This window comes from Pseudomonas sp. MWU12-3103b (genome assembly GCF_023100615.1).
Lineage (GTDB): Bacteria > Pseudomonadota > Gammaproteobacteria > Pseudomonadales > Pseudomonadaceae > Aquipseudomonas > Aquipseudomonas putida_A.
The window spans coordinates 1-115,343 of sequence record NZ_JALMEY010000004.1 but is presented as its reverse complement, the minus strand read 5'-3'; the positions used below and the strand labels follow the sequence as shown (position 1 = coordinate 115,343).

The following is a 115,343-nucleotide window of genomic DNA, read 5'->3' as shown; positions in this document are numbered from 1 at the left end:
GGCACAAGGTGTTCCGCGCCCCGGTGCATTTCTCCTGCGCCGAAGATCGCCTGGAGTTCGCCCTCGCCGACTTCGACAGCCACCTCGACGACGCCAACCCGGAATTGGCCGAACACAACGAAGCGGTGCTCAAGCGTACCCTGGCCCAGCTCAAACCGCTGACCTGGGAGCGCAAGGTGCGCGATGCCATCGAGGAGCAACTTCCCGAAGGAGAACCCAGCGCCGAACGCATTGCTCAAGCCTTGCACCTGAGCCTGCGCAGCCTGCAACGGCACTTGGCGGATGAAGGCTGTCGCTTCGACACGCTGCTCAACGAGAGCCGCGAGAATCTGGCGCTGCTGCACCTGCGCGATCCACAGTGTTCGTTGAGTGAAGTCAGCTACCTGCTGGGGTTTGCCGACACCAGCAGCTTCAGCCGCGCGTTCAAGCGCTGGACGGGAATGACGCCGGGGCAGTTTCGCGATCAGTTGCGCTGACCATCAGCCCTTGATCAAGCTGCGTTGCAGGCCGGAAGTCCACTGTTCGATCATCGCCTCGCCTACTTCGGCAAAATCGGGGTACTTGCGGCTGTGTCTGGCCATTTCCTCGATCGCCATCTGCATGCCATGAGCCACTTGTTGCAGTAATTCGTTGCAGCGTGCCTCGGTCAGGTTGCATGCCGTACGACCGAACCGCACCAGCATCTTGTACTTGGGCCAGGCTTTTGAACCGCCCAGCAGCAGCGCCATGCTGTCGCTCTTGATATAAACCGACGTTGTGATGATGTCGTATGCCGGCGCGAGCCTGACGGATGACTGCTCTGCACAATCTTCGTAAAGCACGCCGAAGTTCTTCAGATGCGCATCACCGTTTTTCAGCCCTGCAGACAACGCGACAATCTTGAAAAACGCTTCCAGAGCAGAGCCCAGTAACTGCGGCGAAACGAATGCCTTGATCTGCCGCGCGGCACCTTCATAGGAACCGTCGTATTTGGCTTTCGACGGCCACCCGTTCAGTACACAGAAATCTTCAAAACCGAGGTACCCCGAATCGCTCAGGTCAAAACGCTCGACCACCAGAAATTTGCCGCGCTCGCTGAGCTCGAATGTTGGCACTTCGAGGCAGCAGTGCTGTGCCGCCCGCATACAGAAATATTCATTGGTTGCCAGCTGCGGATACTCTTCGGCGCGAAAGGCCTTGACCAGATGAGTCGCGCCCCGATGAGTCAGGCGATCAATCGCGGCGGCGCTGTCACGCACCAGCACTTTGGGCTGCACGCCTGACACTCCGGAATACTGACCATAGGTCTGTAACAGGTCTTCGAACAGTCCCTGAGCACCATCGTGCACCAGCAGATCGCTGAGGGATGTTGCCGGAGGCTGATCAGTCGCCGGTGCGCTGGCAATTGCCAGACGGCCGAGCTGATGGGGGCCGACGATAGCCAACAAAGCAAAATCATCGAAGCCACGCACGGCTTTACTGAAGCGCCGCATCAACTCCTCACGCAGCGCGCCTTCGGGCAAGTTCATCTCGAAGACGGGGTGAATGCCATGTTCCCAGCCATAGCTGTCCAGGCGAGTGGGCATCGTCAGCGATACCGCATTGTCAGCGCTGGCGTCTTCGCGGTAACTGAACACGCTGTCGTCGCGAACTTGCCCGCGCCCCAGCGTCCCGACCACCTGTTCACCAACCCGGATTTGCAACCTGTCCGGCGTTTCAGTCATGGAAATTCACTTTTTGCAGAGCGTCGAGGGTTGGGCGATTGGACTTGCGGGGAACGGCAACCAGCTCGTAACCGAAGCCATTGAGTATCGCCTCAACCTTGCGCAGGCCGATTTCGGAGACCGTGTTGTTTTCGATCCCCGAGATGGTGGCGCGACTCATGCCATATTGTTGAGCCAGTGCCTGCTGGGAGAGTTTGCGCGCCTTGCGCAAGCTTCTGATCACTTCGCCGATCTGTTCCATTGCGCAAACCTGCACTGTTAACGATGCATTTATAGATAAATAAATAAAATGCATCACATGTAATGCACCAGTCACCAAACTCTAGCTGAGTTTCAGAATACTTGCACGGCGCATCATTGGCTCAGGACAAAACCCAACTCAAACACTGTGCCACTCGCATCACTGCTCACCCTGACCTGCCCGCCATGCAACAGCATGATCGACTGCACGATCGCCAGCCCCAGCCCACCGGAATCCCCAGGCTGCGCCCGTGAAGGGTCGACGCGATAGAAGCGGTCGAACAGTTTGCCCAGATGTTCTGGCGCGATGACCGGGCCGTGGTTGTGTACCTGTAACCAGCACACGCCCGGCTCATCGCGGCGGCGCAGGCTGATCAGCGTGCCTTCATCGGCGTGACGCACCGCGTTGGCCAGCAGATTACCGAGGGCGCGCTGCAGCAGTTGCTGGTCGGCCAACAGTTCGCCGTGCAACTGGTTTTCCAGGTGCAACTGGCGATCATCGGCCAGGGCTTCGAAGTAATCGCACAGCTCGCTGCCGACGCTGTGCAGATCCAGCGTTTGCAAGTCGAGCGCGCGCTCTGCCTGTTCGGCGCGAGCAAGGAACATCAGGTTCTCGGCCATGCGCTTGAGGCGTTCGAACTCTTCCATGTTCGAAGCCAGCAGCTCCTGATACTCCGCCGTGCTGCGCGGGTGGTTCAGCGCCTGGCCGTTGCTGGCGAGCAAGGTGTGCAACGGGGTGCGGATCTCGTGGGCCAGATCGGCGGAAAACTGCGACAGCCGCTGCACGCTGTCGTCCAGCCGCGCGAGCATGCCGTTGAGCGCCTGCACCGGTTCGAGCAGTTCGGCGGGGGTGCCACTGGCGGGCAGACGCTGGTCTAGGCTGCGCAGATCAATGCCGCGCACCGCCGCGCTTAACTGGCGCAACGGTTGCAGACCACGGCGCAGCAAAACCAGGCCCAGCGCGAACGCCAGCAACGCGCCAAGCCCGACGGCCAGGTACAGGCGCAAGCGATAACTGGCGAGCATCTGTTCACGCTCAGTAAGCACCTTGCCGGCGATCACGGTGAGCGGTTCGCCGTTCGGCCCTTGGGCGTCACCGGACAGCAGCGCCAGCTCGGCGCCGTCCGGCGCTTGCCAGGTCAGCACATCGCGACGCTGCGGCGTTTGCTCGCGTGCGATTGCGTTCAATGGCGGCAGCTCGCGCTGGCGCGGGTTGATCGCAATCACGTTCGAGCCATCGGCGCGCCGCACCAGCAGCAGGCTGTCGAGGTTACCGAGCATGTTCTGGTACAGCCGTGGCCGCGCCTGCAAGGCGCCGAGGCTGTCACTGTCGGCGAGCAAGGCGCGCACCTGCTCCAGACGGCCGAGCAACGCGAGGTCGTCGCGGTAGGCGATTTCCGAGTCGAGCGAGCGGTAGAGAAACACACCGATCGCACTCAACACCAACGCGCAAACCACGGCGAACGCCAGCGCCAGACGCCAGGCGATCGACCTAGACCGCATCGTCGGGCGCCTCCAGCTGATAGCCGACCCCGCGCACGGTGTGGATCAGTTTCGGCATGTACGGATCATCGACCTTGGCCCGCAAGCGGCGCACTGCGACTTCGACCATGTTGGTGTCGCTGTCGAAATTCAGGTTCCACACCTGCGAGGCGATCAGCGTGCGCGACAGCACTTCGCCCTGACGGCTGGCGAGCAATTGCAGCAAGGCAAATTCCTTGTTGGTCAGGGCAATGCGCTGACCGCCGCGACTGACCCGACGCCGTAGCACGTCGATTTCCAGGTCGGCGATGCTGTAGGACTCGGCCTCGCGCAGCGGCCCGCGCCGCAGCAACGTGCGCACCCGCGCGAGCAATTCGGCGAAGGCGAAGGGTTTGAGCAGGTAATCATCGGCGCCCAGTTCGAGGCCGCGCACGCGGTCTTCGATGGCGTCCTTGGCGGTCAGGAACAACACCGGGGTGGCGCCGCGCTGGCGGATCAGTTGCAGCAGCTGCCAGCCATTGAGGCCCGGCAGCATCACGTCGAGGATGATCAGGTCATATTCCTGCTGCTCGATGAAATAGCGTCCATCGAGGCCATTGAGCGCCACGTCCACGGCAAAACCCGACTCGCCCAAGCCCTTGGCCAGGAAATTCGCGGTTTTGGCTTCATCTTCTACGACCAGCAAACGCATGGCACACCTCGATTGATCAGGCACACAGGCTAGGCGCCTTCGGCCCGATTGCCCATTACAAACTTGTAATCCGACTGACGGGGTTCTGACGAAGAGCGGCGGCTAAGGTGACGTCCTTCGTTTTTGGAGCCTGTCCATGACCGTCAAATACCTTGCAGCCAGCCTTGCCCTCGGCCTCAGCGTCAGTGTTTTCGCCGCCCCTGAACTGCCGCGCCACGCTGACCTCGATCTGAAAACCGCACGCCTGCTGGCCGACACGGCGCTGAGCAATTGCACCGCCACGGTATCGGTGCTCGACCGTGGCGGCAACTTGCTGGTAACCCTGCGCGGCGACGGCATCGGCCCGCACAACACCGCTGCCAGCCAGCGCAAGGCCTACACCGCGCTGTCGACGAAAACCCCGACCCGGCTGTTCGCCGAGCGCGCCCGCAGCAATCCGGAAACCGCCAACCTCAACACCCTCGATGAGCTGCTGTTGCTCGGCGGCGGGATCCCGTTATTCGCCGCTGATGAACTGGTCGGCGCCATGGGCGTGGCCGGCTCTGGCGGCGGCGAGCAAGACGAAAGCTGTGCCATCAAGGCCGCCGAAAAGGCCGGCCTGACCCTGACCCGTTCCCAATAAGGAGACTGACCATGACCACCCTGCGCATGACCTTCGCCGCACTCGGCCTGAGTGCCTTCTCCAGCCTGGCGCTGGCCGCCGGCAATCCACTGAGCGTGCACGTGCTCAACCTGGAAAACGGCCTGCCCTCGCCGGGCGTCAACGTGACCCTGGAAAAACACGTCGGTCAGGGCTGGCAGCCACTTGCCCAAGGCACCACCAACGAACAGGGGCGCATCGCCGAATTGTTCCCGGCCAAACAGCCTTTCGAGGCGGGCGAATACCGGGTGGTGTTCAAGACCGGCGAGTATTTCGAGAAGAACAAGCGCGAGACGTTCTTCCCGGAGATTCCGGTGATTTTCCAAGTGAAGCAGACTGACCAGCACTACCACATCCCGTTGCTGCTCAGCCCTTACGGCTTCTCGACCTATCGCGGCTCGTAAAAACAACAGCGATCATATGTGGGAGCGGGCTTGCTCGCGAAAGCGATGTGTCAGTGCATGATGTGCTGGCTGACACGACGCCTTCGCGAGCAAGCCCGCTCCCACAGGGATGGCAGTGTTCTTTAGAGTGTGGCGAGAGCGCGCAATCGCTCGGCATCGAGAATCTCGATCTCGCCATACCCCAACCCGATAATCCCCTGCCCTTGCAGATCCTTGAGGATCTGGTTGGTGGTCTGCCGTGACAGCGACAGCATCGACGCCAGCTGCTCCTGGGGCAATTGCAGCACCCGTCGCGGCGCATCAATTTCACCGTAGCCCTCGGCGATCATCAGCAAGCGATGGGCCAGGCGTGCCGGAGCCGGCAGCAGGCTCAACTGTTCGAGATTGATGAAGGTCAGGCGCAGTTTGTGGCTCATCAGCAATGCCAGATGGCGCCAGTACACCGGCTGTTCGTCGAGGATTTTCAGCAGCGTGGCCTGCGGGATATTCAGCAGGGTGCACGACCCGACCGCATACGCATCATGAGTGCGTGGCTGGCCGTCGAACAGGCAGATTTCGCCGAACCAGTGCGGCGCCTCCACCAGGCTCAGCAACGCCTCCTTGCCCTGCTCGCTCACCGCGCCGATTCGGATCGCGCCGTCGAGCACCGCGTACAGGCCGCAGGGCGGATCACCGCGCTGGAACAAGCGTTGCCCCGCCGCCAGCCGCCGCTCCCGGGCCGCCGCCAGCAGACTATCCTGAAAGGACGCTGGCAGATGACTGAACCATTGCCCGGTCAGCAGCCGTGAACGCTTATCCATGATCACTCCCAATTGTCGCCTGCCTGACAGAGCGAACGCCGAACCCGAGGCATGCTGCACGCACCCTACAGGAGGAACAACAATGAAAAGCCTCGTCGACCATCTCAGTCAATACGCCGCCTACCACCGCGACCCGCGCAACATCGCCAGCCACTTTATCGGCATTCCGCTGATCGTGGTGGCGGTGGCGGTGTTGCTGTCGCGACCAGAATGGTCACTGGGCGGCTTGTGGCTATCGCCGGCGGTGCTGCTGGCGCTGGCGTCGGCATGGTTTTACCTGCGCCTGGAACTGAAGCTGGGTGTTCTGATGACACTGCTGATGGGCCTGTCGGTCTGGGCCGGGCATGCGCTGGCGCAGCAGAGCACCATGGTCTGGCTCAGCAGCGGGCTGGCGATGTTCGTGATCGGCTGGGTGATCCAGTTTGTCGGCCACCACTACGAGGGGCGCAAGCCGGCGTTTGTCGATGACGTGAGCGGCTTGATTGTCGGGCCGCTGTTTGTGGTGGCCGAAGTGGCGTTCCTGCTCGGCATGCGGCATGAGTTGAAAGAGCAGATCGAGGCGCGGGCGGGGGTGGTGCGGGTCAATCCGAATCGCGCGGCTGTATAGGCCGCTTTCGCGAGCAAGCCCGCTCCCACAATGGAATGCGTTCCAAAGGTGGGAGCGGGCTTGCTCGCGAAGCTTTTGACTTTAGAGGCCGGCGACTTTCTGCCAGACCTTCGGCTTGAAGAACAGGGTTTCACCCTTGGCCAGACCAATCAGGCTGTCGTGGTCCTTCACCACTTCCGCCTCGATCAGATCGGTCTGCCCTTCCACCTTTAACGTCACTCGCGTGGTCGCACCCAACGGGCGAATATCACGCACTTCAGCGGCATGGTGATCTTCCAGTTCATGCTTGGACAACGACACTTCGTGCGGACGGAACAGCACATGGTTGTCATCGCTGAGCAGCAAGCGGTTCGAGTCGCCGAGGAAGTGATAAACGAAATCGCTGGCCGGGTTTTCGTAGACGTCGCCCGGTGAGCCGATCTGCTCGATCACGCCCTTGTTCATCACCACGATGCGGTCGGCGACTTCCATCGCTTCTTCCTGGTCGTGGGTCACGAACACCGAGGTCAGGTTGATGTCTTCGTGCAGCCGCGCCAGCCAGCGGCGCAGCTCTTTACGCACCTTGGCGTCGAGAGCGCCGAACGGCTCGTCGAGCAGCAGCACTTTCGGTTCCACCGCCAAGGCACGGGCCAGGGCGATACGCTGACGCTGACCGCCGGAGAGTTGCTCCGGGTAGCGATCCGACAGCCAGTCCAGCTGCACCATGTTCAGCAGTTCGTGGACCTTGGTCGCGATCTGACTTTCGCTCGGGCGCTGGTTTTTCGGTTTCATGCGCAGGCCGAACGCGACGTTGTCGAACACCGTCATGTGGCGGAACAAGGCGTAGTGCTGGAACACGAAACCGACGTTGCGATCACGCACGTCGTGGCCGGAGACGTCTTCGCCGTGAAACACGATGTTGCCCTGATCCGGGGTTTCCAGGCCGGCGATGATCCGTAGCAACGTGGTCTTGCCGCAGCCGGACGGGCCGAGCAGCGCCACCAGTTCACCGCTGTGAATGTCCAGGCTGATGTTGTCCAGCGCCTTGAACGCATTGAAATTCTTGCTGACGTTACGCACTTCGATCGACATGAATTATTCCTCCGCGGCGCTGGCGCGCAGGCGGTTGATACGGTTTTCGCTCCACTGCTTGAGCAGCAGGATGAAGAGCGCCAGGATCAGCAACAGGCTCGCCACGGCGAACGCGGCCACGTGGTTGTATTCGTTGTAGAGGATCTCGACGTGCAGCGGCAAGGTGTTGGTCACCCCGCGAATGTGCCCGGAAACCACCGACACCGCACCGAACTCACCCATGGCCCGCGCGGTACACAGCACCACGCCATAGATCAGACCCCACTTGATGTTGGGGACGGTGACATGCCAGAACATCTGCCAGCCATTAGCGCCGAGCAGGCGCGCGGCTTCCTCTTCCTGCGTGCCTTGTTCCTGCATCAGCGGAATCAGCTCGCGGGCCACGAACGGCACGGTGACGAAGATCGTCGCCAGCACGATGCCCGGCAGGGCGAAGACGATCTGGATGTCATGATCCTGCAGCCAAGGCCCGAACAGGCCCTGAGCGCCAAACATCAGCACGTAGACCAGACCGGCGATCACCGGCGACACCGAGAACGGCAGGTCGATCAGCGTCACCAGCATGCTCTTGCCACGGAACGAATACTTGCTCACGCACCACGCGGCACTGACCCCGAACACCAGGTTCAGCGGCACCGAAATCAGCACGGCGATCACCGTGAGTTTCAGCGCCGACAAGGCGTCCGGTTCAAAGATCGCCGTGAAGAATGCGCCGAGGCCATTCTTCAAACCTTGCGACACCACGATGAACAGCGGCAGTACCAGAAACAGGAAAAAGATCAGCCAGCCGAGACCGATCAGCACGCGCCGTGAAGTAGCACTGCCACGGCGTGCAGCGTTGGCCGAGGACGCGGCCGCAATAGACGATTGGGACATGTTCGCGCCTCCTTATGGGGTTTCGATGCGCCGCTGCAACAGGTTGATCAGCAGCAACAGGACGAAGGAAACCACCAGCATCAGCACGCCGATGGAAGTGGCGCCGGTGTAATCGTATTGATCGAGCTTGACCATGATCAGCAGCGGCAGGATCTCGGTTTTCATCGGCATGTTGCCGGCGATGAAAATCACCGAGCCGTACTCACCGACACCGCGGGCGAACGCCAGGGCAAAACCGGTCAACCAGGCGGGCAACAGCGCTGGCAAGAGGATATGGCGGAACACCTGCAAAGGTTTCGCGCCAAGGCAGGCAGCGGCTTCTTCGACTTCACGCGGGATGTCAGCCAGTACCGGCTGCACCGTCCGCACCACGAACGGCAGGGTGACGAAAGTCAGCGCGAGGGTGATGCCCAACGGGGTGTAGGCGATCTTGAACCCGAGGTCGGCGGCAAACTGGCCGACCAGACCGGTCGGGGTGTACAGCGCGGTCAGGGCGATACCGGCCACCGCCGTCGGCAGGGCAAACGGCAGGTCTATCATCGCGTCGATTACTTTGCGCCCGGGGAAGGTGTAGCGCACCAGCACCCAGGCCAATAGCGTACCGATGATGCCGTTGATGATCGCCGCACACAGCGCGGTACCGAAGCTCAGCTTCAACGCTGCCAGCACGCGTGGCGCGGTGATGATCGTCCAGAACTGATCCCAGGTGAGTTGGGCGGCGTGGACGAACATCGCCGCCAGCGGGATAAGCACAATCAGGCTGAGGTACACCAAGGTGTAGCCCAGCGTCAGCCCGAAGCCGGGTATGACGGGGGAGATACGACGCGACATAAAAGTCCTTGGTTAAAAAGCATTCCGCTGAACGCATCAATGTGGGAGCAAGCCCTGTGGTGAGGGGATTTATCCCCGACCGACTGCGAAGCAGTCGCAAAACCAGAGTTCGCGGTAGATTTGATTCACCGCAAAGGTCGGCATTGGGGCTGCTGCGCAACCCATCGGGGATGAATCCCCTCACCACAAAAGCTCACTCCCACATCTCAAGTGCCTAAACTTCAGGCTCATTGTGGAGCAGATTACTGCGCCTGATAGATCTGGTCGAACACGCCACCGTCGTTGAAGAATTTCGGCTGGGCGGATTTCCAGCCGCCGAAGTCCTTGTCGATCGTCACGAGTTCCAGTTTCGGGAACTGCTGGGCGTACTTCGCCGCCACGTCCTTGTCACGCGGGCGGTAGAAGTTCTTCGCGGCGATCTCCTGACCGGCCGGGCTGTACAGGTGTTTGAGATAGGCTTCGGCGATCTGCTCGTTGCCCTTCTTCTCGGCGTTCTTGTCGACCACGGCCACCGGTGGCTCGGCAAGGATCGACAGCGACGGCACGACGATGTCGAACTTGTCGGCGCCGCCATCTTCTTTCAGTGCCAGGAACGCTTCGTTTTCCCAGGCCAGCAACACGTCACCCTGACCATTGTTGACGAAGGTGATGGTCGAGCCACGGGCGCCGGTGTCCAGCACGGGAACGTGCTTGAACAGGGTCTGTACGTACTCTTTGGCTTTTTCTTCGCTGCCGCCGTTGGCTTTCAGGCCATAGGCCCACGCGGCGAGGAAGTTCCAGCGTGCACCACCGGAGGTTTTCGGGTTCGGGGTGATCACCGAAACGTCGTTCTTGACCAGGTCGCCCCAGTCCTTGATGCCTTTCGGGTTGCCCTTGCGCACCAGGAACACGATGGTTGAGGTGTACGGGGTGCTAGCGTCCGGCAGACGCTTCTGCCAGTCGGCCGGCAGGGTCTTGCCGAGCTTGGCGATTTCGTCGATGTCGCCGGCCAGGGCCAGGGTCACGACGTCGGCACGCAGACCGTCGATCACCGCCCGGCCCTGCTTGCCCGAACCGCCGTGGGATTGCTGGATTTTCACGGTGTCGCCGGCATGATCCTTCTGCCAGAACTTGATGAATTCGGCGTTGTAGTCCTGATACAGCTCGCGCGTCGGGTCATACGACACGTTGAGCAGTTCGTAATCCTTGGCAACTGCGGAACCGGCAAACACAGCGCTGGCCAGCGCGGCCAAAGCGTAACGGCGAATCGACGACATGGTGAAAGCTCCTGGAATTCTTGGTGGTGGCTTTTTCTTATGTGTTGCTGGAATCGGGTTGCTCATTCAAAGATCGCCGCCTGCGCCAGCGCTTGCGCACAGCCCCCTGCAAAAGCTGGCGCAGGCTGCGATCTTTTTCAGCTCGGCTTGTTACCCGGCTGCTGCAAACGGAATTTCTCTTTGCGTTCGATCTGCACGACCTGGGCGTTGTGCACAGTGATCTCCACCGCGCCAAACCGCAGATCGCGCAGGGCGCTCTGGATTTCACGCAAGATGGTGGTTTCGTCCTGACCGTCAACGCTGCGAAGGGATGCGCTCATGGTGCTGCTCCTTTGAATGGGATGTGCCTGGCAGTGGGCGGCACTGCGTTCGGCGTGGGAGCAATATAAGAGAGGCGCAGATATTCTTAAAAAGACTATTTAAGAATGTTTATATAACTAGAAAACATTATCTGACGGGGCAAGGGTTTGCGCGGTGTTCACCGTGTTTGAAGCCTTTATGAAACCTTGTGGTGAGGGGATTCATCCCCGATGGACTGCGTAGCAGTCCCTGTTTTTTAGGGCCGCTGCGCGACCCATCGGGGATAAATCCCCTCACCACAGGTTTTGTGTCAGCCATAACAGGACTGCTAACCGATAACAGGTGCTCTGGTCCAATCAATCTCCCCCGTCGGCACCGGCCGCCCAAACCAGTACCCCTGCCCCAGATCACATTCCTGCTCCAGCAGAAACGCCGCCTGCTCGGCCTGCTCGATGCCTTCGGCATGCACCTGCATGCCCATGCTGCGGGCCAGGGCGACGATCACCCGAACGATGGCTGCGTCATCCTCGTCCCACGGCAGACCGGCGACAAAACCCTGATCGATCTTGAGCTTCTGCACCGGCAAGCGCTTGAGCCGCAACAACGACGAGTACCCGGTGCCAAAGTCATCGATGGCCAGGCGAATGCCCAATTCACGCAAGCGATGCATCTGCTCCAGCGCCACTTCCGGGTCATCCATCACCGCGCTTTCGGTGACTTCCAGCTCCAGATACGCCGGATCCAGCCCGGTCTCGTGCAGCACCTGCGCCACCTGCTGATACAGCTCACGCCGGGCAAACAGGCGCGACGACACATTCACCGCGACAAACGACAACACAATCCCGGCCTGCTGCCATTGACACATCTGCGAACACGCTTGGCGCATCACCCAGGCGTCGATTTCGGCGATCAGCCCGGTGCGCTCGGCGATCGGGATGAATTCCGCCGGTGACACCAGACCGCGCTGCGGATGCTCCCAGCGCACCAGCGCTTCGACGCCGATCAGGCGACTGCTGCGCAAATCGTGAACCGGTTGGTAATAGACGCGCAGCTCCTGCTGCTCCAGCGCGCGACGCAGTTCGAAGGCAATCTCGACCCGTTGCTGCGCATGGGCGGTCAACTCTTCGGTGTACAGCGCGTAGCCGTTTCGGCCGCTGCTCTTGGCCTTGAACAGCGCGGCGTCGGCATTGCGCAGCAATTGATCGGCACTCAATGCATCACTGGGGAACAGGCTGATACCGATACTGGCGTTGATGAACAGCTGATGCCGCTCGATGCTGAACGGCTCCTTCAGCGCATCGAGAATGCGCTGAGCCAGCGCCGCCGCCTGAACCAGTTGTGGACAACTTTCCGCCAGCACCGCGAATTCGTCACCGCCGAGCCGTGCCAGGGTAATCCCGGGGCCGAACAGGTCCTGCAGGCGCGCCGCCACCGCTTTGAGCAGGCGATCGCCGACGTTGTGCCCGAGGCTGTCGTTGATCATCTTGAAGTGATCCAGATCGATCATCAGCAGGGCGCAGCCACGCTTGTGGATCTGCGCCGAGGCCAGCGCTTGCTCGGCGCGGTCGCTGAACAACAGGCGATTGGGCAGGTCGGTCAGCGGGTCGTGGTGGGCAAGGTGCTTGAGTTCGTGTTCGGAGTCCTTGATCGCACTGATGTCGGAAAATACCGCCACGTAGTGACTGAGCCGGCCCTGATCATCGTGAATCACGCGGATGGTCTGCCACTGTGGATAAATCTCGCCGCTCTTGCGCCGGTTCCAGATCTCACCGCTCCATTCGCCCTCGCTCTCCAGCGTGGCGAACATCGCCTGGTAAAAGCCCGGCGGATGGTGGCCGGACTTGAACAGGCTTGGCTGATGGCCGAGAACTTCGTCGTACTGGTAGCCGGTGATTTCCATGAACGCACGGTTGACGTGCACGATCAGGCCCTGACGGTTGGTGACCAGCACCCCTTCGCGGGTGCAATCGAACACGGCTGCCGCCTGACGCAAGCGTTCACGGTCAGACTGACGCTCGCGTAGCCGCGCACCAATGCCGAGAAATTCGCACAATCTGGCCCGTGCCAGGAAAATCAGGCCAGCGCTGACGGCAGCCCAGACGTAACCGTTGATCAGTTGCCATCGCTGCAGATCGACAGACTCATCAAAGAACCTGTTCAATAAGTAACCAGTTCCCTGCAGCCAGACCACAGCAAGCAACAGGTAAAGCAGCGCTGCACGCAAGGCATCGCGGTAAGTGGCAGGCATTCGGCTGTCCATGTCCCTACAAAAAAGGTTGGAATTATAGGTCAAGAAACATCCAGCGACTCTTATCTGAAAGGGCGACTGGTTTTATCTGTGTGCTTGGTGATAATGCAACGGCTGTTTTTATCTTTATCGAGGGCCCTATAGCCTATGTGGTACGAAGGTTTTCTTGGCTTGTCGGCCTGGTCTCTGGTCGCGGTCACCCTGCTGATGACCCACGTGACAATTGTCGCCGTCACGGTCTATCTGCACCGTTACTCGGCCCATCGTTCGCTGGAGCTGAACGCTGGTCTGAAACACTTTTTCCGTTTCTGGCTGTGGCTGACCACGGCGCAGAACACCCGCGAGTGGACTGCCATCCACCGCAAACACCACGCCAAATGCGAAACCGAAGATGACCCGCACAGCCCGGTCATCAAGGGTCTGTCCACCGTGCTGCGCAAAGGCGCCGAGCTGTATCGCGCCGAAGCCGAGAACCCGGAGACCCTGCGCATCTACGGCAAGAACTGCCCCGAAGACTGGATCGAGCGCAACCTCTACAGCCGCTACCCGTTGCTGGGCGTGGCGATCATGGGCGTCATCGACCTGCTGCTGTTCGGCACCATCGGCATCACCATCTGGGCGATTCAGATGATGTGGATCCCGGTCTGGGCCGCTGGCGTGGTCAACGGTCTGGGTCACGCCATCGGCTACCGCAACTTCGAATGCCGCGACGCGGCGACCAATCTGGTGCCGTGGGGCATCCTGATCGGCGGCGAAGAACTGCACAACAACCATCACACCTACCCCAACTCGGCCAAGCTGTCGGTGAAGAAGTGGGAGTTCGACCTCGGCTGGGCGTGGATCAAGGTCTTCAGCTTCCTCGGTCTGGCCAAGGTGCAGCGTGTAGCGCCGATCGCCCACCGCGTCGAAGGCAAGGGCAGTCTGGACATGGACACCGCCATGGCGATCCTCAACAACCGCTTCCAGATCATGGCCCAGTACCGCAAGTTGGTCATCGGCCCGCTGGTCAAGCAGGAGCTGGACAAGGTCGATCATTCGGTACGCCATCAATTCCATCGGGCCAAGCGCCTGCTGTCGCGGGAAACCAGCCTGCTGGAAGACCGTCATCACTTGCGCATCCAGAACATGCTCGAGCACAGCCAGGCGCTGAAGGTCATTTACGAGAAACGTCTGGCCCTGCAGCAGATCTGGGTCAAGACCAGCGCCAATGGCCACGACATGCTCGCCGCCATCAAGGAATGGGTGCACGAGGCCGAAGCCAGCGGCATCCAGTCCCTGCGTGAATTTGCCGACCAGCTGAAAACCTACTCGCTGCGCCCCGCCGCAGCCTGACCGCCATGAACGAATCCCCTGTGGCGAGGGGATTCATCCCCGATCGGTAGCGCAGCTACCGCAAATTTGTCGACGCGTTCTCATTGCTGAAACGCGTCATCTCTACCGCCCGGCGGGAGCAAGCTTCCTCTCTACAAAAGCGCGGAACTTAGCACCGAAAGCCCTATCTCAAAGACACTTCGCCACCCCCGGCGGGCTGTACTGTGGCCGTTGTCGAAATTGCGGCACACCTTTTGAGAAATGTGCCGATGGTCAACAACAATCAAAAAGACTCATCCCTTGCGCAGTGGCCCGAGGCCGCGCAAACCCTGATGGCGCTGATGCACGCTCAAGGCGAAGTCGCCCGGCTGAGCGAGCGCGAACAACTGTTCAGTTCATTGCTGGTGAGCGTCAACGCGGTGCTCTGGGCGTTCAATTGGGAAACCCGTCAGGTGCTGTATGTCAGCCCTGCCTACGAGCGGATTTTCGGTCGCTCCGCAGGCCTGTTGCTGGCCGACTACAACCAGTGGCGCGACAGCATCTACCCCGACGACCTGGATTACGCCGAACGCAGTCTTGCCGAAGTGCTGCACAAGGGCGCGGTGGAAGACCGCGAGTATCGGATCATCGCCGCCGACGGTCAGGTGCGCTGGCTCAGCGACAAATGCTTCATCAACCGTCAGGACGAACCCGGGCAACCGGTGATCATCGTCGGCATCGCCGAAGACATCACCGACAAGAAGCACATGGAAACCGAACTGCATCGCCTGGCGACCACCGACGTACTGACCCAGAGCAGCAACCGCCGACACTTCTTCGAATGCGCCAACCGCGAGTTCGAAGAGGCGCGCCTGCAAGGTGCACCACTGGCCTTCCTGCTGCTGGACATCGATGATTTCAAGCTGATCAACGACAGCTACGGCCACCCGGCGGGTGACAACGTGCTGCAACGGATCGCCGAATGCGGACGTGGGTCGTTACGCCGGGGCGATCTGTTCGGGCGCATTGGCGGCGAGGAGTTCGCTGCGGTGTTTCCCGGTTGCGCACCGGACATGGCGCTGCAAGTGGCCGAGCGGCTGCAGCAGGAGATTCAGCGCCTGAGTTTCAACCACGAGGGGCAGACATTCGGCATCACCGTCAGCCAGGGCCTGACCAGCCTCAGGGATGGCGACGACAGTCTCGAGAGCCTGTTCGCCAGAGCGGATGCGGCCATGTACGAGGCAAAACGGCAGGGCAAGAACCGGATCATTTCTGCCTGATCCAGAATTTCAGCCACCCGAATATCCAATGTGGGAGCGGGCTTGCTCGCGAAGGCGGTAGGTCATTCAGCATTTATGTTGGCTGATACACCGCCTTCGCGAGCAAGCCCGCTCCCACAGGGTTTTGTGAAAAGTCAGATTACTTACGCATCCGCATCAATTCCGGCAGCCCGATCTTCAGCAGCCGCGCCGTACGACTCTTCGCCAGCTCTTCAACGCCCTCATGCTCGGTCAGACGGGCCATCTGCGCCGCCATGTTCATCACCAGCGCCTCACGGGAATAGACCCCGCCACCGAGCTGGTAGACCGACGCAATCAACTCGCGCAGCTCCAGCGGCAGGCGCCAGCGTGTACGCAGCGCCGAACCGTAGGCCGCGCCAAACTCCGCCAGCGCGTCACCGACTTCCTCCCACTCATCCAGCTCGCCACCGGCCTGTTTCCACTCCTGCAAACAACGCAGCAACGCCAGGTCACCGAGACGATGCAGCATGCCCGCGCAGTAGCAGCGCTCCTGATCCAGATCGAGCAGGCGCGCCAGGGTGCGGGCGTATTCCGCCGTGTGCAGCGACAGCCCCCAATAGCGCTCGGCGTAATCCGCCAGGCACGGGTCACTGAGTCTGGCGCTGCGTTTGAGCGCCAGGCCGAGGATCAGGTTCATGCTCTGCCCGGTGCCGAGGCGATGCAACGCCTGCCCCAGGGTTTGCACCGCCACACCATGATGCTGGGCCGCGCTGTTGGCGGCGGCGATCAGCACAGCAGTGATCTGTGGATCGGTGCGAATCTCTTCTTCCAGCAGCTTCAGATCGAGGCCATTGGGGTTGAGGCTGCGTTTGACCGCCACTTGCACATCGGTCATCAACGGCGCGCCATCGGCCTGCTCGCGGCGCCGCTCAAGGAACACGGATAGGGTCATGCCCGGCGCCAGCGTCGGCACTTCGCAGAACACCTCTTCACCCGCGTTCAGCAGCAAACCCTGGAGCCGCTCGGTCAGGGTTTCCATGTTCAGCGGTTTGGTCAGATAGGCCGTCGGGGCCAACGGGATGGCTTCGCGCACGCTGGCGCTGTCGTTGCGACTGCTCATCAGAATGAACGGCAGCGGCGGATTGCGTTTGCGCTGGCGCACGCTGCGCAGCACGCTCAAGCCATCGATACCGGGCAACTCCCAATCGACAATGGCCAGGTCATAAGGCACTTCGCTGAGTAACGACATGGCTTGCTGGCCATCGGCACACAAGTCCAGCCGCGCATCACAGCGCACGTTGAGCAACACTTGTTTAAGCAGGTCACGAGACCACGGATCGGCCTCGGCAATCAGCACTCGGGGTACGGCGGGTAAATCAACGGCGGTCATGCGCGCTCTCCCTTGCAATGCCTGAACCTTAGCCAATGCCGGCCCTTCGATACAGCGCAAAAGGGTTTCCGAGGCATAAAAAAACCCGCCGAAGCGGGTTTTTTCTCAATCCGATCACACAGTGCCCGAAATTACAGCTCCGAGAAGCACTCTTCGATGATCGCCAGGCCTTTGTCCAGTTGCTCGTCCGGCGAGGTCAGCGGTACGAGAACGCGCAGCACGTTGCCGTAGGTGCCGCAGGACAGCAGGATCAGGCCCTTGTCGCGAGCCTTGGCCACGACAGCCGCAACGGCGGTCGGGTTTGGCTTGTGGCTGTCGCCGTTTTCGAACAGCTCGACCGCGATCATCGCGCCCAGCGCACGCACTTCGCCGATCACCGGGTACTTGGCCTGGATGGCCTTCAAACCGGTTACCAGACGCTCGCCGACAGCCTTGCAGCGATCCAGCAGTTGCTCTTCTTCGAACACTTCCATCACGGCCAGCGCCGCAGCGCAAGCGATCGGGCTACCGGCGTAGGTGCCGCCCAGGCCGCCTGGAGCGATGGCGTCCATGTATTCGGCCTTGCCGCAGACACCGGCCAGCGGGAAGCCGCCAGCGATGGATTTGGCGAAGGTGGTCAGATCGGCAGCAACGCCCATCTGTTCCATGGCGAAGAAGGTGCCGGTACGGCCAGCGCCGGTCTGCACTTCGTCAGCGATCAGCAGGATGCCGTGCTGGTCGCACAGGGCACGCAGACGCTTCATGAATTCTTTCGGCGCGACGTAGAAACCACCTTCACCCTGCACAGGCTCGATGATGATCGCGGCGATGTCTTTCGGCTCGGCGTCGTTCTTGAAGATGCGTTCGATGGACGCGATCGAATCGTCGATGCTCACACCGTGCAGTTCGTTCGGGTACAGCGCGCGGAAGATGCCGCCTGGCATCAGGCCCATGCCGGCCGAGTAAGGCACGACCTTACCGGTCAGGCCCAGGGTCATCATGGTGCGACCGTGGTAAGCGCCGGTGAAGGCGATCACGCCAGCGCGGCCAGTGGCGGCACGGGCGATTTTCACGGCGTTTTCCACGGCTTCGGAACCGGTGGTCACCAGCAGGGTTTTCTTGGCGAAATCACCTGGCACCTTGGCGTTGATCTTTTCGCACAGCTCAACGTACGGCTCGTAGGCCAGCACCTGGAAGCAAGTGTGGGTCAGCTTGTTCAGCTGTTCGGTCACGGCGGCGATGATTTTCGGGTGCACGTGGCCGGTGTTCAGCACAGCGATACCGCCGGCGAAGTCGATGAATTCACGACCTTCAACGTCAGTCACAGTAGCGTTCTTCGCCGACTCAGCGAAGATCGGGTGAATCTGGCCAACACCACGTGGAACAGCTGCGGTACGACGGGCCATCAGTTCAGCGTTAGTCTTGCTCATTACAGTCCTCATTCACCGCTCATCGGGCGGCGTGGCTCAAGGATTAAGCGGGAGGAATCGGCGGTGGCAGCATGCGATGATCGACTGCCACGGCGTTCCCGGCCGCAGAGAAAATTCCGGTTTGAAACGACGCAAAGGGACAGCGCTCTCGTGCCCTTTGCGTTTGCAGCGATCTTCTACCGAGGCTTAGATGCCAAGGCAGAGGTATTTGATTTCCAGGTAATCTTCGATGCCGTACTTGGAGCCCTCACGGCCCAGGCCCGAGGCCTTGATGCCGCCAAACGGCGCGACTTCGTTGGAGATCAGCCCGGTGTTGACGCCGACCATGCCGTATTCCAGGGCTTCCGCCACGCGGAACACACGACCGAGGTCACGAGCGTAGAAGTACGACGCCAGACCGAACTCGGTGTCGTTCGACATCGCGATCACTTCGGCTTCGTCTTTGAAGCGGAACAGCGGCGCCAGCGGGCCGAAGGTTTCTTCCTTGGCCACCGCCGCGTCTTTCGGCACGTTGGTCAGGATGGTCGGCTCGAAGAAGTTGCCTTCCATCGGCTTGCCACCGGCCAGCACGGTGGCGCCTTTGGCCACGGCGTCAGCGATGTGCTCTTGCACCTTGGCCACGGCTTTCTCGTCGATCAGCGGGCCAGTGGTGGTGCCTTCTTCCAGACCGTTGCCGATCTTCAGCTTGGCCACCGCCACTTTCAGCTTCTCGGCGAACGCGTCGTAGACCGAATCCTGAATGTACAGACGGTTGGCGCAGACGCAGGTCTGGCCGTTGTTGCGGTATTTGGAAATGATCGCGCCTTCGACGGCCTTATCCAGGTCCGCGTCGTCGAACACGATGAACGGCGCGTTGCCACCCAGTTCCAGCGAGACTTTCTTGATGTCCTTGGCGCATTCCGACATCAGCTGACGGCCGATTTCGGTCGAGCCGGTGAAGGACAGCTTGCGCACGATCGGGTTGCTGGTCAGCTCGCTGCCGATGTCGCCGGCGCTGCCGGAGACCACACTGAACACGCCTTTAGGGATGCCGGCGCGCTGCGCCAGTTCAGCCAGAGCGAAGGCGGAGAATGGGGTTTGCGAAGCCGGCTTGAGCACCATGGTGCAACCGGCGGCCAGCGCAGGGCCGGCTTTACGGGTGATCATCGCCGCCGGGAAGTTCCACGGGGTGATCGCTGCGGTCACGCCGATCGGCTGCTTGATCACGATCAGGCGCTTGTCCGGCTGGTGGCCCGGAATCACGTCGCCGTAGATACGCTTGGCTTCTTCGGCGAACCACTCGATGAACGAAGCGGCGTAAACGATTTCGCCCTTGGCTTCGGCCAGCGGCTTGCCTTGCTCGAGGGTCATCAGGCGCGCGAGGTCGTCCTGGTTCTCGATCATCAGTTCGAACCAGCGACGCAGCTTGCCTGCACGCTCCTTGGCGGTCAGTGCACGCCAGGCTGGCAGCGCTTTGTCAGCGGCTTCGATGGCGCGGCGGGTTTCGGCGGCGCCCATCTTCGGCACGGTGCCGAGGATTTCGCCGGTGGCCGGGTTGTTGACCTTGATCGTCTGACCGTTGTCCGCATCGACCCAGGCGCCATCAATGAAGGCTTGCTGGCGGAACAACTGGGTATCTTTAAGCTGCATGTCGGCTTTCCTTAACAGCACCGCGGCCTGCGCGGAGCAAATTATGATTGTAGAAAGGCGCCTCGCAAGGCTGCCGTCAGGGAAATCATCTACCGGGTGAGGCGCAGTGATCGTGCGTTATTCTCAGCATCTGCGCATCCACACCCCGTCAAAGAGCGTTTGAAATCTCAAACGGATCGTAGGAGCAAAGGGGGTAAAGGACAATAGGTCGTTCGAAAAAAAGAACAAAATCCCAGCGTTTGCTGGCTTTTTCAGATCAACGCGCAAAAAGCCCCGGCCGCAGCCAAACCATAGATCAGTCGGGAAAAAGCGCCAAGCGAGGGTTTTGCAGGACGTTACAGCTTTAAGGAATGCAGCGTTTCACACCGACACGCGCACTGACAAAACCCGCCAAAACCCGGCATGGACGCCCCGAGCCGACCTAGGTATGATGTCGCCCGCTGCACCAGTAGCTCAGCTGGATAGAGTACTGCCCTCCGAAGGCAGGGGTCGTGGGTTCGAATCCCGCCTGGTGCGCCATGAATTGAAACGAGAAAGCCCCGGACTGTGATGGTCTGGGGCTTTTTTGTGGGCGTAACCCTTGGGAACATAGAAAAAAAGCGGAATGAATTAATGAGGTTCATGTGAGTAAACTAATCTATCGTCACGGCCAAGCCTGACGGCGATACCCCTAAAATCGATGTGATTTCCCAACCCTCGATTTCTTGTAGTAACTATCATAAATTTCGTTCAAGCATTCAAAGACATTGCGAGAGTCGTCGGTACTTGCCAGCCCTCAATCGCGAAATGCAACTCAGAATGCCACTTAGGCATGTAATCCGTCATGAGTGTATTAAACGCGGGGTGGCCTTCATTTGGCTTTATATATATACGCGCATGAAACATCTATTGGCAGATGTCGCTTATAAAGCCTGCGACGCCTCCCAGCGTTGCATTGAATGTATAGAGTTACATTGGAAGAACATTCGTTTACTGGAAGGCACGCCTTCGTAACGCTAAAGCGGTCCGGCCTTTGTCGAACAGATGGGCTAGAGAGCGCGCTTAAATTGAAATATGCGCGATAGACATAAATACTGCTTTGAGCCGAGACATTCGAAAAAAAACCACAAGCGAGAGAACCTAAGAACTATTCCTCATTGGGTACAAATATGGCAGAAAGGCAATTGATCAGATCTCTGCATCGACAAGTCTAAACGGCTAAACTTTTTAAAGGTCATGAGTTAACTAATGTAGTCATTGCGCAATCTGAGAGCATGAAGAGGACTGAGCAAAAGTCACTGTCGCAGGATCTACTAACAGACTAACTTTTGACGCGGCGATTTCATCCCATAGTGCCTCCCCCCTACAGAAGGGAGGCACTATGCGACAGTCAAGGAGTTGTGAACTTGGTATTAAATGTCTCAGAAATAAGACGCTTCAAATTAATAACCACGATGGTTTGACTATAAGTTCCACCATCTAAATTCTCTATGCCTGATATTTCCCACTCAAAATTATTTCCGACCACCTTATTTATCGTCCCGAAACACGTAAAGGAATCCGAGACCTTCTCCCCATCTTTAACATCAATATCCCAAGCCACAATAAAATCGACAACCGCCAAAGCGTGATTAAATGGTCCAGAATTATTGAACTCATACTTATATTCAATCGAGCATACATTTTTTTCAGACAAGGGCGCTGAAGTATCCTCAGTTCGCATACCTAAGCTATCAATACCCTGAGTCGAAAAAGTTAAAACTCTACGCCAAAATTTTTCCATACCATCTTTTTTTGGCAAAAAAGATGAAAGCTGGGAGTACAAAACACCTACTAGATATTCTTCACCAGGGCGAGGAGACAAAAATAGATGCTCTTTCCCGTTAGAGTCAGTTAATCGAAATCTTTCGCGAGTTTTAATTTCTTCTTTCGCGTTTTCTAAATATTCAATCTGTTCATTTAAGAGAATTTCAGAACTTTCTCTACGTAACCTATTTAATAGTTCAGAAAATGTTTTATCCGAGCTTTTTTGCGCATCCAAAAACTTTCTTATTTCCTGCAAAAAATCAGAATCATTTAATGTATCGTAAGCTTTTTTACTCAAAGAGTTCCGATTGGTTACTAAGTCAAAATCACCATCAACTATAATTGTATAATGGCTAGCACTATCACCTTCAGATAGAACCTTGTACTCGTCAATGAGGGAAAGGAGTTCAGGATACTTACATATCTTTATCCCTTTAACTGATACAAATAGACCTCTTTGATCACTTAATTTTATCCCGGAATTAGTACGACCTTTCCGAGCAAGTGTTGTGTATTCATCGTGCGCACGTCTGTTGCCATCAATAGCTAAAATTATTGAAAATTTATTAGACCCAACACTAAATTTTTTTGCCGCACGACTATAAAATCGTCCATCTCTTAGACGCGCAATCTGAGCAGGGCTTTTTAGATTAAGGTCTGGATTACCTCTCTCCAAATATGGGTAACCAAACGGAACTTCAAACTCAACACCTGCAGAATAAATAATGAGTTCAGCAGGCTTCAATCCTGCTGATACCTGAGTTCTCTGGCTTGCAGTGAACCCCTGTTTATCCGTAATATATCTCGCATCACCGTGCTTTGTATAATATCTAATATAATTTGTAACATAAGATAGCGCAGGATCATCACCAACTGAGAAATACTTATTATAACCCTCAGTTTCGAGACCATCTATCATAATTAAAGTAGCAGAGCTTGAAGTTGGCTTAAAAAGCCTTGACTTCAAATACTCCACAGAACTAGCAGTATCTGCAGACGCAGCTGAGAAAAAACCACTCAACACACTTACTATATCATTTGATTTTTCTGGTGAAATATCAAAGCTTGTATCTAAATTACTGCGCGGATTCTCAACAACTTTGTAATGCCAAACTCCTTTCTTCCAATCACTTGTTGACGCCACTAAAATTCGACTACTAGCAAAACAAAGCTTAGAACCTTGGCATTTATATCCAATGGCATCGCCTTGCTTCTTTGTAGATTTCCCGATAGAAAAAAACGCCTCCCACGGAGTTATGCCATGAACCTTATTTTCGATATCAAGACCTGAGCCGTCATCAAAAAAAACCAGGCCACTTCTATCTTTCACGGGTATATATAGTATATTTTTTGCTTGAGCATCGTACGAGTTTGAAATTAACTCCCTCAATACCTCGCAGGGATCATTCCTGTTGACTGACAATTCGCCAAGCACATGTCTAAATTCTATCTGAGGGCGCATGCAAACTTCCTTTTAGCCAAATAAATTAGTATTACCGCAGCCATCTTACTAATTTTTATCATAATAAAACAGGATATTGCTTCCTCTACTATATTTCTCGCTTATCTCCATTTCGTCAAGTCAATACAATTGATTTTTTCAAAACATCCGAAAAACGCCAAATATTCAACCAAACAGCAGCCATGAAGTACAAGATCCACACATTAACTCCAAGCTTCCAACGTTCTACGTCTAATAATTTTGTCGAGATTTGCACCGCACATTATTACTTTAACCAACCTGCATTCGGCGCCCCTCAAGGACACTGATTTTTTCCTTAAGAAAGCAAAGTGACATTAAAAACCTGCCAAAATTGCGGCAGGATTCGATATTCGAACTAAAGCCAAACGCGCAAAAAACTCGCCACGCTCATCCATCAAAAAAATAGAACTCTTCTTAGCACATCGATCGCCGGTTTTTTGATGCTCAAATAAACCGCGCTAACGCAATGATTCTACATGCGGTTTTTTAGCCCTCCGAAGGCAGGGGTCGTGGGTTCGAATCCCGCCTGGTGCGCCATGAATTGAAACGAGAAAGCCCCGGACTGTGATGGTCCGGGGCTTTTTTGTGGGCGCGGTGTTTCATGCGACGACGGTCACTCCGTCGTCCAGTCAAACTCATCGTAATCGTCGTCTTCCTCTTCTTCCCCAACCTCCTCAAAAACCTCGTCTTCTTCCACGACGTCTTCTTCCGACTGGTTCAGCAGAAACTCCTTGCGCGCCTCGGTAATCGCGCGCCGCATCTCCTCGCCCTTCTGCGGGCAGTTGAGGAGTTGGGCGATGCGGTCGATTTTTGCTGCCACTTTGTTCTCCAGCGCTTCAGCCATGGCCCGATAGTGCGCGTTTTTGCCGGGCAATGCCAAATGGCTGGGTGAACAAGCGGTCAGTTCTGGCGGATTTTTTCGAGGCGCAGGTCGAGGTCCACGCCGGGGTAGCGTTTGTGCAGGTTGTTGTACAGCGCGTCTGCGGCTTGCGACTGACCGGAGTCGCGCAGGCGCAGGACTTCGCGCAGTTGCGTGTCGAGGCCGTTGGCCGGGGCGGCGGCGCGTTTGCCGAGGCTGGCTTCATCGGCGCTGATCGAGTCGCTTTGCATCGGCGCGGCCATTTCCATCATCGGTGCCGGCGAGGACATGGCCGCAGCGGGTGGAGCGGGCAGTGATTGCGCTTCGGGGGCTTGTTTGCGCGCCAGTGGTGCAGCCGGTTTGGCCGCCGGGGCGAAGTCGAATTGCGCTTGCGGCTCGGGGGCACGTTGCACCAGCGACAACATCAGTGCCACACCGACCACGCTGGCGAAGGCGACCTGCCAACGCGGTTTCTGGCAGGCCCGCAGCCAGCGTTGCCACAGGCCTGGCTTGGGCACCGGGGTTTCGCGGTGAGCAACATTGAGGATGAACGCATCAAGGTGCGCCGGCGGTTCAACGTTGTGCTGTTCGCGCACATGTTTGATCACGGGATCTTCGGGTGTCTGGCGGGCGTCAGTCATGTCATTACCTCCTCGGCCAGCAGCCGACGCAGTTTATGCTGGGCGTAGCGCAAGCGGCTCTTGACGGTTTCCAGCGGTGTTTCGGTGAGGCTGGCGATTTGCGCCAGGTCGAGGTCGCCGTGGGCACGCAGCAGGAACACTTCGCGCTGGTCGGCAGGCAAGGTTTGCAGGGCGCTTTCCAGGCGCTGGCTGTCGCGGCTGAGGTTCAGCAGTTGTTCGGGATCATTGGTCTCGTCGCCAATCGCATGCAGCTGTTCGTCGTAGCTGTCGTGCAGCGGCTGATGCGCTCCGTGTTTGCGCCAGTGATCGATCAGCCGATTGCGCGCAATCTGGAACAGCCACGTACGAAACGTCGCCCGGCCTTGTGGCTGACTGGTGCTGCGGACCAGGCTCAGCCAGGTGTCCTGAAACACTTCGTCGGCCAGTTCCGGTTTGCCGCTCAATCCGAGCAGAAACCGATACAAACCCTGACGATGGCGCGCGTACAAAATCTCGAACGCCGCGCCGTCGCCCTCGCGATAACGCGCCAGCAGCGTTTCATCGCTGCTGGCGGCCGGGCTGCCTGGCGTAGCAAACAGCTGACTGATGAAGCCTTGCAAGCGGCTCACTATTCAATCCGTCGCTCAGTGGGCATCGCGATCGATGCGGTTGAGGTGCGCAGGCTTTGCGCCAGTTCCACCAGTTGCACGAACTCGTTGCGCAAGCCGAAGCGGTCGTCGCCCCGAGCGCCACGGGCCAGGGTTTCGGTGTCCTTGAGGCTGAAGTCGCCGGTGTAGCGAGCGTCCTTGAGCTGCTGGGAAAACGCCGCCACTGCCGCCGCGAAACGCAGGTCCTCACTGGCCGGTGCGAGCTGATTGGCAATCGGCCGCTCGATCAGCAGACTTTTCCCACCTTCAGGCTGCTGATAACGCACACGCAGCATCGCCAATTCTCCATCCTTCGCAGCAACCACCTTCTCCGATTTACCGTAGCGCAGCGGTTCCAGCCAGCCCTTCTCACCTGTCGGAACAATTTCATACAGCGCGGTCACCGTGTGTCCTGCGCCGACTTCACCGGCATCGACTTTGTCATTGCTGAAATCCTCACGCTTCAAGGCGCGGTTTTCGTAGCCAAGCAGGCGATATTCACTGACCTGCGCCGGGTTGAATTCCACCTGCAATTTGACGTTTTTTGCCACCACCGCCAGGGTCGAACCGAGTTGATCCACCAGCACTTTGCGTGCCTCGCGCAGGTTGTCGATGTAGGCGTAATTGCCGTCACCGGCGTCGGCCAGTTGCTCCATCAAGTGTTCATTGTAGTTATCCACACCGAAACCCAGGGTGCTCAGGGAAATCCCGGTTTTGCGTTTATCCACAGCCATTTGTTTGAGGCTGTCGAAGTCACTGATACCGACGTTGAAGTCACCGTCGGTGGCCAACAGGATGCGATTGATGCCTTTGGGAATGAACGCCTGCTGCGCCATTTGATAGGCCAGTTCGATGCCCGACGCGCCAGCGGTTGAACCGCTTGCGGTCAATTGCTCGATGGCTGTGCGAATTTTGGCTTTCTCGTGTCCGGACGTTGGCTCCAGCACCACACGGGATTCGCCGGCATACACCACCAGCGACACCCGATCCTGTTCGCGCAACTGATCGACCAGCAGCTTCAATGTGCTTTTGACCAGCGGCAGCCCCTCGCGACGATCCATCGAGCCGGACACATCCACCAGAAACACCAGATTCGCCGGGGCCAGCTCCGCCACAGCCCGGTCGGAGGCCTTGATGCCGATGCGCAGCAGGCGGGTGTGCGGATTCCACGGGGTGGCGGCCAGTTCGGTGGTTACGCCGAAGGGCGAACCATCGGTCGGCAGCGCATAGTTGTAGGGAAAATAATTGACCATCTCTTCCAGTCGCACCGCGCCCTCCGGCGGCAAACGTCCCTGATTGAGCAAGCGCCGGACGTTGGCGTAGGCACCCGTGTCAACATCAACACTGAAGGTCGAGACCGGGGCCTCGGCCACGCTGTGAATCGGATTGTCGGCCAGCGCCTGATATTGCTCGCGCTGCTCGTCGCGATAGCCTTGTGGATAACTTTCCGAAGCCGGCATCGCCGCGAAACTGGCAATCGGCGCCGGACGCGCACTGCGCTTGGCCAGCGCACTGTCGGCAACGAGCGCCTCATGCTGAATCGACGCCTGTGGCTGGGCCGGCGCCGGAACGGCAGCCGATTCGGGATTGGAAGACACGCCGCAACCGGCGACGGTCAACAACACACCGACGGCAACGGGTCGCAGAAAAGGCAGGGAGCGGGACATGGGGGCTGACCTCGGGATGAAAGTGATCCATTCATCCACTGAGACGGGCAGCCCTTTCAGATCGGGTTAAACCCCGCTGAAAATTTTTTCAGCGGTGATAACGCCGTACCACGCTGCTGTTACGCAATACGTGGCCTTTGATTTTGTCCATCAGTTCGGCGCGGGTCAGGCCGGCTGGCAAGGCGTCCGGGGCCAGATCCAGGGCGTAAATCTGAATGATGTAGTGGTGGGCGCTGTCGCCAACCGGTGGGCACGGCCCGATGTAATGGGTGGTGCCTTTGGTGTTGGTACCGCCCATGCCTTCGAGATTGGATTTGGCGCCGACGCCAGCAGGGATCTGCCGGGTGGTGGCCTTGATGCCGTAGTGAATCCAGTGATCGACGCCAGCACCTTTCTGACCGTCCGGGTCGTGCATGACGATCGCGTAGCTCAGGGTGCCGGCAGGCCCGGCGTTCCAGGCCAGCGCCGGGGACTGGTTCTTGCCACCGCAACCGGCCGCATCGCTCGCGGCGGCCGAGGTGAACAGACGGTTGTCCGAGACACCGGGGATGTCGAGGGTAAAGCGCTCGGCCGCCTGCGCCGGAAACTGCACGCAAAGGGCGACGGCGACGGCCGCCAGCCAAGGGTTGAGAGAGGTCAATCGGGTCATTCCGGGAGTACCTTGTGCAGTTGGGCCTTCGTCGGCCTGCAAACTATAGCTGTACCGTTCGTACCTTGGCAGTGGCAATTGGCTGAACCTCGCACGGCGGCGCAAACTCGTAAGAGAAATGCCTGTCAGGAGCACGAACATGAGCCTGCACCGTGTCGCCCGTGTCGCCGATGTCCCCGAAGACCGTGGCCTGCAAGTCGAAATCGGCGAGCGCAAGATTGTCCTGCTCCACGCCAATGGCCAACTGCGCGCATTTCAAGGCGAATGCCCACATGCCGGGGCGCCACTGGCTGACGGCGCGCTGTGCAACGGACGCTTGATCTGTCCTTGGCATAAAGCCGCGTTTCGCGTCGAAGACGGCGCGTTGTGCGAGCCACCGGCCCTCGACAGCCTCAAGCGTTATCCGCTGGAACTACGCGGCGAGGAAGTCTGGGTCGATGACCAGCCGTTAAACGATGCGCACACACCGCCAGAAGATGACCCGCGTACATTCGTGATTGTCGGCGCAGGTGCAGCCGGGACGGCGTGCGCGGCCGCATTGCGGGAAAAAGGGTTCGGTGGCCGGATCATCATGCTCGACCGCGAAGCGGAGGCCGGTTACGACCGCACGGTGCTGAGCAAATTTGTCCTCGCCGGCGAGATGTCGGCGCAGGAAACCCCGCCGCTGCGCGATGAAGATTTTTATCAAGAGCAGCGCATCGAACGCCAGCAAGGCGCAATCACTGCCATCGACGCCTCAGCGAAAACCCTGCATTTGCACGACGGCCAATCCCTGCGCTACGACGCCGCAGTGCTCGCCACCGGCGCCGAGCCGAATCCGCTGCAACTACCCGGCGCCGACCTGCCGCAGGTGTTCGTCCTGCGCTCGAAAGCCCAGGCCGAACAGATCATGCGCACCGCCAACCCCGAACAGCGGGCGCTGATCATCGGCGACAGCTTTATCGCCCTCGAATGCGCCTCGGCCCTGCGTCAGTTCGGCCTCGACGTCACGGTCATCGCCCGCCACGCCATTCCGTTTGCCGCGCAATTTGGCGAAGCAGTGGGCAGGGCGATCCGCGCGCTCCACGAACAACACGGGGTGAAATTCATCACCGATCACGAAGCCCGGGAAATCACCGGTGATGGCAAAGTCGAGGCGGTGCTGCTGGACAACGGTTTGCGCGTTTCGGCGGATCTGGTGCTGGCGGGGGTTGGTGTGCATCCGGCCACAGAAGCGTTCGCTTCGCTGCCAAGGGAGAAAGACCAGTCACTGCGCGTCGATGCCGGTCTGCGGGTTTGCGAAGGTCTATGGGCGATTGGCGATATCGCCACGTTCACCCTGAGCGGCCAGCCGCAACGCATTGAGCATTGGCGCCTGGCCCAGCAGCACGCACGCATCGCTGCCGCCAACATGTTGGGCGCCGATGAGCATTATCTGGATGTGCCGTTTTTCTGGACCTGGCACTTCGGCAGGAACTACGACTACCTGGGCCACGCCAGCCAGTGGGATGAAATCGAGTTCAAAGGCGAGCCCGAGCATCCGCCCTTTATTGGCCTGTTCGGCCACAACGGCGTGGTGGTTGCCGCCGTGGCTTGCGAGGAAGAGCGAGCCATGGCGATGCTGGCCGAGCGGATGAAACAGCCGCTGACGATGGAAGACGCGTGGGAGATGATTCGCTGCTGAATGCTGAACAATGTAGGAGCTGCCGAAGGCTGCGATCTTTTGATCTTTAAAATCAAGATCAAAAGATCGCAGCCTTCGGCAGCTCCTACAGGGGAGTCGTCGTTCAGGTGGGGCGATTCACCGGGTCGCGATTGTCATCATCCTCGGCGTGCAGGAAGATCACCCGGGGATGTTCCAGCGGCGCCAGCGGTGGCGGCAATTCCGTCGGTGCCAGTGGACGAAAGTTCAGCACCACGTGGCTGATATCACCTTCCTGATCGTTGTGGATGGTCATCACCCCGGGTGTGCGCAGCTTCTCCAGGCGGTCATCGCACAGGCGGAAGCTCTTGCTCAGCCCTTCATCATCGACCACCGGTGCCGGCAAGCGACGCTGGGCGAAGCTTCTGCTTTTGCGCTGCTGATAACGCGCCCAACCAATCAGGATCACTGCGTTGACCAGCGCCACCCACAGGTAGATCTGCAACGTACCCAGCGCCTCGAACGCCGAGTTGTCGATGCGTGGCCCACCGGCGTGGGTCTCGATCAACGGCCACAGTCCGCGAATCAGCAGAAACAGCAGGCCGACCCAGGCCAGCACGGTGAGGACCACATCGACCACCACCAGGAAGGGCCGCTGCCGGGTCCGGATGATTTTCATTTGATGACCTCCTCTTCGTCGTCGCCGACCGGTTTGATACCCCGGTCAGGGCTGACCCAGCGTGCACGCTTCTGATGCTGACCAAACAGCACTTTGGGGAAACTGACCAAGGTGGTGAGCAGGCTGACCAGCCAGAACGCGATCGGATACCAGACCACCCAGAACATGGTTCGGCCCAGACCCGGTTCATAGCGCCGGTCGATGATGATGCTGACCGCGAATTGCACCAGGCAGACGAAGGCCAGCAACAGGCCGGTGAACGCCGGGGGCATCAGGTGATGCACGGCAATCGATTCCGGCATGACCACGAACTTGCCCACGCCCCAAAAGATCACCGATAGCAGGAAGGTGAAGGCCCACCCGGTCGACAGGCAGTACTCGAACAGCAGTGGCCACAAGTAACGATGACGGTACTGCCAGATCCCGCGAATGTTCTTGAACAGCACCTCGGCACCGCCCTGGGCCCAGCGCAGGCGCTGCTTCCACAGACCGCGCAGGGTTTCCGGCATGAGGATCCAGCACAGCGCGCGCGGCTCGTAGAAGATGCTCCAGTGATCGAGTTGCAGCTTCCAGCTGATGTCGATGTCTTCGGTGATCATGTCCGGGCTCCAGTAGCCGACCCGGTTCAACGCGGTACGACGAAACGCGACGATCACGCCGGACACGGTAAAGATCCGTCCGAACACCCGTTGCGTGCGCTTGATCAGGCCGATGATCGACGAGAACTCGCCGACCTGTACCCGCCCGACCAGGGTCGAACGTGTGCGAATCCGTGGGTTGCCGGTCACCGCGCCCAGCCGCGCGTTGTCGAGCATCGGCGCCACCAGATAGGCCGCCGTGTTAGGCGCCAGCAGTGCGTCGCCGTCGATGCACACCAGATATTCGCTGCGCGCAGCAATCGCACCCATGCGCAGGGCCACGGCCTTGCCCTGGTTTTCCGCCAGATGCAGCACGCGCAGGCGTGGGTCTTCCTGGGCGAGCCGGTCGAGCACTTCGGCGGTGTTGTCCTTGGAGCCGTCGTTGATCGCGATGACTTCGATGTTCGGGTAGTGCTGGGCCAGCGCCGCGTGAATGGTGTCGGCAGCGTTTTCGCCTTCGTTGTAGCAAGGGATCAGGATCGAGATCAGCGGCTCGCCTTCCAGTGGCGGCGGCAGGGTGTCGTCCTTCCATGGCCAGTGGCGTTCCCAGTGCAGCCAGAAATACAGGCCGCCGGCAATCCACAGCCCGGACATGAACAACGGGTAGAAGAACACGAAGTCCATCAGGAACTGCCCGGTGACCAGGAAGATCAACCCCAGCGGCACGCCGAGGACGAGCGCCAGAACAAGCAGGGCTAACAGTCTATCCAGCATGTCATGGGTTCCATTTGTTGGAGAGCGCAGGCCTTACGGTTTTCAGGTCCGGCAGGTTGTCGAGGAAGTTGTCCGGGTAGTAACCGAAACTGGTCGCACCCTGACGCTTGAGCCGGCCCATCCAGTCGGCCAGTTGGGCGCCGTCGATGTCGGCCTGATCCTTTTTCGTCCAGTCGCGGGCCTGCAGTTCGAACACCGTGCGATCCAGTGCACCGGGGCGCTGCTTGATCTTCGCCACCAGTTCTTCGAGCCACGGGCCGGATTGCGCCTGGGTCTGTTTTTCCATCAACGGCATGGCCATCGGCGCCGTCCAGTCGTAGGTCACGAGGAAGTCGTCGAGGTTCTGCGCAAACCAGGCTTCGCTCTCAGGATTGAGCACCGGCTCGGCGAAGATGTTGCGTGCGGTCAGCACTTGCGGGCCACGGATCGCACGCACCTTGGCGGTCAGCTCATTGGTGAAGTCGATCAGGTATTGGCTCTTGAACCGCGTCCAGCGCTGCATCGCAGCCGGATCATCCCGAAGCGCCGCAATGGACCCCGGCAAGCCATGCGCGGCATAAGCCTTCAGGGCCTCGGGGCTGGCGTCTTCGAAGTCCGAGAGCACCGCGTCGTCGTGATAGAGAATGCCGTCGACCGAGGTCAGACGCGCCACGTCTTCGTAGATTTCACCGATGATCTGCCGTACTTGCGGATCGAACGGAGACAGGCGCTGATACTGGCCCGGATCGACCGAAGTGGTGCCGGTCTTCGGATCCCAGCGCGTGACACGCGGCAGCTTCGCATCGAGGCCGAAACTCAGCACCGGCATCCACGCGAACACTTTCACGTGCGCCCGAGTCCGCAGTTGCCAGGCAACGCGATCGAAGATGTCGGCGCGCACCGGCAGGTGACGGTTGGGGAAGTACAGCGAGTGCACCAGTCCGTCGCCCTTCGGATCGGCGAAGGCCTGCAGGAACACGGTGTTAGCGCCCATGTCGGCCATGCGCTGGATCAGCTTGCCGAGGTTGATTTCCTGTTGCGCCGGATCCGGGTCGTAAACGTTATCCAGATCGACATGCACCACGCGCATGGCGAAGTCCGACTGCACGCCGACGATGCTGTTGGCGAAATGCTCGCCGTCAGGATCCGAGGCCACCAGGAAGCGCGGACTGCTCATCAGGTTGTCAAGAGCGTCGAGACCGTCGTCCAGGGTCAGGGCCATTTCGTAGCCCTGCTCGCCGACCACGGTCAGCGAAGTGCCGTCCGCCGTGCCGTAGGGCCAGACCCAGATGCGCGGTTTCTTGCCGGTGACCTTGCGGATCTTTTCCGAAATGGTCGCGACGTCATTGCGGATTCGGGCGCGGAAATCCTCTTCGGACTCATAGCGTTTGGTGACTGGATCGTAACGGCGGGTTGCCGCCGCCGGCTGCATGTTGCCTTGCGGGTTGGCGAGGATGCCTTTGTGGCTGGCGTCGGTGTGCGCGGCGATTTCCACCAGACCCGACTGCGAGATTTCCCGCACCTGATCCCAGGTCAGAAAGTCGGAGCGTGCGCGGGGTGCGCCGGCAAAATCCACCGGTTGATTGAGCGGCGTGTCGATCCACACGCCGACCGGCGCCAGCAAGGCGTGCCAGTTGTAGGCGCGCAGCACTGGCAGCACGCGGGTATAGAAGCTCGAATAACCGTCGTCGAAGCTGAGCAGGATCGCCTTTGCCGGCAATTCCGGGCCGCCCTTGCGCGCGGCCATGATCTGATCGACGGTGACCGGCTGGTAGCCGTTCTCGCGCAGCCAGGCCAACTGTTCGATCATGCGCTCGGTGCGCACGGCCACCACGGCCTGATCGGGGTCGCGATCTTCGACGTCGTGATAGGCGATGCCCAGCACGTGGTTTTTCGGCCACGGTTTTTCACTGGCCGCCAGCGGACGTTGCGACGGCGGCGCGAAGGCCGGGGCTTGCTGGGCGCAGGCGCTGATCAGCAGCACTCCCAGCAGAAGGATGAAACGCGTCATCAAAGGCATCTTCAAACTCTTCTAGAAGCGGAAAGTGAGGTCGACAAGCAGACGCAGATCGGTCTCCCGATCACCGTCGTAGGGCCGGTTGATCACACTGAACAAACCGCCCACCTCGAACACGTCGTTCCAGGCATAACGCTGGCCATAACCGAGCATCGCCATGCCGCCGGTGCCGTGGTCACGCTGGCTGTAGGTGCCCGCACCCGCCTGGAATTGCTGGCTCCAGGAGGTTTCGTAGCGGTGGTAAAGCACATGGTTGACGTTGACCGTCGGCATCACGCTGAAGTCCGACTTCGGGTTGAAGTACGGCACATCCTCGGAGTTGGAGTTGTGGCTGGTGCCGACCTCCAGACCGGCATCGACCTGTACGTTCGGCGCGCTGTAAACGCCCTCGCGCCCGGTGAGCAAGGCCTCGACGCGGTTGTTGCCATCACTGAAGTGCGACGGGCTGACCGACAGCCGCCACTCGCGGCTCTCGTTGGCGCGCCAGCGGATGAACGCGTTGCCGCCGTTGGCCTTGATGTCGCTGTTGAGCGCACGCAACGGCGTCTCGGCCGACAAGTAGGCGAAGCTGCCGCCGTACTGCCAGTGGTCGTTGATGTCGCGGGCAATCGCGATGCGTGCGCCCTGTTTGGCGCCGTAACCGTAATCGTGATTGGAAACTTCGGCTTCCAGGCTCATGTCACGGGTGCGCCGTTCCAGGCCAACGCGCTGGAAGCGGTCGGTACCGGTGCCTTCGGCGAAATCGCCGGTGGCATAACCGGCGCCGACGAACACCCGCCAGTCTTCATCGATCGGCGGGCTGTACAGGGTGCTCTGGATGCCGAAATCGCGGCTGCCACTGACCGCGCCCGCACCACCGCTGCCGCCGCCCCCATTGGCTTTGCCGCCGTAGGCTTCGACACGCAGTTCGGACATGTCGTGCACTTCACGCTCACGGGCCGCGCGCTGCACCTGACGGTTGTCGGGAAAACGCGCGACCACGTCATCGGTCAGCGCATCCATTTGCCGCCATTCCTGCAGGGTCATCGCGGTGCGCGCCTGAGCCAGTTCCAGGCCCATGTCGCGCGGGGCCATGCTTTCGGTTTCCTTGAGCTGGTTTTCAGCGCGGCGTGGCCACTGTCGGGCCAGGTACAGATCGGCCTGGGCCAGACGCAAACCGAGGTTGCCCGGGGCCTGATCGACCAATGTCTGCAGGCGCTCCTCGCCGTGCGGCAGGTCAGAGCCGTAGGTACCGGCCTGCGCCGCGAGCTGCTGGGCGTCCATCCATTCGTCGTTGGGGTTGCCGATCGGCAAGCCCTTGAGTTCGACGCGCGGCTTCTGGGTCTTGGCCAGATCCTCGGCGACTTTGCGCGCTTCATCGGCGCGGTCACTTTCCAGCAGCGAGTAGTACAACGCGGTGGTGTCTTCGAGACGATCACCGACATCAGCGTCGGGGGCCGACAGCACCTGACGATACAGGTCAGTGGAGACTTCCGGCTGGCGCTGATCCAGATACGACGCCGCTACCCAGCGCAAGGCGTAGGTCGGAATCTTCACGCCTTCGCTTTGCAGCTTCTGATATTCGTTGATCACGTCGGCGGTGCGCGCCCGGGCCTTGAGTGCGCCCATGCGGTCGATGCGCCAGCGAATTACGTCATCGTGGGCGCTGGCGTCCGGAGTCCAGGTGGCGAGCAGCTTGTCGTAATCGGCCAGCGCGCGGTCGGCGATCACATAGCGTTCTTTTTCGCTGCGGGTGGCGAGTTCGGCCAGACGCACGCGTTCGGCAGCCAGATCACCTTCGAGGCGGCGCAGGGTGACCGGGTCAATCAACCCCGGACGTTGATTGGCCAGGCGCAGTGCCGGTTCCGGCAGCCGCGCCTTTTGCAGGGCGACCACGTATTCACGGGCGACTTCCGGCTTGCTGCCGGCACGCATGAACGCCTGATCGTATTCAAACAGTGCGTCGTATTGCTTGCCGGCGCGGGTCAGGGCATAGCCCAGTGCGAGGCGGCGCGAGGGATCGTCGGGTTTGGCGGCAACCAGAGCCTTGGCGCGGGTCACGGCTTCGTCGGGTTTGCCCGCGTCAGCCTGAGTCAGCGCCAGCCCCAGTTGCAGGTCAGCGTTGTCCGGCTCCAGCGCCAGGGCCTTGTTATAGACCTGGGTCGCCTGCTCCCAACGCTTGAGGTTGCGATAGGCGCGCGCGGTGGCGGTCAGTGCCTGCACCGGCAGCACCCGGTCACGGCCCTGAGTTTCATAGACCTGCACCACCTCGGCATCGAGGCCGGCCCAACTGGCGATCTGCAAGTGATCGCTGATCTGGCCGGTGGTCGATTGCCCCGGTGGCACCTGGCGCAGCACGTTCAGCGCCGGTGTGGTCTGCCCGGCACGGGCATCGCGCACCATCTGATCATAGGGCGTATCGGCAAACGCCAGTGCCGGCCAGAGCAACTGGCTGCACAGCGCAACGCGAAACAACGGGCGTAAACCACGATGTAAAACAGGAACATCTATACGCGGCATTCGTCAGCATCCTTACATGGCCAGCCGGGTCGCAATGCCCCCCTTGCCCATTCGTAACGGAGACCGAGTCAAAAGAGACCCAGCCAAGCTTAGTCAGGCAGTCTTGCATGCAAGCGTAGTCGAATATCCAGAACGCAATAATTGTTCAGAATCGTGGCGCCGGCTCAGACGAAAACCCGCACACCAGACAGCAAAACGCCCGGCGTCTGTGGATCAGAGGCCGGGCGTTGTTATTTAGAACGCAGGATTACTGCACTTGCGTGACGCCAGCGAACTTGCTCATCAGGAAGCCGACGAACTGCTCAACGGTCATCTTCTGGCCGTTGAACTCCACCTGATTGGCAGCGTAATGCAGCTTGGTCACGACATTGGTGCCATCGACGGTCGCCAACTGCGAACCGACGGCCATGCCGGAGAACATGTCGGCACCGGCGCTGGCCTGGTCGACGATGGCTTTGGCGTCGGTCTGGCCGTCGAGCTGCGCCTGCACGCTAAGCAGATCGATCAGCATCGGCTTGGACACCTGAATGTTCAGGTCCAGCAGCGCGACCAACTGTTTACCCAGTTGATCCGGCGGCAGATCCATCGACTGTGGCTTGGTCAGATCAATCACCAGGCTGGCGCGGCTTTCACCGTTGGCGGTTTTCAGCGACAGGTTTTCCAGCGCGATCTGTGGACTGGCGGCCAGCAGTTTCTGCAGGTCAGCCTTGACCTGTGCCGACTCGGCCTCAGTCAGGTTCAGTTCCGGTGCCGGCAGGCCGGCTTCGGCAGCGGCCGCCGCTTCCTTCTCGTACGGCTGCAATTTGGTCTGGTAGATCTGCATCAGCGACATGGTCGACGGGATGTCGAGGTTCTTCAGGCTCATGGCCATGTTGGCCGAACCGATTTTCTTGTCGTTGAGGGTGACTTCACCCACCTTGTAGTCAGCGCGGCCCGAGGCATTGCTGCCGCTCTCTTCGGTGAGGTTCTTCATTTCGAAGTTCTTCACGCCGAGCACCGACTGCTTGGCACCGAAGGTGGTTTTGCTGTTGGTCAGCTCCAGGGTGTTTTCCCCGGTGTAGTAGCCGTAGCTGCTCTTGGTGAGGTTGCTGGCCAGGGTCAGACCGTTGAGTTCGACCTGCACCGGTGCTTGATCCTGCGACACGGTGACCAGTTTCAGGTTGTCCATGTAGCCGTCAGCCTTGACCTTCTGCGCCTGGGCACTGGCGGAGATGTTCATGGTCAGGCCGGAGAATTTCAGGCTCGACTGCTCGTCCAGCGCGGTTTCCAGCGGCAGCAACTCGAGGCTGCTGGTGGTGGATTCGTCGTAGCCGATGTTGGTCACACCTTTAAGCGGCGCGGCGCCCTTGGTGGCGGCAAACCATTTTTCGGTAGCCGGGCTCTTTTCCAGCTCGTAATTGCTGGTGGCCATGACCGGCAGCCACTTCAGCGATACCAGGCGCGAGAACGGCAGTGGGCCGTGCTCGATGTGGTCGACGAACAGCAGCTCGACCGGCTGGTCGCCGAACATCTCGCCTTCGCCCTTGAGACGGTAGTGCGCGGTGCTGGTGAAAGTGTGTCGCTCCAGAGACACCAGCTCCAGCGACGCGGTGCCATTGGAGCCGGCCATCGCGGTCTGCAGTTCTTTGTTGGCGTTGCTGACGGCGTTGTTCAGCACGCCTTCAATCTTGGTCCCGGTGTACCAGGCCCCGCCGGCGCTGATCGCACCGATGGCAACAACAATCCCGAGAAGCACGCCTGCTGATTTATTCATGAATGACCTGATCAATGTCCGTGGCTGTAAGTGTGGTCGTCTTCCCTGAACCCGTGACCGGGTCGCGGCTCGACTCCGCTGAAATTAGCGGTGGAGATTAGCACTGGCAGCGCGAGGCGGCCCAATGTTTAAAGGTTAAAGAGTGTCTATGGGGAGTGTGGACAGCTGACAGGCGGGGAGAGTTGCAGTGTTTTTGAGGACGCTATCGCTGGCAAGCCAGCTCCCACAGGAATGGTTGTGTTCACAAATCCGAGAACACCACAAAAACTGTGGGAGCTGGCTTGCCAGCGATGGGGCCAGAGGACTCCCAGAAGATCAGGAATACTGAACCTCGATCTCATCGAGTTGATGATCGAAGCTCTTCAACCGCGCCGTCCAGGTATACACCAGCACTTCAAAGTCGCGGTCGATCACCGCCCCGCCCGGCCCGTCAGCCCGGGGGTCGCAGAAATCCAGTTGATAACGCTCACGGGCCATGGCTGTGGCGACATCCGACAGTTCGCGGGCATTGTTGAGCCAGTGCCAGCCTTCGTCGGCAATCTGCTTGTCGAGTTCCAGGCACTGTTTTTTCAAGGCTTCGAGGCTTTTTTCCAGCGGCGTACCGGTGAGTTCGCCCATGACTTCGGCGAAGGTGCGTCCCGGTTGCCAGTAACTGCCCCAGAAGTAGCGATCGAACACGGTTTCGACCCGGCGCAGGGCGACTTTGGTGTCCCAGATCAGCACCAGGGTCTTGCCTTGTTCAAGTTGTCTTTTCTTGACTCGCTGCACCTGGATCGACGCCCAGGCCACCACGACAATTGCCATCACCGCGATCAACGCCGTGGCGCTGTCGAGGAAGACCATGGCCTTGTCGATCTGATGGGCCAGCATGATGCCGTAGAAATAGGTGGCCGATAGCAGCACCAGCGCTACCAAGGAGCACCAGAAGCCGAGAGCGTAAGGGTTTTTCATTATTGGTTTCCCCTAGACCAGCGCTAGCAATGTGCGCTGAAAGGGTGCGTTGCACGTGGCACCCCTTCAACACTTCAAAGCATAGCAACGGCTTCAGGGTTTGCTGGCGCTTGAGGCTTGCGTTCGTCCGCTTTCCCAACCGCCACCCAGCGCGAGGAACAAATCGATCTGGCTCATGGCAACCTGGGTGTTGGCGGCGGCCAGTTGCGCAGTGACGTCGGTGTAGGTGCGGGTCGCCTGCAGGTCGGCGAGGAACGACTCGCGCCCGGCCTGGAAGAAGCGGTGCGTCTGGTCGGCGGCGAGTTTCGCCGACTGCTCGGCGTCGGCCAGTGCGTCGCGGCGTTGCAGCAGCGCGGTGTACTGGGCCAGGCCAGTCTGGGTTTCGCGGATGGCGTTGAGCACCACGCCATCGAAGTGCGCCAGCGCACCCTGGGTATTGGCTTCCGCCTCGCGAATACGGGCGCGGGCGCCGTTGGTCGGGACCTTCCAGCTCAACGACGGGCCGAAGCCCCAGCGGTTGGTCGACGGATCGCCAAGGTCGGAAATAATACCGACAGTGCCGATGGTCGCGCCGATGCTGATGTCCGGGTACAGCTCGCCAGTGGCGATGCCGATCCCGGCGGTCGCGGCGGCTAGGCGACGTTCGGCCTGACGCACATCAGGCCGACGCTTGAGCAGCGCCGCACCGTCGCCGACCGGCACCAGTTGGGCGATTTTCGGCAGTTCGGCGCAGGTGGCGGTGCCGGCCGGCAACTGATCGACCGGTTTCGCCAGCAACATCGACAGGCGGAACAGCCCGGCCTGACGCGCCGCTTCATAGCGCGGCATGTCGGCGCGCAACGACTTGAATTGGGTTTGCGAACGGGTGACCTGGGTTTCATCGCCACGCCCGGCATCGCGCAGGCGCTGGATCAGCGTGGTGCTCTGCGATTGCAGGTCAAGGGAGTGCTGGGCGATTTCCCGTTCTTCGTTCGCCGCACACACCTGGGTGTAGGCGCGCACCACGTCCGCCACCAGGGTGATGCGCGCGGTGTCGGCGGCCGCTTGCGTTGCATCGGCGTTGGCTTTTGCCGCTTCGATGCCGCGTTGCAGCGTGCCCCACAGGTCGAACTGGTAAGAGGCACTGATACCGATGTCGGCGACGTTGGACACCGGGACTTTTTCCGGCAGCAAAAACGCCTGACCGGACTCCTGCAAACGCTGGGCGCCCATCTTCACGCCGCCGCTCCAGCCACCGGCCGCTTCGGCTTCATCAACCTGCGCACGGGCCCGCGACAGGTTCGCCGCCGCCACGCGCAAATCCGTATTGGAAGCCATGGCCTGCTGCACCAGTTGGTCCAGACGCGGGTCTTGATACAGCCGCCACCAGTCAGCCGGTACCGGCGCTGACACCACCGGTTTGCCTTCCACCGCCAGTTCGCCCTGAAAGTCCTTGCGCTGCACCGCTGCGTCAGCGGGCAGCTGATAGTCCGGCCCGACCATCTGACAGGCCGAGAGCATCACGCCCAACCCGGCGATCATCAGGGCCCTGTTCATTGCGCGGGCTCCTGCGTTTTATCGTCGATGATCGACACGGTGGCGGTCCGCCCGGCGATCATGCGGAAATCTTCCGGCACCTCGTCAAAGGCGATGCGCACCGGAATCCGCTGCGCAAGCCGCACCCAGCTGAACGCCGGGTTGACGTTCGGCAGCAGGTTGTTGCCGCTGGTGCGGTCGCGGTCTTCGATACCGGCGACGATGCTTTCGACATGCCCGCGCAGCTTGGCCTTGTCGCCGATCACGCGGATGTCCACCGACTGGCCGACATGAATGCCGTCGAGTTTGGTTTCTTCGAAATAACCGTCGATGTGGAACGAGTTGCTGTCGACCACCGACAACACCGGACGTCCGGCGTTGACGAATTCCTGCACACGCGGCGCGCGGTCGTTGACGTAGCCGTCCACCGGGCTGCGGATCACCGAACGGTCGAGGTTGAGCTGCGCGCTGTCCACCGTCACCAGCGCTTCGGCCAGCGCCGATTGCGCCCGGGCGACTTTCGACTGGCTTTCTTCCAGTTGTTCGGCCGGCACCAGATTGCCCAGGCCACGGTTACGCTTGGCTTCGCGCTGGGCTTGAGCCAGGGTTTCCTCACGATCGGCAACCGCCGCTTTAGCCTGACGCAGGGCCAGTTTGAAGCGGTCCTGATCGATGCTGAACAACACCTGACCGCGTTTGATCAACTGGTTGTCCTTGACCTCGACCTGCTGGATCAGCCCGGACACGTCCGGAGCGATCTGGATGATGTCGGCGCGGATGTGGCCGTCGCGGGTCCACGGCGCAAACATGTAATACATCACCATGCGCCAGACGAGGACGACGGCAAAAGTCACGATCAGCAGGGTCAGGACCACGCGACCGATGGTCAGAAACGGTTTTTTCATGTCATCAGGTATCGACTGAGTGAGTCCACGCCGTACAGCATCACGGCGTAGAGGGCCACGTTGAACAATGCCCGGTGCCAGACCAGACGGTAAAAGTGCACACGCGTGAGCACGCCGTGCACCAGCAGAAACAACACATAGGTGATGCCCATCAGCACCAACAGGGTCGGCAGGAAAATCCCGCTGATATCCAGATCACCGATCATAGGGGCGCTCCATCGGGCAGCGGTTCTTCGGCATCGCTGGTGCTGACGAATTCCACGCCGGGCAGCAGCGCCAGGCGCAAACCGCTCAAGGCATGCAACAGGTTTAGCCGGGTTTCTTCGTCGCCGTGGCCTTTGAGCGCGCGGCGCGCGCGGTCCATCGTCATCAGCAACGGACTCGGCGCCGGCAAGCGTTCGCCGGCCTTCAGACACGCGCGGAAATACTCGCCGACCTCAGCCACCACTTGCTGCAGCAGGGCCTTCGGCGCGCCGCTGACCCGTGGCGTGTAAGCCAGCAGATCGAGCAGGTTCAGGCCGACGCGCACTTCACGCATGGCAATCCCGGTGTCTTGGCCGGTCATGGCCAGACGCGGCAAGTGCTGCATCAGACGATCGAGCAACTGCACGCCCAGATGCCGATGCTCGGCCAGATTGGCCGGTTCGGTCATGCGCACGATGTCTTTCCAGCTGAAGCGGGTCAGACGTTTGGCGGCCAGCTCGACGCCGAACGGGCGGGCGATCAGGGTCCAGATAAACGCGAACAACAGGCCCAGAGGGCCGGCCAGGTTGGAGTTCACAAAGGCGAAGAAGTCCGCGTCGTACGCGCCCTGAATGCTGATGAACGACGAGGTGTTGACCAGCGTCAGGAGCATGCCGAGGAAGAAGCGCGGCTGCACCGTCAGGGTGCCGACACAGATGAACGGAACCGCAAACGCCAGTACCAGCATCGGGAAATCGTGCAGGTTCGGCAGAATCAGAAACAGGTAAAGGCTGGCGAACAGCACCGACATCCCGGTCCAGAAAAAGAACCGGTAGATCTGCGGTGCCGGGTCGTCCATCGAGGCGAAGAAACTGCACGCTACCGCCGCCAGAATCACCGCGCTGCCACCGTCCGGCCAGCCGAGCAGAATCCACAGCACCGAAGCGACGATGATCGCCAGAACGGTCGAGGCCACCGAATACAGCATCATCCCGCGGTCGAGAAACGGCGTCAGCCGCCCGAGGCGCCAGTGCCGGTACACCGCACGCCAGCTGTCCTGGCGCTCGCAGAGAATCGCGTCCTGCAAACTGCGGCAGTCCTGCCACAGATCGATGAATTCGCCGAGGCGATAAATCGCGTTGGAGAACAGCAATTGCTTGCGATCTTCCAGCGCCTCGCAGCTTGGCTGCAAGGCCTGAAGTTGATCCTTGAGCGCCTGCCACCGTTCGAGATCGGCGTCGTTATGGCCGAGCCATTGCTGGGTCGCGGTCAACAGCGGGGCAAACTTTTCCACCAGTTCCGGTGTGCGCCGTTCAAGCGCGTAGAGCGAATCTTCCAGAGCGTCGATCACCGGCAGCAGGTGGATCATCCGCCCGCGCAGTTCCTTGGTGTTGCGCACGGTTTGCGGTCGAGCGCCTTCGTGGGGCAACTGGCCGATCATCAATTCGAGACTGTTGAAATTGGCGACCATGGCCATGCGCAGCGCGGCGATCTGCTCAGGCTGCACGTCGCGGCTGAGAAACTTCAGGCTGTAGGTGGTGGCGTCGGCGAACCACTTGCCCACCGCGTCGTTGAACACCGGCGCTAAGCGACGCGGCCAGAACATCGCGCCGACCACCGCCGCCACAGCGATGCCGAGAAAAATCTCTTCGGTGCGCGCTTCCGCCACGTCCCACACCGCCAGCGGGTTATCCACGGTCGGCAAGGCGATCAGCGGCAGGGTGTAGCCGGCCAGCATCAGCGCGTAGTTATTGGCGGTACGCAGGTGCAGCGACAGGAACAGCAAAATCCCCGTCCACAAGGCAATCACCACCACCAACACGTACGGACTCTGCACGAACATCGGCACGAACAGCACTGCCGCCGCCGCTCCGAGAAAAGTGCCGATGGCGCGGTACAGCGCCTTGGAACTGGTCGGGCCGAGAAACGGGCTGGAAACGATGTACACCGTGGCCATCGCCCAATACGGACGCGGCATTTGCATGAGCAAGGCGATGTACAGCGCAATCATCGACGCTGCAAAGGTACGGACCCCGTAGAACCAGTCACGGGCAGGCGGGATGCCAGAGAAAAAACCGTTCAAGAATTGATCACCACAGGCGGATTGGCCGCCTCAAAGGCTCGCAGTACCCGAAGCGTAGCCTCCAGATCACTCTGGTCGATGCCTTCGAGCACTTCATGACGCAGACGCACCAGTTCGATCTCCACCGCTTGCACCAGTTCACGGCCGGTGTCGGTCAGGCTCAGGCACTTGGCCCGACGATCCTGCGCATCTTCGGTGCGGCAGACGTAGCCGGCGTGGCACAACTGATCGAGCAGGCGCACCAGCGACGGACTCTCCATCCCGGCTGCCTGCGCCACCTGCACCTGACGCACGCCCTCGCCCAACCGTCCGATCATCAACAACGGCACGGCGCAGGCTTCGGAGATTCCATAGTTGACCAGCGTGGTCTGGCAGATCTTCCGCCAATGCCTGGCGGCCACCACCATGGCACTGCTGATGTTCATCTGGAGAGCGTCGAGGGAATTCGGCACGGGAAAATGCACACTGTTAGTTTGCTAACTATCAATATCGCATTGGCGGGGAATTTCAGTCAAGTTTTGAAACAAATCTGCCCGCTGGTCGTGCGCACCGTAAACAGATGTGGCCGTTCGCAAAATAATGGTTATCCCTCCCGCCCCTTGCGCAACAACACATTCAACTGATCCACCACCTCCGCCCAATCCGCATCATCAAGAATCTCGCCGCGCAAAAAATCCGCCTGGCTCTTGCTCCAGAAAAACGCGTCTGCGAGGTGCAACTCGGGTTTGAGTGGTGAATGGGTGGCGATGAATTGCTCGATGCCGGTCGGGTCGCTGTCCAGTCCCAGTTGCTTGAACAGGGATGGGAGGCTGTGGGTGGGCTGCTCCATGGAGGACTCCTTAAGGAATGCGGTGGATGGGCGATTATTCGCGAGCAAGCCCGCTCCCACAGGGGATTGCGGTCAACCTGTGGGAGCGGGCTTGCTCGCGAAGGTGTCAGTGGCCACACCACAAAACCTAATGACTCAACTCCTGCACCTGCGCATGCGGCACCATTTTCAGAAACTCGGGCATGCTCATGTGCAGCAGGTAGTTGTGGTTGCCGGCTTCCAGGTAAATGTCTTTCTGCCGGGTCAGCAGCGGGTCGATGACCATGTCCAGGCCGTAGGAATCACCGAGCGGCGGCACCGCACCGCGTTCGCAGTCATCGAAGATATGCGCCAGGTTGCTCTCCCGGGTGATCTGCCATTCGCCGCGAATGCGCACTTTACTCAAGTCCAGATGCCGGCTGGCCGGCAGCACGGCCATCAGGTAATGCCCGTGATGGTCGTCGAGAATGACCGACTTGGCCACGCGTTCGGCGGGCACCCCGGAAACCCGTGCGGTTTCCAGGCTGCTGGCCGAGTGTCGGTGGGCCACGACGTCATATTCGCAATGCGCCCGATTCAGGCTGCTCTGCACTTTTTTTGCCATACGCATGATGCACCTCGGTGTCACGCTGAACGTTGTACCTGTTCTGCTGAGTCTAGTTCGGCAAGCCACTGGCGAAGGGAAATCCGCTCACTGGACACATCTGTTCATTGATCAGAATTCATCCAGCGCCAGGCTCAACTAGACTCAAGGAACCAACCCATGACTCTCCCGGAGGGTCACGTGACCAGTCGATGTTGTACGTTTTTCCTGATACTGCTGGCCAGCGGCTCGGCCCTCGCGGCTGATGTCCTGCCGACGGCGGTCAATCCGCTCGGCCTGTGGCTGATCACCCTTGGCATTGCCTTTCTGATCGCCGAAGCAGCGCTGCCCAACTACGGGGTGATCGGCCTCGGCGGGATCATCATGTTCGTCATCGGCGCGCTGATTCTGGGCAACGCCGAGTTGCCAGTGCCGATGATCATCGGCCTCGGCCTGCTCAGCGCCCTGCTGCTGATCGCGTTGATCGTCCGCGCCTTGAAAACCCGCCCGCGCCACGCCGTCAGCGGCGATGCCGGGCTGGTCGGCAGCGTGACGGCGGTGACCACCGTGCAAGCGGAAAACGCCTATAACGGCTGGGTGCAATTGCAGGGTGAACACTGGCAAGTGCACAGCACGACACCGCTGCACGCCGGGCAATCGGTGCGCGTGGTCGGGCGTAAAGGCTTACTGCTGAAAGTCGCCGCGACTGACGCGGTGCGACACGGAGAGTGATCATGGGTCTGCAAATCGGTTTCGTTGCACTGCTGCTGTTGGTGATCGCCCTCGCCGGGTCAACCTTCCGAATCCTGCGTGAGTACGAGCGCGGCGTGGTGTTCCAGCTCGGGCGCTTCTGGCAGGTCAAGGGCCCAGGGCTGATCCTGCTGATTCCGGTGGTGCAGCAAATGGTCCGGGTCGACCTGCGCACCGTGGTCCTCGACGTGCCGCCACAGGATGTGATCACCCGCGACAACGTCTCGGTGAAGGTCAACGCGGTGCTGTACTTCCGCGTGCTCGACCCGCAGAAGGCGATCATTCAGGTCGAAGACTTTCTCTCGGCCACCAGCCAACTGGCGCAGACCACCCTGCGCGCGGTGCTCGGCAAACATGAGCTGGATGAACTGCTGGCCGAACGCGAGCAATTGAACATCGACATCCAGCAGGTGCTCGACGCCCAGACCGATGCCTGGGGCATCAAGGTCGCCAACGTCGAGATCAAGCACGTTGATCTCAATGAATCGATGGTGCGTGCGATTGCCAAACAGGCCGAAGCCGAACGCGAACGCCGGGCCAAGGTGATCCACGCCGAAGGCGAACTGCAGGCCTCGGAAAAACTCATGCAAGCCGCCGAAATGCTCGGCCGCCAGCCCGGCGCCATGCAGTTGCGTTACATGCAGACGCTGAGTTCGATTGCCGGTGACAAGAGCTCGACGATTGTCTTTCCGTTGCCGATCGAGTTGCTCAAGGGGATGGCGGATCTGTCGGGAAAAACCTGACAGCAAAAGATCGCAGCAACTCAAGATTCACAAAGGCATCCTGGGCACATTGCCGAACCCGTTCGCGCAACCACGGCGAAGCCTCGCGGCGCTTGTCTTCGCCATCAGCGACAAAACGCTGGGACGGCTGCTTGGCGTGCTGCACCGTCGCCGCCAACACCTGCTGCCGCTGCTCGGCATTCAAGCGGAAAAAATTCGCCAATCGGCCGGCCATGGCCTCGGGCAATTCGCTGTAGTTCACCAGCAGTCCATCACCCTCACGGCAGTGCAGATAAGCCGACGCCAGCAAGCGACCAAGCCGTCGTACGATGAAGTCTTCACTGCCGGTAAACGGCAAACCATCGTCGAGCACACAGTTCCCAAGCATCCCCGGCACCATGTGCATCCCCGGACGGCGCACGTGCGACACGGCGATTTCCAGCGGATCGCGGTACACGAACAACCATGGCGTATCGGGAAAGCATGCCTGCAACAGCGGCCACTCGCCGATGTTCCAGGCGTCGAGCTTGATCACCAGTCGCTGCTCGACACCGCGTCGACGTTGACCGTAGGCCGAGAGCAATCCACGGATCGCTGCACGCCGCTCGACTTCGGGCAGCTCACCTCGCAAAAGCGCATCAAGCGGCGGTGGCTCCGAGACCACAATATGGTCATCGAGCCGCGCGAGCATCTGGCTGATCAACGTCGAACCGCAACGCGAGGCGTGCAGGATAAAGGCACTCGGCGCCAACCCCGGGCTTTGCGCTTGCCACTCGGTCAGCACCGACAGCGATGTCTGCCGGCGAAAAGCCTGATTGAACGGCAACCGCAGCGCCTCTTCGACGGCGTCACGAAAAAAAGGCTGATGCAGTGGCGTGTCAGCAAACCAGCACCAGTCGACTTGCCACTGCCCCGCCAGCGGCCAGATCCGGATCGGCAACCAACCGTGCAGATTCAGCCGCTCCATTGTTCGTTCCATTGCCGACGACCGCTGCGCATCGCGGCGCGCAGTTCTTCGCGGGAGAATGGCAAGCCGTGTTTGGCGGCCAGCTCCAGAGTGCGCTCGATGAACGACTCAGGCTCCGCCATGTGCTGCAGAGTCGCCGCCAACGCTGCGTCACCTGCAACCAGTCGCTGGAATTGCTGTAACGCCGAATCGGCCGGTTGCGTTGCAGGAGTGTCGCGCAAACCTTCGGCGATCTTCTGCGTGAGCCAGGCCCCGGGCCGGCAGTCGAGCACCAGATGAATCCGCGCGCAGGTATCGAAATTATCCACCCGATGCGCACGAGCAAGATCGAGAAACCAGCACTCCCCCGCCGCCATCGGCACCCGTTGACCATCGAGCCAGAAATCCACTGCAGGTGGGCTGAGCAACGGAATATGCAGGCGCAGATCGGTATCCGGCCCTTCCAGGTCGTAATCACGATGCTCGTGAATTCGCCCGCCCGGCCCCAGTCGCAACAAGCGCGCACAGACGATATCCAGCGTCAGATCGCGCAGCCCCAACCGCCAGCGTTCATCGCACAGCCAAGGCGTGCGCTGCAGCGTTTCGCCGCGCCCGGGCGATAACTCGGTCAGCGCATCGGCGGCCGAAATCAGTGCCACACCGCTCCAGTCGCCCGTGAAGTAATCCGTGTTGAAGTGGCCGTGCCATGCATCTTCGGCAATCGCCTGCAGCGCCTGCAACAGCAGCGGCAAGTCCACCGCCACCGGCAGACGTGAACAGGCCGGGCGGCTCATGCCTTGGGCAACACCGCGCATTCGCCAAGCCAGGTCAGCAGCCGATCCAGACAGGCCTCCACAGTCTGCACGCCGGTGTCGAGCACCAGCGAGGGCTGCGCGGGCGGCTCGTACGGTGCCGAAACCCCGGTGAAACCGGCCATTTCGCCACGCCGTGCGCGGGCGTAATGCCCCTTCGGATCACGCTGCTCGCACACCGCCAACGACGCGCTGCACCAGACCTCGCGATAGTCCGCAGCCAAACGCTGGGCGAACACCTCGCGCAGCTCCAGCAACGGCGCGATCATCGCCAGAATCACGATCTGCCCGTTCTCCACCAGCAGCGCTGCCAGCTCGCTGGCACGGCGGATGTTCTCCAGGCGATCGGCATCGCCAAACCCCAGATCGCGGTTGAGCCCGACCCGCAAGCCGTCGCCATCGAGCACCACGCTCTGCACGCCACGGGCAAACAACTCGGCGTGCAGCGCCTGGGCCAGCGTCGATTTGCCCGCCGCCGGCAGACCGGTGAGCAAAATCGCCGCACCGCGATGGCCGTTGCGGGCCTCGCTTTGCGAGCGACTGATTCTGGCGACGGGCGCCAGCAGATTATCGGGCAGCGGCATGCGCCACCACAGGCACCGAGATATCCCCCGACGCCCACGCGGACTCGCGGTTGGCCAACGCCGTGGCGATCGACTGCACTTCGGTGGACTGCACCTGATCCGGCAGCGGGTCGAGACCAGCGCTGGCGAAGATCTGTCCATAGGCGTTGCGCAGATCGGCATACGACAAGTCACGGCGCAGGTCGGCTTGCAGGTTGTTCAGCTCGCCCTGAATCAGTTCAAGTTCACCGATACCGGCGGCCTGATGCCGATTGCGCAATTGGCCAACGATCTGCCCGTCGATGTCCGACAGTTGCTGATTGGTCTTGAACTGCCGCAGCGCCTCCTGATAGTTGGCGTTCGCCACATACAGCTGCGCCAGCACCGCGATCGACATCGCCTGACGCCGGGCGGTGGCGACTTCCTCACCCGCCTTGGCGACGTCGATGGCCGCCGGAGCGGAAATCACGTTGAACAGGTTCCAGGTGACTTTCACGCCGTAGTCGGCCCAACCCTGTTCGACGAGGAACGAGTTGCTGTCGTAATGCCCGCCGGCGGAAAACTCCAGACCCGGCAGCAGGCGCAACATCGCCTTGCGGGTTTCGGCGGCGCTGATGCGGCTCTGATAATCCTGCTCGCGCAGTTCCGGACGGCTGGTCAGGGCTTCCTGCTCGAGTTTGGCCATGGCGACCTTGAGTTCGGGAATCTGATAACCGTCATCGGTCGCCAGCGTCAGGTTGGTGCCCAGCGGCAGGTTGATCAGCGTTGCCAATTCGGTTTTCGCCAGCGACAGGGCGCGGCGCTGTTCTTCCAGTTGCCGCGTGGCTTCGATCAGCGAGCGCTGGTAACCGAGTGCCTGCACCGGGTCGCCGATGCGCTGATCGCTCAGGCTCTGGCTGTCACGCCGGGCGGTGTCGACGCGGGCCATCAGGCTGTCGATCTGCTTGAGCAACCGTTCGGCAGCCATCGCGCGCCAATAGGCTGAGCGCACGTCCTGAACGATGGTGTTGATCACCTTGCGCCGGCGTTCCTGCACGATCAGGCGCTGGTCGCCCTGCTGCTTGGCGCTGATGTAGCTGACGCCGAAGTCGAGGACGTTCCAGACCATGGTCAGGTCGGCGACATCGCGGTCGCGGTCCTGCGAGGTCGAGGGTTCCAGAGACTGAGTGCCGGTGCGCACGCTCTGGCTGCTGGAGGCGTTGACGTTGTTGCGCCCGACGTAACCGGCGTCCAGCGCCATGCGCGGCAGCATGTCGAAACTGGCGAGGTCGAGCTGCCGCTTGGCCAGCGCTTCCTCCATGATCTTCAAACGGCCTTCGAGGTTGTATTTCACCGCGCGGGCCATGGCCTGATGCAGGGTCAGCGGGCCACGCAGCGGCTCCTGATCCTTGTACATGCTCTGCAGGTCGGTTCTGGCCCGCTGCTCACTGACGCTGCGTTCGATCGGCTCACTGGTCACTGCACATCCGCTGATCGCCAGCGCCAGCAGGCTGGCGCCGAACAACTTCTGACTTTTCTTCATCCCTGGATCGCCCCTAGGTGCCGCACCGTGTTGAGTAGTTGTGTGTTCAGGCCTGCATTTCGCTGATGCCGACCTGGCGCAATGCCGCTGCCAGGTCGTCGACCCGGTGCTGCTCGCTGTCCTTGAGTTGTTGCAATTGCTGCCCGAGGGTCGGCGCGCCAAATACCCCGCGCAGCCCTTGGGAAATGTCACCGGCCTTGAGCGAGTGACTGTCGAAGGCGTTCAGCGCCTCCCGCTCGGCGCCGCCGTTCTGGTGGAACAGGCTCGACAGCGTACTGCTGGCGAAGACTCCGCCATCACCGCCACCGAAACCGAGGAAGCCGTGCCCGCTGCCGTCACCGCTTCCGTCGCTGCTGCTGAATACCTGGGCGATGAAGCTCGGGCTCAGAGCACCGTGATTGATGAAAATGTCCCCCAGCGGCCGGATGCCGTCGCCCAGTACACGCTGCTCGAACAGCGGCGGGAAGGTCAGCGGCGAGCCGAGATTGCCGGTCGGTGGCGTAAATACGAACGGTTGCAACGGCACGTCCGGGGCCGGCGGCGGTGCGACCGGATCGCTGCTGCGGGACAGCGGATCGGGAATCACCCCATTGGTCGGCGTGGTCGGCACCGTTGGCGGAATAGCCGGCGGCACGGTATTGATCGCGTAGTTATTGGAGCTGCTGACACCGCTGCCGCTGTTGCCGGACAGGTCACTGACCCCGGCGCTGTTGACGCTGATCGCATTACTGGCGCTGTTGATGTTGGCGCCCGGGGTCAGCGTCGCGGTCCAGGTCTTGCCGCCGTCGTTGCTGCTCAGGTTCGACAGGGTGCCGTTGCCGACATTGATGTCACTGAGATCAAACCCGGTCACCGCCTCATTGAAGCTGATGGTCACCTGCGAGGTCTGGCCCACACCCAGATTCGGATTGGCAACCACCACCGTGGCGGTCGGCCGTTCGCTGTCGAGGGCGTAGTTGTTCGACACCGCCACCGTGCTGCCGGCGTTGCCCGCCAGGTCGCTGACGTTGCTGGTGTCCAGCGCAATGAAATTGCTCGGGTCGGTGACATTCGCGGTCGGGGTGAACGTCGCGGTCCAGGTCTTGCCGCCATCGCTGCTGGTCAGATTGCTCAGGTCGCCGTTGGTCACGCTCAGGTCGGACAGGTCGAAATTGCTCACCGCCTCGCTGAAGGTGAAGGTCACCGTGGTGGTCTGGCCGATGCCCAGATGCGGATTGGCGACCACGATGTCCACCGTCGGCCGGGTTGCATCGAGGATGTAGTTGTTGGAGATGGCGATACTCGCCCCAGCATTGCCGGCCAGATCCTGAACACCGGCGGTGTCGATCAGAATCAGGTTGGTCGCGTCATTGACGCCGGCTGTCGGGGTGAAAGTCGCCGTCCAGGTCACGCCACCGTCGCTGCTGGTCAGGTTCGACAGCGCACCGTTGGCGACGCTGATGTCCGACAGGTCAAACCCGCTCACCGCCTCGCTGAAGGTGATGGTCACTGTGGTGGTTTCACCGATGCCCAGGCGGTTGTCGGCAACCACGATGGTGGCGGTCGGCAGCGCGGTGTCGATGGCGAAGTTGTTGGAATCGGTGGTACCGATGCCGCTGTTGCCCGACAGGTTGGCCACCCCGGCATTGTTCAGGGTGATCAGGTTGATGGCGTCGGTGACATTGGCTATCGGCGTGAAGGTGGCCGTCCAGGTGATACCGCCGTCGCTGCTGCTGACATTGCTCAACGTGCCGTTGGCGATGGTCAGGTCGCTGTTGTCAAAACCGCTGACCGCTTCGCTGAAGGTGATGGTCACCAGCGAGGTTTCCCCGGCCCTGAGCGACGTGTCGGCAACCACGATGGTGGCGGTCGGCACCTGAGTCTGGATCTGATAGTTGGCCGAACTGGTGGTGCCGGTGCCGGTGTTGCCGGCCAGGTCGGTGATGCCGGTGTTGTTCAGGACAATCAGGTTGGTGAGGTCGGTGATACCGATGTTCGGCGTGAACGTGGCCGTCCAGGTAATGCCGCCGTCGCTAGACGAAACATTGCTCAGGGTGCCGTTGGCGACGCTCAAATCGGAGTTGTCGAATCCGGTCACGGCCTCACTGAAGGTGATGGTCACCTGCGCGGTTTCACCGGGACGCAGATCGCTGTCGGTCATGACAATGGTCGCCGTCGGACGCTGACTGTCGACCGCATAGTTGTTGGAATCGGTGGTACCGCTGCCGACGTTGCCCGCCAGATCGGCGATGCCGGTGTTGTCCAGGGTGATCAGGTTGGTGGTGTCGGTGATCCCCGCCGCCGGCGTTAACGTCGCCGTCCAGGTGAGGCCGCCGTCGCTGCTGCTCACCGCACTCAGCGTGCCGTTGGCGATGGTCAGGTCGGCGTTGGTGAAACCGGTCACCGCTTCGCTGAAGGTGATGGTCACCAGACTGCTCTGGCCGACGCCGAGCGCGGTGTCAGCCACCACGATGGTGGCGGTCGGGCGCTGAGTGTCGATCGAGTAATTGTTGGAATCGGTGGTGCCGCTGCCGGCATTGCCCGACAGGTTCTGTACGCCGGCGTTGTCCAGGGTGATCAGGTTGGTGGCGTCGGTGATGTTGCTGGTCGGCGTGAAGGTCGCTGTCCAGGTGATGCCACCGTCGCTGCTGCTGACTGCCGACAATGTGCCGTTGGCTATCGTCAGGTCGGCATTGCTGAAACCGGTCACCGCTTCGCTGAAGGTGATGGTCACCAGTGAGGACTCGCCGATCTTCAGACTGGAGTCCGCCACGATGATGGTCGCGGTCGGCACCACGGTGTCGATGGTGTAGTTGTTGGAGTTGGTCGTGCCGCTGCCGGCGTTGCCCGCCAGGTCGGCGATACCGGTATTGGCCAGCGTGATCAGGTTGCTTGCGTCGTTGATGCCCACGTTCGGCGTGAATGTTGCCGTCCAGGTGATGCCGCCATCGCTGCTACTCACCGCCGTCAACGTGCCATTGGCGATGGTCAGGTCGGCGTTGGTGAAACCGCTCACCGCTTCGCTGAACGTGATGGTCACCAACGAGGTTTCGCCGGCCGTAAGGTTGCTGTCGGCGACCACGATGGTTGCGGTCGGGCGCTGGGTGTCAATGGCGTAGTTGTTGGAGTCGGTGGTGCCGCTACCGGCGTTGCCCGCCAGGTCGGCAATGCCGGTGTTGTCCAGGGTAATCAGGTTGGTGGTATCGGTGACGCTGGCGCTCGGAGTGAACGTCGCGGTCCAGGTGATGCCGCCGTCGCTGCTGCTGACTGCGCTCAGCGTGCCGTTGGCAATGGTCAGGTCGGCGTTGGTGAAACCGGACACCGCTTCGCTGAAAGTAATGGTCACCAGCGAGGTTTCGCCGATTTTCAGAGCGTTGTCAGCCACCACGATGGTCGCGGTCGGGCGCACGGTGTCGATGGCGTAATTGTTGGAGTCGGTGGTGCCGCTGCCGGCGTTGCCGTTCAGGTCAGCGATGCCGGTATTGTTCAGCGTGATCAGATTGGTCGCATCAGTGATGCTGGCAGTCGGCGTGAAGGTCGCCGTCCAGGTGATGCCGCCATCGCTGCTGCTGAGCGCCGACAACGTGCCGTTGGCAATGGTCAGGTCGGCATTGGTGAAGCCGGTCACAGCTTCGCTGAAGGTGATGGTCACCAGCGAGGTTTCGCCGATCCGCAGGTTGTTGTCGGCCACCACGATGGTCGCGGTCGGACGCGCAGTGTCGATGGCGTAGTTATTGGAGTTGGTGGTGCCACTACCGGCGTTGCCGGCCAGATCGACGACCCCGGTGTTATCCAGGGTGATCAGGTTGGTGGTGTCGGTGATGCTGTTGGTCGGCGTGAGCGTGGCGGTCCAAGTGATGCCGCCGTCACTGCTGCTCAGACCGCTCAGGGTGCCGTTGGCCACCGTCAGGTCGGCGGTGGTGAAGCCGCTGACCGCTTCGCTGAAGGTGATGGTCACCAGCGAGGTTTCACCCGCTGCCAGATTGCTGTCGGCCACGACAATGGTCGCGGTTGGCCGCACGGTATCGATCACGTAATTGGCCGAATCCGTCGTGCCGCTGCCAGCGTTGCCGGCCAGGTCAGCGATACCGGTGTTGTCCAGAGTGATCAGGTTGGTGGTGTCGGTGATGCTGGCGGTCGGGGTGAACGTTCCGGTCCAGGTGATGCCACCGTCGCTGCTGCTGACTGCCGACAATGTGCCGTTGGCGATGGTCAGATCGGCGTTGGTGAAACCGGTGACCGCTTCGCTGAAGGTAAAGGTCACCAGCGACGTGTCGCCGATCTTCAACGCCGTGTCGGCCATCACGATGGTCACGGTCGGCCGCGCGGTATCGATCGCATAGTTGACGGAACTGGTCGTGCCGACGCCCGCCACGCCGTCGCTGATCGCATTGACCCCGGTGTTATCGAGGGTGATCAGGTTGGTGGCGTCGGTGATGTTGTTGGTCGGAGTGAAGGTCGCGGTCCAGGTCAGGCCACCGTCGCTGCTGCTGACCGCTGTCAGCGTACCGTTGGCAATGGTCAGGTCGGCGTTGGTGAAACCGGTGACCGCGCGGCTGAAGGTGATGGTCACCAGCGAGGTTTCGCCGATTTTCAACGCCGTGTCCGCCATCACGATGGTTGCGGTGGGTGGTTCCACATAAGCGGTATTGAGTGTGCCGCCATTGTTGTAGATCGCCGCGAAAGCCAACGGTACAGAGCCCGTCACGCCGCCGCCCAGTTCGGCGCCGCCGGCGCCGCTGCCGGCCGCGTTGCCGCTGATGGCGCTGAAGTTGGCGGCGGTGATCAGTACCGTGCCGCCCTGGTTCCAGATCGCACCGACACCCCGTCCGCCGTCGCCGCCGTTCAGGTTGTTGCTGCCCTGGCCGCTACCACCGCCGCCACCACCGCCCGCACCGAGGTTGTTGCTGATGACCGAGGTGCCGACAATTTTCAGGGTGCCGGTGGAGGCGTTGTAAATGCCGCCGGCCGCATTGCCGCCGACGCCGCCCACCTTGTCCCAGCCGGAGCCGCCACCGCCGCCGCCAATCGAAATGGTGCCGTTGTTCGCGGTGCCGCCATTGCCGCCGTTGCTGTAATAGGACACGCCCACGCCGCCGGCACCGCCGACGGTGGAGCCGCCGCGGCCGCCCATGTGCGTGGCGTCGTAGCCACCGCCGTAGCCACCGACGCCACCACTGCCGGCCTGGCCGCCCAACGTCCCGGTGCCCGGCCCGGCCGTACCGCCATGGCCGCCGCCCTGACCACCGAGGCCGCCGCCACCGCCACCGCCGCCGCCGTAGTTGGCTCCCGTGACACCCCCACCACCGCCACCACCGGCCGCCGCGTTACCGGTGACCGAAACGTTGTTCAAGGTCAGGACGCCGGCGTTGAAAATCCCCCCGCCCATGGCCCCGGTTGCGCCATAGCCGCCATTTCCGCCATTGCCCGAGACCAATCCGCGAGTAATGACCAGACCATCGAGTGTCACCGTGCTGCTGGAGGTGATTTCCACCACCCGCGTCCGGTACTGGCCATCGAGGGTGACGTCCGCCACCCCGTCGTTGTTCAGGTCGCCATCAACGGTGATGTTCTTGTTGATCAGCAATTCCGAGGTGAGCTGCACCGTCATGCCGCTGCTGAAGGTCACGATGTCGCCGTTCTGCGCCGACGCCAGCGCTGCGCGCAACGAGCCGACCCCGGTGTTCGCATTGTTGGTGGCGGTCCAGGTGGCGAGGCCCCACTGGTACTCGCTCATCGACAGGGCCGACAGCACGTTGGCGCTCTCGATCCTGCCCGTGGCGATTTCCAGATCCCAGTCGCCGCCCACCCCGGTGCGGTTGTTCGAGGCGGCCACATCGCGGCCGGTCAATTGTGCCAGCGAGTCGACGAAGCTCAGGCCGCGGTCGCCCTCGGCGGTGTAGCAGCCGTAAATGAGGATGTCGCCGCCAACGTTCATGTCCTTGCCGATTTCCGCCAGCACTGCACTGCGTTGCGCGACGTTGTCCGCCGACAGATAGCTGTTGCCGAGCCACAGGTCACCGGCGTTGCCGTGAGCGATGATCTGCACCGAGCTGACACCCGAATGCTGGTCGAGGTAATCAGCGATCTGCTGCAAGCCGTCCTTGCTGGCATCGAGCTTGACCACTTGCGCGCCGGGAGCAACGCCTTTGAGCAGGCTGTCGGCATCCTTGACCCGGGCATCGACGAACACCACGCTCTGGCCCGGTACGGCGACAGGGCTGGCAGCCGGCGTGGCATCGGCCTGGCCGTGGGTGTCCTTGCTGACCGACGGATGATCGGCCGTGGGCGCCTTCGCCGCATCGGCAGTGGGGTGGCTGTCGGGCTGGGCCACAGCGGTATCGGCCACGGTGGCCGCGACAGCGCCGTCGAACAGCATGCGCGGTTCCAGCGACATGATCAGCGGCGCAGCCAGCGTCCGTTGGCCTTCGGTTACCCGCGACTTTTGCTTGCTCCACCACATGTTGCTCACCCGGACTCGAACAGTTGTAAACGCATCAATGAAAAACGCCGCGATCAACTGATCGCGGCGTCGGACTTCATACGAATCACATTGGCAGCGCTGGCTGAGCCATCGAGCCAAAAGGACAGATCGGCGTATTGCTTGAACAGATCAGGCGGCAGAATCGTGCGTCGGGACTGCAGGGCGACCTTGGGTTTGACCTTGTGCAGGCCGGCCACACCCAGGGCCTGGTCGAACTCCGGCGCGTCATAGGCCAGGTGTTCGAAATCGTGCTCGAACCAGGGTTCGCCAATGAAGTCGTAGACCAGCCGCAGCACCCGCTCCGGGGCCTGGGTCAACAAGTCGTAATCGACGATCAGCAGCGAATCGGCGTGCTCGCCGTAATAGGCTTCCTTGAGCGCCGCCCAGGCAAAACCAACCAGACGATTGCGCTGGGCCAGGGTTTCGCAGCGGCTGTAGACGGTGTTGCGCTCGACGGCATCGCCGAACAGCTTGGTGTTTTCATAAGGATTGGCGCGGTACAACCGTTCCAGGCTGTCCATCACCCAGGCGACGTTGCGCACGCAGGCAATGACTTTGGCTTTGGGGAACAGATCGCTGATCGCCGGCAGGCGCGAACTCCACTGCCGGTTGGTGTCGAACACCACCGGTTTGTCAGCCTTGTCGGCATAGTAGGAATCGAACAGCCCGCGCAGCAGGCGCCGGCGCATTTCGGTGTCGATCACCGCGCCGAATTCGCTGCCGGCGCTGCATTGTTCAAGGACACCGGAGAAGAGTGCGCCGACCGGACTGGTCATGCCGGCATGAAAGCGCGGGTTCTGCAGAAGAATCGCAGAAAGCAGGGTAGAGCCTGAGCGCGGCAAGCCGGAGATAAAGTGGAACTGCTGCAATCCCTTCACCCTACTTTGTAAGTCCTTTTGTCCGACGAGCGTAGTCCAACAATACCCTTTCGACTAGTAGTGTTTTGATATCAAAACAGAGCAAAACGGACTATGAAGATCTGTTTTTATCGCCAAAGAAAAGGTGAACCGTTTAAGTCATTGCATCGCTGTTCCGTTATCGGTGGTCAACGAAAAAAGTCGCGCATTCGCGCCGCCGGCATGGGTCTGATCACGCAACTGCCAGTTTTTCGGCAAGGGTCGGAACGGATCGGGCACGTCCACATCCAGATCACCGATCAACCAGACGCGAGCACTGCCCTTGGGCAGGTCGTCGAGTCGATCCAGATAGACCTCCTCAGACACCAGGGTGCCGAAACCGTAGTGATTCGGGCGCGTCGAACGACCATCGGCGGCGGGCGGGGTAAACAGGCGCACCTGAGCGTCAGTGCGGTTGTAGTAGACGTAACTGAGATACCAGAGCATGTCGCTGGTGACGATCCGGTCACCGCTGACGAAATGCCGGTTGATGTAATCGACCATGACATTGAACTGATCGTGCGGGTCGACCGTGGCGTTGGTGTTTACGCCCACCAGCTCAACCCCGACCCATGACACCAGAACCGCCACTGCCAGCACACGAGCGCGGCGGTACAACCGGTCGATGGCCAGCGCCGCCAGCATCGGCAATCCCAGCGCATAGGCTGTCAGGTAACGCTCGATGAACACCGGACTGATGAAGGACACCGCGAACACCAGCAACAACGGCACACCGGTGTAAAGCGCCAGCAAGACGCTGCCATGGTTCACGCTGCGGTCGCGGGCCACGGCCACGCCCGCCAGCGCCAGCAGAGCCAGCGGTACGCCGCAGAACAGCAGCAACGGGAGATGCTCGCCTTCATCCTGGATCAACCAGAGCCAGATCATCGACGGCAGCGAGGACAGGGTCACTGGATCTTCCCAGCCCACATCGCCACCGACCTTGAGTTCTTCCATGTGTTGCGTCAGATCAAGCAGGTTCGGCAACCACGGCAGGTAGAGCACAACGATGGCCAGATTGGCCAGCCACCAGTCCTTGCGCTGGATATGCCGCAGGCGATAACCCGGCAGCAGGCGAATCAGCCCCAGATACAGCCAATGGCTCAGCGCCGCCAATACGGCGAAGTAGTGGGTGTACAACGCGGCGCTCATCAGCAATGCATAGATCAGCAGATACCGGTGGCGCTGCGGACGCCTGACCCAACAAATCAGCGCCAGTGTGGAACCGATCAGGAGCAGGCCGAGCAGCGAGTACATGCGCACTTCCTGGCTGTAGCGCACCGCCGTCGGCAGCAACGCCAGCAGCACCCCGGCAATGATTGCGGCGCGACGGGTGGCCAGGCGATCGACCAGGCACACCCCCAGCCCGACCGTGGCGATGCCGGCCAGCGCGCTGAGGCTGCGGATCGACAGAATCGTGTCGCCGAACAACCCGATCCAGCCGTGCAGCAGCATGAAATACAACGGCGGATGCACGTCGAACGCCGCGTGCTCCCAGATACCACTCAGCGAATAGTTCGCCAGCAACAGGCTTGAGCCTTCGTCGCCCCAGATCGCGGCGGCGTTCAGGTCATAAAAACGCACCACCGTCGCCAACAACAGAATCGGTATCAGCCACTGCCGGCGAGCCCAGCGCCATAAACGCCGGACACCGGCATTCGGTGCGGCAAACGGGTCCTGGGTATCCCCCAGCGGAGTCTCGCGACGCGCTTCCATCAACCTTCCCTTACAGATTTACCGAGTAAAAACCAGCGCCATTCATTGCGCACACTGTAGGCCAGAGTCGAAGTCGACGCGCGGCCACGACGACGTCCGGCAAGTCCGCCGATCCGGGTCTACGCTACCGCTTGGCGTGACCTGCCCGCGCAAACGCAAGGCGTCAGCACAGCATCTGTGCCTGTCCTGCAACCAAGGCTAACGCGCGGCGCGCCGACCACATAACAGAAGGATGAGGAACCATGGAAGTCTTTATGGGTACGATTCAACCGTTCGCCTTCAACTTCGCCCCCAGTGGCTGGGCCTTGTGCAACGGACAAATCCTGAGCATCTCGCAATACCAGGCATTGTTCGCTTTGCTGGGCACCTTCTACGGCGGCAACGGCACGACCAATTTTCAGTTGCCTGACCTGCAAGGTCGCGTACCCGTGGCACAGGGTAACGGACAGGGGCTTACGCCGCGTGTCATCGGTCAGGTGTATGGCACGGAAAACGTCACGGCCACGATCGCCAACATGCCTAACCACACCCACGCGATGACCGGCCTTTCTGCCAACACCGCCCTGCAACTGGCTGTGCCTGCAAGCAATCCGGCGACCGTGCCGACCGCCACCAACTCGTACATCGGCGCGTCCGGCGGCGGCCCTGGCTCGGCGAACATCTATTCCGATGCCCAAGGTGCCACGCCGGTTCCCATCAAAGGCCTGACCACGACTGTCACCGGGGACATTTCCTCCACGGGCGGCAGTCAGCCGTTGCCTATCGTCAACCCCTCTCTGGTCGTCAACTTCAGCATTGCCCTGAACGGGCTGTTCCCTTCGCGCAACTGAACCACTGTCGGGGGCCTCGGGCCCCCGACCGTTTTTCTCTTCACTGGAGTCAGACCATGTTGCAAACGGTTCAGATCCAACACGTCCAGGCATTGCTGGGCCAGCAACACACGCTGCACCTGCCGGATGGCACGGCGCTGCCGATCCACATCGAGTACCTCGACGAAGTCCCCGCCGCGAAGACGCGCTACAGCGAGCGCATGCCGTTCTGCCTCGAATTCAACAGTCTGGTGCCGACCGGGTTCGTCGACGGCCTGTGCGCACTGGAACTGCCGGAACTGGGGCGAGTGGAGGATATTTTCGTGTCACGAGTGCCAGCAATGGGGCGGGATCCGCAACTGGGTTATTTCTGTATTTCCTTCAACTGAAATCCCGCCTCATTGCGGATACCACACCAGCCGCTCCGCCGCCGGATTACGCTCCTCCACCGCAAAGCCCAACGCCAGATAGTGTTGCCGCGCGTGGGGGTTGTTGGCCCAGACCACCGTTGCCACCGGGCAGCGAACCTGCTGCGCGGCCTTTTGCACGCCTTGCAATACCGCGCGGCCGTAACCCTTGCCCCGCGCCTGGGGGATGAAGGCGATGTATAACACGCGGATTTCATTGGGGCCGAAGTCGGTGCTCAGTGCACCGATGGCCGTGCCGAGTTTTTCCACGACGTAGTGCATGGCGTTGGGATGGTTTTCACCCACGCCCTGTTCCTGCACCTGGAATTGCTGGGCGATCACTTGCTGCACCACTTCCTGCTCGCCGTCGATCCATTGCAGATCCGGGCGCGCCGACTGATAGAGGTGGTGCAAAAACGGCTCGTCGGTGGCCCGCGCAGGTCGCACCACCAATCCGTCTGCCGTCACATCTGCGTTGCTCGCCATGTTCACGCTCCCTAGAAACCGCTTTCCCTGACCCCCAGCGCCGCCAGCCGGCGCCAGGCCACGCCGAGTACCGACTCGCCCCTGCCCTGCAACACCACCACACCGCGCAACGGCTGAACCGGGGCTGGTGGCTGATCCAGCGTTGTCAATCGCGCGCCATATTGCGCCTGTACAGGCTCGGCTCGTTGCTGTTGATCACGGCGCACGGCAATCGGCCCGTGATGATCGGAGGTCAGCGCCTCCTGATCGACATAGGCCACGCCATTGGTATCGATTTCATCCAGTTTTACGCTGATCGCCGGATGCATCGGATCATCGGCGATGAACCGCCCGGTTGCACCCGGTTTGACCCGCCACAACTCGGCCTCGGCGATATAGCCGCGCAGGCGCAAACCGCCCTCGACCACCCGCGCCAGCGCATCCTTGCTCGACAGCCAGCGCCCCGGCGTCAGATTCGGCAGCAGATCACGCACAGTGCCGGCATGGGGCGCGCGCAACAGCAGGCGCTCGCGTCGAGCGCTCAGACCACGATATTGCGCCACGGCTTCGGCGAGGCGTTGCTCGATGATACTGGCGTCGGCAGCGGTTTCGCTGCGACCGGCCTGTCGGCGCATCAGCAATTGCTGGATCTGGATTTCCCGACGGACGATGGCCTGCTGCGAATCGAGGTCCGGCGACTCCAGTTCGATCAGCACATCGCCCTGAGCGACTTTCTGGCCATCCGCGACCTTGACTGATTTGACCCGCGCCGCCACCGGCGCATGCAACGCACTGGCCCGGCCGCTCTCAAGCATCGTCGGCAGTTCCACCGCGCTGCGCCACGGCACGATCAGCACCAGCAGCAGACCAAGCACAGCCAGGCTGCTGAGCAGCACACGCGCACCGTGGGCCTGTTCGCGGCGGCTCCACCACTGGCGCCACTCATTCATGATCGGCAGGACGATGAACCAGACCAGTTCCACCAGCATGAGGAAAATCCCCAACACCTTGAAGAACAGGTGATAGACCGCCAGCGCGATCCCGAAAAACAACGCCGCGCGCCACAACCACGAGCCATACCCCCAGATCAGCAAGCGCCGTTGCATCTTCGGCGACCAAGGCTCCGGCGCCGGAGCGCCATAGCCGAACAAAAATTCGCGTAACCGCCAGCGACACAGGGCAAAGGCTCGCCCCTGAAGGTTGTCGACCTCCCACAGATCACTGAGCAGAAAATAACCATCAAAACGCATGAACGGGTTGAGGTTGACCACCAGTGTAGTGATCCACGTGGCGCTGGCGAGCATGAACGCTGCCGTGCGCCCGGGGCCATCGGGCAACAGCGACCAGGCCAGCAGCGCGATGCACGCCAGCAGCAGTTCCGCGAGCACCCCACCGGCACCGATCAGCAGCCGCGCACGCCGATCGTTGACCCGCCAGGCATCGCTGACATCGGTGTAAAACATCGGCAGCAAGACCATGAACGCCACGCCCATGCTCTGCACCCGACACCCGGCGCGCTTGGCCATGAAAGCATGGCCGAACTCGTGGCACAGCTTGGCAAAGAACAACGCAACGCCGAACGCCAATGCGCCGCCAAGGCTGAACAGGTGCGGGAAAGTACCGACAAAGCGCTGCCAGTCCCGCGACACCAGAAACACTCCCAGACCCAGCGTCAGCGGCAAACCGTAGCGCAACACCCGCGGGCCGAAGCGCTCCAGCCAGGGCCAGGCGCGGTTGAGAAAGGCGTCCGGGCGCCACAGCGGAATACGGAAAAACAGGTATTGATGCAGCAGGATTTTCCACAGGCTCTGGCGTTGCGCGAGGGCCTTGAGCGAGTAACTGGCACGCTGCTGATCGTCGAGGGCGCTGATCAGATCATGCCCCCGCAGAAATGTCAGCAGTTGCTCCAGCTCGACGCCGTCCAGCGGCAAGCCCGGTTCGCGGTTGGCGGCGCGCAGCACCTGTTCGGCATCGCCCAGCGACCAATGGCGCAGCAGACGCATCGCCGCTGTGCCGAGTTTGAAATAGCGACCGCGCACCGGATCGGCCAGGGTCCAGCGCGGTGAACCGTCCAGTGCCGGCGCCGCGGGCGACAGTTGCAGGTCGGCACGCAGGCTCGGCAGATACATTTACAGGCCCACGCTCTGGCGCAGACCGGCCAGAGGGCGGCGCAGCAGGTACAAGGCCAGCGGGGCGCGATCACCGAAAATTTTTGCCGTGCCGCGCAGGCCGATACGCGGTGGCGCATCAGCAAAATTGGCATCCAGTCGATAAGCCAGTTGCCCGCCCGCCGTCGGTTGCGCCTCGTAAGCCGAGCGCTCCAGCGTGGCGAGGTGGCGCTGCAACGGATCGCTGTCGAGAAACAGCGCGACTTCGGCACCCGGCGCCAGCGCAATCGCGTCGCCCACCGCCAGCTCGATGCGCAGTTCGGCCTGATTCGGGTCGGCGATTTCCATCAACCGCTCGCCGGTCTGCACCGGTCTGCCGGTCAGGCGCTCGGCATCGGCGAACACTGCAATGCCGTCACGCTCCGCGCGCACTTCGCTGCGCGCCAGCAACTCGCGGGCGTAATCGCGCTCGGCGCGTTTTTGCTCGGCACGGGCGGCGAGCAAATCGACCCTGGCACTGGATTCGGCATCGGCAAATGAACGTTGCGAGTTGGATTTCAGTTCCGCTTCCGCCACGCCCAAGGCACGCTCGGCCACATCGGCCTGGGCCTTGAGGGTGGTGCTTTCAAATCGCAGCAGCAGGTCGCCGGTTTTCACCGGTTGATTGGGCTTGACCAAAAACTCGGCGATCACCCCGTCCAGCGGCGCCGCGACCACGCGCCCGCCCTGCGGCACCACCTCCGCCGGGGCCAGTACCGACTGGCGCACCGGGATCAGCAACCCGAGCAACAGCACCGCCACCAACGCCACCTGACGCTTGCGCGTCCAGCGCAGGCGCCACGGTTTGCGCGGCTGCAGCGCCAGCCAGGCGTGACTGTAGGTGTCGCCCAGTTGCGACAGCAGCACTTGTTCGGAAGGATTCCACGGCACATCGCGGGCCAGCCACAGACCGCCGAACACCTCGCCCTGGCGGTCGATCAGCGGCAGCCAGAACACCTGCGCCGCCGACAGCGAGCGCCAGTCGGCCTGAATCGACTCGGCAAGCAGTTGCGGGGTAATCACCCGCGCCTGCTTCAGCACATCCTGCTGGAACAACTGCGTCACGGCTTGCTCGACAAACGCCACGAACGGCGCATTCGGCTCCACCGCGCTGACGCCGGTCACCGCCTGTACCTTGCCGGCGATCAGCAGCGCTGCATGACGAAAGCCGAACAACGACTGGCCGTCATTGACCAGACTGTAGGCCAGTTGCGAGGCATCGCGGGCGGCGCGGGTCTGGCGTTCGAGGTCAAGGAACCGCGCGAACACCTGCTCGGCAGCGCCGGCTACCGGGGCGTTCATTTAAGCTCCGCAAAGTGCGCCGTGCCGCTCATGCCGGCGAGCAAGCCCTTGGCTTCGGGAAGTGTGGCGACCAGCAACAGTGTCTGGCTGCCTTCGTCGATGCGCGCACCGAGGCGTTTGACCGTGGCATCAAGCGGCTGGCCGGTTTCGTCGGGGACAAAGCTGAAGGTCTGGCCGGGTTTAAGCCTGGCCATCCAGCGCGACGGCACCAACAAGTGGATCTCCAGGGTGCGGTTGTCCACCACGTCCAGCAGCGGCGCGCCGGCCGCCACGCTTTCGAAACGCTGGACCTTGCGCTCGACCACTTGTCCGTCGAATGGCGCGACCACGCTGCAGCGTTTGACCTGAACCTGATAAACCTGAGATTGCGCCTGGGTTTCGCTGACCTTGGCCTCGGCCCGCGCCACTTCGAAACGCCCGACGGAATTGAGCGCGGCCAACTGCCGGTTGTGCGCCAACTCCTCACCGGCACCGCGATTGGCAGCCTGCGCTGCATTGAGCTGAGCCTGATACGCCGAGCAATCGAACTTCGCCAGCACATCGCCCTTCTTGAACGACTCGCCCTCGCTGAACGGCAACTCGACAATCCGCCCCGACAACTCACTGGCCAGCACCGCCTGATCCCGCGCCCGCAACACACCCCGCGCTTCACTGCTCGCCGTGGTTGCCGCAGGCGCTGCGTTATCCAGCAGCGGATCGTCTGGCCCGGGCGTTTGCGCCTGAACTGCACACGTAACAAAGGTCAATCCGATAACCCAACCGCGCAAACGCTGCATAACCGCTACTCCCTGACGGATGAGCGGAGTCTACGACAGCGGGGATTAGCGTCAAGCGAAAGGCCATCACTGTGCCGTTACGCTTGCTGTAATCCGACCGAAGCGCTATGGTCAACCCATCGAAAATATGACTTTGATGGAATATTCCATAACACTCATATTAGTGCCCATGAATTGGGATATCGAATACACCGACGAGTTCGGCAACTGGTGGGAAGAACTGACTGAGAGCGAGCAGAGTTCTGTGGCGGCAAGCGTCAAACTGCTTGGGCAATTCGGCCCAGGCCTGCGTTTTCCGCATAGCAGTGCAATCAATGGCGCGCGGCATGGTCATTTACGGGAATTGCGCGTCCAGCATGGCGGGCGACCGTATCGCGTGCTCTATGCGTTTGATCCAAGACGCTGCGCGTTGCTTTTGATCGGTGGAGATAAAACCGGTCAGGACCGCTGGTATGAACTCAACGTCCCGCTCGCCGATCGACTGTACGATGAGCATCTCGAAACATTGCGCAAAGAGGGTTGCAACAATGGCTAAGAAATTCGCCGACCTCGAAGCACGCATGACACCCGAAGCACGGGCGCTTGCCGATTCGATCTACGAACAACACATCAAGGAAATGCCGCTTAACGAACTGCGACAAGCCAAGGCCTTGAGCCAGGCCACGCTTGCTGAAATGCTGCACGTCAACCAAGCGGCCATCTCGAAAATGGAGCGCCGTACCGATATGTACATCAGCACGCTGCGCAACTATATCCGGGCAATGGGTGGCGAACTTGAAATCATCGCGACCTTTCCCGACGGGCAAATCAAAATCGAAAATTTCGCAGGCTGAACAGCCATAACCCGCTTCAACCTGTGAATCTTCCACTGTGCAATAGCCGTATAGTGGCCAATCGAATTCGCCGATTTGCTCCCTCAGGCGCAATCTCAGCGCCGCGCCACCTCCCCCACCGGATACACCGCCTCCCATCCCCCACCCAGCGCCTTGTACAACCCGACCATCGCCAGCGACACCCCGGTCGAGCTCTCCACCCACTGCTCCTGAGTCGCCAGCAACGCGCCTTGAACGGTGAGGACGTTGACGAAATCGACCACGCCTTCGACGTACTGCTGCTGTGCGGTGCGCAGGGCGATCTGGTTCTGGCGTACGGCTTCGGCGAGGCTGTCGCGGCGGCGTTGGCTGGCGTTGTAAGCCGTCAATTGGTCGTCGATTTCATGCCAGGCGCGCAGCACGGTCTGCTGGTAGGCGATGGCCGCTTCCTGTTGCTGGGCCTCGCGCAGTTGCAACATGCCGCGCAGGCGTCCGCCGTCGAACAGCGGCAGGCTCAATTGCGGGCCGATACCGAACGCGCGCGAGCCCCAGGAGCCGAAATCGCTCAGTTGCATCGCTTGCGAGCCGAGGTTGCCGGACAGGGTGATGCGCGGATAGAAATCACCCTTGGCCACGCCGATGTTGGCGGTGGCGGCATGCAGACGCGCCTCGGCCTGCCGAATGTCCGGACGGCGTTCGGCCAGCTGTGACGGCAGGCCGATGGCGACTTGCAGCGGTGACTGCGGCACCGCAGCGTCTGTGGATAACTCCTTGGCCAGGGCCTGCGGCGGTTCGCCCATCAGCAGGCTGATCGCGTTGATCAATTGCGACTGACGCTGCTCAAGGGCCGGCAGGCGCGATTCGATGGCCGCGACCTGCGCGGCGGCTTCGGCGACGTCCAGATCGGTCGCCACACCGTCGTTGAGGCGCAGTTGCGACAGTTTGAGGCTGTGCCGGGCGACGTCGAGGTTCTGCTCGGTGACCGCGCGGGTGTTCTGCACGCCGCGCAGCTGGATGTAGTTCTGTGCGGTGTCGGCGAGGACCGCGAGCAGCACGCCGCGACGGTCGTTTTCGGCGACTTCGAGGTTGGCATCGGCGGCTTCGGTTTCACGGCGCACGCGGCCCCAGAAATCCAGTTCCCAGGACGCGGAGAAACCGGCGTCCCACAGGTTGAAGGCGGAATCGCCGTTGTGCCCGGACGGGTCATTCAGGCCTTCACCACTGTTGCGTTTACGCGCGTAGCTGCCGGTAGCGGCGGTGTTCGGGTAGCGATCCGCGGTGATCACCTGGCGCGCGGCACGGCTTTGTTGCAAGCGGCTGCTGGCCAGTTGCAGATCGAGGTTGCTGTTCATCGCCCGCTGGGTCAGGGCTGAGAGTTGCGGGTCGTGAAAAACCTCCCACCAGCGTTCGTTCAACGGTTCGCTGACGGCTTGGCTGGGGGCGGACTTGGCGGGTTTGGCCCAGTCGGCGATCTGTGTGGCTTCGGGCTTGCGGAAGTCCGGGCCGACGGTGCAGGCGCTGAGGCCAAGAGCGAGCAAGGCACCGAGTGCGAGTTGCTGCCACTGGCCTCTTCGCGAGCAAGCCCGCTCCCACGGGTGATTGGCAGGTTGCTGGAGATCTTTGTTCCAAACGGAGATCCCTGTGGGAGCGGGCTTGCTCGCGAAGGCGTCAGTTCTATCAACGCTGTTCATCGCTGAGTCACCTCACGTTCCGCCGACGCCGAACGGCGAGTATCGATACTCGCCTCCACCGACATGCCCACACGCAAACGCTCGGCCAACGGCTGACCCGGTTCAAGCACGATCTTCACCGGAATCCGCTGCACGACCTTGGTGAAGTTACCCGTGGCGTTGTCCGGTTTCACCGCGGCGAATGTCACGCCAGTCGCCGGGGCGATGCTTTCGACGCGACCGCTCAAGGCCTCGCCACCAAGGCTGTCGACGCGCACCTGCACGTGCTGGCCCGGCTGCACGTCCGTCAGTTGGGTTTCTTGAAAATTGGCGACCACATACGCCTGCTGCAACGGCACCACCGCCAGCAGCTTGCTGCCCGGCGTGACATAAGCGCCGACGCGCACAGCACGCTCGCCGATCATGCCGTCCTGCGGCGCGGTGATCCGGGTGTAGGACAGCTCGAAACTGGCGATTTCCAGCGCCGCTTGCGCATGCTTCAGATTGCCTTCGGCAGCATCGCGCTGCGCGGTGAGAATCTCTACCTGCTTGCGCTCAGCCGCCAGTTTCGCGCTGGCAGTGTCGAGCCGAGCGCTCGCCTGATCAATACGCGTGCGGGCCTGTTGCGCGTTCTGCACCGTGCCGGCACCTACACCGGCGAGGTGGTTGTAGCGATTGAGTTCCTGCTGGGCGAAGGCCATTTCTGCCTTGGCCGAGACCACCGAGGCCTGCGCCTGAGCAATCACCGAGGTCTGCCGCTCCAGCGTCGCCTTGGCGTTTTGCAGCTGAGCGCGGGCGACCAAAGTTTGCGCATCGGCCGCTTCAGCGGCGGCGCGCAAATCGCGATCATCGATCAGCGCCAGCAACTGCCCGGCCTTGACCTGCTGGTTGTCTTCCACCAGCACTTCCTTGATGAATCCGGCCACACGCGGCACCACTAGGGTGAAGTCGGCGGAAACAAACGCATCGTTGGTGTTTTGCTGGGTGCGCTTGCCGAACAGTCCCGGCACCGCCAGGTACAGCAACACGCCGACCGCCAGTGCGGCCGCCACGGCCACCGCGAGTTTTTGCTTTGCTTGAGTCGTCATAAAAACCTTCGGTATCAGTGAAGCAATCAGGTCGGCGCACGGGGCGGAAAGATCCGCGTCGGCAGCCAGAAAATCAGCAGGATCAGCGCCACCGCGACGCCGGCCATGCACACATAGAGATCGGACGAAGTCAGCACCACGGCCTGTTCGTGCAGGCGATGGGCGAGGCCCGGGTCGCTGCGATCGGCCAGCGGTGAGTTGCCGAGGTTGTCGATCAACATGGTCGAGTGGAAATGCAGGCGCGCGGTGGTCAGCGCCTCAATGACTCCGGTGGCGATCACCGCCGCCAGGCCTTTCACCGTGTTGAACCACGCGGAGGCGAACGGCCCGTCCTGCGGCTGGATGCTGCCGGTCGAGAGCATCAACAGCGGCAGCACCGACATTGGCTGACCGAAAATCTGCAGCCATTGCAGGACGTAGAAATTGTCGCGGATCCACTCCGAAGTCAGCAGCGAGCCGCCCAGGCAGGACAGGGTCAACATGCTCAAACCGATGCCGAGCACCCAGCGGCAATCGACCCAGCGCAAGTTGCACAGCGCCGCCACCAGCGGCAGTGCGATCAACTGCGGCAACGCGGCGATCAGCATGATCGGCGCGGTCTGCACCGGGCGATAACCCTGGATCTGCGCCAGATAGCTCGACGGGATCAGCACCACCGACTGCAACACCACCAGCACCCCGGCCAGGGTCATCAGTGCAAACGACAGGTTGCGGATGCCGAGCATCTGCAACTTGAAAAACGGAATCGGCTGCGACCATTCATTGATCAGAAACGCCACCAGCAACAGCGAACCGGCGCCGAGCAAACCGCAGATCAGGCTCGACTCGAACCAGTCCAGCCGGTTGCCCTGGAGCAAGCCGATCACCAGCATGCAGATCGCCGGAAAACCCAGCAGCAGGCCTTTCCAGTTGAAGGTCTTGAGGCGCTCCAGGCGCAGCGGATCCTGCGGAATCCCCCAAGCGACCATTGCCATGGCAATCAGGCACGGCACGATGATTTGCCAGAACGTCCACTGCCAGCCGACGTATTCACTCCATAAGCCAGCCAGCGGCGTGCCGAGACCCGGGCCGAACGTCGCCGTCAGCGCATAACCGGCCAGACCATAGAGTTTGAAATTGGCCGGCAGAAAGCGCAGCGCAACGGTCATCAGCATCGGCGGCAACGCGCCGCCGGCCAGCCCTTGCAGGGTGCGCATCAGCAGCAGGCTTTCGTAATTCGGGGCGAACGGGCACAGCACGCCGAGCAGCGTGAACAGGCTGATCGCGCAGAGGGTGAAACGGCGCAGCGAGAAGGTCACCGAGCACCACGGCGCAAACGCCATCGCCGCCACCGAGGTCGCGGCATAGCAGGACACCAGCCAGGTGCCTTCGTCGTAACCAATGTTCAACGCGCCACGGATGTCGGCCAAAGCGACTTTGGTCACCATCTCGTTGAGACCCGAGACCAGCACCGCCAGCAGCACGCCAACCAGGCCGGTGATGATTCGCGCCCCGAACACCGGTGGCGCAGCCGCCGTCGCCGGACTGGCCGCAGCAATGGGCGCCGGAACCGACAGGGATGTCATGGATACACACTCCGGAAGGAAAAATACCGGAGCATTTTAGTAAGGCTTACTGCTGACGAAAATTGACTTATTGGCAGGTTATAAGTGCGCTCAGTGCAGCAATGAATATCCAATGTGGGAGCGGGCTTGCTCGCGAAAGCGGTGGATCATTCAACCTGTGCGGTGCCTGACACGACGCCTTCGGGAGCAAGCCCCCTCCCACGCGGACTCTGCTTGTATCATGGCTGGGCAGCCAGCCACGTCTCGTCACAACACGCCTTGAGGGTTTCACGCAGCCAGCGGTGCGCCGGGTCCTTGTCGAAGCGCGGATGCCAGGCCTGAGTCAGCATCAGCGTCGGCAACGGGATCGGCAGGTTGAACGAGCGCAGCTTCAGGCCCAGTCGGCGCACGCTGAGCAACGCTTCCTTGGGCACCGGCAGGATCAGGTCGGAATCGGGCAAGGCAAACATCGCCGCGTGGAAGCTTGGCGCAATCACCGCCACCCGCCGCTCCAGACCCAAGGCGTTCAACGCGGTGTCGATGGGGCCGCGAGCAATGCCACGGCGCGACATGCTGATATGCGAGTAGCCGGCATAGCGCTCGGCGGTGATTTCGCCGTCGAGCAACGGATGATCCTCACGCACCAGACCGACGAAATGCGTGGAGAACAGGTTCTGCACTTTGACTTCCGGGGTTACCGGACGGGTGTTGCTGACACTCAGATCAATCCGACCTTCGCGCAGCGCTTCGTCGTCGCCGTCGCCCTCGGGGACGAAGCGCAACTCGCAGTGTGGCGCCTGCTGGTCGAGGGTATCGAACAGCTTGCCGCCATATACGCCAATGAAAAAGTCGTTGGCGCGGATGCTGAAGCGCCGGCGCAGGGTGCCAAGTTCCACATGGTCGGCGGAGCGAAACAACAGCGCCGCCTGTTCCACCACATCGCGCACCTGCTCGCGCAATTCCAGGGCTTTGGGGGTTGGCACCAGGCCGCGACCGGCGCGCACCAGGATCGGATCGCCGATCGCCTCGCGGATCCGCGTCAGCGTGCGGCTCATGGCGGCGGGGCTGAGGTTCATCCGCCGCGCGGCGCCAACCACACTGCCTTCGTCGAGCAGAGCGTCGAGGGCGACCAGAAGGTTCATGTCCGGGAGTTGCATGCTGAGCACTCTTGGCTGATCTGGATTGATCTGGGTGCAATGCTAGCAAACATCCTTCAAATTTGACGGCGGCTGAAAGGACGCCTTCGCGAGCAAGCCCGCTCCCACAGGGGAACGCATTCCAAAATGTGGGAGCGGGCTTGCTCGCGAAGGCGCCGGTCCTGCCAACACAAATCTCAGCGCTGCATGCCCCAACGCTTCACCGTCACCCGCTCCAGCGTATCGAACACCAGATTCTCCACCAACAACCCGATCAGGATCACCACCGCCAAACCGGCAAACACCTTGTCGGTGTACAGCTCGTTGCGGTTCTGGAAGATGTACCAGCCCAACCCGCCCTTGCCGCTGGTGGCGCCGAACACCAGTTCGGCGGCGATCAGCGTGCGCCAGGCAAACGCCCAGCCAATTTTCAGACCGGCGAGGATCGACGGCAGCGCAGCCGGAATCAGGATGAACAGCACAAAACGCATGCCCTTCAGCCCGTAATTACGCCCAGCCATGCGCAGGGTTTCCGAAACGCCGAGAAAGCCGGCGTAGGTGTTCAACGCCAGCGCCCACAGCACTGAATGCACCAGCACGAAAATCAGGCTGTTCTGCCCCAGCCCGAACCAGAGCAACGCCAGTGGCAGCAAGGCAATCGCTGGCAGCGGGTTGAACATCGAAGTCAGGGTGCTCAGCAAATCGCGACCGAACTGGGTCGACACCGCCAGCGTGGTCAGGGCGAACGCCAGCACGATGCCGATCAGGTAACCCTTGATCAGCACCACCAGCGATATCCACACCTTGCCCAGCAACTCACCACTGAGCAGGCCGTCGTACAGCGCATGACTGGTCTGCAGAAAGCTCGGCAGCAGCAGGTCGTTGTTCTGCACCCGGGCGATCACTTCCCAGAGGATCGCCAGCAGAATCAGGATCACACTCTTACGCAACCAGCCCTGTTGCCACAGGCGTTGGCCCAGCGGCAGTTCGCGCTCGAGCGGCACGCTGGTCAGTGGTTCAAGGACGGTTTCAAACTCTTGTCGTACAGACGATGGTTGGCTCATCGGGCAATCCTCCAGAACGCTCAATAAGCGATACGAATGTCGTTGAAGTCATGGTCACGCTCGGTTTCCGGCGACTGGCCTTCATCGAACAGCAAACGGTGAATGCGCCGCGCCGATTCCTGAAACGCCACACCGCCGAGGCTTTGCAGATCGTATTGATGGCTGTGCACTTCGGCGCGCACCCGCCCCGGATGTGGCGACAGCAGCAGGATGCGATTGCCGACCACCAGCGCTTCTTCGATCGAGTGCGTAACGAACAGCAAGGTGAAGCGCACCTCTTCCCAGAGCAGCAGCAATTCTTCCTGCATCTTGCGCCGGGTCAGCGCATCCAGTGCGGCGAATGGCTCGTCCATCAAGAGGATTTTCGGCTGCATCGCCAGCGCCCGGGCAATCGCCACCCGCGCCTTCATGCCGCCGGACAGGGTGTGCGGATAGGCGTCGGCGAATGCTGCCAGACCGACTTTTTCCAGATAGTGCAGCGCGCGCTCTTCGGCCTCCTTTTTCTTCAGCGTGCGCGAGGCCAGCAGCGGAAACATCACGTTCTGTTTCACGGTTTTCCACGGCGGCAGTTGATCGAATTCCTGGAACACCACGATCCGGTCCGGACCCGGTCCATCGACCCGCTGACCTTGCAGGCGAATTTCGCCTTCGCTCGGCGCAATGAAACCGGCGGCCGCCTTGAGCAAAGTCGACTTGCCGCAGCCGGACGGGCCGAGCAGCACAAAGCGATCCGCCGGATCGATTTCGAAACTGACCTGATGGGTGGCACGCACCACCCGTTGCGGGGTGCGGTATTCGAGGCTGACGTTATCCACCGCCAGCAGCGCTTGCGTACTGGCGACCGGGTTGCTGGCCGCGTGGCCTTGCAAAGGGGCGTTCATCTCGATCAGCTCCCTTGCAGCGGTTTGGCGTCCTGGAAGAAGTAGTCCTTCCACGACTCCGGTTTGTTCTTGATCGCACCGACGCGGTAGAGGAATTCGGCCAGTGGATAAGTATTTTTCGGCGTGACGCTGAATTCGAATTGCGGGTTGTCGATGATTTTCAGCAACTCGGCGCGGTCGATCCTGGCCTTGGTCACGCGGATGTACGTGTCCGCCGCCGCGCCCTTATCGTTCTGGGCAAATTGTGCGGCTTCGGTCAGCGCCTCGACGAAGGCCTTGTAGGTTTTCGGGTTGTCGTTGCGGAATTTCTCGGTGGCGAACAGCACGGTTGGCGAGTTCGGGCCGAGGATGTCGTAGGAGTTAAGCACCACGTGCACGTTCGGGTTCTGCAGCGCCTGATCCTGGAACGGTGGGTTGGAGAAATGCCCGGTCAGCTCGGTGCCGCCGGCAATCAGCGCAGCGGTCGCATCCGGGTGCGGCACGGCGATGGTGTACTTGTCGAGGCGATTGAATTCCTTGTCACCCCACTGTTTGGCCGCCGCGTATTGGAGGAAGCGCGACTGCACCGACACGCCCACCGCCGGCACCGCAATGCGGTCCTTCTCGGTGAAATCGGCAATGGTTTTGACCTTGGGATTGTTGCTCACCAGGTAGTACGGGAAGTTGCCCAGCGAGGCGACTGCCTTGACGTTCTGCTTGCCGTGGGTGCGATCCCAGATGGTCAACAGCGGGCCGACGCCGGCGCCGGCAATGTCGATGGAACCGGACAACAGCGCATCGTTGACCGCGGCGCCGCCCGAGAGCTGCGTCCAGTCGACCTTGATGTCGAGGCCTTCCTGCTTGCCGTACTTCTCGATCAGGCCCTGATCGCGCACCACGTTGAGCAATAGATAGACAATCCCGAACTGTTCGGCGATGCGGATTTCACCTTCGGCGTGGGCCACGGCCGGCGCCACCAGGCTGCCGGCGATGAGACTGAAACCGAGGCCAATGGCCGCCGCCAGCGGTGCAAATGGAAGACGTTTGGACATGATCGGATCTCCGGCAAATCAGAAAGGCGCGTCGCCCTGAATGGTCGTGCGATACAGCTTGCGGCGCAGGTGCGCTGGGCAGCCGGCGGCGAGGTGGATCAGCGAACGGTTGTCCCAGAACACCATGTCGTGGGGCTGCCACTGGTGGCGGTAAATGTTTTGCGGCAGCACGCTGTGGGCGTAGAGCTCGGCGAGCAGTTGTTTACTCTCGTCCTCCGGCAGACCGACGATGCGGGTGGTGAAGCCTTCGCTGACGAACAACGCCTTGCGGCCGTTTTCCGGGTGGGTACGGACGATCGGGTGCACCACTTCGGCGACCTGCGCCAGTTGCTCCGGGGTCAGGGTCGGACGCCAGTTGCCTTCGAATTTGGTTTCGCTGTAACGCGCGGTGTAGGAATGCGCGGCCGATCGCCCTTCCACGGCTTTGCGCAGCGCGTCGGGCAGGCTGTCCCAGGCTTTGTGCATGTCGGCGAACAGGGTGTCGCCGCCCTCGGACGGCAACTCCTGGGCGTGCAGCATCGAGCCGAGACTCGGCAGCTCTTTATAGGAAAGGTCGGAGTGCCAGAACTTGCCGGCATCGCCGAGGCCGATGTTCTGGCCGTTCTCGACGATGTTGGAAACGATGAGGATTTCCGGGTGATTGGCCAGCAGGAACTGCTTGAGCACGTGAATCTGCAACACGCCGAAGCGACGGCTGAAATCGATCTGCTGTTGCGGGGTGATGCGCTGATCGCGGAACACCACCACGTGGTGATCCAGGTGCGCACGATGAATGCGCGCGAAGTCCTGATCGTTGACCGGCCGGGTCAGGTCCAGGCCGATGATCTCGGCACCGACGGCACCGCTGAACGGACGAATTTCAAAGGTTTGCGGCGCGGCAGTCGCGGCGCTTGGGGTGGCAGTAGCTGCGGACATCTTTCAATCTCCCACGCACGGGCGCGCTCACAGGCGCGCACGTCGATCAGACACTCACGCTGGATTGCGTGTCGGTTCAGGTCGTGCGGCGCGCCGATTGGTCGGCAGGTACGCAGGTGGATGACTTTATAGCTATAAGAATCGGAAATTAAATACCGTTAATGAATAACGATATGGCGGATGGTGAGGAGTGGACTGGATGGTGAGTGACGATTTGTGTCACTTACTGACAGGGGTGTGGTGATTTTGCTGGCCCCTTCGCGAACAAGCCCGCTCCCACATTTGATCTTCAGTGGACACAAGTTCTGTGTTCGACCGGGATCCACTGTGGGAGCGGGCTTGCTCGCGAAGGGGCCATGTGCCGCGCTGAAGACCTACCGCTCGTGCAACGCCTCGGCCCGCGCCCGGATGATCGGCTTGAGCAGATAGCTCAACACCGATTTCTTGCCGGTGATGATATCCACCGACGCCACCATCCCCGGGATGATCAGCAACGGCTTTTCATCAGTGCCCAGGTGGCTGCGCTCGGTGCGCACCTTGATGATGTAGTAGGTGGTTTTCTTGTCTTCGTCGGTGATGGTGTCGGCGCCGATCTGCTCCAGTTTGGCCTTCAGCCCGCCATAAATGGTGTAGTCGTACGCGGTGAATTTGACGATCGCTTCCTGCCCCGGATGCAGGAACGCAATGTCCTGCGGACGGATCTTGGCTTCGACCAGCAAGGTGTCATCCAGCGGCACGATTTCGACCATGTCGCTGCCCGGCTGAATCACGCCGCCGATGGTGTTGACCAGCAACTTGTTGACGATCCCGCGTACCGGCGAGGTGACCAGCGTCCGGCTGACCCGGTCTTCCAGGGCCTTGCCGGTAGCCTGGGCCTTGTTCAGGTCGGTGCGGGCTTCGTTGAGCTGAGTCAGCGCTTCGCTGCGGAATTTGCCGCGAGTCTCGTCGATCTTGCGCTGAACTTCCTTGATTGCCGATTCGGCGCGCGGGATCGCCAACGTGGTGGCGTCGAGCTGACCACGGGTTTCGACTTCGGCACGCTTGAGCCGCAGCACTTCCACCGGCGATACGGCGCCCTGCGCCACCAGCGGCTCGGACATGTTGATTTCCTGGCGCTGCAATCCCAGTTGCTGGCGATACTGCGCCTGCTTGGAGCTGAACTCGCGCAGCTCTTGCTGACGCTGGATCAACTGCTCCTGCAAACCGCCGATCTCGTCGTGCAGTTGCTGACGCCGGCTGATGTACAACGATTCTTCGCTTTTCGCCTGACCCGGCACGGCTTTGAGCACGTCTTCCGGGAAATTCAGTGGACGGTCATCGACCTCGGCGCTCAGACGCTCGACGCGCAACAGCATCGACAGTCGATCAGCTTCGGTTTCGCCGACGTTGGAAGCAAACCGCGTGTCGTCCAGGCGAATCAGCGGTGCGCCGGCCTCGACGATCTGACCTTCCTTGACGAACATTTCCGAGACGATCCCGCCCTCAAGGTTCTGGATTTTCTGGATCTTCGACGACGGAATCGCCTTGCCGTCGCCCTTGGTCACTTCGTCGATGACCGCGAAGTTGGCCCACAACAGCAGGAACAGGAAGAAGCCGATGATTGCCCAGATGGTCAGGCGCACGACGCGCGGGGCGTCCTCGATCAGCGCCTTGTTGACCTCCGGCAGCGGCTGGCCCTGCAGCGAGGCAGAACCCTTGAAGTAGCGACGGATCGACTCTTTGACACCCGACTTAAGCAACACTGATCTGCCCCTTCTTCAACGCTTCCATCACGGCGGCTTTCGGGCCATCGGCGAGAATCTGTCCACGGTCGACCACCAGCAGGCGGTCGACCAGCGACAGCAGCGAGGCCCGGTGCGTCACCAGCACTACGGTCTTGTTTTCAACGACGGCGGCCAGACGCTGCTTGAGGCGTTCTTCGCCGGTGTTGTCCATGGCGCTGGTCGGTTCGTCGAGCAGCAGGATCGGCGGGTTGAGCAGCAGCGCCCGCGCCAGAGCAACGTTCTGCCGTTGGCCACCGGACAGGTTCTGCCCGCGCTCGCCGACTTGCAGCTCATAACCCTGCGGGTGCAGGCGGGCGAATTCGTGCACGCCGGCCAGTTCGGCGGCTTGCAGTACCAGTTCGTCTTCTACATAGCGCGCGCCGGAGACCAGGTTGTCACGCAGGGTGCCGGCCAGCAGCTGGATGTCCTGCGGCACGTAGCCGATGTTGTAGCGCAGCTCGCTGACGTCGATCTGGCGGATGTCGACGCCGTCCACCAGCAACGCGCCGTCGTCCGGCTGATACAGGCCGACCAGCAGTTTCGCCAACGAACTCTTGCCCGAGCCGCTGCGGCCGATGATGCCGATCTTCTCGCCGGGACGGATCACCAGGTTGATGTTCTTCAGCGCCGGGTTCTGCTGTTCCGGGTAGGTGAAGTTCAACTGACGGCACTCGATCGCGCCCTGCAACACCTTGCGGCTCAGCGGACGTTCTTCGAAATTGCGCTCCTGCGGCAGCTCCATCATCTGGTCGACGGAAGTCATGGTTACCCGTGCCTGCTGGTAGCGGGTCAACAGACCGGACAGCGACGCCAGCGGGCTGAGCGCGCGGCCGCTGAGCATGTAGCAGGCAATCAGACCGCCCATGCTCAGGTTGCCGGCGATGATCTGGTACACGCCGAAGACGATCATGATCACCCCGGCCAGTTGCTGGATCAGCAGGGTGATATTCATCGCCAGACCGGAGAGCATTTTCACCCGCAGTTCGAGGCGGCTGAGGGTGCCGATGGTCTGTTCCCACTGGTACTGGCGTTCGCTTTCGGCGTTGTTGACCTTGACCGCGTCGAGGCCGGCGAGGGTTTCGATCAGGCTCGACTGACGCTCGGCGCCCAGCGCCATAGTGCGTTCCATGGTCGCGACCAGCGGCTTCTGCAACGCGTAGCCGATCAATAGCGCAATCGGGAACGCCAGCACCGGAATCCACACCAGATGGCCGCCGAGAATGGCGATGACGATGAAGATCAGAATGGTGAACGGCAGGTCGATCAGACTGGTCAGGGTCAGCGAGGCGAGGAAGTCGCGCAGGCTCTGAAACTCATGGATGTTCTGCGCGAAGCTGCCGACCCGCGCCGGGCGGTACTTCATGGCCATGCCGACGATGCGCTCGAACAGCGTCGCGGAGATGATCAGGTCGGTTTTCTTGCCGGCCAGATCCAGGCACAGGCTGCGCAGGCTTTTGAGGATCAGGTCGAAGATGTAGGCACCGGTGATGCCCAGCGCCAGCACCCACAGGGTCGCTTCGGCTTGGTTCGGCACCACGCGGTCGTAGACGTTCATCACGAACAGCGGTGCGGCCATGGCGATGATGTTGATCAGGAAACTGGCGGCGATCGCATCGGCATACAGCCAGCGCGAGCGCTTGAGGGTGTCGCGGAACCACGAGCGCGCACGCGGGATCAGCGTGCCGTGGTTGACGTCGAATTTGTGCTGCGGCTGAGCGAAGAACACTTTGCCGGTGTAGTCGTCAGCCAGCAGTTCGCGGCTGACCACCGATTCGCCGCCGTCGCTTTCGCTGAGCAGCACCCGGGCTTCGTTGTCACCTTGCCAGCCGAGCAGGACGGCGCTGCGGCCATCCTTGAGTAGCAACAGCGCCGGCATGGCAATCGCCGGAATCTCTTCCAGCTTGCGTTGCAGCACCCGACCCTGCAGCCCGGCGCGAGCCGCTGCGCGGGGCAGCAACTCGACACTCAGGCGCTGCTTGGGCAACGGCAGGCCAGTGGTGAGCATCGCGGCACTGGCCGGCTTCTGGTGCAACATGCATAGAGCGAGCAAGCCATCCAGTAACGGATCGTCGTGCATCGCGCGCGGATCATGAATGAGTTGAACTCGACTGACTTCTGATTCCACGCTCGGCACTCTTGGCTAACAATTGAACAATGAAGGTTCTGCTCAATTCATACCCGGCAGTTGGACCTTCGGCTTCACATCGTTCTGCACGACGGATGCCAATGGTGCGACCACTCCCTGGCTCTTGAGCAACTCGCCCATGGTCGCCTTGATTCGATACTGAGTAAATAACTGAATGTTCTTGATCTCGGCCAGACGGCGCGAAGCGGTGAACAACTCGTTTTCGCTGTCGAGCAAATCGAGCAGGGTGCGCTCGCCGAGGCTGAACTGACGCTGGTAGGCGGTACGCACGGCGGTGCTGTGATCAACGTACTGCTGCGCGATCGGCACCTGCGCATTGGCGTTGTTCAGGGCGTTCCAGGCCAGGCCCAGTTCTTCGTTCAACTGACGCAGGGCGTTGTTGCGGATGTCCAGCGCCTGGTTCGACAGGTACGACTTGGATTCAAGGTCAGCCTTGTTGCTGCCGCCCGAATACAGATTGAAGCGCATGCGCAGCATGGCCTGCCACTCGTTGTTGTGGCCGTTCTGACCGTCGAGATCGTTGTCGGCAGTGCGACCCAGCTCGGCGTCGAAACGTGGGTAGAACGTCGACTTGGCGGTTTCGTACTGCTTCTCGGCAGCAGCGATATCGGACTCGGCCGAGCGCAGGATCGGGCTGTTTTCCAGCATCTGCGTACGGGCTTCATTGAGGTTGGCCGGCATCATCGCCATGAACGGCGCCGGGCGCTCCAACTGGTCAGGCATCTGGCCGACGGCACTGAGGAAGTTGGTCTCGGAGTCGGCGAGGTTGGTCTGTTCGGTGATCAGGTTGTTGCGGGCCTGGGCCATCCGCGCTTCGGCCTGATCAAGGTCAGCGCCGCTACCAACGCCGCGCTGGGTGCGTAGCTGGATCTGATCGTAAATGCGTTGGTGGCTTTTGAGGTTTTCCTCAGCCAGACGCACGAATTCGCGGCGGGTGAGCACGTCCAGGTACACCTGGGCGACGGTCAGCGCGGTGCGCTCGGAAGTGCCGAGCAGCGAGTAGGCGCGGGAGTTGACGGTGGCTTGTTGACGCCCGACTTCGCTGGACGTGGCAAAACCGTCAAAAACCATTTGCGAGAGACGTAAACTTGACTCGCTGCGGTTCAAAGTTTCCCAGTGGTTGCCGCCACTGTTGGCGCGCGTGGTCACGCTGTCAGTGCCCTCACGGCCATAACCGCCCAGCAGATCGACCTTGGGCAGGTATCCACCTTTGGCTGCCTTTAACTGATAATCCGCGGCCAAACGACTGTTGACCCCCGCCTGGATTTCCGGATGGACATCCAGTGCCTGTTGCATGGCTTCTGGTAAGGATTGTGCTTGGACGAAAGAGGCGGCGAGGGCGAACGGTAGAGCCTTGAACAAGTGCAAACGCATGGTAAAGATTTCCCAGGACTTCTTGTCTTGAATCACAGCAAAACGTGCTGCTGCGTCGGATGATTGGCAACCGGAATGACCGTATGTCGGAAAGTTCAAAATAGGAACTGGATCACACGCTGAGGGACAGGTCGCCGCGGAAATATCAATGTGACATTAGTGGGGCGATTGTTTAGGATGGCACCCAGAAGGTCAATAGTTTGGCATAAAGTTAATAGCGAAAGAATCTAGCCAAATTATTGACGAAGAACAGCGTTAATCTTGATTCGCAAATTTTTAAAGTACGTCCAGACTGAATCGGCGCCGAAGCCATCAGGCTATGGAAGTCAACTGAACGTGACACCCGGAGAGTCTTCAATGAGCAGTGTTGTTGCCATCGTCAAAAGCATTGTCGGTCAGGTATTCGTGGTCTCCCCCGAGGGTGTACGCCGCGTGCTCGTTGAAGGCGATCGCCTGTTCGTCGGCGACCAGATCGATACCGGCCTCTCCGGCGCCGTGTCGCTGGAACTGGCGGATGGCCGCACCCTGGACCTGGGCCGTGAAACCCAGTGGAGCGCCAACGCGCCCGACTCCAGCACTGACCTGGCCGAGGCCACCGCGCAGGCCGCACCGTCTGTAGCCGAGCTGCAGCAGGCCATCGCCGCCGGTGCCGACCCGACCACCGCCCTTGAAGCCACCGCTGCCGGCGCCACCGCCGCAGGCACTGGCGGCGCGGCAGGCGGCGGCCACAGCTTCGTGATGCTCGATGCCACCGCTGGCCGCGTCGATCCGACCATCGGCTTCCCCACCGCGGGCATCAATGCCGGTGCACAAGCGGCACAGAACATCACCGGTGGCCAGACCACCGACACCACCACCAACGCCCTGCGTGAGTCGACCCTGAGCCTCAGCGCCACGCCGACCATCACCGAAGCCGGCGGCGTGCTGGTGTACACCGCGACCCTGACCCAGGCGCCGCTGACCGACCTGACCATCACCCTGTCCAACGGCTCGGTGATCGTGATTCCGGCCGGCTCCACCACCGGCACCGTCAACGTGCCGCTGGCACCGAACGACACCGTTTATAACGACCCGACCCAGATCAACGTGACCGTCACCGGCACCACCGGCGGCAACGGCATTACCGTGACCCCGCCGACCACCCCGGCGACGACTCAGGTCACCGACACCATCGACACCACCACCGTCACCCTGACTGCTGGCAACAGCGTCACCGAAGGCGGTCAGATCACCTACACCGCGACCCTGACCAACCCGGCACAGACGCCGGTCACCGTCACCCTGTCCAACGGTTCGACCATCACCATCGAAGCCGGCCAGACCACCGGCACCGTCAACGTGCCAACCGCGCCGAATGACGTCTACAACAACGGCAGCACCGTCAGCACCACCATCACCGGTGCCACCGGCGGCAACTTCGAGAACCTGGTGCCGAACACGACGCCAGCCGTGACGAACATCGTCGATTCGCGCGACACCACCGGCCTGACCCTCACCGCCACCGGTACCGTGGTCGAAGGTGGCCAGATCACCTACACCGCGACCCTGACCAATCCGGCACAGACGCCGGTTACCGTCACCCTGTCCAACGGCTCGACCATCACCATCGAAGCCGGCCAGACCACTGGCACCGTCAACGTGCCGACCGCGCCGAACGACGTCTACAACAATGGCGGCACCGTCAGCACCACGATTACCGGTGCGACCGGCGGCAACTTCGAGAATCTGGTGCCTAACACCACGCCGGCGACCACCACCGTCACCGACTCCATCGACACCACCAACCTGTCGCTGAGTGCCACCGGCACCGTCGCTGAAGGCGGCTCGATCGTTTACACCGCCACCCTGACCAACCCGGCCGGCACCCCGGTGACCGTGACGTTGAGCAATGGCTCCGTCATCACCATCGAGGCTGGCAAAACCACCGGCACTGTGACCGTTCCCGCGCCTGCGGATGACGTCTACAAAGACGCCGGCAAGGTCGAAGTCAGCATCACCGGCACCACCGGCGGCAATTTCGAGAACCTGGTGCCGAGCACCGTTCCGGCTGTTACCGAAGTCACCGACACCATCGATACCTCGACCGTCAAACTGACTGCCGATACGTCGGTCGCTGAGGGCGGCACCGTCACTTACACCGCCACCGTCGGTGCACCTGTGACCGGTTCGCCGGTTGTCGTGACCCTGGCCAACGGTCAGACCATCACCATCGAAGTGGGCAAAACTACCGGCACCGTGACCACCACCGCGCCGAACGATGCGTTGACCGGCAACCCACCGCTGACCAACGCCATCACCAATGTCAGTGGCGGTAACTACGAGAACCTCGTCGCCGACAAAACCCCGGTTTCGACCACCGTTACCGACACTGTCGACACCACCAACCTGTCGTTGAGCGCGACCGGTACCGTGGCTGAGGGCGGTTCGATCGTTTACACCGCGACCTTGACCAATGCTGCCGGCTCGCCGGTCACCGTGACCCTGAGCAACGGCGCCGTGATCACCATCGAAGCCGGCAAAACGACCGGCACCGTGACGGTTCCGGCGCCTGCGGATGACGTCTATAAAGATGCCGGCAAAGTCGAAGTCACCATCAACGGTGCAACCGGCGGCAACTTCGAAAATCTGGTGCCAAGCACTGTCCCTGCGGTCACCGAAGTGACCGATACCATCGACACTTCGACGGTCAAACTGTCCGCTGACACCTCGGTCGCCGAGGGTGGCACCGTCACTTACACCGCGACCGTTGGTGCGCCTGTGACTGGCTCGCCGGTTGTCGTGACTCTGGCCAACGGTCAGTCCATCACCATCGAAGTGGGTAAAACCACTGGCACCGTGACCACCACCGCACCGAACGACGTGCTCAACGGCCAGGCGCCGCTGAGCAACTCGATCACTGGCGTGAGCGGTGGCAACTACGAAAATCTGGTCGCCGACAAGACGCCGGTCAGCACCACCGTGACTGATACCGTCGACACTACCAACCTCTCGCTGAGTGCCACTGGCTCCGTCGCTGAAGGCGGCTCGATCGTCTACACCGCGACCCTGACCAATCCGGCCGGCACCCCGGTGACCGTGACCCTGAGCAATGGCTCGGTCATCACCATCGAAGCCGGCAAAACCACCGGAACCGTGACCGTTCCAGCGCCTGCCGATGACGTTTACAAAGATGCCGGCAAGGTTGAAGTCAGCATTACCGGAACCAGCGGTGGAAATTTCGAGAACCTTGTTCCGAGCACCGTTCCAGCTGTCACCGAAGTCACTGACACCATCGATACTTCGACCGTCAAACTGACCGCTGATACCTCGGTGGTCGAGGGCGGCACCGTCACCTACACCGCGACTGTCGGGGCCCCGGTAACCGGTTCGCCAGTGACCGTCACGTTGGCAAACGGCCAGACCATCACCATCGAAGTGGGTAAAACCACCGGCACCGTCACCACCACTGCGCCGAACGATGCATTGAACGGTCACGAGCCACTGACCAACGCGATCACTGACGTGAGCGGCGGTAACTACGAGAATCTTGTAGCGGATAAAACCCCGGTTTCGACCAGCGTCACCGACACCGTCGACACCACCAACCTGTCGCTGACTGCGACCGGCACCGTGGCGGAAGGCGGTTCGATCGTCTACACCGCAACCCTGACCAATCCGGCCGGCACGCCGGTAACCGTGACCCTTTCGAACGGCTCGGTAATCACCATCGAAGCGGGTAAAACCACCGGCACCGTGACCGTTCCGGCGCCAGCCGATGACGTTTACAAAGACGCTGGCAAGGTTGAAGTCACGATCAAAGACGCCGCAGGCGGCAATTTCGAGAACCTGGTGCCGAGCACCGTTCCGGCTGTTACCGAAGTTACCGATACCATCGATACGTCGACGGTCAAACTCACCGCCGATACTTCAGTCGCTGAAGGCGGGACTGTCACTTACACCGCCACCGTCGGCGCACCGGTAACCGGCTCGCCGGTTGTTGTGACCTTGGCCAATGGTCAGAACATCACCATCGAAGTGGGCAAAACCACCGGCACCGTGACCACCACCGCGCCAAACGATTCGCTGAACGGTCACGAACCGCTGACCAACTCGATTACCGGCGTCACCGGTGGCAACTACGAAAATCTGGTCGCTGACAAAACTCCGGTTTCGACCACCGTTACCGACACCGTCGACACCACCAACCTGTCGCTGACCGCTACCGGCACCGTGGCTGAAGGTGGTTCGATCGTTTACACCGCGACCCTGACCAATCCGGCCGGTACGCCGGTGACCGTGACCCTGTCGAACGGCTCGGTGATCACCATTGAAGCAGGTAAAACTACCGGCACCGTGACTGTTCCCGCCCCAGCCGATGACGTTTACAAAGACGCTGGCAAGGTTGAAGTCACGATCAAAGACGCCGCAGGCGGCAATTTCGAGAACCTGGTGCCGAGCACCGTTCCGGCTGTTACCGAAGTTACCGATACCATCGATACGTCGACGGTCAAACTGACTGCCGACACTTCGGTCGCTGAAGGCGGGACTGTCACTTACACCGCCACCGTCGGTGCACCGGTAACCGGCTCGCCGGTTGTTGTGACCTTGGCGAACGGCCAGACCATCACTATCGAAGTCGGCAAAACCACCGGTACCGTCACCGCCACCGCACCGAACGATGCGCTGAATGGTCACGAGCCGCTGACCAACGCGATCACTGACGTGAGCGGGGGCAACTACGAGAACCTCGTGGCTGACAAAACTCCGGTTTCGACCACCGTTACCGACACCGTCGACACCACCAACCTGTCGCTGACCGCTACCGGCACCGTGGCTGAAGGTGGCTCGATCGTCTACACCGCAACCCTGACCAATCCGGCCGGGACTCCGGTGACCGTGACCCTGTCGAACGGCTCGGTGATCACCATTGAAGCGGGTAAAACTACCGGCACCGTGACCGTTCCCGCCCCAGCCGATGACGTTTACAAAGACGCTGGCAAGGTTGAAGTCACGATCAAAGACGCCGCAGGCGGCAATTTCGAGAACCTGGTGCCGAGCACGGTTCCGGCTGTCACCGAAGTCACTGACACCATCGATACTTCGACCGTCAAACTGACCGCCGATACTTCAGTCGCTGAAGGCGGCACTGTCACCTACACCGCGACTGTCGGTGCTCCGGTAACCGGCTCGCCTGTGGTCGTGACCCTGGCCAACGGTCAGAACATCACCATCGAAGTCGGCAAAACCACCGGCACCGTGACCACCACTGCGCCAAACGATGCGCTGAACGGTCACGAACCGCTGACCAACTCGATTACCGGCGTCACCGGTGGCAACTACGAAAATCTGGTCGCTGACACAACCCCGGTCAGCACCACAGTCACTGACACCGTAGACACGACGAATCTGTCGCTCAGCGCCACCAACTCGGTCGCCGAGGGTGGTTCGATCACCTACACCGCGACCCTGACCAACGCTGCCGGCTCGCCAGTCACCGTGACCCTGTCCAACGGTTCGGTGATTACCATCGAAGCGGGCAAGACCACCGGCACCGTGACCGTTCCAGCACCAGCCGATGACGTCTACAAAGATGCCGGCAAGGTTGAAGTCACCATCAACGGTGCAACCGGCGGCAACTTCGAGAACCTCGTTCCGAGCACTGTTCCGGCAGTGACTGAAGTCACTGACACCATCGACACCACGTCGGTGAAACTGACCGCAACCGAGTCCGCTGCTGAAGGTGGCACCGTCACCTACACCGCCACCGTCGGTGCTCCGGTAACCGGCTCGCCTGTGGTCGTGACCCTCGCCAACGGTCAGAACATCACCATCGAAGTCGGCAAGACCACCGGCACCGTGACCACCACCGCACCGAACGATGCGTTGAACGGTCATGCGCCGCTGACTAACGCCATCACCGACGTGAGCGGCGGCAATTACGAGAATCTGGTTGCCGACAAAACCCCGGTCAGCACCACCGTGACCGATACCGTCGACACCACCAACCTGTCGCTGGCCGCGACCGGCACCGTCGCTGAAGGCGGTTCGATCGTCTACACCGCAACCTTGACCAACCCGGCCGGTACGCCGGTAACCGTGACTTTGTCCAACGGCGCCGTGATCACCATCGACGCGGGCAAAACCACCGGCACCGTGACCGTTCCAGCACCTGCCGATGACGTCTACAAAGACGCCGGCAAGGTCGAAGTCACGATCAAGGATGCTGCGGGCGGCAACTTCGAGAACCTGGTGCCAAGCACCGTTCCAGCCGTTACCGAAGTCACCGACACCATCGATACCTCGACCGTGAAGCTGAGCGCCGATACTTCGGTGGCTGAAGGCGGCACTGTCACTTACACCGCGACTGTTGGCGCTCCAGTGACTGGCGCACCTGTTGTTGTGACCCTGGCCAACGGTCAGACCATCACCATCGACATCGGCAAGACCACCGGCACCGTGACGACCACCGCACCGAACGATGCGCTGAACGGTCACGAGCCGCTGAACAACTCGATCACCAACGTCAGCGGCGGCAACTACGAAAACCTCGTCGCCGACAAGACGCCAGTCAGCACCACCGTGACCGACACCGTCGACACCACCAACCTGTCGCTGAGCGCGACGCCGGCGGTGAACGAAGGCGGGCAGATCACCTACACCGCCACCCTGACCAACGCCGCCGGCACTCCGGTGACCGTGACCTTGAGCAATGGCGCGGTGATCACCATCGACGCCGGCAAAACTACCGGCACCGTGACCGTCGATGCGCCGAAGGATGACGTCTACAAGGACGCCGGCACCGTTGAAGCGACCATCAAAGGCGCGACCGGTGGCGACTTCGAGAACCTGGTGACCAGCAACACCCCGGCGGTGACCACCGTCAACGACACCATCGACACCTCCACCGTGTCGCTGACTGCCACCGCTAACGTCGCCGAAGGCGAGACCGTGGTCTATACCGCGAGCGTGACCGCACCGGTAACCGGCTCGCCAGTTGTGGTCACTCTGTCCAATGGACAGACCATCACCATCGCCGTCGGTGAGACCACCGGCAGCGTGAATTTCGTTGCACCGAACAGCCCATTGGCGGGCGGCAGCTCGCTGAGCGTGGCCATCGACAAGGTTGCCGGCGGCAACTATGAAAACCTGGTGGCCGACAAGACACCGGCGAACACCTCGGTGTCGGACACTGTCGACACCACCAACCTGAACCTGACCGCCAGCGACTCGGTGGCCGAGGGTGGTTCGATTGTTTACACCGCGACCCTGACCAATCCGGCCGGGACGCCGGTGACCGTGACCCTGTCCAACGGCGCGGTGATCACCATCGAAGCCGGTAAAACGTCGGGCACCGTGACCGTTCCAGCTCCGGCTGATGACGTTTACAAAGACGCGGGTAAAGTCGAAGCGACCATTTCCAGCGCTACCGGTGGCAACTTCGAGAATCTGGTGCCGAGCACCGTTCCTGCGGTCACCAACGTTACCGACACCATCGATACCACCACGGTCAAACTGACCGCGACCGAATCGGCTGCGGAAGGTGGCACCGTCACTTATACCGCGACTGTCGGCGCGCCGGTGACTGGCTCGCCGGTCGTGGTGACCTTGGCCAATGGTCAGAACATCACCATCGAAGTGGGTAAAACCACTGGCACCGTGACTACCACTGCGCCGAACGATGCGTTGACCGGCCATGCGCCACTGACCAACGCCATCACCGACGTGAGCGGTGGTAACTACGAAAACCTCGTGGCGGATAAAACGCCGGTTTCGACCAATGTCACCGACACCGTCGACACCACCAATCTGTCGCTCAGTGCGACCGGCACCGTGGCCGAGGGTGGCTCGATCGTCTACACCGCAACTCTGACCAACGCCGCTGGTCCGCCAGTCACCGTGACCCTGTCCAACGGCGCGGTGATCACCATCGAGGCCGGTAAAACCACTGGCACCGTGACCGTTCCGGCGCCAGCCGATGACGTGTACAAGGACGCCGGTAAAGTCGAAGCGACCATTTCCAGCGCTACCGGTGGCAACTTTGAAAATCTGGTACCGAGCACTGTGCCGGCCGTCACCAATGTCACCGATACCATCGACACCACCACGGTCAAACTGACGGCGACTGAATCCGCTGCTGAAGGTGGCACCGTCACCTACACCGCCACCGTCGGTGCTCCGGTAACCGGCTCGCCTGTGGTCGTGACCCTGGCCAACGGTCAGAACATCACCATCGAAGTCGGCAAGACCACCGGCACCGTGACCACCACCGCACCGAACGATGCGTTGACCGGTCATGCTCCTCTGACCAACGCGATCACCGGCGTGACTGGCGGTAACTACGAGAATCTGGTGGCCGACAAAACGCCAGTCAGCACCACCGTGACTGACACCGTCGACACCACCAACCTGTCGCTCAGCGCTACCAATTCGGTCGCCGAGGGCGGTTCGATCGTTTACACAGCAACCCTGACCAACGCCGCTGGCTCGCCAGTTACCGTGACGCTGAGCAACGGCGCTGTCATCACCATCGAGGCCGGCAAAACCACCGGCACCGTGACTGTTCCAGCTCCGGCGGACGACGTTTACAAAGATGCCGGTAAAGTCGAAGCAACCATTTCCACCGCCACCGGTGGCAACTTCGAAAACCTGGTGCCAAGTACCGTGCCGGCTGTCACCGAAGTCACCGACACGATCGACACCTCGACCGTCAAACTGACTGCCGATACCTCAGTGGCCGAAGGTGGCACCGTCACCTATACCGCAACCGTCGGCGCGCCAGTGACCGGTTCGCCTGTGGTCGTGACCTTGGCAAACGGTCAGAACATCACCATTGAGGTGGGTAAAACCACTGGCACCGTGACTACCACTGCGCCTAATGATGCATTGACCGGTCATGCTCCTCTGACCAACGCGATCACCGACGTCACCGGTGGCAATTACGAAAACCTCGTGGCTGACAAAACCCCGGTCAGCACTAACGTCACCGACACCGTCGACACCACCAACCTGTCGCTGTCCGCGACCGGTACCGTGGCCGAAGGTGGCTCGATCGTTTACACCGCGACCCTGACCAACGCCGCTGGCTCGCCAGTCACCGTGACGTTGAGCAACGGCGCCGTGATCACCATCGAGGCTGGCAAAACCACCGGCACTGTGACCGTTCCGGCACCAGCCGACGATGTCTACAAAGACGCGGGTAAAGTCGAAGCGACCATCTCCACCGCTACCGGTGGCAACTTCGAAAACCTGGTACCGAGCACCGTGCCGGCTGTGACTCAGGTCACCGACACCATCGATACCACCACGGTCAAGCTGACCGCGACCGATTCTGCTGCGGAAGGTGGCACCGTCACTTACACCGCCACTGTCGGTGCGCCTGTGACCGGTTCGCCTGTCGTTGTGACACTGGCCAACGGTCAGAACATCACTATCGAAGTGGGTAAAACCACCGGCACCGTAACCACCATCGCACCGAACGATGCGCTGACCGGTCATGCGCCTTTGACCAACGCGATCACCAATGTGAGCGGCGGTAACTACGAAAACCTGGTCGCCGACAAAACGTCGGTCAGCACAACCGTTACCGACACTGTCGACACCACCAACCTGTCGCTGAGCGCAACCAACTCGGTCGCCGAGGGTGGTTCGATCATCTACACCGCGACCTTGACCAACGCGGCTGGCTCGCCAGTCACCGTGACCCTGTCGAACGGCGCTGTGATCACCATCGAAGCCGGTAAAACCACTGGCACCGTGACCGTGCCGGCTCCGGCGGATGACGTCTATAAAGACGCGGGCAAAGTCGAGGCAACCATCTCCACCGCTACCGGTGGCAACTTCGAAAACCTGGTACCGAGCACCGTTCCGGCCGTGACTCAGGTCACTGACACCATCGACACCACCACAGTGAAACTGACCGCGACCGAGTCTGCTGCGGAAGGTAACACTGTCACCTACACCGCGACTGTCGGTGCTCCGGTAACCGGTTCGCCTGTGGTCGTGACCCTGGCTAATGGTCAGAACATCACCATCGAAGTCGGCAAAACCACCGGCACCGTCACTACCACCGCACCGAACGATGCGCTGACCGGCCACGCGCCGCTGACCAACGCGATCACCGACGTCAGCGGTGGCAACTACGAAAACCTCGTTGCCGACAAGACCCCGGTCAATACCACGGTCACCGATACAGTCGACACCACCAACCTGTCGCTGTCCGCGACCGGTACCGTGGCCGAAGGCGGCTCGATCGTTTACACCGCGACGCTGACCAACGCTGCCGGTTCGCCGGTTACCGTGACGTTGAGCAACGGCGCCGTGATCACCATCGACGCGGGCAAAACCACCGGCACCGTGACCGTTCCGGCTCCAGCGGATGACGTCTACAAAGACGCCGGCACCGTTGAGGCCACGATCAAGACCGCGACTGGCGGCAATTTCGAAAACCTGGTGACCAGCAACACCCCGGCCGTGACCAGCGTCACCGACACCATCGACACCACCACGGTCAAACTGACCGCGACCGAGTCTGCTGCTGAAGGCGGTACCGTCACCTACACCGCGACCGTTGGTGCACCGGTAACCGGTTCGCCAGTGACCGTGACTCTGGCCAACGGCCAGAACATCACCATCGAAGTCGGCAAAACCACCGGCACCGTGACCACCACCGCACCGAACGACGTGTTGACCGGTCATGCGCCACTGACCAACGCCATCACCAACGTCAGCGGCGGCAACTACGAGAACCTCGTCGCCGACAAGACTCCGGTCAGCACCACGGTCACCGACACCATCGACACCACCAACCTGTCGCTGAGCGCGACCGGCACCGTGGCCGAGGGTGGCTCGATTGTTTACACCGCAACGCTGACCAACGCCGCGGGTTCGCCAGTGACCGTGACGCTGAGCAACGGTGCAGTCATCACCATCGACGCCGGTAAAACCACCGGTACCGTCACCGTCCCTGCCCCGGCCGACGACGTCTACAAAGACGCCGGCACTGTTCAGGCAACGATCAAAACCGCGACCGGTGGCAGCTTCGAGAACCTGGTACCAAGCACCACGCCAGCAGTGACCAGCGTCACCGACACCATCGACACCACGGGCGTGAAACTCACCGCCACGGGCACCGTGGCCGAAGGTGGCACCGTCACCTACACCGCTACCGTTGGTGCGCCAGTTACCGGCTCGCCTGTCGTCGTGACCCTGGCCAACGGTCAGACCATCACCATCGACATCGGCAAAACCACCGGCACCGTGACCAGCATCGCACCGAACGATGCGCTGACCGGTCACGCACCGTTGACCAACTCGATCACTAACGTGACCGGCGGCAACTACGAAAACCTTGTGGCCGACAAGACCCCGGTCAGCACCACCGTGACCGACACTGTCGACACTACCAACCTGACCCTGAGCGCCACCAACACGGTCGCCGAGGGCGGTTCGATCATTTACACCGCCACCCTGACCAACGCCGCTGGTTCGCCAGTGACCGTGACCCTGAGCAACGGCGCAGTGATCACCATCGACGCCGGTAAAACCACTGGCACCGTGACCGTTCCTGCCCCGGCTGATGACGTCTACAAAGACGCCGGCACCGTGCAGGCAACCATCACCAATGCCAGCGGCGGCAACTTCGAAAAACTGGTACCAAGCACCGTACCGGCCGTGACCAGCGTCACCGATACCATCGACACCACTACCGTGAAGTTGTCTGCCACCGGTACAGCGGCTGAAGGCGGCAACGTCGTCTACACCGCCACCGTCGGTGCGCCAGTCACAGGTTCGCCAGTCGTGGTGACTCTGTCCAACGGCCAGACCATCACCATCGACATCGGAAAAACCACCGGCACCGTAACCACCACCGCACCGAACGATGCGCTGACCGGTCACGCGCCGTTGACCAACGCAATCACCAACGTGAGCGGCGGCAACTACGAGAATCTGGTTGCCGACAAGACTCCGGTCAGCACCACCGTGACCGACACCGTCGACACCACCAACCTGTCGCTGTCCGCGACCGGCACCGTGGCCGAAGGTGGCTCGATCGTTTACACCGCAACCCTGACCAACGCCGCGGGTTCGCCAGTGACCGTAACGTTGAGCAACGGCGCCGTGATCACCATCGACGCCGGTAAAACCACCGGCACCGTGACCGTTCCGGCTCCAGCGGACGACGTCTACAAAGACGCCGGCACCGTGCAGGCGACCATCAAGTCGGCGACAGGTGGCAGCTTCGAAAACCTGGTGCCAAGCACCACGCCAGCCGTAACCAGCGTCACCGACACCATCGACACCACTGGCGTGAAACTCACCGCCACTGGCACCGTGGCCGAGGGTGGCACTGTCACCTACACCGCCACTGTCGGCGCTCCGGTCACCGGTTCGCCAGTGACCGTAAGCCTGTCCAACGGCCAGACGATCACCATCGACATCGGCAAAACCACCGGCACCGTGACCACCACTGCGCCGAACGACGTGTTGACCGGCCACGCACCGTTGACCAATGCGATCACCAACGTCAGCGGCGGCAACTACGAAAATCTGGTAGCCGACAAAACCCCGGTCAGCACCACCGTGACCGACACCGTCGACACCACCAGCCTGTCGCTGAGCGCGACCCCGGCGGTGAACGAGGGCGGCCAGATCACCTACACCGCAACCCTGAGCAACGCTGCCGGTTCCCCGGTAACCGTGACCCTGAGCAACGGCTCGGTGATCACCATCGACGCCGGCAAAACCACTGGCACCGTGACCGTTCCGGCTCCGGCTGACGACGTCTACAAAGACGCCGGCAGCGTGCAGGCGACCATCACCAACGCCAGCGGTGGCAACTTCGAGAACCTGGTACCGAGCACGACACCGGCCGTGACCAACGTCGCCGATACCATCGACACCACCACCGTCAGCATCACCGGCAGCACCTCGGTGACCGAAGGCCAGACCGCCAGCTACACCGTCAGCCTGACCCACCCGGCGCAGACCGAAGTGACCCTGAAGATCGTCTACAGCGGCACCGCTGCCGACGGTTCGGACTTCACTGGCGTGTACACCGTGAAGATCCCGGCGGGCGCCAGCAGCGCGCAGTTCAACGTCGCGACCATCGATGACAAGATCACCGAAGGCACCGAGAACTTCGTGGTCAAGATCGACTCGGCCACCGGCGGCAACTTCGAGAACCTGGCCGTCAGCAGCACCAACGGCAGCGTCAGCACCTCGATCATCGACAACGATGCGCCACCGGTCATCGACCTGGATGCCAACAACTCCAGCGGCGCCACCGGTGCCGACTACAAGGTGACGTTCACCGAAAACACCCCGGGCGCCGGCGTGTCGATTGCCGACACTGACCTGTCGATCACCGACCCGGACAGCACGATGCTGACCGGCGCGACTATCGTGCTGACCAACCGTCAGGACGGCGATGCACTGAACCTCGGGAACAGCGTCAACGGCATCACGATCAATGCCAACAGCACCAACGGTACCGTGACCCTGACCCTGTCGGGCAACGCGACGCTCGCCGACTACATGCAGGCCATCAAAAACATCAGCTTCACCAACAGCAGTGAAGACCCGAGCACCGTGCCGCGGATCATCACCGTGACCGTGACCGATGGCGGCAACTACTCCAACACCGCGACCACCACGGTCAACGTGGTGGCGGTCAACGACGCGCCAGTCGCCGCGCCAGTCAACGTCACCGGCACCGAAGACACCCCGCTGATCCTCGGCTGGTCGACCTTCGGCGTGACCGACGTCGACAGTCCGGCCAGCAGCCTGGGCATCAAAATCACCCAGCTGCCGGGCGAAGGCAAACTGCAGTATCTGGACGGCTCGACCTGGAAAGACGTCGCCAACAACCAGACCTTCAGCAAGGCTGACATCGACGCCGGCAAACTGCGCTTCATGCCGGATGCCAACGAGTCGGGGGTCAACGGTTACGGCGGCACCGGTATGGGCAACAACCAGGCCGACTACGCACAGATCAAGTTCCAGCCAACCGACGGCCAACTGCTGGGCAACACCGGCACCGTGAAGATCGACATCACGCCAGTGGCGGATGCGCCGACCGTGAGCGTGGCCGACAACAGCGTGAAGTCCACCGGACTGGTCAAGGAAGTCTGGACCGGCCTGCCAGGTCTTGGCACCGACGGCAGCGGCGCGAACTCGACCACCCTGAAAAACGTGATCGACGGCGCCGGCACCCCGAACTCCAGCACCAACGTGACCAACGTGCAGTCGGACGGCAGTGTGGCCGCCGGCACCGCGTCGAAAACCTCGGGCCTGATCTATCTGGAAGCCGGCAAGACCTACAGCTTCAGCGGTGTGGCTGACGACAGTCTGCTGATCACCATTGGCGGCAAGAGTGTGGCGTCGGGTACCTGGGGCGCGGGCGGTGCGATCAGCGGCTCGTTCACCCCGACCACCAGCGGCTACTACACCCTGGACATCTACCACCACAACCAGAGCGGCCCGGGCAGCTATGACGTGAACCTGTCGGTCAACGGCAGCACGCCAATCGACCTGAGCAGCGCCGGCGTGCCGATCTACACCGGCGTGCAGGATCTGGTGAATTCCGGTGTGACCGTCTCCGACCTGCACGGCACCAACGGCGAAGGCTATTACGACGGCTACAAACTCAACACTGGCGCCGAAGGCACCACGGTGAAACTGTCGGCGATCAACACCGCGCTGACCGACACCGACGGCTCGGAAACCCTGAGCGTGAAGATCAGCGGCGCGCCGGTCGGCTCGGTTCTCTCCGACGGCAACGGTCACACCTTCACAGTCACCGCGAGCAACGGCGAAGCCAACGTCACCGGCTGGAACCTGGGCAGCCTGACCGTAACCCCGCCGACCTACTACAACGGCCAGTTCAACCTGACCGTGACCTCGACCTCCACTGAAATGGTCGGCGGTTCGGCCAGCAGCACCGCGACGATTCCGGTCACCGTGGTGCCGGCGGTTTACAATGCGGTGGTTGGTACCTCTGGCGACGACACCTTCAACGGTACCGATGGCAACGACATCATGGTCGCCGACATCGGCGGTCTGACCGTGGTGCCGGGCACCAACTACAACATCGCGTTCATGGTCGACAGCTCGGGTAGCATGAGCACCTCGTCGATCAACGCGGCCAAGGACTCGCTGACCTCGGTGTTCAACACCCTCAAGCAGAGCCTGGGCGGCAGCAACTCGGGCACGGTGAACATCTTCCTGGCGGACTTCGATACCCAGGTCAACAAGTCGGTGTCGGTGAACCTCAACGACCCGAACGCGCTGACCAAGCTCAAAGCCGTGCTCGACTCGATGGCGTCCGGCGGCGGCACCAACTACGAGGACGTGTTCAAGACCACGGCCAACTTCTTCCAGAGCGCGGAAGCTGTGGCCAACACCGGGGCGAAGAACCTAACGTACTTCATCACCGACGGCCAGCCGACCTACTACCAGAGCGGCGAGCAGACCAACCCGACGCTGTACGGCAGCGTGAAGTTCGACAGTGTGGTGACAACCAGCAACTACAAGCTGGGCGACACTTTCAGCACGTACATCGACAACACGCATTACCTGAGCATCACCGCCAGCGGTTATGCCCAGTTGCAGACTTACACTGCCCGTTATGGCTGGAGCACCACCAACCTGGGCACTGTTCACGCTCAGGGTGACGGCACTTACGAGTTGTCGAGCCTGGCCGGTAGCGGTAGCAGTACGGATTCGGCGACAACCTCCAACTCCAACAGCAGCTTCGCCCTGCTCAGCGGTCTGTCGAACGTCGAGGCGATCGGTATCAACAGCGGCGTCAGCCTCAACGACCTGAAACCGTATGACTCGGATCACTCGCCGCAGACCAACATCGATCCAAAGGATTTGGCCAACTCGATCATCGGCCATACCGAAGCGACGATGCCGGGCAACGACACCGTCAGCGGTGGCGACGGCAACGACATCCTGTTCGGCGACCTGGTGAGCTTCAACGGCATTGCCGGCGAGGGTTATCAGGCGATGCAGGCGTTCGTGGCGCAGCAGACCGGCGTCGACGTCAGCAAGGTCACCACCAGCAATGTGCACCAGTACATCACCGAGCACTATCAGGCGTTCGATGTGTCCGGCGCACATGACGGCAACGACACGCTGCTGGGTGGCGCAGGCAATGACATCCTGTTCGGCTCGGGCGGCAACGACCTGCTCGACGGCGGCAAGGGCAATGACATCCTGCTCGGCGGCACCGGCAATGACACGCTGATCGGCGGCCAGGGCAACGACATCCTGATCGGTGGTTCCGGTGCCGACACCTTCGTCTGGAAAGCAGGCGACACCGGCAATGACGTGATCAAGGACTTCAACGCCAACGAAGGTGACCGCATCGACCTGCGCGATCTGTTGCAGGGTGAAACCGGCAGCACCATCGACAACTTCCTGAAGATCACCACGGTTGATGGCACGTCGTCGCTGCAAGTCAGCTCGGCGGGCAAGTTCAACTCCGGCGACGCGGCAGCCGCCACGCCGGACGTGACGATCAAACTGGAAGGCAACAACTGGTCGAGCGCCAACATTCACAACCTGATTGCCGGCAGCGATCCGACCATCAAGGTCGACCACAACAACAGCTGATGCGTGAACAAAACGGCCGCCCCTTGGGGCGGCCGTCACGTTTGCGGCTAACTCGGCGGTGACGATTTCGTCGCCACCCCGCATACTCGCGCGCAGTTGGCCTATGCTGCTGACAGCATGACGCTGGATCTTTCTGAGGGATGCTCAATGTTTTACGTGCAACGCGATGCGCAAGGTCTGTTGATTCGCGTGGAAGCCGCGGCCTACGCCGAGGCCACGGAAACGCTGCCGGCCGACAGCCATGAAATCCAGGCCTGGTTCGCCAATGAAGTGGTGGAAACCAGCCTGAAACAGCTCAAGCAGAGCGACCTGGAAATGATTCGGGTACTCGACGACCTGATTCAGGTGCTGACCCAGAAAGGCGTGATCCGCGTTACCGATCTGCCGCCGGCGGCGCAGGCCAAGCTGATGGATCGGACCCAGGCGCGGGAAGCGCTGGGCGGGTTGAGCCACTTGATCGACGACGAAGAGACCGGGCTGATCTGATCCGCGATCTTCAGTGACCGGACTGACCCCTTCGCGAGCAAGCCCGCTCCCACATTTGAAATGCATTCCAATGTGGGAGCGGGCTTGCTCGCGAAGGCTGATTTACCGACAACGAATAACGAACAGGTTACTTCCAGGGCGTGGGCTCACCAAACAACTGCCCCTGCACCCCATACAGGCCCATCTCGCGAATCACCGACAACTCGCCTTCGGTCTCCACCCGCTCGGCAATCAACGGTAGATCGATGCTGTGCGCCGCACGCTGGATCGCCTCGATGAACAGGCGCTTGTCGCTCTCCTGATCGATCGCGCGAATGTAACTGCCATCGATCTTCAAGTACGCCAGCCCCAGCCGCGCCAGGTTGCCGATCATGCTGAAGCGTCCACCAAAGCGCTGCAGACTCAGGGAGAAACCGAGTTCACGCAGGCGCCGGGTCAACTGCTCCAGCACCGCTTGCTCCGGCAATTGCTCCTCGCCGATCTCCAGCGTCAGGCGCTCGCCGAGGTCGGAGTGCGCGCGCAGAATCTCGAACACTTTGTTCAGCGCTTGTGGATCGGCCAGGGTTGCCGAAGACAGGTTCAGCGCCAGCGAATCCTCATGCCCTTTCATCTGCTCCAGCACGCGCTCGAGCATCAAGCGGTCAAGCCGTGCGGTCCAGCCAAAACGCTCGAGCCACGGCAGGAAACGCCCGGCCGGGATGGTCTGGCCCTGTTCATCCAGCAAGCGCGAAAGCACTTTGTAATGCAGCACCAATTGCGTGTCCTGAGCGGCCACCACCGGTTGGAAATACAGTTCGAAACGCTGCTGATTCAGCGCCTGATCGAGCAAGCGATGCCAGGCGTGGTGATCGTCACCGACGTCCGCCACCAGGCTCTGATCGATGCACGCCCAGTTTTGCTCGCCCTGCCCCTCGGCCTGCGCCAGCGCCTGATCGCCCAGGGTCAGTACTGCTTGCGGTGAATCGCCGTGGGCAAACGGGGCGAGGCCAATGGAAGCCACGGCCGGCACATCGGTTGCGCCAGTGGCGTGCAGGCTGCTCAGCGCGCTGTCGAGGTTCTGCGCCAGTTGTAGCGCTTCTTCGCGCACCAGTCCCGGCGCCAGCACGGCGAATTCACCACCGCGAATACGGGTGACGAGGTTCTGGGTTTCAGGGTATTTGGCGCACTCGCGGGACAGTTGCTCGCCGACAGCTTTCAACAATTCATCGGTGCGCTGACCGCCCAGACGCTGATTGAGCCCAGCCAGATCCTTGACCCGCAACAGCAGCAGATAACCGGAACTGGCCTGCTCCGGGTTGCTCACGCGGTTGTGCAGTTGCATCTCGAAATAGCGCCGGTTGGCAAGCCCCGTGAGGTTGTCCTGATAAGACTCGGCACGCAGTTTTTCGCTGCGCTCGGCCTGCTCTTGGAACAGCGCCTTGAGCTTCTCGACCATCTGGTTCATCGCCTGCACCACGCGCCGCAGTTCCGGGGTACGCGGCAACTCCGGCAGGCTGAGGAATTCGCGGCGGGCGATGGCGTGGGACTGTTTGACCATGTAATCCAGCGGGCGCAATTGCCGGCGCAGCAGCAACGCGCCGAGCACTGCACTGACCGCGCCGCACAGCAGCAGCCAGCCGAGGCTGCCCAACGCGCTCTGCCACAGCTTGGCCACGGCAAACATCGGGTGACTGACCACCTCGACCCGCGCCGCCTGCTCCCAGCCACGGCTGACCAGCGCGTCGCCACCGGCCGGCTCCAGGCCGATCAGTTTGACGAACCAGTCAGGCACATTGCTCACCGCCGGAATCCCGCTGCGCTCGACAATGGTCTGGTCGGTCTTGAGATCGACCACGCGGATGCTCGCGTAATAGCCGCTGTCGAAAATCGAGCTGACCAGCAGCTCGACCATCGCCGGGTCGTCGATATTCGGCGTCAGCGACAACGCCAGCGCCGTGGCGGCATCCTGGGCATGGGAGCGCAGCTGGTTGACGTACTGGGTGCGCGAGCTCTCCAGACTGACCATGAAGCTGCCGGTGAAGGCGACCACCAGGAACAGACAGATAGCGATCAACAGCTGTTTGAACAAAGACATCTGAGCGCGTGCTCCTAGTTAGTCGTTTCGACCGGGAAACCTTCGGCCTGCATTTTCTTCAGCACATCCTGCCAGCGCGACAGGCGTTTGGTGTCACCGACCTTTTTGTTGCCCTTGGCTCCCGGCAGGTACAGACCTTCAGCATTGAAAGAGTAGACCGGCAGCAAATCGGTTCGCTGGGACGCAGGCTGAATCGGATCGATCAGGCTGTCGAGCACCAGCGGCATGGCATCGGGGGTGGCGTAGTAAGTCAGCACCATGTGTGCGCGATTCTGGCGCAGTGCCTTGACGTAGGTGATGCGCAGCTTGTCACTGGAGACCCCGAGATGGCGCAGGCTGAAATACTTGGCGATCGCGTAGTCTTCGCAATCGCCTGCGCCTTTCCACAACGCTTCGATGGGCGTCTCCCAATAATCGACCTGCCCCCACAGATCGATATCTTCTACATAACGCACCTGTTTGTTGAAAAACAGGTTCACCACTTTCAGCTTTTCCATCTCGCTGACCTGTTTCTGCGTGGCCAGCAGGTTTTGCCAGGCATCGATCCGCTGCTGCCCGGCACCCAACGGGCCGTAGAGCGCCGTAGCCTTGCGGCTGATCGCGGAAAAATCCCAATCGGCATGCAGGCCGCCCAGCATGACGCCGGCCAGCAACAGTGCGCAGCCTAGCCAGCGCAGAGTCCGGGGGATCGCGAAACGTACCGCCACAGCAGGTTTCCAGGGGGCAGGAAGGAAAGCGTTTGATGGTGAAGCTTAGCCCGGCAAAAAACAATGGCACCATGAGATCATCGCCATCGCGCTAAACTTCATTCAGGACAGCAATCCTTTACATGGTTTGACAACCTGTAGAGCAATCACTAGTGTCTTTGGATCCAAATTCCGTCGTCATTCAGGGTGAGTAGTTGTGACACAGAAGCCCAAACCGCTGCACAGCATCAAAGTCGATGGGCCGATTCCCGCACACCTTGCCCGCTCGATCATCGAAGAAACCCTGCGCTCGGCGATCCTTGACGGTCGCTTGCCGTGCGGCACCGCCCTGCGCCAGCAGGATCTGGCCGACCTGTTCGGGGTCAGCCGCATGCCGGTGCGCGAGGCTCTGCGCCAGCTCGAAGCGCAGGAACTGCTGAGCGTCACCACCCACAAGGGCGCCGTTGTAGCGCCGCTGATCCAGGGCGACGCCACCGAAACCTACGAGTTGCGGATCCTCCTCGAATCCGAGGCCATGCGCCAGTCGATCCCGTTGCTGACCAGCGCCGATCACGCGCTTGCCGCCGGCTATATCGAAGAACTCGAAACCCAGCACGACTACAGCGAAATCGGTCGGCTCAACCGTCTGTTCCACATGGCCCTGTACAGCAAGGCACCGAATAAGCGTCTGCTGCGGCTGGTCGAAGACGGCCTCAACGAGGAGGAGCGCTTTCTGCGTTTCAACCTCGAAGCCATGGGCCTGGGCAAACTCTCCCAGGAAGATCACCGCGCCATGCTTCAGGCCGTGATCGCGCGCGATGTCGAGCTGTCGGTGAAGTTGCTCACACATCACCTCAACCGTGGCGTCGACGTGATCACCCGGTTCCTCGCCAGCCCCGCCGGACAAAACCGCAAGGCCGTGCGCTGACACCCTTCACGCCGGTCTCAGGCCTTCGCGCCTGACCGGCGAATAACCCGCTTACAAATCCTCTCCCCGATCCTCCGCAAACCTGGTGGCGGATCCGCGTGTTCGCTCTAACCTCCCAGCGCTCGCAAGCCCGCCATTGCGGCTCGGCGCGGACGAATCGGTCATAGCCGTCCCGCCAATTTACCCGCACTCTTTAACGGCCACCCCATGAAGAACGGGCGACGCGCCGCACCGCCGGCGCAGTCCCCGCACCAGGAACCTACGGAAGGAGCCTTGCCACGGGAAAAAGGGAAGTTACGGCGCCGTTTCCGGCCCACTTTCATTCCTATACATCACATTCAATTTCCGCTTCTTAAAGTTGCTTTGAGTGAGGCATTCACTCTTGTCTTCAATTTTGGCCATTATTTGCCGAAAGGAGCAACTACGCCCAAGTAAAACTTAAACAAAAAGTTTTACCGGGCCGACTCATACTTGAAAAACACACAACTAAAAATAATTAAAAATAAACTTGTTAAGTTATTTGACGATGTATTAGCTTTTCCTCGCCGAGCAGGTTCTACCTGCAAACACGGCACGGCTCCGCAGTCAGCCAATAGCTTTGGCAAATATTCGCCAAAGCATGGTCGAGAGCCTTTCATGCACTTTGCAAACTTTCATTAATCCGAATGAGGCCCGCGTTCGCCAATAGAAAACATTTCAAACTTATCAAGTCCATGTTGATGCACTGAACGAGCAACTCCCTCTATTCCAATAACACCGAGGTTCGCCATGATGCCAACTAAAGAACAACTCGCCCTGAAAAAAGCGCAATTGAGCGTTCACCCGATCTTTACCGAGATCGATTCGTTATCGGTACTGCGCCGGTTCATGGAATCCCACGTCTTCGCCGTGTGGGATTTCATGTCGCTGACCAAGCGCCTGCAACAGGAACTGACCTGTACACGGCTGCCATGGTTACCGCCACGCGATCCGCATGCTGCGCGGCTGATCAACGAGATCGTGCTTGGCGAAGAGTCCGATGATCGTCCCGCCCACGGCCATTACAGCCATTTCGAGCTGTACCTGGACGCCATGCGCGAAGTCGGTGCGAGCACCACGGCGGTCGAACGGTTTGTCGCGCTGCAACAGGAAGGCGTGAGTTACGACGTCGCCTTGCAAAGCGTCGAAGTGGATCCGGCAGCAGCAAAATTTGTTCGCGAGACGCTGTACACCGCACTGCATGCGCCAGGCCACAGCGTTGCTGCCGCGTTCCTGCATGGTCGCGAGAGCGTGATCCCGACGATGTTCCAGCGCATCCTCGATGACTGGGGGATCGGCATCGAACAGGCACCCACCTTTCGCTATTACCTGGAGCGCCACATCGAGGTCGACTCCGAAGATCACGGCCCGGCGGCAGAGCAACTGCTTGAACGTCTGGTCGACGGCGATCCGCAACGTGAAGCCGAGGTCTATGCCAGCGCCATCGCGGCGGTGGAAAGCCGCATCGCCCTGTGGGACGGCTTGCGTCTGAGCATGCGCGAGCCCTTGGCGGAGGTGGCCCAATGAACGCCGCCGATTACCAATCCTTCGCCGACGCCTGGGAAACCCGCGCCACCATCCGCACCCGGCCACGGCGTGTTCTGGAAGACGATGAGCGCCTGATCTATCCGCTGAGCCGCCAGCCGCTGGTGCTCAGCGAAACCTTCCTGCGCGAATGCCCGCAGCAGCGTGATTTCGCCCTGGTGCAGACGCTGTACAAGTTCATCAACGACGTGGTGATTTTCGAAACCGAAATCGTCGACCAGACCGCCCGCGCCATCGCCAAGAATCGCTTCGCCGTACCCTTCCCGTTCGCCTGTCGCTACGACGCCATGACCGTGGTGGTGGACGAGGATTACCACGCGCTGGTGGCGATGGACTTCATGCAGCAGACCGTGGCCATGACCGGCATCGAGCCGATCGAACTGCCCACTGAAATCGAATTGAGCCGGGCAATTCCTGCCGCTGTGGCACTGGCGCCCGAACACCTGCGCAGCGCCGTGGAACTGATCTGCGTGGCCATCGCCGAGAACACCGTGACCGGCGACGTTGCCGCATTCGCCCGGGACGATACGGTCAAGCCGTCGATCAAAGGGCTGATGGCCGATCACCTGCTCGACGAGGGCCGGCACTCCAGTTTCTGGGCGCGCATGGTGCGCATCTATTGGCACACAGCCAACGACGCGGACCGGGAAACCATCGCGCAGATCCTGCCGGTGTTCATCGGCCATTACCTGACCAACGACATCCAGAAGTCCTTCGATCTGCGACTGATCGACGCCTTGCCGGTCAGTGATGCGATCCGCCGCTCACTCAAGGACGAAATGGCCGGGCTGGCGTTCCCGATCAATCGCCACCATCCGCTGGTGGGCAACATCGTGCGCTTTTTCCACAACAGCTCGCTGCTCGACACGCCGTGCGTGCAGCACGCCCTGCGTGACTATCTGGTTTGATGAGGAGGCCGACATGAGACGTCTCGACATTTTATTGATTGGCGCCAGCCAGGCCATGACCGACCTGGCGCAGGAACTCGAACAACACGGTCACTCATTGATGCGCAGCGGCGCCGCGCAATCGACAGTGGATCTGATCATCGACGATGGCTTCATCGGCGCCGGCGATCGCTGTGCAATCCCCCACCTGCATCTGCGCCTGGGTATCGGAAGGCAAAGCATTGGTGGTTTGCCGACACTCGACCTGCTGTGTTTCATCGGCTCGTCACTGATCAGCCGCGTGCCGATTGGCGAGGAGCCGTCCGGCAACGGTCAGGCACTGCGCCAGCGAGTGCTGACGCAGGTGGTCGACGAAGTCGCGCTGCTGGTCAGCCGTTTCTCCCGCGATGCCGAGTATTTTCAGCAGGCATTGCCAGCTACCGCGCCGGACTTCGAACAGGTGGAGGACCTGTCGTTTCTCGACAGTCTGGCTTACGTCCATCGCCTCAACGCCACGACGCATCCGGCATTGTTGCAACAGGCGCAGACGCCGTTGATCGAACGCCTGCAACGCAGCCTGATCGAACACGCCGAGCGGCCGGCGCTGCACCTGGTCGAGCAGTCGCTCAGCTATCGCCAGTTGCACGCGCACAGCCGTGCGATCCAGCAACGTCTGCAGCCACTGCTAGAGCAGCATCCGCAGCCGTGGATCGTGGGTATCTGCCAGCCGAAAAGCCCGGCGCTGTTCGCCTCGATTCTGGCGGTGCTCGGCAGTGGCGCAGTGTATCTGCCGCTCGAGCCGAGCCATCCGTTGCAGCGCCAGCAATACATCCTGCAAAACGCCGGCGCGGTGTTGTTGCTGCACGACGGCGAGCATCCGCTCGGTGAGTCGATGCCCGGGTTGGATGTCAGTCATATCGACAGTGCCGACGCCGATCTCAGCCAACCGTTGATGCGTCAACGGCCGACGCTTGAAGCACCGTGCATGGCGCTCTACACCTCCGGCACCACCGGGCATCCGAAGGGTGTACTGCTGAGCCAGGCGAACCTCGCGCACCTTACCGCGTGGTACGCCGATTACGTGCAATTGCGCGCCGAAAGCCGGGTGTTGCAGTTCTCTTCACTGAGCTTCGACTCATCGCTTATCGATATCTTTCCGACGCTGCTGCAGGGCGCCGAACTGGTGGTACCGGATGACACCCAGCGCCGCGATCCGCTGCAACTGGTGGCGCTGATCCGCCGCCGGCAACTGACCCACGCGTTCCTGCCGCCGGCACTGCTGAGCATCCTGCCGCTGGAGCAACTGCAAGGCGTGGAGGTGATGACCGGTGGCGACGTCTGCGAGCCTTTCGTCATCGAGCAATTGACCCGCCAGGGGAAGCTGCACAACCTCTACGGCCCCACCGAAGCGACGGTGCTGATTACCGCCCGGCAACTGCATCCGGGTGACAGCAACCGCACTCTTGGCGCACCGATTGCCAACAGTCAGGTGCTGATTCTCGACGACAACCTGCAACCGGTGCCGGAGCACACCGTAGGCGAATTGTTCATCGTCGGCCCCGGCGTCTGCCTCGGTTATCTGAACAATCCGCAGCAGACCGCCGAGCGTTATCTGACCCTGCAACTGCCGCACGGCGAGACCTTGCGTGCCTACCGCAGCGGCGACATGGCCAAGTGGGGCGAACACGGGATCGAGCTGTGCGGACGGCGTGACAATCAGGTGAAAATTCGTGGTTTCCGGGTCGAGCCGGAAGAGATCGAGCGCTGCCTGCGCGAGAGCCAGTTGTACCGTCAGGTGGCGGTAGTAATCGACAACCAGCGGCGGATTCTGGCGTTCCTTGCGCAGCCGCAGTCGGACGCTGCCCGCGATCAATTGAGAGCGCATGCCCAGCAGTTTCTGCCGGACTACATGCAACCGGTGGCGTGGACTGAACTGGCGCACATGCCCTTCGCCAGCAACGGTAAGGTCGACCGCAAGGCGTTGCTGGAGCTGCCGGTGAGCGTGCAGGACAGCGGCCCGAAATGCCTGCCGGCAAACGCCGACGAAGCGCTGCTGCTGGAGATCTGGGCGGAACTGCTGGAGCTGCCGAGCAGCGATATTTCCACCGACGAGAGTTTCTTCAACCTCGGTGGGCATTCGATTCTGCTGTCGCGGATGTTGCTGCGCTTGCGTGAGGAATTCGGGCGCAGCATCTCGATCAACCGCTTCATCGAGCTGCCGACCATCATCAAACTCGCGACGCTGGTACGCGGCACCGATGACAGCGCGGTGCTCAGCGCCCAAGCCATGGCCGACGCCGAGCGCCCGCTGAACATCGAGCCGCTGCCGATCAGTCGCCTGGGCGATGTGCACAAGGTGATCGTCACCGGCGCCAACAGTTTTGTCGGCGTGCACATCGTCGAAGCGCTGCTCGGTTGGGGCGCCAGCGAGGTGGCGTGTCTGGTGCGTGACGGCGGCGGGCAAACCGCGGCGCAGCGGTTTGCTCAGGCGCTGCGTGAGAACCGCCTCGAGCACCTGGATCTGAGTCGGGTGCGGATCTATTCGGCAGACCTCACCCGCCCGCAACTGGGCCTGACCGACGACGATTATCAGCGCCTCGATCGCGAGTTCGGCGCACTGGTGCACAACGCCGCCAACGTCAACCACGTGCTCGATTACGAGTCGCTGGCAGCGGATAACGTCGAGCCGATTTTCGAGCTGCTGCGCCTGTGTGAAGGACGCAGCAAAAAGGTCTTCAACTTTGTCTCGACGCTGTCCGCTTCAAGCACCGTCGATGGCGAAGGCCGAGTACTCGAATTGCCTGCCGCGCCGACCCCGCCGATCTACATCCGCAACGGCTACAACCTGTCGAAGTGGGTCGGCGAACGCGTCCTCGAACGGGCGCGCGAGCGGGGGGTGTGGGTCAACCTGTATCGCCCCGGCAACATCAGTTTCAACAGCCTGAGCGGCGTCTGCCAGCCGCACAAAAACCGTTTGATGCTGATGCTCAAAGGCTCGATCCAGCTCGGTCAGGTGCCGGCCTTCGCGCTGAATTTCGACCTGATGCCGGTGGACTTTCTCGCCCGCTTCATCGCCTTCCACGCCAGCCGTTATTCGACCGAGCGTGCGGTGTTCAACCTGCACAACCCCGAGCCGCTGAGTTGGGATGCCTACGTCGCTTCGTTCCGCGAAACCGGCAGCGAATTCTCGCTGGTCAGCGTCGCCGACTGGCAGCAGCAACTGGGCCGGGTCGATGCCGACAACGCGCTGTTCGGCGTGCTCGGTTTCTACCTCAACGGCTTCGAGGAGGACATCGGCGACATCTCCCTGATCGGCCACGCCAACGCTGAAGCCGGCGTGCAACAGATGGGCGCGCACTACCCGGAAAAATCCCCGGCGCTGCTGCGTCGCGGCTGCGATTACCTGAAACAGATCAACTTCATCTAGTTCACCCAAAAAGGAGCAACACCATGAGCAATCTGCAACCCGACACCCTGATCAAAAACCCGCACGGCTGCCACGTTGTGTCGTCGGTGGAAGTGCCGGCGGACGCGGCGCAGGTCTGGGCGGTGGTCGGCAATTTCGCTGGCTTCGACCGCTTTATTCCGGCGCTGTCGCACATCGAAATGACCGGCGACGGCGTGTCTTCGCTGCGCAAGAAATTCTTCAAGGACGGCAACGTGGTGGTCGAACAACTCAACTCACGCGATGAGCAGGCACGCGCCATGACCTGGACCACGATCTACAACACGCTGGGCGTGGCGAATTTGTGGGCGGCGATGAACGTGGAATCTTTGGGGGCGGGCAAGTCGCGGGCGACCTGGACGATCATTGCCGAGCCGGCCAGCGGAGGTACCGAGGCGCTGCCGGGATTCAAGGATTTCGTGCAGGGGTTTGCCGATGATGCGATGGGGAATGTGCTGAAGCTGTTTGTATAAGGCTTCAGTTTGGCGGTGACTGAACTACCGCCTTCGCGAGCAAGCCCGCTCCCACATTTTGATCGCATTCCTTCAAGAGGAACACGGTCAACCTGTGGGAGCGGGCTTGCTCGCGAAGAACGATAACGCGGTCTTCAATCTGCGGATCAGATCTTGAAGCTGTCCACCAACTGCTTCAGGCGGTTGGCCTGCTGCGACAACGCATCACAATCCTTCAACGTTTCATTGAGGTTGGCGACGCTCTGCTGGTTCAGCAGGTTGATCTGATTGACGTCGACGTTGAGGGTTTCCACCACCGCCGTCTGCTCTTCGGTCGCCGCGGCCACCGACTGGTTCATGCCGTCGATTTCGCCGATGCGCTGGGTCACGCTGACCAGGCGCAGACCGGCCTGATTGGCCACTTCCACGCTCTCTTCGCTGGACGCCTGACTGGCGTTCATGGTGGTCACCGCTTCACGCGAACCGACCTGCAACGAAGTGATCATTTTGTGGATCTCTTCCGCCGATTCCTGAGTGCGATGGGCGAGGTTACGCACTTCGTCCGCGACCACCGCAAAACCGCGTCCGGCTTCACCGGCACGGGCCGCTTCAATCGCCGCGTTGAGCGCCAGCAGGTTGGTCTGCTGCGAGATGCCTTTGATCACATCGAGGATGTGGCCGATGTTGTCGGTGCTGGCATTCAGGGTTTCGATCTGGGTGCATGACAGGCTGATCTTCTGCGACAGCTCGGTCATCGCCTGAATGGTCTGCTCGACCACCTGACGACCGTCATCGGCCTGCTCGCTCGCGCCGCTGGCGTGCTGCGACGCATCGGCGGCGTTGCGGGCGATTTCCTGAGTGGCGGCGCCCAACTGGTTGATCGCTGCGGCGACACTGTTGGTGCGAGCGCTTTGTTCGTCGGAACCGATGATCGAGGCGTTGGACGAGGCCATTACCCGTTGCGACAGGTCGTGCACGTGACGGGTAGCAGACGACACTTCGGAAATCGACGCGTGAATACGCTCGACGAACTGGTTGAACGCGCTGCCCAGTTCGGCGAACTCATCCTTGCCTGCCACGACCAGACGCCGGGTCAGGTCGCCTTCGCCTTGAGCGATGTCCTGCATCGCGCGGCCCATGGTGGTCAGCGGACGCATCAGGACGTTGATCAGCAGGCTCAGCAGCAGCGCAATCGCCGCGACCGCGACGAACATCGCAATCAGCGCCGAAGTACGGAATTGGCTGAGGGCGGCGTAGGCCTTGTCACGATCGATCGACAGACCGATGTACCAATCGGCATTCGGCAAACCGCTGACCGGAGTGAACGACAGGATGCGTTCCTGGCCGTTGAGCACCACGTTCTGGTTGCCCTTCTCGATGCGCACGCCGGAATTCGGGTAGATGTCCTTGAGGTTCTTCATCACCTGGTCTTTGTCCGGGCTGACGATCACTTGACCGTCACCGCTGACCAGGAATGCGTGGCCGAGGCCGCCGAAGTCCACCGAGTTGATGATCTTCACCAGGGTTTCCAGGCTCAGGTCACCACCGACCACACCCAGCAGCTCGCCATTCTTTTTCACCGGCATGGCGATGGTCACCACCAGACCACCGACCGCGGCCATGTACGGCGGGGTCAGCATGGTTTTGTCGGCAGCAACGGCTTGCTTGTACCAAGGGCGCTGACGCGGGTCGTAGCCGTCGGGCATCTTCGCGTCAGGGCGCTGGGTGAACACACCGTTGGCCTGACCGACGTAGGTGAACTGGAAGTTCGAGGTGAAGGCCGGTTGATCGACCAGCCCCGGGAAGTCGGCGTCCTTGCCCTGATGGGCAACGTTCTGCGCGAGGTTTTCCAGCACCAGAATTCGCCCGCTCATCCAGTTCTGCACGCTGCTGGCGGTCAGATCGCCGGCCTGCTGTACGGACGACTGGAGGTTCTGGCGAATGGTGTTGCGCTGCAGATAGTCGTTGTAGAGGGTGAACAAAGCGAAAGCCAGGACCACGACGCCCGAGGCGGCCAACAGGATTTTATGGCTGAACTTGAGATTCATTTCATGGGACTTCTTATGCAAAAGTGGGGATGCGTTCCGGGATGCAACATTCCATGTACAGCGCAGGCGGCGTTCTGACGGCCGCTCTACTTTGGTGCACGCATGTCTCACCAGTCTGTCGGCACCATTCACGGAAATCTTAGGGCTGCGTGGGAAATGGCCTGCATTTCTGTCAGATTCCCGCCGAACGGCGTGCCAGAGCGTTCGCCACGAAGTTTTTTTGCTGGATCTCCGAGCAGAGGTTGCAAAATTCGCAGCCCCTGATAAAAATGCGACTAATTATCATTTGTGACGTTCGGGCTGTCGCGTTCATGTCCTCACCTGAGTTTGCAGTGCAGGCGCTTTACAGGAGTCATCACGGCTGGCTCAACGCCTGGCTGCGGGCGCGGCTGGGCAATGCCGCGGATGCCGCAGATCTGGCCCAGGACACCTTCGTCCGCCTGTTGCAGCGCAGCGAACGCCTGGAACTCAAGGCGCCTCGCGCATTTTTACGAACCATCGCCCGTGGCCTGGTGATCGATCATTGGCGTCGTGAAGAAATCGAACGCGCCTATCTCGAAACCATCGCCCATTTGCCCGAAGCCGAAACCCCAAGCGCCGAAACCCGCGCGCTGGTAATCGAGTTGCTCGAGAGCATCGCGCGCATGCTTGAAGGCTTGCGACCGAAAGTGCGTCAGGCGTTTCTGCTGGCGCAGTGCGAAGGTTTGACCCACAAGCAGATCGCCGCGCAGATGGGCTTGTCACTGCGTTCAGTCGAACGTTACGTCGCCGATGCGCTGTATCACTGCTACGTGTTGCGGTACGCAAGTTGATGCCTGTGGATAACAACTCAGTCGCGCGCCGCGCCGAGCCGCAGCAACAGGTGGTCAAGCAAGCCATCCACTGGTTGCTGCGGCTGCGCAACAACCATGGCAATGCGCGCCTGAGTCATCAGTGCGACGCGTGGCGCGCCGAACATCATGAACATGAACTGGCCTGGCAGCGCGTGCAGTCGCTGCAGGCGGAATTGAGCCATAACCTGCGCGCAGTGCCCGGCGCGCACGTGGCGTTCAATACGCTGGAAAACAGTGCGCAAGGGCTGGGGCGACGACAAGCCTTGAAGCTGCTGTCCGGCGCGGTGCTGATGGGTTCCGCCGCATGGCTGGCCAAGGACACCTCCGTCTGGCTGCAGTGGCGCGCCGACTACGCTACAGCGACCGGCGAGCGTCGCGGCTTCCAGTTGCCCGACGGCACGCGGATCGAGCTGAACACTGCCAGCTCAGTGGATCTGGACTACACCGCGCAGCAGCGGCTGATCAAACTCACTCGCGGCGAAATCATCGTCACATGCGGCGGTAACGATGAAGGCGCGACGTTCAACCGGCCACTTCGCGTGCAAAGTCGTCATGGTATTTATGAGCCGATAAAAGCCCGCTTCATCCTGCGTCAGGACAGCGATTGCACACGGCTCACCGTCAGCTCCGGGAGCGTCGCCATCCGCAGCGGCGCAACCTCCGTCGAGGCGCTCGCGGGGCAGACCTATCTGATCGATCATCATCAGGTGCGCCCGGCAGCGCCACTGGATATGGACGTGGGCGCGTGGGCCGATGGTTTGATTGTGACCCGCAATATGCGCCTGGGCGATTTCCTCAATGAAGTCGGGCGTTATCGTCAGGGCTTTGTGACGTGCGCGCCGCAGGTGGCGGACTTGCGCCTGTCCGGAGTGTTCCGGCTGGAGGACACCGACAAGTTGCTGGCCATCCTGCCGCAGACCCTGCCGGTGCAATTGCGTTATCGCACCCGATGGTGGGTCACACTCGAGGCGGTGGCCTGAAATTATTTTGGCGGGTTTTCGCGACAAGTCCGGCTTGGTCAGTAAGCACTTCAACTCAGCCTTTGCGACTTGCCACGGAAACCGACAATGACTGTCCGCCTCACCTGTAAGAAACCGCTGAATTTCACTGCCGAATCGGGTCTGCTGCGCCACGCCGTTCGCGCCGCCCTGCTGTCCACCGTTCTGGGTGCCGGTGCGCTGCCCGGCCTGAGCGTCGCCGCCCCTGCCAGTGAAGCGAGCAGTCATCGCTACAGCATCGGCGCCGGCCCGCTGGGCGAAGCGCTGAACCAGTTTGCCCGTCAGGCCGGCATTACCCTGGCGATGACTCCGCAGCAAACGCAGGGACAACAGTCTCCGGGCGTACAGGGCGAATATTCAACTGATCAGGCGTTGAGCCATTTGCTCAGCGGTTCGGGCCTGGAAGCAGTCAGCCAGGACGCCAGCAGCTACGTCCTGCGTCCTGTCAGTGAAACCGATGCGCTGGCACTGCCAACCACCGATATCAAAGGTTTCGCCCTCGGCAACGCACTCGGCAGCATGGAAGGCTATAACGCCACCCACAGCCAGATCGCCACCAAGACCAGTACTGCGTTGCTGGAAACTTCGCAAAGCGTGTCCGTGGTCACCCGCGAGCAAATGGACGATCAAGGCTCGCAGACCGTCTCCCAGGCGATGCGTTATACCCCCGGCGTGCTGACCAACCCTTACGGGGCGACCCATCGCTACGACTATGTGGCGATGCGCGGCTTCAACGATGGCTCGGTGGATAACATCTACCTCGACGGCCTCAAGTCGATGGGCGACAGCGGCACCTACAGCACCATGCAGGTCGATCCGTATTTCCTCGAGCGCGTGGATATTCTCAAAGGGCCGTCGTCGGTCTTGTATGGCCGCAGTTCGCCCGGTGGCCTGGTGGCGCTGACCAGCAAAAAGCCGTTGTACGAGGCCTATCATCAGGTTCAGGCCACGGTCGGTACCCAAGGTCAGCGCGGGGTCGGTTTTGACTTCAGCGGCCCGGTCGATGACGACAAGCGCATTGCCTATCGTCTGACCGGTTTGACGGATCAGTCCGACACACAATTCGACCACAACAAGGAAAAACGCTTCGCCCTCGCTCCGACGCTGAGTATCGATTTCACTGAAGACACCTCGCTGACACTGCAGGCGTATCTGCAACATGATCCGGATGGCGGCTACCACGGCGGCGTGCCGGCGGACGGGACGATTCATCAGCGCAACGGCAACCGCATCTCGCCGCACTTCTTCGAGGGCGAGCCGGGGATTGATGGCTACTCGCGGGATCAGCAATCGTTCGGCTATCAGTTCGAACATCGCTTCAACGATGTCTTCACAGCGCGGCAGAACTTCCGTTACCTCGACTCCAAAGTGAACATGGATCAGGTTTACGCCTATGGCTGGACGACGCCAACCAGCAACGAACTGAACCGCTACTACACCGGCGGCGATGAACGTCTGCATGCGTTCATCGTCGACAACATGCTGCAGGCCGAATTCTTCACCGGTGCCACCAAGCACACCGTGTTGATGGGTGCGGACTATCAGCGGCGCAAAACGGTGGTCGACTGGACCAGCGGCGGTCTGGGGCCGATCAATGCGTTCAACCCGGTCTATGGCAATTCGGCGATCGATATGTACGGCGACACAAGTTACCTGCGCCGCCTGGAGCAGACCGGGGTCTACCTGCAAGACCTGATCGAGATGGATCAATGGCGGTTTTCACTGGGTCTGCGTCAGGACTGGGTCGAGACGTCGGATGAGAACCGTATCGCCGAAGCGGGCCGTCCGGTGGGCACGGAAATCAACGACCGCCGCACCAAACTGACCGGCCGCGCTGGCGCGTTGTATCTGTTCGATAACGGCCTGGCGCCGTACATCAGCTACTCCGAGTCGTTTAACCCGAACTCGTATGCCGACAGCGCCGGTAATCCTCTGCCGCCAACTGACGGGACGCAATGGGAAGTCGGCCTGAAGTATCAGCCGCCGGGCACCGACAATCTGTTCACCGCCTCGCTGTTCCGCATCGATCAGGAGAACCTGGCGACCAAGCTGCCGCAGGAAAACTTCTACCGCGCGGTAGGCGCTGTCCGTTCGCAAGGGCTGGAACTGGAAGCGCACATGCAGTTGACCGACAACCTGAAAGTACTCGGCAGCTATACCTTCACCGATATCGAGTATTCGAAGTCGATGGTCAGCACCCTGAGCACGCCGACCGATGTGATCGAGAACAAGGGCAACTCGCCAACTCAGGCACCGCGGCACATGGCCTCGTTGTGGGCCGACTACAAATTCGACAGTGCGGCACTCGACGGCCTGCGCCTGGGCGGTGGTGTGCGTTATGTCGGTTACAGCTGGGCGGATGCGGAAAACACGCTGAAGGTGCCTTCCTACACGCTGTTCGACGCATCCATCGGTTATGACCTGGGCAAGGTCGGCTTGAAGGGCGTCGACGTGCGCCTGAACGCGAACAACCTGACCAATGAATCCTACGTGGCCTCCTGCGCGAGTCTGAACTTCTGCTACATGGGCGAAGAGCGCAACGTCGCTGCCACGGTCAGCTACCAGTTCTAAACCTTTGCCTTGTGCATAAAAAAGCCAGCCCCTGTTTTCAGGGGCTGGCTTTGTCGCTTCTGTGGGGAAATTCTCATGCGCGCATTGTTGGTGTTGTTGCATCGCTATATCGGGCTGGCAACAGCGGTATTTTTACTGCTGGCTGGGATCACCGGGAGCATTCTGGCGTTTAATCATGAGCTGGATGAGTGGCTGAATCCGAAGTTCTACGCGGCCTCATCTGAGGGGCAAAGATTGCCTCCCGGGGCGTTGGTCGACGCTGTGCAGACCACGCATCCGAAGCTGCAGGTCTGGTACATGGAGTATCCGGACGAGTTGGGGCATACCGCGCTATTGGCAGCTGTTCCACGTAAGGATCCGGCGACGGGCAAACCGTTTGATGAGCGCAATCAGGTGTTCTACCTGGACCCGGTGAGTGCCGAGCAGAAAGGGCAACGTTACTGGGGCGAGTGCTGCTTTTCCCGGGAGAACTTCATTCCGTTCATTCTTGAGTTTCATTACAACTTGACGCTGCCCGGAAACTGGGGCTTGTGGTTGATGGGGCTGGTTGCCAGCGCCTGGGTGATCGATTGTTTCATCGCGCTGTGGCTGACGTTTCCTCGTGGCAAGCCGTTCTGGAAAAAGTGGTCGGCGGCCTGGAAGATCAAGGGCGGCCACGTTTATCGACTCAACTTCGATCTGCATCGGGCCGGTGGATTGTGGCTGTGGTTGTTGTTGCTACCGATTGCGGTCAGCAGTGTCGCGATGAACTTGCCCAGTCAGGTCTTCAAACCGGCGGTGTCGCTGCTTTCACCGATCGAGCCGAGCGTTTATGAGGCTCGAGGGCGAATGCCTCCATCTGAGTTGGGGGTGACACAGTTGAGTTATCAACAGGCGTACGAAAGGGCATTGGTCGAGGGGAAGAGGTTAGGACTGACAGCGGCGATCAGGGAGTTGTATTACAGCTTTGAGTACAACTTCTACGGCGCAGGATTCGGGCATCACGACACTCAAGCGCATGGCAAGTCCTGGTTGTTTTTCCACGGTACTGACGGGCGATTATTAGGTCAGGAAATTGCCGGACAAGGGACACTGGGGGAACGGTTTTACCGCTTGCAACTACCGATACATGGCGGACGGATCATCGGCTTCACCGGGCAAGTGATCATCGCGGTATTGGGTGTTGTGATTGCGGGGCTGTCAGGGACTGGCGTCTACATCTGGTGGCGCAAGTGGCAGGCCCGGCGCATCAGCAAGGCTCGCAAAGCGGCCTGAGTTTTGGGAGCCCTGAAACGACAAAACCCCTGGCTGCGTTAGCAGACAGGGGTTCT

Annotated in this window: 82 protein-coding genes and 1 tRNA gene (1 of these 83 running past the window's edge); 25 read left to right on the top strand and 58 right to left on the bottom strand. The window is 61.1% G+C overall.

From position 1 onward, the window contains the following. Positions 1 to 476: the end of an AraC family transcriptional regulator gene (locus M0808_RS08565; RefSeq protein WP_047601016.1), read on the top strand. Its footprint begins 529 nt before the window's first position; 476 of the gene's 1,005 nt are visible here — the last part of the coding sequence; the start codon falls outside the window, past its left edge; the stop codon is at positions 474 to 476. A gap of 3 nt (positions 477 to 479) precedes the next feature. Here M0808_RS08565 and M0808_RS08560 read toward each other — a convergent pair whose 3' ends face one another. The 4 genes from M0808_RS08560 to M0808_RS08545 all read right to left on the bottom strand — a co-directional run bounded on the left by M0808_RS08560 (position 480) and on the right by M0808_RS08545 (position 4,116). Further along, positions 480 to 1,703, bottom strand: coding sequence for a type II toxin-antitoxin system HipA family toxin (locus M0808_RS08560; protein ID WP_247840718.1), 1,224 nt, complete (start codon positions 1,701 to 1,703; stop codon positions 480 to 482). After that, positions 1,696 to 1,944, bottom strand: coding sequence for a helix-turn-helix transcriptional regulator (locus tag M0808_RS08555; protein ID WP_103368632.1), 249 nt, complete (start codon positions 1,942 to 1,944; stop codon positions 1,696 to 1,698). The genes M0808_RS08560 and M0808_RS08555 overlap by 8 nt, the downstream gene beginning before the upstream one ends. Positions 1,945 to 2,057: 113 nt before the next feature. Continuing rightward, entirely contained in the window at positions 2,058 to 3,446 is a 1,389-nt protein-coding gene (locus M0808_RS08550) for a heavy metal sensor histidine kinase (RefSeq protein ID WP_247840716.1), read from the bottom strand. Beyond that, a complete protein-coding gene (locus M0808_RS08545; RefSeq protein ID WP_027611153.1) occupies positions 3,436 to 4,116 on the bottom strand; it encodes a heavy metal response regulator transcription factor in 681 nt (226 codons plus the stop codon). The genes M0808_RS08550 and M0808_RS08545 overlap by 11 nt, the downstream gene beginning before the upstream one ends. A 136-nt stretch (positions 4,117 to 4,252) precedes the next feature. On the opposite strand from M0808_RS08545, the gene M0808_RS08540 reads away from it, so the two are divergent. Both M0808_RS08540 and uraH read left to right on the top strand, forming a co-directional pair. Continuing rightward, positions 4,253 to 4,738 carry a heme-binding protein gene (locus M0808_RS08540; protein ID WP_098966609.1) on the top strand — a complete coding sequence of 162 codons (486 nt, stop codon included), beginning with the start codon at positions 4,253 to 4,255 and terminating at the stop codon, positions 4,736 to 4,738. A gap of 11 nt (positions 4,739 to 4,749) precedes the next feature. Then, complete coding sequence (gene uraH / locus M0808_RS08535; protein ID WP_247840714.1) at positions 4,750 to 5,160, top strand: hydroxyisourate hydrolase; 411 nt, start codon at positions 4,750 to 4,752, stop codon at positions 5,158 to 5,160. A gap of 122 nt (positions 5,161 to 5,282) precedes the next feature. Here uraH and M0808_RS08530 read toward each other — a convergent pair whose 3' ends face one another. Further along, positions 5,283 to 5,960, bottom strand: coding sequence for a Crp/Fnr family transcriptional regulator (locus M0808_RS08530; RefSeq protein WP_247840712.1), 678 nt, complete (start codon positions 5,958 to 5,960; stop codon positions 5,283 to 5,285). Between the two features lie 82 nt (positions 5,961 to 6,042). Between M0808_RS08530 and M0808_RS08525 the strand changes: the two genes are divergently transcribed. Next, the gene (locus M0808_RS08525) at positions 6,043 to 6,567 is read left to right on the top strand and encodes an Mpo1-like protein (RefSeq protein ID WP_247840710.1); all 525 of its coding nucleotides are present in this window, start codon (positions 6,043 to 6,045) and stop codon (positions 6,565 to 6,567) included. A gap of 81 nt (positions 6,568 to 6,648) precedes the next feature. On the opposite strand, the gene M0808_RS08520 is transcribed toward M0808_RS08525, so the two are convergent. From M0808_RS08520 to dibA, 6 genes are all read right to left on the bottom strand, one after another. Next, the gene (locus M0808_RS08520) at positions 6,649 to 7,638 is read right to left on the bottom strand and encodes a sulfate ABC transporter ATP-binding protein (RefSeq protein ID WP_025113397.1); all 990 of its coding nucleotides are present in this window, start codon (positions 7,636 to 7,638) and stop codon (positions 6,649 to 6,651) included. 3 nt (positions 7,639 to 7,641) lie between these two features. After that, a complete protein-coding gene (gene cysW / locus M0808_RS08515; RefSeq protein ID WP_003220512.1) occupies positions 7,642 to 8,514 on the bottom strand; it encodes a sulfate ABC transporter permease subunit CysW in 873 nt (290 codons plus the stop codon). A 12-nt stretch (positions 8,515 to 8,526) separates the two neighbouring features. Beyond that, positions 8,527 to 9,345 (bottom strand): sulfate ABC transporter permease subunit CysT, encoded by an 819-nt coding sequence (gene cysT / locus M0808_RS08510; protein WP_027611147.1) that lies wholly within the window; start codon positions 9,343 to 9,345, stop codon positions 8,527 to 8,529. A 242-nt stretch (positions 9,346 to 9,587) separates the two neighbouring features. After that, positions 9,588 to 10,601, bottom strand: coding sequence for a sulfate ABC transporter substrate-binding protein (locus M0808_RS08505; RefSeq protein ID WP_027611146.1), 1,014 nt, complete (start codon positions 10,599 to 10,601; stop codon positions 9,588 to 9,590). A gap of 137 nt (positions 10,602 to 10,738) precedes the next feature. Further along, positions 10,739 to 10,921, bottom strand: a complete 183-nt coding sequence (oscA, locus tag M0808_RS08500) for a sulfur starvation response protein OscA (protein ID WP_003220508.1) — start codon at positions 10,919 to 10,921, stop codon at positions 10,739 to 10,741. 308 nt (positions 10,922 to 11,229) lie between these two features. Next, positions 11,230 to 13,149 (bottom strand): phosphodiesterase DibA, encoded by a 1,920-nt coding sequence (gene dibA, locus M0808_RS08495; protein ID WP_247840708.1) that lies wholly within the window; start codon positions 13,147 to 13,149, stop codon positions 11,230 to 11,232. A 147-nt stretch (positions 13,150 to 13,296) separates the two neighbouring features. On the opposite strand from dibA, the gene desA reads away from it, so the two are divergent. Then, positions 13,297 to 14,481: a delta-9 fatty acid desaturase DesA gene (gene desA, locus M0808_RS08490; RefSeq protein ID WP_007963495.1), complete on the top strand. Its 1,185-nt coding sequence runs from the start codon at positions 13,297 to 13,299 to the stop codon at positions 14,479 to 14,481. Positions 14,482 to 14,729: 248 nt separating this feature from the next. Further along, positions 14,730 to 15,719 carry a sensor domain-containing diguanylate cyclase gene (locus M0808_RS08485; protein ID WP_247840706.1) on the top strand — a complete coding sequence of 330 codons (990 nt, stop codon included), beginning with the start codon at positions 14,730 to 14,732 and terminating at the stop codon, positions 15,717 to 15,719. A 139-nt stretch (positions 15,720 to 15,858) separates the two neighbouring features. Here M0808_RS08485 and M0808_RS08480 read toward each other — a convergent pair whose 3' ends face one another. The 3 genes from M0808_RS08480 to gabD all read right to left on the bottom strand — a co-directional run bounded on the left by M0808_RS08480 (position 15,859) and on the right by gabD (position 20,108). Continuing rightward, a complete protein-coding gene (locus M0808_RS08480; RefSeq protein ID WP_247840704.1) occupies positions 15,859 to 17,070 on the bottom strand; it encodes a response regulator in 1,212 nt (403 codons plus the stop codon). A gap of 131 nt (positions 17,071 to 17,201) precedes the next feature. Further along, complete coding sequence (gabT, locus tag M0808_RS08475; protein ID WP_003220503.1) at positions 17,202 to 18,479, bottom strand: 4-aminobutyrate--2-oxoglutarate transaminase; 1,278 nt, start codon at positions 18,477 to 18,479, stop codon at positions 17,202 to 17,204. Between the two features lie 186 nt (positions 18,480 to 18,665). Next, a complete protein-coding gene (gene gabD, locus M0808_RS08470) occupies positions 18,666 to 20,108 on the bottom strand; it encodes an NADP-dependent succinate-semialdehyde dehydrogenase (protein ID WP_007963502.1) in 1,443 nt (480 codons plus the stop codon). 442 nt (positions 20,109 to 20,550) lie between these two features. Here gabD and M0808_RS08465 point away from each other — a divergent pair. Then, positions 20,551 to 20,627: transfer RNA gene (locus tag M0808_RS08465), tRNA-Arg, on the top strand. Between the two features lie 850 nt (positions 20,628 to 21,477). Here the strand turns inward: M0808_RS08465 and M0808_RS08460 are convergent. The 6 genes from M0808_RS08460 to M0808_RS08435 form a co-directional block, all read right to left on the bottom strand. Beyond that, complete coding sequence (locus M0808_RS08460; protein ID WP_247840702.1) at positions 21,478 to 23,355, bottom strand: hypothetical protein; 1,878 nt, start codon at positions 23,353 to 23,355, stop codon at positions 21,478 to 21,480. Between the two features lie 634 nt (positions 23,356 to 23,989). Continuing rightward, on the bottom strand, positions 23,990 to 24,256 hold the full coding sequence (locus M0808_RS08455; protein ID WP_225137024.1) for a hypothetical protein: 267 nt from the start codon (positions 24,254 to 24,256) through the stop codon (positions 23,990 to 23,992). 20 nt (positions 24,257 to 24,276) lie between these two features. Beyond that, positions 24,277 to 24,876 carry a hypothetical protein gene (locus M0808_RS08450; RefSeq protein ID WP_139053641.1) on the bottom strand — a complete coding sequence of 200 codons (600 nt, stop codon included), beginning with the start codon at positions 24,874 to 24,876 and terminating at the stop codon, positions 24,277 to 24,279. Further along, a complete protein-coding gene (locus tag M0808_RS08445) occupies positions 24,873 to 25,484 on the bottom strand; it encodes an RNA polymerase sigma factor (protein WP_247840700.1) in 612 nt (203 codons plus the stop codon). Before M0808_RS08445 ends, M0808_RS08450 begins: the two co-directional genes overlap by 4 nt. Then, positions 25,484 to 27,169, bottom strand: a complete 1,686-nt coding sequence (locus M0808_RS08440; protein WP_247840698.1) for a VWA domain-containing protein — start codon at positions 27,167 to 27,169, stop codon at positions 25,484 to 25,486. Before M0808_RS08440 ends, M0808_RS08445 begins: the two co-directional genes overlap by 1 nt. 88 nt (positions 27,170 to 27,257) lie before the next feature. Then, positions 27,258 to 27,818, bottom strand: a complete 561-nt coding sequence (locus tag M0808_RS08435) for a YbhB/YbcL family Raf kinase inhibitor-like protein (RefSeq protein WP_098966595.1) — start codon at positions 27,816 to 27,818, stop codon at positions 27,258 to 27,260. A gap of 139 nt (positions 27,819 to 27,957) precedes the next feature. Between M0808_RS08435 and M0808_RS08430 the strand changes: the two genes are divergently transcribed. Continuing rightward, complete coding sequence (locus M0808_RS08430) at positions 27,958 to 29,481, top strand: FAD-dependent oxidoreductase (RefSeq protein WP_247840696.1); 1,524 nt, start codon at positions 27,958 to 27,960, stop codon at positions 29,479 to 29,481. A gap of 103 nt (positions 29,482 to 29,584) precedes the next feature. On the opposite strand, the gene pgaD is transcribed toward M0808_RS08430, so the two are convergent. From pgaD to M0808_RS08365, 13 genes are all read right to left on the bottom strand, one after another. Then, entirely contained in the window at positions 29,585 to 30,118 is a 534-nt protein-coding gene (gene pgaD, locus M0808_RS08425; protein ID WP_097086804.1) for a poly-beta-1,6-N-acetyl-D-glucosamine biosynthesis protein PgaD, read from the bottom strand. After that, entirely contained in the window at positions 30,115 to 31,470 is a 1,356-nt protein-coding gene (pgaC, locus tag M0808_RS08420) for a poly-beta-1,6-N-acetyl-D-glucosamine synthase (protein ID WP_007961454.1), read from the bottom strand. The genes pgaD and pgaC overlap by 4 nt, the downstream gene beginning before the upstream one ends. A 1-nt stretch (position 31,471) precedes the next feature. Next, on the bottom strand, positions 31,472 to 33,469 hold the full coding sequence (gene pgaB / locus M0808_RS08415; RefSeq protein ID WP_247840694.1) for a poly-beta-1,6-N-acetyl-D-glucosamine N-deacetylase PgaB: 1,998 nt from the start codon (positions 33,467 to 33,469) through the stop codon (positions 31,472 to 31,474). A gap of 12 nt (positions 33,470 to 33,481) precedes the next feature. After that, positions 33,482 to 35,965: a poly-beta-1,6 N-acetyl-D-glucosamine export porin PgaA gene (gene pgaA, locus M0808_RS08410; protein ID WP_247840692.1), complete on the bottom strand. Its 2,484-nt coding sequence runs from the start codon at positions 35,963 to 35,965 to the stop codon at positions 33,482 to 33,484. A 247-nt stretch (positions 35,966 to 36,212) separates the two neighbouring features. Beyond that, positions 36,213 to 37,718, bottom strand: coding sequence for a YdgA family protein (locus tag M0808_RS08405; RefSeq protein WP_202370910.1), 1,506 nt, complete (start codon positions 37,716 to 37,718; stop codon positions 36,213 to 36,215). Positions 37,719 to 38,033: 315 nt separating this feature from the next. Continuing rightward, complete coding sequence (locus M0808_RS08400; protein ID WP_103367788.1) at positions 38,034 to 38,669, bottom strand: NADH:ubiquinone oxidoreductase subunit N; 636 nt, start codon at positions 38,667 to 38,669, stop codon at positions 38,034 to 38,036. A gap of 93 nt (positions 38,670 to 38,762) precedes the next feature. Beyond that, positions 38,763 to 40,205, bottom strand: coding sequence for a TolC family protein (locus M0808_RS08395; RefSeq protein ID WP_247840690.1), 1,443 nt, complete (start codon positions 40,203 to 40,205; stop codon positions 38,763 to 38,765). Further along, a complete protein-coding gene (locus tag M0808_RS08390; protein WP_247840689.1) occupies positions 40,202 to 41,089 on the bottom strand; it encodes an HlyD family secretion protein in 888 nt (295 codons plus the stop codon). The genes M0808_RS08395 and M0808_RS08390 overlap by 4 nt, the downstream gene beginning before the upstream one ends. After that, on the bottom strand, positions 41,086 to 41,295 hold the full coding sequence (locus tag M0808_RS08385) for a DUF1656 domain-containing protein (RefSeq protein WP_139053649.1): 210 nt from the start codon (positions 41,293 to 41,295) through the stop codon (positions 41,086 to 41,088). The genes M0808_RS08390 and M0808_RS08385 overlap by 4 nt, the downstream gene beginning before the upstream one ends. Then, positions 41,292 to 43,355, bottom strand: a complete 2,064-nt coding sequence (locus tag M0808_RS08380) for an FUSC family protein (protein WP_096796923.1) — start codon at positions 43,353 to 43,355, stop codon at positions 41,292 to 41,294. Before M0808_RS08380 ends, M0808_RS08385 begins: the two co-directional genes overlap by 4 nt. After that, entirely contained in the window at positions 43,352 to 43,780 is a 429-nt protein-coding gene (locus M0808_RS08375) for a MarR family transcriptional regulator (protein ID WP_007961473.1), read from the bottom strand. The genes M0808_RS08380 and M0808_RS08375 overlap by 4 nt, the downstream gene beginning before the upstream one ends. 158 nt (positions 43,781 to 43,938) lie before the next feature. Beyond that, positions 43,939 to 44,184 carry a DUF2789 domain-containing protein gene (locus tag M0808_RS08370; RefSeq protein WP_135294704.1) on the bottom strand — a complete coding sequence of 82 codons (246 nt, stop codon included), beginning with the start codon at positions 44,182 to 44,184 and terminating at the stop codon, positions 43,939 to 43,941. A 127-nt stretch (positions 44,185 to 44,311) separates the two neighbouring features. Further along, positions 44,312 to 44,773 (bottom strand): YbaK/EbsC family protein, encoded by a 462-nt coding sequence (locus M0808_RS08365; RefSeq protein WP_247840687.1) that lies wholly within the window; start codon positions 44,771 to 44,773, stop codon positions 44,312 to 44,314. 153 nt (positions 44,774 to 44,926) lie between these two features. On the opposite strand from M0808_RS08365, the gene M0808_RS08360 reads away from it, so the two are divergent. Together M0808_RS08360 and M0808_RS08355 are read left to right on the top strand one after the other, a co-directional pair. After that, positions 44,927 to 45,478: an NfeD family protein gene (locus M0808_RS08360; RefSeq protein WP_247840685.1), complete on the top strand. Its 552-nt coding sequence runs from the start codon at positions 44,927 to 44,929 to the stop codon at positions 45,476 to 45,478. 2 nt (positions 45,479 to 45,480) lie between these two features. Beyond that, positions 45,481 to 46,239 carry a slipin family protein gene (locus M0808_RS08355; protein ID WP_041070974.1) on the top strand — a complete coding sequence of 253 codons (759 nt, stop codon included), beginning with the start codon at positions 45,481 to 45,483 and terminating at the stop codon, positions 46,237 to 46,239. Here the strand turns inward: M0808_RS08355 and M0808_RS08350 are convergent. The 7 genes from M0808_RS08350 to M0808_RS08320 all read right to left on the bottom strand — a co-directional run bounded on the left by M0808_RS08350 (position 46,205) and on the right by M0808_RS08320 (position 59,136). Next, positions 46,205 to 47,185, bottom strand: a complete 981-nt coding sequence (locus M0808_RS08350) for a sulfotransferase family protein (RefSeq protein ID WP_247840683.1) — start codon at positions 47,183 to 47,185, stop codon at positions 46,205 to 46,207. The genes M0808_RS08355 and M0808_RS08350 overlap by 35 nt on opposite strands. Then, a complete protein-coding gene (locus tag M0808_RS08345; protein WP_247840939.1) occupies positions 47,173 to 47,958 on the bottom strand; it encodes an aspartyl/asparaginyl beta-hydroxylase domain-containing protein in 786 nt (261 codons plus the stop codon). Before M0808_RS08345 ends, M0808_RS08350 begins: the two co-directional genes overlap by 13 nt. Next, positions 47,955 to 48,560: an adenylyl-sulfate kinase gene (gene cysC, locus M0808_RS08340; RefSeq protein ID WP_247840681.1), complete on the bottom strand. Its 606-nt coding sequence runs from the start codon at positions 48,558 to 48,560 to the stop codon at positions 47,955 to 47,957. The genes M0808_RS08345 and cysC overlap by 4 nt, the downstream gene beginning before the upstream one ends. After that, positions 48,544 to 50,061 (bottom strand): TolC family protein, encoded by a 1,518-nt coding sequence (locus M0808_RS08335; RefSeq protein WP_135294701.1) that lies wholly within the window; start codon positions 50,059 to 50,061, stop codon positions 48,544 to 48,546. The genes cysC and M0808_RS08335 overlap by 17 nt, the downstream gene beginning before the upstream one ends. A gap of 46 nt (positions 50,062 to 50,107) precedes the next feature. Further along, positions 50,108 to 56,419 carry an Ig-like domain-containing protein gene (locus tag M0808_RS08330; RefSeq protein ID WP_247840937.1) on the bottom strand — a complete coding sequence of 2,104 codons (6,312 nt, stop codon included), beginning with the start codon at positions 56,417 to 56,419 and terminating at the stop codon, positions 50,108 to 50,110. Positions 56,420 to 56,556: 137 nt separating this feature from the next. Continuing rightward, positions 56,557 to 57,402 carry a sulfotransferase gene (locus M0808_RS08325; RefSeq protein ID WP_098966570.1) on the bottom strand — a complete coding sequence of 282 codons (846 nt, stop codon included), beginning with the start codon at positions 57,400 to 57,402 and terminating at the stop codon, positions 56,557 to 56,559. 138 nt (positions 57,403 to 57,540) lie between these two features. After that, entirely contained in the window at positions 57,541 to 59,136 is a 1,596-nt protein-coding gene (locus tag M0808_RS08320) for a glycosyltransferase family 39 protein (RefSeq protein WP_098966569.1), read from the bottom strand. A gap of 242 nt (positions 59,137 to 59,378) precedes the next feature. Between M0808_RS08320 and M0808_RS08315 the strand changes: the two genes are divergently transcribed. Together M0808_RS08315 and M0808_RS08310 are read left to right on the top strand one after the other, a co-directional pair. Then, positions 59,379 to 59,966 (top strand): tail fiber protein, encoded by a 588-nt coding sequence (locus M0808_RS08315; RefSeq protein WP_098966567.1) that lies wholly within the window; start codon positions 59,379 to 59,381, stop codon positions 59,964 to 59,966. A 56-nt stretch (positions 59,967 to 60,022) separates the two neighbouring features. Then, the gene (locus tag M0808_RS08310) at positions 60,023 to 60,334 is read left to right on the top strand and encodes a hypothetical protein (protein ID WP_098966565.1); all 312 of its coding nucleotides are present in this window, start codon (positions 60,023 to 60,025) and stop codon (positions 60,332 to 60,334) included. A gap of 9 nt (positions 60,335 to 60,343) precedes the next feature. Here the strand turns inward: M0808_RS08310 and M0808_RS08305 are convergent, their stop codons facing one another. Genes M0808_RS08305 through M0808_RS08290 form a run of 4 tightly spaced genes read right to left on the bottom strand, consistent with a single transcriptional unit; the run spans position 60,344 to position 65,042 of the window. Next, positions 60,344 to 60,838 (bottom strand): GNAT family N-acetyltransferase, encoded by a 495-nt coding sequence (locus M0808_RS08305; protein WP_098966563.1) that lies wholly within the window; start codon positions 60,836 to 60,838, stop codon positions 60,344 to 60,346. 11 nt (positions 60,839 to 60,849) lie between these two features. Next, entirely contained in the window at positions 60,850 to 62,946 is a 2,097-nt protein-coding gene (locus tag M0808_RS08300; RefSeq protein WP_247840679.1) for an efflux RND transporter periplasmic adaptor subunit, read from the bottom strand. Beyond that, positions 62,947 to 64,266 (bottom strand): HlyD family efflux transporter periplasmic adaptor subunit, encoded by a 1,320-nt coding sequence (locus M0808_RS08295; protein WP_098966560.1) that lies wholly within the window; start codon positions 64,264 to 64,266, stop codon positions 62,947 to 62,949. Continuing rightward, complete coding sequence (locus tag M0808_RS08290; RefSeq protein WP_247840677.1) at positions 64,263 to 65,042, bottom strand: efflux RND transporter periplasmic adaptor subunit; 780 nt, start codon at positions 65,040 to 65,042, stop codon at positions 64,263 to 64,265. Before M0808_RS08290 ends, M0808_RS08295 begins: the two co-directional genes overlap by 4 nt. 169 nt (positions 65,043 to 65,211) lie before the next feature. Here M0808_RS08290 and M0808_RS08285 point away from each other — a divergent pair, with 169 nt between their 5' ends. Next, positions 65,212 to 65,577: a type II toxin-antitoxin system RelE/ParE family toxin gene (locus tag M0808_RS08285; RefSeq protein ID WP_047290723.1), complete on the top strand. Its 366-nt coding sequence runs from the start codon at positions 65,212 to 65,214 to the stop codon at positions 65,575 to 65,577. Next, positions 65,570 to 65,875, top strand: coding sequence for an XRE family transcriptional regulator (locus tag M0808_RS08280; protein WP_098966556.1), 306 nt, complete (start codon positions 65,570 to 65,572; stop codon positions 65,873 to 65,875). Before M0808_RS08285 ends, M0808_RS08280 begins: the two co-directional genes overlap by 8 nt. Before the next feature lie 95 nt (positions 65,876 to 65,970). Here the strand turns inward: M0808_RS08280 and M0808_RS08275 are convergent, their stop codons facing one another. The 11 genes from M0808_RS08275 to M0808_RS08225 form a co-directional block, all read right to left on the bottom strand. Beyond that, a complete protein-coding gene (locus M0808_RS08275) occupies positions 65,971 to 67,545 on the bottom strand; it encodes an efflux transporter outer membrane subunit (RefSeq protein WP_247840675.1) in 1,575 nt (524 codons plus the stop codon). After that, entirely contained in the window at positions 67,542 to 68,612 is a 1,071-nt protein-coding gene (locus tag M0808_RS08270) for an HlyD family secretion protein (protein WP_139053657.1), read from the bottom strand. Before M0808_RS08270 ends, M0808_RS08275 begins: the two co-directional genes overlap by 4 nt. A 26-nt stretch (positions 68,613 to 68,638) precedes the next feature. After that, on the bottom strand, positions 68,639 to 70,177 hold the full coding sequence (locus M0808_RS08265; RefSeq protein ID WP_247840674.1) for an MFS transporter: 1,539 nt from the start codon (positions 70,175 to 70,177) through the stop codon (positions 68,639 to 68,641). 218 nt (positions 70,178 to 70,395) lie between these two features. Then, entirely contained in the window at positions 70,396 to 71,313 is a 918-nt protein-coding gene (locus M0808_RS08260; protein ID WP_247840672.1) for a LysR family transcriptional regulator, read from the bottom strand. A gap of 176 nt (positions 71,314 to 71,489) precedes the next feature. Continuing rightward, entirely contained in the window at positions 71,490 to 72,356 is an 867-nt protein-coding gene (locus M0808_RS08255) for an ABC transporter permease (protein ID WP_003220459.1), read from the bottom strand. A 20-nt stretch (positions 72,357 to 72,376) separates the two neighbouring features. Beyond that, positions 72,377 to 73,237 (bottom strand): ABC transporter ATP-binding protein, encoded by an 861-nt coding sequence (locus tag M0808_RS08250; RefSeq protein WP_247840670.1) that lies wholly within the window; start codon positions 73,235 to 73,237, stop codon positions 72,377 to 72,379. 5 nt (positions 73,238 to 73,242) lie between these two features. After that, positions 73,243 to 74,268, bottom strand: a complete 1,026-nt coding sequence (locus M0808_RS08245; protein WP_247840668.1) for an ABC transporter substrate-binding protein — start codon at positions 74,266 to 74,268, stop codon at positions 73,243 to 73,245. An 18-nt stretch (positions 74,269 to 74,286) separates the two neighbouring features. Continuing rightward, entirely contained in the window at positions 74,287 to 75,183 is an 897-nt protein-coding gene (locus M0808_RS08240) for a TauD/TfdA family dioxygenase (protein WP_027611116.1), read from the bottom strand. A 374-nt stretch (positions 75,184 to 75,557) separates the two neighbouring features. Next, entirely contained in the window at positions 75,558 to 76,925 is a 1,368-nt protein-coding gene (locus tag M0808_RS08235; RefSeq protein WP_027611115.1) for an HlyD family type I secretion periplasmic adaptor subunit, read from the bottom strand. After that, complete coding sequence (locus tag M0808_RS08230; RefSeq protein ID WP_027611114.1) at positions 76,915 to 79,071, bottom strand: type I secretion system permease/ATPase; 2,157 nt, start codon at positions 79,069 to 79,071, stop codon at positions 76,915 to 76,917. The genes M0808_RS08235 and M0808_RS08230 overlap by 11 nt, the downstream gene beginning before the upstream one ends. A 42-nt stretch (positions 79,072 to 79,113) precedes the next feature. Next, positions 79,114 to 80,466: a TolC family outer membrane protein gene (locus M0808_RS08225; RefSeq protein ID WP_247840666.1), complete on the bottom strand. Its 1,353-nt coding sequence runs from the start codon at positions 80,464 to 80,466 to the stop codon at positions 79,114 to 79,116. Between the two features lie 357 nt (positions 80,467 to 80,823). On the opposite strand from M0808_RS08225, the gene M0808_RS08220 reads away from it, so the two are divergent. Then, a complete protein-coding gene (locus tag M0808_RS08220) occupies positions 80,824 to 97,062 on the top strand; it encodes a LapA family giant adhesin (protein WP_247840664.1) in 16,239 nt (5,412 codons plus the stop codon). Between the two features lie 147 nt (positions 97,063 to 97,209). Next, a complete protein-coding gene (locus tag M0808_RS08215) occupies positions 97,210 to 97,548 on the top strand; it encodes a tryptophan synthase subunit beta (protein ID WP_098966540.1) in 339 nt (112 codons plus the stop codon). 127 nt (positions 97,549 to 97,675) lie between these two features. On the opposite strand, the gene lapD is transcribed toward M0808_RS08215, so the two are convergent. After that, positions 97,676 to 99,622, bottom strand: a complete 1,947-nt coding sequence (lapD, locus tag M0808_RS08210) for a cyclic di-GMP receptor LapD (RefSeq protein ID WP_139053425.1) — start codon at positions 99,620 to 99,622, stop codon at positions 97,676 to 97,678. Between the two features lie 14 nt (positions 99,623 to 99,636). Further along, complete coding sequence (gene lapG, locus M0808_RS08205) at positions 99,637 to 100,329, bottom strand: cysteine protease LapG (RefSeq protein WP_007962016.1); 693 nt, start codon at positions 100,327 to 100,329, stop codon at positions 99,637 to 99,639. A gap of 196 nt (positions 100,330 to 100,525) precedes the next feature. Between lapG and M0808_RS08200 the strand changes: the two genes are divergently transcribed. The 5 genes from M0808_RS08200 (at position 100,526) to M0808_RS08180 (ending at position 107,604) form a co-directional block, all read left to right on the top strand. Then, positions 100,526 to 101,236: a GntR family transcriptional regulator gene (locus M0808_RS08200; protein ID WP_247840662.1), complete on the top strand. Its 711-nt coding sequence runs from the start codon at positions 100,526 to 100,528 to the stop codon at positions 101,234 to 101,236. 768 nt (positions 101,237 to 102,004) lie between these two features. Next, complete coding sequence (locus tag M0808_RS08195; RefSeq protein ID WP_247840660.1) at positions 102,005 to 102,781, top strand: DUF3050 domain-containing protein; 777 nt, start codon at positions 102,005 to 102,007, stop codon at positions 102,779 to 102,781. Next, positions 102,778 to 103,707 (top strand): diiron oxygenase, encoded by a 930-nt coding sequence (locus tag M0808_RS08190; protein WP_225136982.1) that lies wholly within the window; start codon positions 102,778 to 102,780, stop codon positions 103,705 to 103,707. The genes M0808_RS08195 and M0808_RS08190 overlap by 4 nt, the downstream gene beginning before the upstream one ends. A gap of 13 nt (positions 103,708 to 103,720) precedes the next feature. After that, complete coding sequence (locus M0808_RS08185; protein WP_247840658.1) at positions 103,721 to 107,113, top strand: amino acid adenylation domain-containing protein; 3,393 nt, start codon at positions 103,721 to 103,723, stop codon at positions 107,111 to 107,113. Between the two features lie 23 nt (positions 107,114 to 107,136). Continuing rightward, positions 107,137 to 107,604, top strand: coding sequence for an SRPBCC family protein (locus M0808_RS08180; RefSeq protein ID WP_097086764.1), 468 nt, complete (start codon positions 107,137 to 107,139; stop codon positions 107,602 to 107,604). Positions 107,605 to 107,750: 146 nt separating this feature from the next. Here M0808_RS08180 and M0808_RS08175 read toward each other — a convergent pair whose 3' ends face one another. Next, on the bottom strand, positions 107,751 to 109,631 hold the full coding sequence (locus tag M0808_RS08175; protein WP_247840656.1) for a methyl-accepting chemotaxis protein: 1,881 nt from the start codon (positions 109,629 to 109,631) through the stop codon (positions 107,751 to 107,753). A gap of 311 nt (positions 109,632 to 109,942) precedes the next feature. On the opposite strand from M0808_RS08175, the gene M0808_RS08170 reads away from it, so the two are divergent. The 4 genes from M0808_RS08170 to M0808_RS08155 all read left to right on the top strand — a co-directional run bounded on the left by M0808_RS08170 (position 109,943) and on the right by M0808_RS08155 (position 115,287). Continuing rightward, positions 109,943 to 110,443 carry a sigma-70 family RNA polymerase sigma factor gene (locus M0808_RS08170; protein WP_098966527.1) on the top strand — a complete coding sequence of 167 codons (501 nt, stop codon included), beginning with the start codon at positions 109,943 to 109,945 and terminating at the stop codon, positions 110,441 to 110,443. After that, positions 110,443 to 111,444 (top strand): FecR family protein, encoded by a 1,002-nt coding sequence (locus M0808_RS08165; RefSeq protein WP_247840654.1) that lies wholly within the window; start codon positions 110,443 to 110,445, stop codon positions 111,442 to 111,444. The genes M0808_RS08170 and M0808_RS08165 overlap by 1 nt, the downstream gene beginning before the upstream one ends. A gap of 87 nt (positions 111,445 to 111,531) precedes the next feature. After that, positions 111,532 to 114,033, top strand: a complete 2,502-nt coding sequence (locus tag M0808_RS08160; protein WP_247840652.1) for a TonB-dependent siderophore receptor — start codon at positions 111,532 to 111,534, stop codon at positions 114,031 to 114,033. Between the two features lie 75 nt (positions 114,034 to 114,108). Continuing rightward, complete coding sequence (locus tag M0808_RS08155; protein WP_247840650.1) at positions 114,109 to 115,287, top strand: PepSY domain-containing protein; 1,179 nt, start codon at positions 114,109 to 114,111, stop codon at positions 115,285 to 115,287. Positions 115,288 to 115,343: the final 56 nt, after the last annotated feature.

Bases quoted from the DNA above. Each gene is read 5' to 3' on its own strand.
- M0808_RS08355 (WP_041070974.1), top strand. From the start codon at position 45,481: ATGGGTCTGCAAATCGGTTTCGTTGCACTGCTGCTGTTGGTGATCGCC.
- M0808_RS08350 (WP_247840683.1), bottom strand. From the start codon at position 47,185: ATGGAGCGGCTGAATCTGCACGGTTGGTTGCCGATCCGGATCTGGCCG.
- M0808_RS08160 (WP_247840652.1), top strand. From the start codon at position 111,532: ATGACTGTCCGCCTCACCTGTAAGAAACCGCTGAATTTCACTGCCGAA.
- M0808_RS08300 (WP_247840679.1), bottom strand. From the start codon at position 62,946: ATGTATCTGCCGAGCCTGCGTGCCGACCTGCAACTGTCGCCCGCGGCG.
- M0808_RS08275 (WP_247840675.1), bottom strand. From the start codon at position 67,545: ATGAACAGCGTTGATAGAACTGACGCCTTCGCGAGCAAGCCCGCTCCC.
- M0808_RS08180 (WP_097086764.1), top strand. From the start codon at position 107,137: ATGAGCAATCTGCAACCCGACACCCTGATCAAAAACCCGCACGGCTGC.
- pgaB (WP_247840694.1), bottom strand. From the start codon at position 33,469: ATGCCTTTGATGACGCGTTTCATCCTTCTGCTGGGAGTGCTGCTGATC.
- M0808_RS08260 (WP_247840672.1), bottom strand. From the start codon at position 71,313: ATGCAACTCCCGGACATGAACCTTCTGGTCGCCCTCGACGCTCTGCTC.
- dibA (WP_247840708.1), bottom strand. From the start codon at position 13,149: ATGCCTGCCACTTACCGCGATGCCTTGCGTGCAGCGCTGCTTTACCTG.
- M0808_RS08295 (WP_098966560.1), bottom strand. From the start codon at position 64,266: ATGAACGCCCCGGTAGCCGGCGCTGCCGAGCAGGTGTTCGCGCGGTTC.
- M0808_RS08545 (WP_027611153.1), bottom strand. From the start codon at position 4,116: ATGCGTTTGCTGGTCGTAGAAGATGAAGCCAAAACCGCGAATTTCCTG.
- M0808_RS08435 (WP_098966595.1), bottom strand. From the start codon at position 27,818: ATGACCCGATTGACCTCTCTCAACCCTTGGCTGGCGGCCGTCGCCGTC.
- M0808_RS08250 (WP_247840670.1), bottom strand. From the start codon at position 73,237: ATGAACGCCCCTTTGCAAGGCCACGCGGCCAGCAACCCGGTCGCCAGT.
- cysW (WP_003220512.1), bottom strand. From the start codon at position 8,514: ATGTCCCAATCGTCTATTGCGGCCGCGTCCTCGGCCAACGCTGCACGC.
- pgaA (WP_247840692.1), bottom strand. From the start codon at position 35,965: ATGCCGCGTATAGATGTTCCTGTTTTACATCGTGGTTTACGCCCGTTG.
- desA (WP_007963495.1), top strand. From the start codon at position 13,297: ATGTGGTACGAAGGTTTTCTTGGCTTGTCGGCCTGGTCTCTGGTCGCG.
- M0808_RS08345 (WP_247840939.1), bottom strand. From the start codon at position 47,958: ATGAGCCGCCCGGCCTGTTCACGTCTGCCGGTGGCGGTGGACTTGCCG.
- M0808_RS08335 (WP_135294701.1), bottom strand. From the start codon at position 50,061: ATGAAGAAAAGTCAGAAGTTGTTCGGCGCCAGCCTGCTGGCGCTGGCG.
- gabD (WP_007963502.1), bottom strand. From the start codon at position 20,108: ATGCAGCTTAAAGATACCCAGTTGTTCCGCCAGCAAGCCTTCATTGAT.
- M0808_RS08305 (WP_098966563.1), bottom strand. From the start codon at position 60,838: ATGGCGAGCAACGCAGATGTGACGGCAGACGGATTGGTGGTGCGACCT.
- M0808_RS08370 (WP_135294704.1), bottom strand. From the start codon at position 44,184: ATGGAGCAGCCCACCCACAGCCTCCCATCCCTGTTCAAGCAACTGGGA.
- M0808_RS08395 (WP_247840690.1), bottom strand. From the start codon at position 40,205: ATGAACAGGGCCCTGATGATCGCCGGGTTGGGCGTGATGCTCTCGGCC.
- M0808_RS08255 (WP_003220459.1), bottom strand. From the start codon at position 72,356: ATGAGCCAACCATCGTCTGTACGACAAGAGTTTGAAACCGTCCTTGAA.
- M0808_RS08195 (WP_247840660.1), top strand. From the start codon at position 102,005: ATGATGCCAACTAAAGAACAACTCGCCCTGAAAAAAGCGCAATTGAGC.
- M0808_RS08440 (WP_247840698.1), bottom strand. From the start codon at position 27,169: ATGTCCCGCTCCCTGCCTTTTCTGCGACCCGTTGCCGTCGGTGTGTTG.
- M0808_RS08320 (WP_098966569.1), bottom strand. From the start codon at position 59,136: ATGGAAGCGCGTCGCGAGACTCCGCTGGGGGATACCCAGGACCCGTTT.
- M0808_RS08385 (WP_139053649.1), bottom strand. From the start codon at position 41,295: ATGATCGGTGATCTGGATATCAGCGGGATTTTCCTGCCGACCCTGTTG.
- M0808_RS08170 (WP_098966527.1), top strand. From the start codon at position 109,943: ATGTCCTCACCTGAGTTTGCAGTGCAGGCGCTTTACAGGAGTCATCAC.
- M0808_RS08480 (WP_247840704.1), bottom strand. From the start codon at position 17,070: ATGACCGCCGTTGATTTACCCGCCGTACCCCGAGTGCTGATTGCCGAG.
- M0808_RS08165 (WP_247840654.1), top strand. From the start codon at position 110,443: ATGCCTGTGGATAACAACTCAGTCGCGCGCCGCGCCGAGCCGCAGCAA.
- M0808_RS08310 (WP_098966565.1), top strand. From the start codon at position 60,023: ATGTTGCAAACGGTTCAGATCCAACACGTCCAGGCATTGCTGGGCCAG.
- M0808_RS08330 (WP_247840937.1), bottom strand. From the start codon at position 56,419: ATGCTGTTCGACGGCGCTGTCGCGGCCACCGTGGCCGATACCGCTGTG.
- oscA (WP_003220508.1), bottom strand. From the start codon at position 10,921: ATGAGCGCATCCCTTCGCAGCGTTGACGGTCAGGACGAAACCACCATC.
- cysC (WP_247840681.1), bottom strand. From the start codon at position 48,560: ATGCCGCTGCCCGATAATCTGCTGGCGCCCGTCGCCAGAATCAGTCGC.
- gabT (WP_003220503.1), bottom strand. From the start codon at position 18,479: ATGAGCAAGACTAACGCTGAACTGATGGCCCGTCGTACCGCAGCTGTT.
- M0808_RS08530 (WP_247840712.1), bottom strand. From the start codon at position 5,960: ATGGATAAGCGTTCACGGCTGCTGACCGGGCAATGGTTCAGTCATCTG.
- M0808_RS08555 (WP_103368632.1), bottom strand. From the start codon at position 1,944: ATGGAACAGATCGGCGAAGTGATCAGAAGCTTGCGCAAGGCGCGCAAA.
- pgaC (WP_007961454.1), bottom strand. From the start codon at position 31,470: ATGCTGGATAGACTGTTAGCCCTGCTTGTTCTGGCGCTCGTCCTCGGC.
- M0808_RS08220 (WP_247840664.1), top strand. From the start codon at position 80,824: ATGAGCAGTGTTGTTGCCATCGTCAAAAGCATTGTCGGTCAGGTATTC.
- M0808_RS08215 (WP_098966540.1), top strand. From the start codon at position 97,210: ATGTTTTACGTGCAACGCGATGCGCAAGGTCTGTTGATTCGCGTGGAA.
- M0808_RS08460 (WP_247840702.1), bottom strand. From the start codon at position 23,355: ATGCGCCCTCAGATAGAATTTAGACATGTGCTTGGCGAATTGTCAGTC.
- M0808_RS08405 (WP_202370910.1), bottom strand. From the start codon at position 37,718: ATGAATAAATCAGCAGGCGTGCTTCTCGGGATTGTTGTTGCCATCGGT.
- M0808_RS08280 (WP_098966556.1), top strand. From the start codon at position 65,570: ATGGCTAAGAAATTCGCCGACCTCGAAGCACGCATGACACCCGAAGCA.
- uraH (WP_247840714.1), top strand. From the start codon at position 4,750: ATGACCACCCTGCGCATGACCTTCGCCGCACTCGGCCTGAGTGCCTTC.
- M0808_RS08430 (WP_247840696.1), top strand. From the start codon at position 27,958: ATGAGCCTGCACCGTGTCGCCCGTGTCGCCGATGTCCCCGAAGACCGT.
- M0808_RS08365 (WP_247840687.1), bottom strand. From the start codon at position 44,773: ATGCGTATGGCAAAAAAAGTGCAGAGCAGCCTGAATCGGGCGCATTGC.
- lapD (WP_139053425.1), bottom strand. From the start codon at position 99,622: ATGTCTTTGTTCAAACAGCTGTTGATCGCTATCTGTCTGTTCCTGGTG.
- pgaD (WP_097086804.1), bottom strand. From the start codon at position 30,118: ATGAAAATCATCCGGACCCGGCAGCGGCCCTTCCTGGTGGTGGTCGAT.
- M0808_RS08225 (WP_247840666.1), bottom strand. From the start codon at position 80,466: ATGCGTTTGCACTTGTTCAAGGCTCTACCGTTCGCCCTCGCCGCCTCT.
- M0808_RS08265 (WP_247840674.1), bottom strand. From the start codon at position 70,177: ATGACATCCCTGTCGGTTCCGGCGCCCATTGCTGCGGCCAGTCCGGCG.
- M0808_RS08540 (WP_098966609.1), top strand. From the start codon at position 4,253: ATGACCGTCAAATACCTTGCAGCCAGCCTTGCCCTCGGCCTCAGCGTC.
- M0808_RS08315 (WP_098966567.1), top strand. From the start codon at position 59,379: ATGGAAGTCTTTATGGGTACGATTCAACCGTTCGCCTTCAACTTCGCC.
- M0808_RS08175 (WP_247840656.1), bottom strand. From the start codon at position 109,631: ATGAATCTCAAGTTCAGCCATAAAATCCTGTTGGCCGCCTCGGGCGTC.
- M0808_RS08290 (WP_247840677.1), bottom strand. From the start codon at position 65,042: ATGCAGCGTTTGCGCGGTTGGGTTATCGGATTGACCTTTGTTACGTGT.
- M0808_RS08560 (WP_247840718.1), bottom strand. From the start codon at position 1,703: ATGACTGAAACGCCGGACAGGTTGCAAATCCGGGTTGGTGAACAGGTG.
- M0808_RS08450 (WP_139053641.1), bottom strand. From the start codon at position 24,876: ATGACTGACGCCCGCCAGACACCCGAAGATCCCGTGATCAAACATGTG.
- cysT (WP_027611147.1), bottom strand. From the start codon at position 9,345: ATGTCGCGTCGTATCTCCCCCGTCATACCCGGCTTCGGGCTGACGCTG.
- M0808_RS08520 (WP_025113397.1), bottom strand. From the start codon at position 7,638: ATGTCGATCGAAGTGCGTAACGTCAGCAAGAATTTCAATGCGTTCAAG.
- M0808_RS08270 (WP_139053657.1), bottom strand. From the start codon at position 68,612: ATGACGACTCAAGCAAAGCAAAAACTCGCGGTGGCCGTGGCGGCCGCA.
- M0808_RS08390 (WP_247840689.1), bottom strand. From the start codon at position 41,089: ATGAAAAAACCGTTTCTGACCATCGGTCGCGTGGTCCTGACCCTGCTG.
- M0808_RS08375 (WP_007961473.1), bottom strand. From the start codon at position 43,780: ATGAACATCAGCAGTGCCATGGTGGTGGCCGCCAGGCATTGGCGGAAG.
- M0808_RS08240 (WP_027611116.1), bottom strand. From the start codon at position 75,183: ATGTCCGCAGCTACTGCCACCCCAAGCGCCGCGACTGCCGCGCCGCAA.
- M0808_RS08400 (WP_103367788.1), bottom strand. From the start codon at position 38,669: ATGAAAAACCCTTACGCTCTCGGCTTCTGGTGCTCCTTGGTAGCGCTG.
- M0808_RS08525 (WP_247840710.1), top strand. From the start codon at position 6,043: ATGAAAAGCCTCGTCGACCATCTCAGTCAATACGCCGCCTACCACCGC.
- M0808_RS08155 (WP_247840650.1), top strand. From the start codon at position 114,109: ATGCGCGCATTGTTGGTGTTGTTGCATCGCTATATCGGGCTGGCAACA.
- M0808_RS08185 (WP_247840658.1), top strand. From the start codon at position 103,721: ATGAGACGTCTCGACATTTTATTGATTGGCGCCAGCCAGGCCATGACC.
- M0808_RS08550 (WP_247840716.1), bottom strand. From the start codon at position 3,446: ATGCGGTCTAGGTCGATCGCCTGGCGTCTGGCGCTGGCGTTCGCCGTG.
- M0808_RS08485 (WP_247840706.1), top strand. From the start codon at position 14,730: ATGGTCAACAACAATCAAAAAGACTCATCCCTTGCGCAGTGGCCCGAG.
- M0808_RS08360 (WP_247840685.1), top strand. From the start codon at position 44,927: ATGACTCTCCCGGAGGGTCACGTGACCAGTCGATGTTGTACGTTTTTC.
- M0808_RS08285 (WP_047290723.1), top strand. From the start codon at position 65,212: ATGAATTGGGATATCGAATACACCGACGAGTTCGGCAACTGGTGGGAA.
- M0808_RS08190 (WP_225136982.1), top strand. From the start codon at position 102,778: ATGAACGCCGCCGATTACCAATCCTTCGCCGACGCCTGGGAAACCCGC.
- M0808_RS08245 (WP_247840668.1), bottom strand. From the start codon at position 74,268: ATGTCCAAACGTCTTCCATTTGCACCGCTGGCGGCGGCCATTGGCCTC.
- M0808_RS08505 (WP_027611146.1), bottom strand. From the start codon at position 10,601: ATGTCGTCGATTCGCCGTTACGCTTTGGCCGCGCTGGCCAGCGCTGTG.